Origin of the sequence: Roseovarius sp. 217, assembly GCF_000152845.1 — a bacterium.
Lineage (GTDB): Bacteria > Pseudomonadota > Alphaproteobacteria > Rhodobacterales > Rhodobacteraceae > Roseovarius.
Window position 1 is genome coordinate 13792 of record NZ_CH902585.1, and the last position, 115343, is coordinate 129134.

The window sequence follows — 115343 nt, forward strand, 5'->3', positions numbered from 1 at the left end:
CGCAGGAAACTTTCATAGTGCTTCAATGCGCCTGTCGCGACATCGACGGCTATGTGAAAATCCCGCCCAACCCACCAGCCGTGAAGTTCGGGATTGACCCAGCGATGTGGGTCCTCGGGGCGGCCTACACATCGGCGGCCCATTTCGGCATAGGCGCGATCCAGATGCGGCACCAGCAGGACGGAGATGGGATCGGCATCCAGCAGCGCCGATGTGGCGAGGCCGGGCGGTAGGGTCGCGGTGTCGAGTGGTTCGCCTTCGAAATGAAGCACCAGCCTGTCCCTGCGTGCCACCTGTGCGATCAACCAGAGCAGGTAATCAGGATCGTTCAACGCCCACATCGATAAGGCCCGGGCAGATTGGCAGGTCGGATTGTTGCCCTGACCGACGCCAAGGGGTTGGCCCAGGAACATGATGAGCCCTGCAATCAGATGCGTTCGAGCAGGCAGCGCCGTACCGCAGGTTGCCTCTAAAGCGCAGATGCACTCCTCGGTTAGTGACGTTTCCAACAGGCGCCACAGGGACGGCGCAACCGGAGGGGAATACAGAATGCCGCGTTCCAACATGAGCGCCAGCCCATAGACCGCCTGCGCTGTGCCGGGCTGTATGGCGACATCGACCAAGGCTCGCACCAGCGCTTCATAGCAGCGCAGGGCATCAAGCCCGGTGCTCGACAGGCCCAAGGCATCGGGTAGCACCTTGGTCTGATCGGCATCAATCGCCCAACGGAGGAAGCTGGCGTGATAATCTGATACCAATCCTGTGTCGTGCATGGCGCGGGCCAAAGCATAGGCCTCTTCCTGAACGGTGCGCTCGTCCGCTCGTGACAGTCTGTCGACATAAGCTGGAATGCCTGGGTCCTCCCGGCTCAGGGCGGTCGGACCAAATAATGCACTGATCAACCTGTCGGCCCCCCGATGGGCGTCGGCGGCGAGGGCGGTTCCAGTCTGTAATGCGCTTGCGATCTGCAGGATCATCTCCTTTACGTGATCAACCTGCAAAGGTCGCTGCGCCATGATGCGCCAGATCTCGTCTGTCAGTCGATCCAAGACGCCGTCAGTCCCAACCTCTTGCAGCAGATAACGCATCAGTTGGTCGATGGCAGGTATCAGCGCATTTTGCGCGTGGCGCTGCGCCTCATCCAGACCCTGTCCCAACAGCCGGTCGAGATTGAAAGACAGAACTTGTGTTAGAAACTGTTCGGCCTGCGCGGGTGATAGCTCGGGCGTCGCATGTTCGCCTTTCGCAACCACAAGAAAGCGCAGCAGGCTCATCGCTTCCAGTGTGATCGTCTGCGGACTGGCATGTGTCAGGGTATGTTTGACAAGGTTCGGCAGCAGTTGGGCCGGACGTCCCCAATCCGTGCCAGAAAACAGCCCAGCCTCTTCCATGAGTCCGGCCCTCTGGCGCAATGCTGGCAATCCGTCCTTATGCTGCAGCACCCGGCGCGCCGCATCCAACACGCGCAGTGCGTGGTCATTCTTGCCGATACGCGACGCGCTTTGCAGACCACGAACCTGTCGGTCGAGCCGGTCGAGAAGCGTTGGAAGCTGTCCAGCGGCGTTCATGTGGGCTGTCATTTCGGCTTCGGCCATGGCGTTGCCCTTATTCAATTGGCTGGAGCACTGTTAATGCTGCCAACCGTCGCTTCAAGGATGCGGCAACCCCAAGGGGTCAACAACGAAGATGTGCCACATCATGTGGTGCCACAGCAGCCGGTGTGGCCCGCATGGGTCGTCACAGATAGTAGTCCAGTTCTTCCTGCGCCTTTAGCAAGTCACGCATTTCGACAGCATCCTCGCCATAAAAGTAGACAAGGCCCCAATGTGTGCCGAACGCCGTTCGCTTGGTCACCTTCTGCGCATGCGGCGGGTTGAGTTCGTGAAAGTCAAAATAGGGGTGGCTCTCTGTCTGTGGGGGAATTTCAAGATTGCTGACCACGCGGCGACGTGGATAGACACCAAAGCAACCGGCATGGCCTTTCGCATCCTTGACTGGGGTCGGGAAGAAGGCATCAAGTTCGTCCTGCGTTGTCTTGGGGTCGAACACCAGAACCAGCGCCTGATATGCGTTGAACCCGTAGGCGCGTTCGAGCAGTTCAAATACGTTGAAGCCCGGCGGGCGATAGGCCACTTCGCCGAAATACATCGTGCCATCAGAGGTGACAAAATACTCCGGGTGGATGAAACCGAAATCGATATCGAACACTTCAATTAGTTTTTCGATTTCCTGCGCAATTCGACCGCGCCACTGCTCCAATTCAGGGGTTGCCGGGACGAAAACGGAATAACCCAAGGTGACATACTCTGAAATATTCAAAAACTGAATCTTACCATCCTTGATCCAAGCCTCGACCGCGAATTCCCAACCATCTAGATGGCTTTCCAGAAGCGCCGGAAATTCATCATCCGAGATTGAGGCCACATCGTCCGCAGTGCGGATCACGCGGTGTCCCAGACACCCCGCCTTATCGAACGCCTTGAAATGGATCGGATCATTCGGGTCGCCATCCAGCTTCAGCAGTGTCTGGTTTACACGTCTTAGAAAGCGGATCACATCTGTCTGATCCATTGCTTCCTCAAAGATGCCAACGCGGATGCCACCCAATTGCGCGCGGCGTTTCATGAGTGATTTATCGCGGAACAACATGGATTGGCCTAACAAGCGTGGATTGTTCATCAACGCGGAGTTAACGGCACCCGCCCACTCGACCGTTTCCTCGAAAAGGGGAATCGCGACGTCGACCCCCATGTCTTTCAGTGTCGTGGCAAGCTCGAAGGAACGGTCGTTGAGTCGTTCAAAGTCCCATGAAATAAACGGTATGTCGTGCTCGACTGCATAGGATTCAGCCCAAGCGGGAGCGACGATTACATACCTACGATCAAATTTCTCAAGCGCGTCAATACAACGCAAGCTCCAACCTAAAATTGCAACAAACCCTTTGTCCGAATTCTTATCGGTCATCCTAACTCCTTGCTGATGTGAAGGGTACTTACCTACACCAAAACTCGAAAAAATCAACCCGTGCGGGTATTTGCAAAGCACATCAGACAAATCCTTGCCGATTTTCTAGGTTACGTGAATTATGCGATTTTAGGACAAGAGCCCCAATTTACAGCAGTTCTGGAAGCATCAGGATAAGTGGGATTACCAAGTGTTGTGAGACGCAGTCTCTTGCAGGCGCGGCAACCCTGGCCCGCACGAAACGCTTTCAGGCCCGGTGGAAGATGCGCCCCGCTGGCCTTGCATGTGCCGAGTAAGGGTTTCCGCAGCAGGTCGAGGATTGTGCGCTAAGTCTGGCTGTTCTCGCGCTGGTGAAGTTCTCACCGTCCTTGCAGATTGTCGGCTTCCGTCGTGACTTGTCATTTATTGTCATTATTACAATGCATTACCCACTCTGATATACTGCGCGTGGAGCCACGAATTTGGCGCAGCTAATCCGAGGCGGGGGCATGGCAGAGTGCAAGACAGCAGATGCGGATGCAAGGGCTGGAGCAGGGGCCCCTAGTTTCCTAGACACCTGCTTCGTTCAGTTTCTGCTGTCTTCCTTCACATTTGGCTCCGGCGATCACCTGTCCAGCCAAAAAAGGGCTGCATAGATCACTTGGACTTTGTGTTTGTTGCGCGTCACATCCACTGAGTCGGCGTGTGAAGAGTCCAAGGGTACCAAGGACCGCAAGTAGCATCCGCAGCCCGACTGGCGGCGTCATTACCGGCAGTGTTGTCGCGCGCGATTTCTAGAAAGATCGTTCAACACCAGCGCTCTGGATCAGTTCGAAATTCCGGAAGTACAAGTAGTGATCCGTTTGCGCCCCAATAACGCCTGCTTTTATTGATACGCATGTCAAGCCTTTGAACAACGCTACGGCAAGAATCTATGTCAAAACATAATGTATTGAACCTTATGCTTTACGAATCCTCCCTCGAAGCTCGGAACTGGCGGCTCACGAGCCAGGACCGAGAAGCGGTACATTGGCGTTTAACAAGTTCTGATGAGGATGCGGTAGTTTGGCGGCGAGACACCAAAAATGGTGTGTTGTTGGAAAGCGAAGTTAGCGACCAACAGTACAAGACTATATACTGGGGATTTTTCCTACTTTGGACTGCATCCTTCATCTGCTTGCTGGTTGCCTTTCCGGTGGCGATAGCGATTGCAGGGGTAACACTTAATCTTCAACTCATTGAGTTGACATAGACGTTACCCAAGAAATGCTCGGTAAAGAAAATTCGGGACATCGTCGAAGTTTGCCAAGATCACGGTAATATGCGGAACCTCGAACTGATCCCCAAAGGGGTGGCATACCATGGCGGTTTTTTGAACAGTCATTTCTCTGGAGAGAGGGGTATGCCACACACTCAAGATAACTATAGAAGCATTATAAAATCAATCGGTAAAGTTGCCCGATGAAGTGCCCATGTAGCGGTCATCCTAATAGGCTTCGCTGTAGATTTAGGTTGCCTAGAATCAGGAGGAGCACCCGGGGTAGAAACGGGCAGATCAGCGCCGCAATGCCCCCAATCAGGATGACGTTGCCGCAGCTTTTCGAGCAACCCGTCCAAACACTACGTTGGTATCTGTGGCACGGCAATGCGATGACCGCCGCGACAACCCTCAAAGTTCTCCAAATCGATTGTGACTGTTTGCCCACCAAAACCAAGAACCTGCGGGAAACGGTCAGGCGCGTCAAAGCCCAGGGTTGGGAGCTCGCTTCTTACCTCTCCAACAACTTCGACACACTTGTGAATTATGGCCACCTATACCGGAACAGCCTCCCTATCTCGTCATCCCGCACCGATGGTTGCGTCGATGAGATCGGCAACGCTCGCATCGGTAAACGCGCCACATGAGATGGTCTCGCAGGGCGCACGTCAAGTAGCTGCCATACGAGCCGCAGCACTTGACGGGAAGCTATGTATTGCAAAGCTGGTCGCTGAACCACTACGTTTTGTACATTCCCAAGTCGTTTGCGTCCAAGAAAGAATGGCACAGCGCCAATGGTCTTCGTATACCTGCAATCTCAGTTAAGGTTGCGCAGGTTTCTTTCGGCGTCGATGCCACCTGCCGCTATCGGACAGGTGGCATCTGATCGCATGCGCTCTAAAGGAGCCCCTATTGCTTGGGAAGCAGCACCCGATCTATGACGTGGATCACACCGTTCGACTGCTCGACGTCTGCAGTCGTCACGGTGGCGACACGGCCATTTTCGTCGGTCAGCGTGATCTTGTCGCCATCCATCTTTGCTTGAAGAGTACAACCTCCGACCGTCGGAACAGCGTGATTGCCATTGTCATCGGCGATCATCCCTGCAATGGCAGACGACATGGCGTCTGCGGCAACCACATGGCAAGTCAGGATTTTGGCAAGCTGATCCTTGGCGCCGGGCTGCATCAACGCGTCGAGCGATTTCTTCTTGATCATGCCGAACGCCTCATCAGTCGGTGCGAATACTGTGAAGGGGCCCGGCCCGGACAGGGTTTCGACCAGACCAGCCTGCTTGACTGCCGCAACCAGCGTCGTGTGGATCGGCGAGTTCACGGCGTTCTCGATGATGTTCTTTTCAGCAAACATCTCTGCGCCGCCTACGGTCGGGTTCTGTGCCATCGCAGTGGTCGACATGAATGCAAGGGCTGTGCCTACGAGAAGTGTACGAACCATGTGTTATTCCTCCAATCTTCAGAATAGGCGTCGATGCGCCTCGTAAGAAGCCACGGAGTGACGCCGCCAGAAGTTTCACCCGGGACAGCGTGACATGGCGGCCTCTCATCGAAGACGCTGACGAGACCGTGACCAACACGCTTCGCGATCTCACGCTTTAGGTATACAGCCAGTTTCAGGCCGAGTACGACCTCCTCACTTCGAACGCGTCCATCTAGGACGCGATCATCTTGAACGAATAGCGGTGCCGATCTCGCCAACGTTAGGATGTCGATGAACCCGTTCAACGAGGTCGCCGTTGAAGAGGCTATTCGGTTGAAAGAAAAAGGGCGTCACGTCGGAGATCTTGTTTGTTTCGATCGGCGTCAAGCAAATGCAAGAAATGCTACGCACGGCGCTGACAATGTGGGCGGATCGTGCGATCTTGGTTGTGATCGCCGGTGACGCGCACCAGGATATCGAGCCGCTGGCGGTAGCGCAGATCCTCACGGGCAAGCGGGCGATCGACAACGGCATGAACGCGACCGGACAGATGCTGGTGACGCTTCTGAGCTGGGGATATGCGAACGGCCCTTCACCGAGGCCCAGAGATCATCGAGCGAAAGACGCCGCTCATCATCGGGCCGGTTGAACCATTCGAACGATACACGCCCGTTCCGCTCACCCCGGCTCACATCCACTTTCAAGCTACCAGCCCGCGCCGGCTCCAGAGGATCTATTTCTTCCAAAAGTCCATCAGCATTCCTCCGTGACAGGCGCCGGAAGCCACTCTCCCAGCCTTCAACCCGTCGCCGGGAAACCGGCACGCCTCTCACTCTCGGCAAACTTGTGGTCGAGGAGATCGTTCGAAGAATACGTATTTTATCGCCCCGACACTTCGAGGCAGCTTCAGCCAAAAACTAGTCTGACCCAAGAGAGCTCGCCGAGCGCGCCTACGCGCTTATCAGTGAAGAAAGAGCTCATGCGATTGACATCGTGAGTGTTTTCATGAAATTGAAACCATGGGGATTGCGAGCTCCCCACGAGGCGCCAGGCGAAGATCGCGTTCCTATTCAACCCCGGCGACGGAGGAACGCACATGGCTGCGCCCAATGCCATTCGTTCGACAAGCTTGCCCGCATCATCGGGACCCCGCGCGCACCGCTCCTGCTCGACATGCGGTTCGAGGAAGATTTCGCCGCCGATCACCGTCTGCCAGGCCGGGCACCGGCGCAGCCGGGGCACGGCCGCTTGGCTCCGCGCCGAAGGTTACCCTTCGGAGTATCTCGACGGTGGATTCGAGGTCTGGTGCGCGGCTGGACTGCCGCTGATCGATCCGGCGAAGCTTCCAGCGCGCGACGCGCAGGGCCGCACCATCTGGGTCACGCGGTCGCGACCCAAGATCTACCGGATCGCGTGCCCATGGCTCATCCGCCGCTTACTCGATCCTCGCGCGATCATCCTTTTCGTCGCGCCCACCGAAGTGATCGGCGCTTCCGAACGCCAAAATGCGTCGCCTTTCGATATCGATGACGTGTTCTGGAGCCTCCGGGAAGACCTGTGCACCTTTGACGTGATGCTGGCTGAGTTCGGCCTGAACATTCCCGCATCGTGCGTTTAGCGATGCCGCCATACGACGCATTCATCCCAGACGCGCTTCATGAAGGATTTTAGCCATTTATTCATCGGTAGATACTAAGGCTTGCCGAGTTTAGGTGAAGCATTTCTCTTTGACTCAATTCACTAACAATCAGGTGCTGCAATCCGAAGTTGTTCGACATAAAAATGCCACCTTCTTTTGGTTGTCGTTTTCTGTAGGTAGCGGAACTAGCAACCTAGCGACCAATTCAAGGTGCCAAAGCAATGCTTCGCGTTTACGATCAGACAGATGAAAACTCTGAAACAGTAATCGTGGAAGACATGTTTGGTGCCAACCTGACGATTACGACAGATTTGTCGTTAATGCAGGAATTGGGTGCGCGTTTTCAGGGGCTGGGGCTTCACGCAATACGGTTCCCTGGCGGGTCAGTTACCGAATGGTATTTTGACATATCGGACATCGCAGGCGGAAGTCATGACCGGACAATAAGCTCATTTGAAGATGCGGTTGTTGAGTTGATACCTTTCTTTAAGTTCTTGAATTTTGCAGCGACCTTGGAAAAGAGCGTGACCCTTGTAATTCCAACGATCAAAGGGTTTTCGCAGACGGCTTCCGAGGCGCTTCTGTCAGGTGATTTTGGCAACCGGCTTGTCACTGAAACCTATCTGGAAAATGTGGCTGATTTCGTCGCAATGGCGGTTCTTACCTCGCAACAACAAGGCGTCACTATTGATGCCTTCGAGATTGGCAATGAGTTCATGGCCTCGGGTCGAATGACTGCGAGCGAGTATGGCCAATTGGCCGCAGCTGTGGCAGCGGTGGTCGAGAGAACGCTCGACTCGTTGGCTATCGCGCGGCCTGCGCAAGCGGACATTGTTGTCCAGACACTCAGTGCAGCCGGAACCTACTCCCCAAATGGCACGACCATTCTATACGTCGATGAGGCAACAGGTTTCATCTACGAACTGCATGAGATGGGTGGGGCCAACGTCCCGGAAGTCAGCGATCTGACAGAGGTCGTTGTGCCATCGCAGGGCACTGCACGTCAGCAGAATATCGCGATCATTTCCGCTTTTGAACAGGACCGCGTGACAATTCAGAGCGCAAATGGCAAGCAGATCACGTTTGATACGTCGAATGCGGTGGGTGCGATCGACGGCGTGACCGAACACTATTTTCTTGATGGCGGCTTTGACGCGGTCGATGCTGACGAGCAATTTGGATTCAATCAGCTTGAACTATGGCGTCAAAGCCTGCTGATGCGCGACGCCAGCCTGCCAGAACTGGATTTCTACATCACAGAATGGAATGTCCGCAGAAATGGGGATGTGGATGAAGCCAACAATCGGGGCCTGCAGCAGGCTGCAACAAATGTCGCAATGTTCTATGAGATGGTCACCCACGACGTGACAACAGCATATTTTTGGCCCTCGATTTTCGACCAAAGTTCTTCCGTGACTCTAATCCACCAGAATCGCGAACATCTGACGATCGCGGGAGAGGCCTTCGCCCAGTTGACCAACACAATAGGCATGATCCCATTCCTTGATTTTCTCGATCAAGGCAATGTTGATATCCACGGATTCGAGAACGAAACAGACGCTTTCGTTATTCTGTCAGAGCGTAGCGGCACGGAGAATCGAATGCAGCTGAACCTGACTGAAGTGCTCGACAGCGTTCGTTATAGTGTCTCTTGGATTGAATTATGGGATGGCGGTTCCGGTGGGCAAGATGAAACGGCAGACCCTGTCATTCAAACAACGGAGATTGTAGATCTCGTCACTCCAAAAGAGCTGGAGTCCTTCCTTGTGACCATGCAGTCTTGGTCCATTCTTTACATGAAGATTGAGGTGGTCAGCACTGGGGAACCCCAGAGAGCTGAGGCCCCATCGGGCGATGCGGCCCGGCGGATCGTTACGGGCAGCGAAGCGCATGACAACCTTCATGGCGGATTGGGGAATGATACCCTGCGCGGTCTCGACGGTGATGACCAGCTAGATGGAGGAGAGGGAAATGACAGTATCGGAGGCGGTCTGGGAAATGACACGATCGACGGTGGTGACGGCGATGACATCATCGGTGGCGGTTTTGGCGCAGATTCCATCACGGGCAGCATCGGTAATGACGTCGTCGCAGGCGGTGCCGGGAATGACACGCTAGAGGGTGGCGATGGCAATGACAGCATGTCGGGCAGCTTTGGCAATGAGCTGATCAACGCGGGTGGCGGGACCGATGATGTCGGTGGTGGCACAGGGCGTGACACGATCGACGCGGGGGCGGGTAACGACCGGGTCGGTGGCGGGGAGGGCGACGATTTAATCTCTGGCGGTGCGGGCAGTGACTTCCTTGCAGGCGGTGGCCGCAACGACACCATCGACGGTGGCACGGGCAATGACACTCTCAATGGTGGCGCTGGCAATGATGTAATGACCGGTGGAGCGGGAGCGGATCAGTTCGTGTTCTCTGCATTTTTCGATGGCGAAGCGGATGTGATCGCCGATTTCGAGGATGGCATCGACCGCTTCTTCATCCGGATTGTGAACCCTGACACGGGTGAGACTAACATCAGCAACGGTAACAACGGGCTCCAGGGCTTTGTGGCGGCTTTGGGGATCGTCGATACGGCTGCAGGGGCGCAGTTGAACGTGAACGGCAATACCATTCTGGTCGAAGGCACCGCGGCTGCGAGCCTCACTGTGGATGACTTCAGTTTCTTGTGATGAGCAAGAAAGCCCGCCAGTCTCGGCTGGCGGGCGCGATAAACCAGAAGCTCATATGTGCTCGCGTGCTTCCCGATGCCCTGACACGAGAGAGGTAAATCGCCTCTCTCATCGGCTGTGTAGCAACCTATTTTGCTTCCAGCTGGACAGGCGATATTGCAGAGCACGGTCGGAAGAAACGATTGCGCGGGTTGGACAGAATGGCGATAGATTTCAAAGGCGTGCACGACCCGAAGGCCGTGGTCCTGTACGCGGTATTTTTCTATGTTCGCTATGCGGTGTCGTATCGCGACCTTGAAGAGATTATGGCGGAACGTGGTGTCGTCGTTGACCATGCGACGCTTAACCGCTGGGTGGTGAAATTCTCGCCACTGATTGCGGCAAATGCCCAATCCGGGAAACGAGCTACGGCGAGTTCCTGGCGGATGGACGAGACATACATACGGGTCCGGGGCAAATGGACTTACCTCTACCGCGCGGTCGATCGGGACGGCCAAACTCTTAGTTTCATGCTGTCAGAGCGCCGCGATCTGGTAGCAGCTCGCAGGTTTTTCAAGCAGGCTATCGGCACAAACGGAGGGCCGGACCGGGTGGTCATCGACAAGAGCGGCGCAAACCTGGCTGGCTTGATGGCCTTGAATTTGATCTTGAACTTCACTGGGACGGGGCAGATAGTCACGATCCGGCAGGTCAAATATCTCAACAATATTCTTGAACAGGATCACCGGTTCATCAAGCGGATCCCTGGGCCCATGATGGGCTTCAAAGCCTTCCACTCTGCTGCCGCGACCATCGCTGGCATCCAGGTTGACCACATGATCCGAAAGCGCCAATTTGAGGCAACTGACCGTTTACAGTGTTCGCGCCGGTGAACGATGCGTTTGCAGCCCTGCCCGAAGGCACGGTCGAGACGCTGTTGATGCCAGAGAACAAAGCCATGCTGCAAAAGGTTCTCACGGCCCATGTGGTCGCCGGTGACTGGTCCGCAGCCGATATCATTGCCGCTGCTCGTGCCAGCAAAGATGGCTTTTATCACTTTAACGCCGTGTCGGGAGACGCTCTGTCGGCTCAGGTCAAAGGCAATAGCGTCTACATCCTCGATGAAAGCGGAAATGCGGCCCGAGTGACGGTGGCTGACGTGGACCAGTCCAACGGCGTGATCCATGTCATCAACGCTGTTCTAGTGCCAAAATAACGCCCCACATCGGCCCCACACTTCCCCCTCCACCGCAATGGTGGAGGGGGCTTAAATGCACACGAGAAAGCCCATCTGATGAAACTCCGTAAGCGCCTCGGCGATCCCCTACGCGGCGCGGCTTGACGCGACCGCGAAGTTCCAGGGCATGAGTTCTTCGATGCGGCTTCTGGGATGACCACAAACATGTCCACTGTGAGTTGCACATAACGCCCCACCTCGAATCAAACGCCACGCTGCACAGGCAGCGTGGCGTCCAGTCGTCTTGACTAACGCTCGAAAGACGAAGCCGCAGTCGGGTCAGATATTGTCGTCAACCACGAGGGTGACTTCACCCGAGGTGGTGGAGTTCACGGCAACGACCTGGTCCACCGAATATCCTTCAGCTTCCAGCTTTTCTTTCAACGTTGCATTGGCCTCAATGTTCGCGCGCAGGTCCGAGATGTTGTCTTCCTGCTCGCTCAGCGCATTCTGAAGGGCGCTGGCATTCTCAGCCGCCTCACCTTGCAGGTCAGATATCAGAACGATTGTGGTGTCTGTATCCGCGTCAACGTCGGACAACATCTCTGCAGAAACTTCGCCGGTCTGCAGCCCAGAGATCAGCTGTCCATAGTTGGGACTCTTAGCATTTGCATTGGCACCAACACCAACACTGCTATTGTTCTGCGCAGAGTCTGAAGCGTTGCCGGATACATTTGCGGAAACATCTGCACCCACGCTGGCACCTAAGTTGCCGCCAACACTGACTCCTGCGTCACCGCCGACATTCGCTGTCTGGGCAATCGCGGCTGTGGAAAATGTCGTCGCCATAAGAATGGCAATCCAGAACTTCATGGTCGTGTCCATAGTAGCGTCTCCTTAACTCAGCCCAGTGACCCTGGGCGGGGTGAAGAAGAAACCCTCAACGCGAGACCGGGTTCCTTGAGCGGAGCGCAGGTGGCAGAATGTTGCTGAATGGCGCTGTTCCGGCTGACGGCACCTGCGACCACCCGCGCAATTCAGTGAGCACGGCGCGGCGCTACATATCGGGAAGACCAAGATCAAGGATAAAGGCTCCGCGTTGTGTGGTCCAGTGCCTGGAGCGGCTCGTCCATCAGAATTGCATTCGGGTTCAGACGCCTCAGGTAGAATAAGTACTACATCTAACAGTCGATCCGAACCCGTCACCGAAGCACCCGTATCTGGCCGGACAGGGCCACCAGCACGCCCACATCCAAGTCATCGACGACCTGTACCGCGATTGGCCGAGGCCTGTCTGACGCCTCAGACCAGTCCGATCAGATGCAAAACAAGGCCAACCGTTGCCGCACCCCCCAGCACAGTCACCATACCCAGTTGCAACCGGAACACGGCCACTAGTGTCAGTAGCGACATTGCTGCTGCCGCCCAGTCGATGGAGGCCAGCACCGGAAGTTCCAGAGACAGCGGCCAAGTCTCGATCCTCGCAACCTGACGCCAGATGACATGTACTGCGAACCAGATCGCGAGATTGAGGATCACACCGACCACAGCCGCCGTCACTGCCGTCAGAGCCGCGGACAGTGCCCGGTTGGACCGCAGCCCTTCCATGAAAGGTGCGCCCAGAAAAATCCATGCAAAGCAGGGCGCAAAGGTCACCCATGTCGCCAGTAACCCACCCGCACTGCCCGCCAGCAGTGGCATCGTTCCGCCCGCTTCGCGCAGGGCCCCCATGAAGCCCACGAATTGCAACACCATGATCAATGGTCCCGGCGTAGTCTCGGCCATCCCAAGACCGTCGAGCATTTCGCCCGGTTGTAGCCAGCCGTGGGTGCCGACGGCCTCCTGCGCGACCCAAGCCAGCACGGCATAAGCACCGCCGAACGTCAGCACGGCCAGCTTGGAAAAGAACGTGGCGATGTCCGCAAATACGCTGTCAGGTGACAACAACACCAATGCCATGACTGGTGTGAGCCATAGGGCCAGTGCTGCCGCCCCGGCACGGAACGCACCCGCCCGTTTGGCGCCGGTCAGGTCTCCGTGCTCCTCACCCAAAAGGGTCGCCTTATCATCAAAATGGCTCTTGCCAACCGATCCGTGCCCACCGGCACCCTGAAATGCTGCCAGACCTACCTTGGCCCCGGTCCAGCCAACGAGGGCGGCAGCCGCGACGATGAGCGGGAAAGACGCGCCAAAGGCGAAGATCGCCACAAATGAGGCCGCGGCAATGGCCTGCATCGCACTGTTCTTCAAAGCACGCTTGCCCACTCGGACGACCGCCTGCAACACGATCGCCAGCACCGCCGCCTTCAGCCCGAAGAAAAGCGCCGACACGAAGCCCACATTGCCCCAGATCGCATAGATCCATGACAGCGCCATGATCGCCACCACACCCGGCAGGATGAACAACAGCCCCGCGATCAGCGCGCCGCGAACGCCGTGCATCAGCCAACCGATGTAGGTCGCCAATTGCTGCGCCTCTGGACCCGGCAACAGCATGCAGAAGTTTAATGCATGCAGGAACCGCGCGTCGCCCAGCCAGCGTTTTTCCTCGACCAAGATGCGGTGCATCACCGCGATCTGCCCTGCCGGTCCACCGAAAGACAGGGCCGCGATACGCGCCCAGACCCGCGCCGCCTCGCCCAGTGTGGGGTAGTCTTGCGGGTTCATTTCGCTTTTCCAGAGTTTGTCGGCCAATTGTGCTGCTCATCGGTTGCATCGCGCGCCCATCGATAGAAGGCGTCATAGAGCGCCATCCCGGCCTCAAGCTGTGCCAGATCGTCGGAATACATGCGTGACAATCCCAGTGAGGCCGCCAGCAACCCCGCGCATTCCGGCGCCAGGTCAAGCTGAGCCGTGTCGGCCCCCCGCACGATCAACGCCAACCGGTCGAGGGCCGGAGTGGTCAGACCGAACTCAGATATGAGAACATCGAAGGTGCAAAGCCCGTCCCTGTGACTCCAGAACACACCCTCGATATCAAAGGGCATGGCCCCGAACCGCGCGGCGACATCCTCCACCTCGGCAGGAGCCACGAACAGGAACACTGCACGCGGGTCGATGAAACGACGGATCAGCCAAGGGCAGGCGATGCGGTCAATCTTGGGTCGCGACCGCGTCACCCAGAGTGAGCGGCCCTGCCGGTCGCGAACGGTGACCTTTCCCGGATCTATCAGCGGCAAACCCGCCGCAACCCATACGGCCTGTCCGCCCAGGAGGTATTCCGCATGCACGCCTTCGGTTCGCAGAAAGGCCGCTGTTCCCTGACTGAGCTGGTGACCCTCGGCGCAGACTACAACGACAGGTTCGGCGATCTCGGATGCGATCTTTCTGATATGCTCAGCGGTCAAGTCAGATTCGCTCAGGGTCCGCGCGCCCGGCAATAGCCGCGGATCTTTGGCCCGGACAGTCTCACGGCGCACGTCAAGAATGACCGGAGCTTTCGGAGTGCCCAGAAGTCGGGCCAGTTGTTCACAGGATATGGCATCAGGCGCAGGCATGTGCGTTCCTCCTTGGAAACATCTCGACAGGATCGGAACACGATTTTCAGCTGGCGCCTCGTGGGGAGATCGCGCATCCCCATGGAATCTTTGTCATCGCTTCGCGGTTGCTTGTCAAGAAAAGCCCCAAAACTGCATTCCGCGGGGCAGTTCACTATTCCTGCCGGAAGTGTCCGGACTACGGTTTGACAGTCAGGGCGTCCATGTTCTGCGCCGCGCGCCGGGGAAGAGCCCTGCTGGACGTTCTGGTCCAGACCCTTCCGAGATCATAGTTTAGCTACCCTCAAACAAATCTGTGAAGCCAAACTAGAGCGCAACCAGGCAGATTTCACAAAAAAACCATAAAGTCGGGTTCTACTAAGGGTTGTAAGCTATAACGAAAAAGGCGCAAAAATGCGGACGAAAATGATACGTGCAATGACAATCCTGGCGTCGCTACTCGTGTTCCCGACATTTGTATATGGCCAGGACATCTTGACCGTTGTAGGCCCTGATCGGTCTGAGAGCTTCTCGCTCGCAGAGTTGCTCTCCATGCAACAGACAACCCTGGTGACCACGAACGATTATGTCGACGAAGCCACCGAGTTTCGTGGGCCAAGCCTGCGTTCAGTCCTCGAAGACATGGCTGTCGAGCGAAATGTGACACTCAAATTGGTTGCTTTGAACGACTTCTCGTCTGAGGTGCCGGCTGCAGATGCCTTTGATTACAACGTCATTCTGGCGGTTCTTCGCGACGGCGAGCCTATGTCCGTTCGAGAAAAAGGACCTATTTGGGTCATCTACCCCATGGATGAACACCCAGAATTGCAGGACGAGATCTACAACGACAGGTTGGTATGGCAGCTCAAGACTATTTTCGTCGAATAGCTCTTAGAGGACGGTTTGTTCGAGCAACTTTCCTGTCGCTCTTCATGATAGCGATCCTTTTCGTGTTCACCGTGATCTACCAACTGGATGAACGTATTCAAAACATCCAAGTGGCAGAGCAGAGCGACCCGGTCTGGGTCGCATCTCAGTTGCAGTTCGAACTGCTGCGACTAAAGAATGAACTGGGCAAGTTTGCTCTGGGATACGGGGTGGAAACAGACATTGGTTTCCGGCTTGATATCGCTTGGAGTCGGGTTTCTGTGCTCAAACAAGGCAGTTTACCGCAGGTAATCGAAACTTTCGATGTTAACGCAGATGTCGTGAGGGACCTTGAAGCCACCTTTAGACGCATTGAGCCAGCGATTGCGGGTCTTGTTTCAGACAGTTTGAGCATTGAGCAGCGCCGGGCTTCGGTCGAAGAAATTCTACGCCAACTGGATGGATATGACTTGTCCATACGCGACTTTTTAGTGGAACTCGCACAGGCAAAATCAGCTGTTATGGCTGATGTCAGAACTGGCCTACTCTCCCTCTCTCATGCGATCGCCTATCTTGGCGCAACAGTCTTGATCCTTTTGGCCATCTTCGTCTTTATTCTGCTCCTTGACCTCAGTGCTGCCAAACAAGCGGAAAACAAAATGCGCAAGCTCGCCGATGAAGCGTCATCTGCGGCGCGAATGAAAACGAATTTCATGAGCGTGATCAGCCATGAACTGCGCACGCCGCTCACCTCCATTCTTGGAGGACTGGCATTGCTTAAGTTCAAGCTGAACAACACTCTCGTCGATGAGACGACGATCAAGCTACTCGACGTTGCGTCTCGAAACGGGGATCGACTTCTTGAGCTGATCAACAATATTCTGGACGCTCAAGCCTTGAGTGAGAGCAGAGTTACAGTGGTGCAAAAACCCGTCGATCTGAACGAAGTTGCGGCCTCAGCTGTTGAAGATTGTGAGGCCTATGCCAATCGGTTTGGCGTCACCTACCGTCTAACAACTGCAACTGAAACCGTTGAGGTGCTCACGGACAGGGGACGCGTTAGCCAGATATTGATCAACCTAATCTCCAATGCTGCAAAATTCACGCCTTCAGGAGGAAGCGTTGACATTCGGGTGCTGAAGGTTGGTAAACAAGCCCGGGTTGAAGTCATAGATGAGGGGATCGGAATCCCGCATCATCTACAAGGCTCCATTTTCTCACCGTTCTACCAGGTCAATCCAGGCACCACTGGCGCGACCAAGAGCAGTGGCCTCGGATTGAGTATTTCCAAACAGCTGATCGACTTGCTGGATGGAGAAATCGGGTTCAACTCGACACAAGGCCAAGGCTCAATTTTTTGGATCGAACTGCCTTGGATTTCTCAAGACTAATCTTGATCATGTAACAGATAGGATGCCGAGGAACCGGACCGTTTACTTTGTCGGACTCGTGGTGATTGTCATGTTCATTCTGGGCAACTTCGGCCTGCGCTGAACCACAGGTATCCCTTCCCGTTTCCTGCCTCCTATGGCCGTGCTACGCTGCCTCGCACGCCACCAGCGTCTCGCGCGTGCCTGGCATGCGTTTCAGCGTCCGTTCAATCCTATCACGCCACTTGGGGCCGCGCGCCATTGCGTCAGCATAAGCGTCCCAGATATCGGACGGGCGATCCTCGGACATGGTTTCGATAATGAACGCGGCCTGCAGGCGGTCCTTTTCGGCCTTGAAAGACTCGGGCCCGTCTTGGCGACGATCCGCGACGATCAGCTTGTGTATGGCGAATTTTTCGGGGCGTGGAATCTGCACAAGGATTCCATCCCGATAGAGTGCAACGGCGTGGATCGGATCCGAGATCAGGTAGTTCAAATGATGCAGGGCCCGCGCCTTGACACCCAGAGCGGGAAGATCTCGAATGCCTTCGTCCGCGTCAAAAGACGGTGTCAGGAATTCGATCATCGTGCCTGTCTGTCCGCTTTGCCGCCAGCGCCAGACACTATTGCGGTCAAGACCTTGAACGGGATCAAATTTGAGCGCCGAAAATGTCTGGGCCAAGGAGGGTTCGACAGTGTCTTGCAAAGCAACCGACAGGCGCTCGAATTGCGCGATGTCCACATCTCCCGTGTTGGCGACGCTGCCAAGGGGGAGGGTGGTGCCCAGGTCTCCTTCCATCAAACGAAAGGCATTCGTGCCGATCAGAGTGCCGCCCAACCTGAAAGTTCCGACTTTGGCCATAGCAAGCAGCAACCCGCCTGTGCCGCGATCCACCGGGGTCATGCCCTCGGCGCGCAGCAGACGCGCGAGGCGGCCGCGTTCATGCTTGCGATCCGCCGCCTGTTCGCGCAGTTTATTCATGCGGTCCACGCGATTGCGCGTCTCAGTGCAGTCGGGACCAATATACCAGAACTTCACATCGCTGCCGATCTTCTCGGCTGCGTATCAGTAGACCTTGCCGCCGCGTTCCTTGGTCACGAGCGAGCCGCGAACATTGGCGACCATGTCGTCTTTCAACAGGCGCAAGAGATCACCATAGGCGGAGCGTGCCACTGAGCTTAGGTTCGCCATGTCAGCCTCCAAGTTACTATTCCGGTAAACCAATTCATATTCGTTTACCGAGTGACCACTTTGTCATGCAACATCACTGCATGAACGTCCCATCTGAAGCGCACCAGCAGATCACATAAAGTATTTGAGCTGTTCGGCAGACATACCTGCATGACCCCACGCTGTTCGTCCAGCCTCCTGTGCGACCCAGACTGGTTAACGCTGTCGCCACGCGAGCCGCTTATCCTGCAGGGGCGATCAGGATCGAGAAATCCAAATCACATGAGACGGCGTACAAAACCAAGCGTAAAATATACTTGAAAGTGAGTCGTCATGACCATGCTCCAGTATCGTTCAATCAGAAAAGATGCAGAGTTTGCATTCCGCGCTTGTATAACAGGAGTGATATACTTCGCAGCGCTGGCATCAGGCACCGTGGCTCAAGATGTGGGAGCGTCCAATTCACAAAGCACCTTGAGCTACGAACAGGCAAATATGCTCACGTCTGGTCGCGGCTTAACCTTTCCAGGATTGGAGGACCCGGCCTTTGTCAAAGGTGCGACCTTTACACTCAAACACAAAGATCGGCCCCAGACAGTTTTAGAATTTTTTGAGGTTCGCCAGGATGGCAAAGTCTGCGTTGATTTTGGGAACATTTCCAATCGTTGCGGCATCTTCCTGAAAGATGACAGTCTGTTTTTTATGCTGACCAAAGAGAGAGACCGGTTTCCGCTGCACTTAGAATTGAACTTCGATTAGCCTCGCAACTTCTCAGCTAGGTCTCAGAGTTGACGCCTCGACGGCTTTGTCAGGTTATTAACGCGCCCAGGCTGCACGCATAGCCATCTTTCATGATCAGCAAAGTTTCACAGCCTCGCCTGAAAGCCTTCCGGTTCCCTCGGTCCATCATCTCCTATGCCGTTTGGGCGTACCATCGGTTTGCCCTGAGCCTGCGCGATCTCGAGGATTTGTTGGTCGAACGGGGCGTAAGCGTTTCGTATGAAAGCATCCGAGTGTGGTGCCAACGGTTCAGAACGCTGATAGCGGCCAAGATCCGTCACAACCGCCCAGTTCCTGCCGACAAATGGCACCTCGATGAGGTCGTGATTTCAGTTCGAGGGCGAAAACATTGGCTTTGGCGAGCGGTCGACGCCAACGGAGACGTGCTGGAGATCCTGATGCAAAGCCGCAGAAATGCCCATGCTGCCAAGCGTTTCCTGATGAAGTTGATGAAGCGATGGGGTGTGCCACGCGCGCTCGTGACAGACAAACTGCGCAGTTATGGCGTGGCCGTCCGTGACCTTTGCCCAAGCGTCGATCATCGTTCCCACAAGGGGTTGAACAACCGATCCGAGGCGTCGCATCGACCCACACGACGAAGAGAAAAGATCATGGGTCGTTTCAAATCCCCACACCATGCACAGCGTTTTCTATCCGTCGACGATCAGACTGCCACCATCTTTCGTCCAAAACGCCACCGCCTTTCCGCAGCATCCTACCGCCAATCCCGGGCTGACGCGTTCAGCCTGTGGAACAACTATGCGGCCGAAATTGCTGCCTGATCGGGACGCGGATCTTGGTCACGTCGCGACATAACAACCTGACAAAGCCAGTTAGACCTCGAGCCCGGCCAGAAATCCCTCGTAAACTGCTTCTTCTGCGGTGCGTGGTGAGAGGCAGTCTCCAGCGCGCGATATGCGTATGTTGAGGCCGCTCAATGCGTCCTCGAGGCGGGTGTCAGGCAGATAGGGCCCGGAAACCACTAGATCATCCACGCCATCAAAGAGAATGGGCACACCAGTCACGGTGTGGGTGAAATAGGCGGTATCTGCATCCATCCCGAAAGCCCTCGCGTAGGGAATAACCTCGACACCGAGCGCATGCAGCCGGCCCGCCCAGTAATCGCGCACATAAGTCGGCAGGTTTTGCCCGGCGCAAACCCCATCAACCGCCAAGCGCACGTGGTGCCCTTTGGCCGCCAAATGTGCAGCGGTGCCTATGCCCACCCAATCGCAGCGCCAATCCGCAATCACCACTCTCCCGCCAATCTGCGCGTTGCCTTGCAATACCTCTACGGCAAGGACTGGGGACCGATCGTCCTCGATTTCGATTTCAAACGGGGCAGGGCGGGCTCCCGTGGCGAGAATGAGCGCGTCCGGTGCTTCGGCCTCGATCATTGCACGATCAACAAACTGGTGCATGCGAATATCTACGTTTGCCAAGTTGAGTTCCATTTCAAGATTGGTTAGCAGCCCACCGAACTCGGCTCGCTCTGGTAACCGCTGGGCCAACAGCGCTTGTCCCCCTAGCTTCGGCGCGGCCTCCATCAAGAGCACACTGTGACCACGCAGTGCTGCGGTGACGGCGGCGCGCATGCCCGCCGGGCCGCCCCCGACCACCATTATTCGACCTGGCGTTCGGCTTGGTTCAGCTAAGGCCGGGGCGAAGCGGGCCTCGCGGCCTGAAAGTGGACTCTGAATGCAGGAAATGCCAACGCCCTTATGGAGATGTCCAATGCAGGCCTGATTACAGCCGATGCAGGCCCTAATCTTCTCGCTTCTCCCAGTTCGGGCCTTGGCAGCCAGTTCCGGGTCGGTGATCATCGCACGGGTCATACCGCAGATATCAGCATGGTTGGCGGCCAGAACCTGTTCGGCTTCCTGGGGTTGATTGATGCGTCCGGCCACTAGCACTGGCAAGCTGGTGGCTGTGCGCAGACGTCCGGCGTGAGAGGCTAGGTAGGCCGAAGCGATCTCCATCGGTGGGACCACGTGGATCGAGCCGCCGAGTCCAGCCATGGACCCGGCGGTAACGTTGAGATAATTGATCGCTCCGGTTTTAGCCAAGTAAGAGCAAGCGGACTCAATCTCGTCAGGCTCAGCGCCATCCACTTCAAAGTCCTCGGCCGAAATGCGCAGTCCGATGACCATGCCAATCCGTATTTTGCGGCGCACTTCCGCCAAGCTTTCGCACAAAAAGCGCATCCGGTTATCAAGCGTGCCACCATAGTCATCGGTGCGCCGATTGACAGCAGGATTTAGAAACTGGGCGAAGAGCAACCCGTGGCTCGCCATCAATTCGACCCCATCATAGCCGGCGTCGGCATAGCGCCGAGCACCGGCGCCGATGGCGCTGACCAGTTCTTCTATCAGTTCAGTAGACATCTGCCTTGGTACGGTCTGATAGCGCCGATCGGGCACGGAGGAGGGAGCATAGGCTACGCCGCGATGGCCCTCGCGCATCCGATGGGAAACCCGTCCAGAATGCGAGAGCTGGCCGATGATGCGCGCGCCATGGCCCTGAACCACTTTTGCTAGTCTTGCATAGGCCGGTATGGCGGAGTCTTCCACAAGATGCAGTTCACGCGGTGCGGCAAAGGCGCTCTCGTGAAAGCGCGCTGCTTCAGTGATAATAAGCCCGGCACCGCCACGCGCACGGGCCTCATGATAGGCCACCAAAGCGTCACCAGGCAGATTGTTTTCCGCCAGAAAGGTTTGGTGCCCTGTCGATGCAATGCGGTTCCGGATTTCGAAATCCCCTAGCGTCAGCGGGGCGAATAGCCTTGGATAGAAAGGGGCATTGGGCATTGGGGTCTCAGAATCTGAATGACTGAAAAGCAACATGTCGGAACGCAAGTCTTCGGATGGGTTACAGCGGCTTAAACGGTCTGAGCAGAGCGCCTCTCGCGCCAAGCGATCGCTGCTTTCAAGCCTTCCTCCCTGCGGATCCGGTTGAATGCCTCTCGTTCCGGACCACCGTTCGCCTCTATGTAGATATCCAGCTCGAGGGCCTGCCGAAGGGCGGTACGCATGCCCATCACTTCGTAGCTGCGATTTATCGCCTGCTTAGACATCCTCACAGAAGCGCCAGAAGCGCTTGACATCGCAGCGGCGAGGTTGCGGGCCGTATCGTCAAGCGCGGCTTGCGCGACTAAGCGGTTAACCAGGCCGATCTCGTAGGCACGTTGGCTGGTGAGCTTGTCGAGGCCGGTGAGCACAATCTCCTTCGCCATCTTCGGCCCAGTGAGCCAAGGTAAAAGCAGCGCTACGACACCAGAGCCAAACTTCACTTCTGGTTCACCGAGCATCGCTGTATCGCTCGCAACGGTCAGATCGCAGGCCATGGCCAACTCGAAGCCGCCGCCCAGGCAATGGCCGTGCACCGACGCTACAGTGGGCTTGGGGCAATCCCAGAACCTCATGATAAGATCGAAATCCACCTGAAGGAACTGCCGCCACTGTGCGAGCGTCACATCACCTCGTGCGGCTGATTCCTTGAGGTCGAACCCAGCAGAAAAGGCGCGTCCGCGTCCTGACAGGAGAATTACGTTTACCTCTGGGTCGGTCTCAGCGAGGTCCAAAGCTAGGTTCAGCTCCGCTAGCATAGTGCTGTTGATTGCGTTCAAAACTTCGGGGCGGTTAAGACTGATCTCCGCTATATGGTCTCGAACTTCATAAGTAATTGCGTCAAATTTGGTGGCGTCGGTCAACTGATATTCCTTCTGTTAGCGGCCCGAGGCCCACTATGCAGGCCCCGGGACATTTGTTGTTAACCGAGCAGGAACTTCTGCCAGCGCTCTTCCCAGTCCGTCCAGTAGCGCGCTACTTCCTTGTCGTTGAACAAGATGGTGTCCTTGGCATTATCTGGGTGGGTCACCATAAACTTGGCCTGCTGTTCATCCGCAGTTGCAGCTGCTGAGGCGAGTGACGGACCATAGGTGCCCAACGGCACCAGTCGCTCTTGGGCTTCCTGAGTGATGCAGTAGTTGATGAGTTCCATCGCCACGTCTCGATAAGGCGTCCCTTTAGGAACAACGTAGGCGTTGCCCCATGCGATTGCGTCCTTGAATGTCATTGATACGGGGCTGCCTTCTGCCATCGCATCGAATATCCGGCCGCTCCAGGCTAAAGCCATAGTTACCTCCCCGGTCGAGAGCAACTGTGGCGGCTGCGCGCCAGAGTTCCACCACACGGCTATGTGCGGACGGATCTCCTCGAGTTTGGCCAAAGCCATCTCAATCTTCTCGTCTGTAGCTGGGTATATTTCGTCGCGTGGGACACCAGCTGCTGAAAGTGCAGCCTCGTAGTTATAGTACAATCTGGTATACAGGCTGCGCGGGCCGGGGAAATCCTTGACGTTCCAGAAGTCTTCCCACGATTGGGGCTCTTGGCCTGCGGGGAAGGCATTGGTGTTGAAAGCCAGCACAGATGCGCCAGTGCTGGTGTAGACACCGTATTCAGTGCGCCAGCTCGGATCGAGATGATCAGCCTTCACGATCGAGTAATCGATAGGCTCGAGGACCCCTGCCTCGGAGCCTTGGTAAATGAATTGACCACCCACATTAACCAAGTCCCATTCGACTGCGTTGGCCTCCACCATCGCCTTGATCTTGGCGTAGTTGGTAGGAGATACGTTCATTATTTCTTGGCCAGTCATCTCGCTGAACGGGGTCATGAAGGCCTTCTCCTCCGTTTCCGACAGCGCGCCGCCGAAAGAGCAGAAGATGAATGGTCGGTTTTGAGCCATGGCGCGTTGCGCCTGACCGAGTGAAGTTGCGCTCAGCAGACTCATGGCCGTAGCGGACTTGAGTAATTCTCTTCGATTGAACATAAGTTTTCCTCCTCTGTTCTAATTGACCGCCTAGTCCTTTGCCGGAAGCAGGCGGGTGTCCTCCGGTGCCCAAGTGACCCGGATGACAGCCCCAGGCTGGTGCGCTGGGGATTTCATTGCGCGCAGCCAGCCTTCTTGGCCGTCTGCAAACCGCAATTTCGTGGCGGTAAGCTCGCCCAGATAAACGACCTCTTCCACCACCACGCGAAGGCTGTTGCCGTCTGTTTGCGAGACGCGCAGCGCTTCGGGCCGTATCAGAAGCTGCGCCTCGCCCGGCGTGTTTTCCGCTTGGCCTTTCGCCGGGGTGGAGAATGTGCCTTCGTAGCCGCGTATACTGTAGGCGATCCTGTCCTTCTCGACGCCCAGCACTTTCACCGGCAGAAGGTTGGATTCGCCAAGAAACCGTGCGATGTAGGCGCTGTCAGGTTTCTCGTAGAGCTCGCCAGGCGTGCCAATCTGGACGATCCGACCATTGCGCATAATCGCCACACGGTCGGACATCACGAGCGCCTCCTCTTGATCGTGCGTCACGTATATAGTTGTGCGCGGCGATTTCGTGTGGAGACGGCGAATTTCGAGCTGAACATGCTTGCGCAATTGCCGGTCGAGCGCCCCGAGCGGTTCGTCCATCAGCAACAGATCCGGCTCGATGACCATGGCACGCGCCAATGCAACACGCTGTTGCTGACCGCCGGAAAGCTGATCTATGGCGCGCTCGCCGTAGCCGCCGAGTTGGACCATCTCGAGCGCTTCGTTGACTTGCCGCTGGAGTGCCATGCCCTTCACACCGCGGACTTTTAGGCCGTAGGCTACGTTTTCCGCCACACTCATGTGCGGGAAGAGTGCGTAGTTCTGGAACACCATGCCGATGTTGCGCGCGCGCGGGGGAAGGGCCGTGACATCCTGTCCGCCCAAAATCAGGCGACCGTCGTCTGGATCAAGGAAGCCGGCGACGATATTGAGCAGCGTCGTCTTGCCAGAGCCGCTCGGTCCAAGAAGGGTAAGGAACTCCCCTGGTTTGATCTCTAGATTGAGCGGGCGAAGGGCCTTTACCTCTCCGAAAGATTTGCAGATTTGCTCGAACCTGACCCCATGTGTCTCTTTGACGGCCATCTTACTGGCTCCCTTCTGCGGCGGAGTTGCGTTTGCGGGCGCTCAGACGAGTAAGGATGAACAGCACGACTGTGAATGTGAGAATGAGGGTTGAGCCGACGGCCGCGACTGGGGTGAACTCCACCCGGATCTGCTCCCAAAGTTTGACTGGCAGCGTCTTGGCACCGTAGCCGGCGATGAACAGCGAGATTACCACCTCGTCGAACGAGAGCACAAAAGCGAAAGCCCCGCCGCTCGCCACGCCTGGCCAGATTGCCGGTAGGGTTACCGTGCGAAACACATAACCCGGCCGCGCACCGAGACCCGAGGCGGCCCGCGCAAGATTAGGATCAAGCCTCTGGAGGGAAACGCTCACGTTGAGGAGCACGAACGGAACGCAGATCAGGGCATGGCTGAGCGCAAGCCCCGTTACCGTGCCGTAGAGGCCGATACTGCGGGTTACGTAGTAGAGCGCGATACTGATCATGATTACGGGCACGATCAGCGGCGAGAGCACCGCCCCGATGACGAAGGGGCGCATGCGCTTGGGCAGGCGTTCCACACCCAGCGCTGCCAGTGTACCGATCACCAGGGCGATTGCCGTCGTAAGCAGTGCCACCCGGATGCTGTTGAAGAGCGAGCTCATCCAGCCCCGATCTTCAATAAAGGCGCTGTACCACTGGAGACTCAATTCCTCAGGCGGGATTTTGATAAAGGAGGCCTGGTTGAACGAAGCCGGGACCACTGCGAAGATCGGCATTACCAGAAAGGCGAGAACTACGGCGCCTGCAATCTGGGTAAGAGCCTGTGAAGAAGGTTTGAACCGTCTCATTTAACCACCACCGAAGAGCCGAGAGAAACAAAGCGTGAGGTTACCGCTAATACGACGAGCACAATTACCAGTAGGATCACTGAGGCCGCCGCCGCCAGCGGCCAGACCAGCCGTTCATTAACAAAACTGTCGATCAGCATTGCCGCCGTGAGGTTGTGTGGTCCTCCAAGTAGGGCCGGAGTGATGTAGAAACCCAGCGCCAGCAGAAAAACAAACGTCGCCCCAGCGGTGACGCCGGGCAGGGTAAGAGGCAAAAAAATCTTGAAAAAGGTTGTGCGCCCTGAGGCCCCAAGGCTGTCGCTTGCCAAAAGCAGCCGCTGGTCGATCTTGAGCATCGAAGAATAGATCGGAAGCACCGCGTAAGGCAGCAGGACGTGTACCATTCCGATGTAGACGCCGAGATCATTGAAAAGCAACTTAAGTGGCTGGTCGGTGACGCCGAGGGTAATCAGAAAATTGTTGACCGGTCCGCTGCGTTCTAGCAGCAGCATCCAGCTAAAAGTTCGCACTAGTATGCTGATCCAAAAAGGCACGAGGATGCAGTAGAGTGCTATGCTGAACCAAAACCCTTTGACTCGCGTAAGTAGCCAGGCGGCAGGATAAGCGAGTATGGTGCAGATGATCGTGACGAGGACTGCCAACTTGAGAGTGTTGAAGAAGACAATGCGGAACACTTCGCTTGTCAAAATTTCTTGGTAAGCGGCAAAAGCACCGTCCTCGCCCTGAAAACTCAGAAGAATAAGTTGGCCTAACGGCCAGACGAACCAAACCGCAAGAAAGATCAATGCTGGTAGAAAAAGCAAGAATGTCATCGCAGCCCGGCCGAGTCTTTGGTCGTGTCCCCGCCAGGCATGCGTGGTTTCAACCCGGGTCATGTTTCAAATGCCTCCGAGTAAATACGCATGCCGTGCTTGCGGATGCGGCCACCCACTACGCTTCTTTGTATCTCCGAGGTGCCCTCCCAGATCCGGTCCACCCTGATATCCCGATAGAGGCGTTCCGCAGGGTTCTCGCGCATATAGCCGCGCCCGCCGAGTATCTGCACCGCCTTGTCAATTACGCGCCCAGAAGCCTCTGAGCAGAACAGTTTGAGCGCGCTGGCATGGGCGTGCACGCGTGAGCGGTCCGCACCCGCGTCAATTTCTGCGGCAACTCGATACAGCATTGACTTGGCGGCGAAGATATCTACCGCCATGTCCGCCAGCATAAATTCGATCCCTTGGAAATCACGAATTGCGCGGTCGAATTGGTGGCGTGAGGTCGCGAACTCATTAGCGATTTCTGCCGCGCGGGTGGCCGCGCCGATGGAATGCGCCGCGATCTGAAGTCGGGCTTCTACAAACCAGTCCTTCGTCAGTTCGAACCCTTGTCCGATCTCCCCAAGTTGGCGATCAGCCGCTACCGGCGTTTCATCGAAAATAAGCTCTGCATGGTCAAATGCGAAATTGTGCATGAACTTGGGAGACCGCACATGGGTCATGTTGAGCACCGGCTTGTCCACGAGGAAGAGGGTCGGCTTGTCCGGATCATCATCCACGTGAGCGTGCACGATAATAAAATCGCTGGCATTGTAGGAGGTGACGAACCATTTCTCGCCACTCAAATACCATTGCCCGTCGCGCATCACGGCTTTGGTTTTGACCCGACGGGGGTCGGAGCCGGCATCCGCCTCAGTGATGGCAAAGCAGCCGCGCCGCTCGCCGCAGGCAGAGGGGATGAGATAGTCATCGATTTGTGCCTGTGTGCCGAACTTGAGACTCACGGGTGGGCGCCAGACGCAGCTCCATAAACCGTTTGTTGCTCTGCCGAGCTGTTCCTCGACCAAGGTTTGCTCAACCATCGTAAGTCCCAGCCCGCCATGCTCGTGGCCAAGATTGATGCCAGCCAGTCCCCAGTCGCGCACTGCTTGACGGACGTCGGCACGCTTGTTCTCGGGCAACTCACCATGCTCATCCGTCACCTGCTCAAGCGGCTGTAAGACTTGCTCCACGAAATCCCGACCCAATTTCGAAAGTGCCTTTTGGCGGGGGTTAAACTCGAAATCCATGAGTGGTTGTCCTTGTCAAATATTGGGCGTGCGCGTGGCGCAAACGCTCAGCAGGGCATCAACGGCACGTATCCCGTCCGCCCTTGCAAAAAGAGGGTTCACATCCATCTCGAAAATCAAGTCGCCCAAGTCGGCGGCAAGCTGGGAAAAGCGCGAGAATGCTTGAGCGATGGCGTCCAAGTCGGCAGGGGGCACGCCACGGCCGCCACCTAGCTGTCGGCGGATTCGCAATTCGTCGATCATGCCACGCGCCTCGGCTTGGTCAAATGGTGGCAACGCAACGACCCGGTCCTCGAGCGCCTCGATCCAGATGCCGCCAGCGGCCATGATCACGAACGGACCAAATGTCTCGTCCTGAACCAACCCAAATGCGAGCTCAATGCCACTTGGCAACATTTCTTCGAGAATTGCTTGCGGTCCCAAACGCACGGCGATTTCACGATAGGCTAGTTCGATGCTGGCCATGTCTGTTAATCCGAGAAACACCCCGGCGACATCACTTTTGTGCTTGATGCCGGGTGCCGCCGTCTTGAGTACGAGGGGCAAGCCGACTTCGGGTACGGCGTTGCGCAGCGCCTCAAGCGTGTCCACTTCGACAACGCGGGGCGTGGCAATGCCGTAATCTGCAATAAGCGCCAGTGCTTCCGCTTCGCTCAAATCATTGGGTTCCGACAACCGGGTGCGCCAGCGGCTGACGATTTCTGGTGAGGTGGCTGGGAGAGACCCCCGGGATACCTTTTGACGGTCGCGGAAGGCGAACAATTCGCGGATCGCCTTCAGGCCCTCTTGCGAGCCCTCAATTACTGGCAGCCCTGCCTCAACGGCTTCGAGTGCAATGGTTCCATGCCGCACCCCGGCATAGTTAGAGACAATAATTGCGGGCTTATTGCTGCTCTTACTGACCCGGCGCAGTGCAGACAGAAAGCCGGTGGCTACGTAAGAGCCGTCGCGAATGTCTTGGAACAGCGCAAGTGCCCCAGTGGCTGGGTCGTCAATCAGCGCCTTCATGCAGTTCTCGACTTTACGCTCGAACTCATGCCCCGAACCCCACACGTCGAGCGGGTTTTCAGGCTTCAGGCCGCTGTCCAGATTGGCGCTTAGCTTGGCTTTGGTGGCCTTTGAAATGTCGGCGTAGAATACACCCTCACGCTCGGCCAGGTCCACGACCATCTCACGTTCGCCGCCGGAATCGTGCACACCCGCCAACAGGCCGTCAGGCAAGCGCGCCGCGTCGACCTTGGAGAAAATCTGCAGACAAGCCCCGAATTCGTCGAGGGTTGAGGTCGCCACCACGCCGTAGCTGCGGAAGACCGCCTCGTAGGCCGCCGCGTCGCCTGCGATTGCTCCGCTATGACTTGAGGCAAAATGTGCGCTTAGCTCCGTTTTGCCAACCTTGAGCACCACTACCGGTATGGATCGTTGTCGTGCACGCTCCAGCGCGGTGATGAAACGCGCCGGATCGCGCGCAGTTTCCTGGAATAGGCCGATCACTTTCGTTTCGGGCTGCTCAAGCGCCCAGAGCATGTAATCTTCGCTGCGCGTGGCAAGCTCGCGTCCTGTTGACACGCAGAACGAAAAGCGCAGCCTAGGGTGGTTATAAGCCAGCGCACTGAAGGCGGAGCCCGATTGCAGGATCAGCGCGATATTACCCGGCTTCAGAGGGATCGGTGAGGCATAACCATTGAGCCGCAACCCAATTGTAGGGTTTAAGAGCCCCATGCTGTTGGGACCGCATATGTGCAATCCTGCTTCTCGGGCCATGTCCGAGAGGCGATATAACAACTTGTCATCGCCCTGGTCTGACATGTCGCAACCGGTGAAAATGGTAGCGGCGCGCACGCCTTTTTCGATGGCCTCATGCAGGGCCTGCTCTATGCGCTGATCGGCCAACCCGATCACCACATGTTCCACCTGTCCGGGAATGCTGGCGATATCTGGGAAGCAAGGAAGTCCTGAAATCATAGATTCTTTGGGGTTTACCGGGTATAAAGCACCGGGATAGCCATCTACAGCCGCAGTGCTCACCATGATGTTGCCAAGAGTTTGCGGACGGTTTGAGGCGCCGATGAAGGCAACAGAGGTTGGCCGCAAAAGCGGGTCGAGCAGGTGCGGATGAACCACATGCGGCGCCGTTTCTGAAACGACTGCATTTACATTGTAGAGATTTGAAGACTCTTGCATCAATGGGCCTTTCCGGGTCCAATTGTCGTCTGTCCTAGGATTGAGGTTACGGGGGAGATTCTAATCTGTAACGTCACGAATACTCATTGCCCTATTACTCTGAGTTATGGGGTCAACTGGTCAAACCGAGGTTTTCATGTCGTTAAGATCGAAAGTGCCGAGCGCTGGTGCGCTATTTGTCTTCGAGGCGGCAGCCCGAAAGCTGAGCTTTTCGGAAGCCAGTCGGGAGTTCAACGTAACCCAACCTGCAGTGAGTAAAACGATCCGCCAACTTGAAGATCGGCTCGGTGTACCATTGTTCAATCGTACGTCGGGCGGGGTAGAGTTGACACGTCATGGCCAGATCCTAGCCGACGCGGTGGCTGGTGGCTTCCGTCAAGTGGAAGCGGCACTGGACGAGATCGAGCGAATGCGTGAAAGTCCGGCTTCTGTAACCGTTTCAGTAACTTCCGCGTTTGCGTTACATTGGTTCATGCCGCGATTGGATTGTTACCGTCAGGCACTGCCTGATATCCCAATTCGATTTCAGATCATACATGGGGAGCCGATTGGCCCATTGAACGGGGCCGACCTCGGGGTGCGCCACGATGAGGAAAAGAAACAGGCGTTCGACCGATGGTTCCTCCAGGAAGAGGTCGTGATTCCTGTGGCAAGTCCAGGGTACGTTGCAGCACATGGGGTGCTGGATGGCTGCAATACTCTAAAGGGCCACACGCTTGGACATCTCAACGAGCCACTGCGACTACCTTGGCGTAAGTACCTCGCGGAGATGGGATATGCTCCACCCGGCGACGCCTCTGAAATGCTATTTTCCGATTACGCGCTCCTGTTGCAGGCTGTGATCAAGGGGCAGTGCATTGGTCTCGGTTGGCGCTATGTGATCGCCCATGAGCTGGAGCAAAAAGGCTTAGTTCGCGCGGCTTCCCGGGAATACGTGACCGGGCTGAACTATTACATCGTGACCTCTTCGGACCGACCTTTGCGACCCGAAGTCGCCGCGGTGCGGGATTGGTTGCTGACGGAGGTCGGCGCCGACTTGCAGTAGCGAGGTGCCGGCTTTCAGCGGCCCTTAGCGACCAGTGCAAAAAAATCGGCACATTTCGTTTGATTTTTCAGTGAGACGTATGAAAGCTTCATCTCATCGCTCTCTTCAACACTGTGGGCCATCAGGTAATTCCATCTCGCGTGCCTTCCCGATGATACTATGGCCGCACGCTACTTCGGGGATTCGGCGGCACCGCCCCCATCGGCTGAAAAGCAGATCTACGGCGGACCTGCTTGCCCAACAGGGAAGTGTGACACTTCTACTTTGCAGATGTGGGACATTCTAACTTTGCTGTGAACTCACGCTGAAGCGCAATTTCTGTGGGGTCATTTTATCTGGATCATGGCCCTCCTTCCATCAGTTTTGCCCGGAATACCTCAGCCGGTGTTTGATACCCCAGACACTTGCGTGGGGTCGCGTTGAGGCGGTCACAGATTGACCTCAAATATCGATCTGTGAACGCCGTGGGATCAGCCTTGCGGGACAGGTAGCGGCGCAGGCGATTGTTGGTGTTCTCGACCGTTCCTTTTTGCCACGGCGACTGAGGATCGCAGAACCATGGTTCGACGCCCAGACCATCCTTTAGATGCTGCCATGCGCTGAACTCAGTGCCGCGATCAAAGGTGATGCTGCGACGCGCTTCAGCTGGCAGGGGAGACAGGTTGGCGATCAGGCTCTCCATCACCGGTTTTGACTGGCGATCCGGGTTCTTCAAAACGAGAGCAAACCGGCTGACACGCTCGACCAGAGACGTCACATTGGCTTTGCCAAACTCCTTGCGGAACATCACCAGGTCGCACTCCCAGTGACCGAACTGGTCACGTTCGGCTATCGCTTCAGGGCGGTGCGCGATGGCCAATTCATCAAGGATATGACGCCCATGATGCCTCCGAGTTCCACGTGGCCTGCGGCGATGGCGATGCATGGGTAAGTGGCGGTAGAACTTCTCAGCACGGCCGGCTTTTGAATAGGCATATCGATAGATCGTCTCGTGGCTCACACGCATCGGATGGCGTTCCAGGCGCATACGTCCTGCAATTTGTTCAGGGGACCATCCGGCGTCAAAACCACACCGCACGGCAGCCATGATCTCGGGATATAAGATCAGCTTGCGATGCACCGCACGGCGATCTTCGCTCCGATCCTGCGCGGCCAACGCATGATAGCCGTTCAACTCAGGTTGATCGTCGAAACGGCACGAGTTGCGCTTGATCTCGCGGTAGATTGTCGATGCATCTCTGCACAACCGATCAGCGATCTCTTTGATTGATATCTTCGCTTCAAGCCATTTGGCCAGATTACGCCGTTCGTCGAGGTTCAGGTGAGGGTAGCAGCGTCCCATAAATTAACTCCATGCAATTCAATACCTTGTTAAAGAAATTGCACTTCATTTGTGAATTCACCGGCGTACATCCATGTATCGCATAATGTTGATTATGTTAACTAAGTCATAAATACTGACATATGTGTTTGAAGTGCGGGTAGAACTATCCGCGAGCCACTCCTCATTATGCAACGACGCTCTGGAAACAGCAACACGCACCTGTCGGGCCGCGTTCTTCCGTATTTACTCGACTAATCTATGAGCTTCGCCCGCAGTGCAGCAGCGACGGCCCAACTGTTCGTCTTTCTGCCGCTCCGATCCCGTGCAGCTTTCAGTCGGACCTTTGCCGCTGAACTGGATATCCCGATTCTCTCGGCCGCCTGATCAATCGTCATATCATTGGCCAAACATTGCAGGACTTCCAGTTCCTTCGGGGAGAACATTTGCATGGCGTTGCAGGCGTCGATGAACTGGTCGAACCAGGTGGCCAGGCGCACCAGCTCATCATCGGTCAGTTCGCGATCGTCTCTTGCAACACTCAGGACCGACTTTCTGGTAGGGTATCCACGGCTAAACATCGCCCCGTATATCAGCCCATGGCGGCGTGATTTTCTGAACACGCCTGCAACATCCGGGAGGCGCACTTCCGACCACCGCTTGTTCCCGTTCTTCGCGAGGCCCCAAAGGAAAGCAGGATCCTTCAGGTGGTAGGAATTGCTATCATACTCCGTCCTCCAGGCCTCCGGATAGGTACTGTCGATAAACTCCGGGCCCTTTCTGGTGTGATTGACCATGATGAAAAACCCTTCGGTCCCGATAGAAAGGACCGGCTCTGCGTCCACCTTGAACAGCTGATCTGCTGCAAGAACGGGCAAAAGCTCATCTGACATCGTTTTTCTACCCGCACAACTTTAGCGTGTCTGGAGACAACAATATATTAGCCAGCAATGTCAATGTCCGCGTTCAGGCACCTGACCTGTGGTCAGGTACGTGGGTATCGGGGCGCAAAACCTGACCTGAGGCCAATTTTTGGGTCGTTGTATCGCCAAACCTGACCCCAGGTTTGATCTTTTAACATTCCTGCTCAAACCTTTGGACGACTGGCTCGGTCTTGTGCAGCTAAAGGACCATCGCGATCAGAAAGCAGGTTCCAATGTTGACAGATCAAATACCCCCCAGACCCAAACTAAGGGTGAATACCATCATGCAAGCCGTGCGAGCACGGGTGAGCAATTGTCAGGTCTCCGTGCTGAGCGCCGCTGAGGATCGGACAGGATTGATACCTGCCTTTCTTAAACTGCGTAAACAGATCTTTGTCGATCACCTGGGCTGGAACATTCCCCATAGCGCCGTTTTTGAGGCCGAGCAGTATGACCGCCCGGACAGTGTCTATGTCGTTGTCCATGACGGCTCAAACGTCCTCGCTGGGGCACGACTACTGAACACCACCAGCACTGATCCAGACGGCAGGTTCTCATATATGATACGGGACGCCTACCTTCACCGACTGCCCGGGTTGCCCCACGAGATCTGCGACACTGACCCATCTGTCGATCCGAAGGTCTGGGAACTGACCCGGCTAGTCACCTACCCCGGCATCCAACTCAGCGAACGCATCCTGCAGGCGACCGATCAGTTTCTGGCAAGTGTCGGCGCCGAGCAATGTCTCTTTCTGGGCTCCCCTGCGTTCATGCGGATGGCCAGTCGCATGGGTTATGCGACCCGTAAGCTTGGTGCCATTCAGCATAATCAGGATGGCTGCTTTCTTGCATTCTCAACGAATGTTCTGACCCCTCCCTCACGAACAGGAACACAGTGATGTATATATCCAATGCTTACCCCTCGGCGTCTCAATCCATCACTGCGTCTGAGGCGCTGCTGGCAACAATCGGTCTGGAACCTTGCGATCTGCTGAGGTTTGCATCGGGCAATGATGCCTCTGTTCCCGGGCATGTCGGATTTGGAACCGAGCTTTCACTAGAAGTCGAGCAAAAGATCATCATGTCGGTTAAACTCTGGTCGAAATTTTGCGCCAACATGGCGGAGCGATACGTGAAAGATTTTGCGGACATGCCGATTATCTTGATCAGCAATCCGTGCCCCGAAATGTGCCGGAGACATAGCATCCCTGACAGCCGCGATTTCCTATCCAGAACGCTTGGCCGGATCATCGAGAATATAGGACCTGACTATGTGGTGGATGTCGTGGATTGTCGCCTTGATCCGTTGACAGACCCGCTTCTGGCGGCACAGGCCGGACATTGGATTGAGTCTTTCTCCAAGCTGTCCCAAGAGGTCGCCATTCACTGTGGCCACCAGATCGCCGGGCCGCCTCCGAACAACTGATGCGTCGCAAGGCGGCCTGACACCGGTTGCGGCTTCCACACGACCCATCACATGAGCGTGTGGATTGGCTGTGGTTCTTCCGCACAACGCCAGAACAGAAGTTTTGCCGCTCATCAATGCCGTCCCGGCACCTGAGCGCTCGATCCCTTGCGCCCGGATGTGCGCGCTGCGGTCCGCAACACACCGTAACGAACACTGTCTCGCAGGATGCTCGATATGTGCATGAAACAACTATTCGCAGAGCCTGTCCGGGAAGGTCTCATCGAGATTTCCGGCGACACACATGTTGTCTGGCGCGATTATCGGTGGAACACGGGTCAGGTTGTCAGGTGGTGGTTCATGGACGCCGAAGAGGTCATCGCCTCCGAGATCCTGATCCGACCGGTCAGAATGGAACCCAAAGGCCGTCAGGATCAGTAAGAGATCCATTCTGAATGCTCGATGTCGCCCTCATAATTACCGAACTCGATCATGACCGCGCGATGAGCAGAGTTGCCCGGTTTGTGAGGGTCCGGATAGGGCACAACCTGATCATTGTCCGAGACAAACGCATTTGGCCAAGGTGTCGCTGACCGGTTCTCGAAGATTATGTTTCGGCAGCCACTGTTCTCATGATCACAGGAGCGAAATGACCAACTCCAGCGTCGGTCTCCATTGCGATCCTCAAAAGCGCGGCCCTCAAACCAATGGATCCGTATCCGGTGGAGCCAGGCATACTCAGGCAAGGAAATATCCAGCTCCGATTCCAGTCCCGGCGTGCCGAGACTGGTCGGGGCAGCAGCGAAAGTACACACCCCGAACGGCGGCGAGACCGGGATCGGTGTGATGCGCTGGATCATCGTCTGATAGGCATGGCCACACACAGGACTTGGCGGAAATCCCCCCGCCATACAGAGAATAATCGCGCAGTCGATGTCATAAGCCAATGCCTCTCCTGTGGAGCCAAATGCCGCCACAGATCCGATTGCCACTGTCATCATGAGTTTCTTCACAGCACGCTCCCTGTCCGTTTCGGCGATTATTATTCAATATGTTATTTTCTGCAATATGTCGTATTGACTCATTGTGTCTTTATGCCATTAATGACTCGCACTAGAAGGGCTTTCACTGGGAGAGTCCAAATGCCGATAGCGCGCAATCAGATCCTGATCACCATTGATGGTGTCAAAGACCTTCAGGAGAGGGGCGTTGCATTCCGCTGCCGGTATGAGCTCGTGGGGTTCACGGACGATGGCAAGCCGCGCTATCAATGCATATATCTGCGCGCGGGCGAGCCTGAGGCTATCCTTGTGTCCACCCGCATCACACCGCTTGGACCTGAGCCGCGGTATTTCAACATCTGGCCGGGGCTGTTCAAACATCATCTCGAGTTCGGTGACGGGCGCGATCTGCGCTTTGGCCCTGAGTACAGCATCGCCTTCGAGGGCGACGGCTGACGTCATTGTCTTTGGCGCGGACGGCTCGGCGCGCATATCCGGCTGGGTATTCCACGGTGAACGCCCAACCTGGGCCGGCTTTGATCGCTCGACCGGGACGGCGCACGCTCCGCGCACGCCGAAGAAGACACCGCAACCGGAAAATGTCACAAGCCCTTCCTTGCGCGTGGGGATTCTGAAGCTCATTCGCGAAACCTCCGCACGCCACCAGCACGACGATGCACTGGCCCGGGCAGGTCTGAACGCCAAGGGCTGGCACATCCTCTTTCAAGCCATGATCGAGGCCGAAAGCAGCTACAATCCGACAGCCGTGAGCCCGAAGGGGGCCTATGGTCTCGGCCAACTCATGCCGCAAACCGCACGCTCCCTCGGCGTCGACCCGCGTGATGTCGCGCAAAACCTTGATGGCGCGGCGCGCTACCTGCTCGCGCAACTGTCCACCTTCCAGAACATTGACCTTGCACTGGCAGCTTATAACGCCGGCCCTCATCGGGTGGTCGAATATTCCGGCGTCCCGCCGTTTGCGGAAACCCGCGACTATATCGCGCGTATTCACCGTATTCGCAATCGACTGACAGGCCAGCCTGTTTCGCAGCCCTCCGTCCATCTCGCAAACCGGAGACCCGAGCGCCCTCCGGTCCACATCGACCTAAACTGATCAAGAGAGGCCCTATGCCGAGATATCGACTACGTCGTCTTTTGTCCTTTGTTGCGGCCCTTGCTGCCGTGGCAACACCTGCCGTCGCGCAGGACCTGTCTCCTATACAGACCATGTTGGAAACCGTTGAGGCGGCGCTGACCGGGCCGATCGGCATCGCCGTCTCCACCCTCGCCGTTATCGGCACCGGCTTCATGTGCATGATGGGACGGCTCAACTGGGGCTGGTTCGCCTCAGTGATTATCGGGATTGTGTTAATCTTCTCCGCTGGTACCATTGTCGACGGGTTCACCTGAGCCCATGGCAGAGCGATCCTCCCTCTTCCAGGGTCTCGCAAGGCCACCGAAGTACCTCGGCCTCCCCGTCGGATACCTGCTGGCTCTTGCGATGGGGGTTGTTCTGCCCTTCATCTGGACAGGATCCCTGATCTTTTTGCCTCTGGGGATCATCGCCTATCCGATCCTATGGTTCGTCGCCGACAAGGAGCCACATTTCTTCGAAGTGCTGCGCGTGTCCTACGGCATAGTGCGCCCGACGAAGAACCGCCGTCTACACGGGGGCGACAGCTTTGGCGCTTGATGCGAGCTTCCTCTCCAATCCCGGTAGCGCTCTTTTGGGAGCAGGCGGCCGTGACTTCACGCGCGAGAGCTATCTCGCCGAACATCTGCCGTATTTTGCACTGGCAGGCGACGATGTGATGGTGCTGCGCGAGGGCGACCTGATGGCCACCCTGCGCCTCGACGGGCTGAACCCGATGACGACGGAGGACGCGCACCTCGATGCGCTCAAAAGAGCCGTCGCGGCCATCGTCGCCCAGACCGGCAATGCCTTCGGCTTCTACATTCACCGGATCTCCGTGCCGCAAGACCTCGCAATGCGGACCATCGAGAGCGGCAGCTTCGCCGCCGCGATAGACGCTCGCTGGCAGGCTCATGTCAGAGACCTCCGACCGGCCAAGCGCCACCTTTATCTCAGTGTCATCCGGCGACCCGACATCTCGGCGCGCATTCCACTTCTCCGCAATCTCGCCCGCAAGGCCTGGGTCAAAGATCGCGCGTCGCGCATGCAGGAGTTGAACGAGGTCATCGGCTTCTTCGAAGTGACGCTCGCCTCCGCCAACCCTGTCCGGTTGACCAGACAGGGCGGCGAGTGGCTGGGTTTTCTCAATACGCTGAATGCGGGCAGCTTCTCGCCCGTAGCCGTCTGCCAGAGCGCCCTGCCCCTGTCGCATACCCTGAGCACTTGCCGGGCCACGTTTGGCGGCAACGTGGTCACCCTGAGCGATGTCATCACGGGCGCGGTCAAATACGGCGCGCTCTTCTCATTAAAGAGCTATCCGGCTCTCACGGACGTCACGCTCCTGGACGCGCTCGACTTGCCCCTCGACATCGTGCTCACCAACTCCTTCAGCCCGATCCCGAACAACATCATGGCCGAACGTATCCAGCGGATCATCCGCCAGATGCAGGCCTCCGAGGATGCTGCCGTGTCCTTGCGCGATCAACTCGGCCAAGCGGCCGATGATCAGGAGGCAGGACGCATCGCCTTTGGTGATCATCACCTCTCGATCGCGGTCTACGCGTCGGAGCGCGACACGGTTGAGCGCGCCGCGGCGCAAATCAAGCGCGTCGGCCAGGAGATGATGGCGGTGATCGTGCGCGAGAGCATGGCGCTGAAGGCGACGTACTTCGCGCAAAGCCCCGGCAATTTCGGCTACCGGGCCCGCAAGACCCCGATCTCCTCCATCAACTTCGCCGATTTCGCCGCCCTGCACGGCAGCGTCGAGGGGCGGGGTCCAGATCAATCGCCCTGGGGCCAGGCCATCTCGGTCCTGCCCACGGTCGGCACTTCCGGGTATCGCTTCAATTTCCACGAGGCAGGAAGTCCAGACAAAGAACCCACTGTCGGCCACACGCTCGTGCTGGGGCGCACCGGCAGCGGCAAAACGCTGACGGCGGCCTTTCTTGCGGCCCAATCCCAACGGGTCGGCGCGCGGCTCTTTTTCTTCGACAAGGATCGTGGCCATGAGATGGCAGTCCGTGCACTCGGCGGCCGCTACAACGAGATCCGCGCGGGCGTGGCGACGGGCTTGAACCCGCTGATGACCGAGATCGACGAGCGGGGCCGCGCCTGGCTCTCGGACTGGCTCGCGACGCTCCTCTCCCGTGGCGGCACTCTCACCGGCGAGCAGTCGCGCCACATCCAGAGCGCGGTGTCCCAGAATGCCTATGCCGGCGGCGCGCTCCAGCGCTTCGCCAGCTTCGAGACGCTGTTTCAATCCCTCGATGACGAGGGCGAGTTGCAAGCCCGCGTTGCCGAATGGGCTCCGGGCGGGCGCTACGGCTGGGTCTTCGACGAGCCCGTGCATGGGCGCGGCCTCAAGATGTCGGGCGACATCATCGGGTTCGACATGACCGAGATCCTGGACATGACCACCGAGCGCATGGTGGTGCTCTCCTACATCTTCCGCCAGATCGAGCGGCTGGTGGAAGACCGCCGCCCCACCATCATCGTTTTAGACGAGGCCTGGAAGCTGCTCGACGATCCCTACTTCGGGGCGCGGCTGGAAAACTGGCTGGTGACTCTCAGGAAGATGAACTGCGTCGTGATCATGATGACGCAGTATCCGAGCCAGTTGCGCGACAGCCGCGTCGGCAAGACCATCGTCGAGACGGTGCCGACCCAGATCCTCTTCCCCAACGATCGGGCCACCGTCTCGGATTACGACTTCCTGCGCGTGAACGCCAAGGAGGCCGCCCTGCTCGTCCAGCCCACCTTAGGCCAGCGCATCGCGCTGGTCCGCTCGGCGGGCGACAGCGTCTTCATTGATGCGGACCTTTCCGCGCTTGGAGACCTCCTTCCCATCCTAGGTGGCGGCGCCACCGGCGAGGCGCGCGTGCCGGCCGATTGGCGCGCCAACCCCGATTTCTGGAGAAATGTGAAATGAGTTTGAAACCCCTCCTCGCGCTTTGCGTCACCGCAGGCCTTCTGTCCGCCTGCGAGACATATACCGAGAAAACCTCACCATGCCTCAAGCGGAGCGGCGACACACAGGTCAGCCGCACGTCTCTCTCGTTTTCGACCAAGGGCGGCGTGGACCTGTCCAGAACCAAGTCAGATTGCACCTTCACGCCCCTGCCGCGCCCAAAATGACACGCGGCACGATCATATCCGCCGGGCTCTGCCTTGGCCTCGGCACCTTGCCTGCGCATGCCCAGGGCGTACCGACGCAGGACAACTCCGCGATTGGCCGCGCCATCGCCCGGGTGACGGCACTTGCCGAGGATCTTGGCGTACAGCAAGACAAGGACAGGACCAAGACTTCGCTGGCGGACGTGCAGGCCGACCAGCTGCGCGTCCTCAAGAAGATGACCGCTGCGATCACAGGTCCCGGCTTAGATATCCGCGCGCTCGAGGGCAATGCCGATTTCGGGGCAGCGGCGGTCTATCCCAACGCCGATCCGAGTCCGATGAACAGCCGGCTTTTCGGCGAGGGCCGCGAGACGGTCGAGATGATGATCGTCGAGGTCGCAGGCGAGTTCGCAGGTGCCCCCGGCGTGGCCCGCGCCGGGCTGTCGACCACACAGTGGCGGTGCCTCTTCCAGGCCCTGATCAAGCAGGAGAGCCGCTTCAACCTCACCGCCGAAAGCCCCGTCGGCGCCTATGGGCTCACCCAACTCATGCCCGGCACGGCTACCGACATGGGCGTCGATCGCTTTCAGCCGATGGACAATCTCCGCGGTGGTGCGCGCTACATCACCACCCAGCTCAATCAGTTCGGCAACATCCCGCATGCGCTCGCGGCCTACAATGCAGGGCCGGGCCGGGTCATGGACTATGGCGGCGTGCCGCCCTTTGCTGAGACCCAGGGCTATGTCCGCAACATCTCGAAGTTCTACAATGAATACCTCGCCGTGGTGGGCGGCGCCGACGCGCTCGGCACGCTTTCTCCTTCCGACTTTGCGCTGGCCGAGTATGCGAGCATCTCGGAGGCAGGTGTCTATTATGCCGCGAGCAGCCATGCCACCACGGAACAGGTCATCAACCGACTGCGCGCGATCATCCTGCAGATCGACGCGCAGCAGGGTGCCAAGGCGGCCTGGGAGCTCAACACCTACGCCAAGGCCGAGATCGGCCGCATCCTCAACCTTCGCGTCCGGCTGATGGCCGCAGGTCAGCAGCGCGCGGCGACCTATGCGCAGCACCTCGTGGCCGACCGGCTGGCCGAGCGCGACTTCATGCAGATGGGAGTTCCCGAATGAGACGATTTTTTCTGGTGACCGCCGCTGTCCTCTCGCTCGGATGCGGCGGCCCCGCCACCGCTCAGGGCGTGCCGACCTTCGATGCCTCGCAACTTGGCCAACTCGTCGCCCAGCTTGAACACATGGCCGAGGATCTGAACGTCCAGATGCAACAGCTCGCCACAATGAAACTCGAACTCGAAACCCAGCTGTCGCAGTTGACCAATCTCGACGCGCAACTGACGTCGCTGATTGACGGCAGCGGGCTGGGCGAGCTCTTCGCCACGGTCGAAGAGTTCCGTGCCCTACGCGGCACGCTGGTGGCCCCTCTCAATACGGCGGAGTCGCTCGCGAGCGGTGATTTCCTGAGCGGGTTCAATCCCGGCGCTGAACTGTCTGCTTCCGTCGAGCGGGTGCTGTCTGGCAGCGGCTTCACCTCGGACCGCCTGGGCGCGCTCTCGGGCTCAGACCAGCCAGCCGACAACCGCATTGCCACTTCCGCTGGCGCAAGCGCCATGCTGTCCGTCGCGGCACAGGAAAGCCATGAGAAAGCAGGGCAAAGCTTTGAACGGCTCGAAACCATGGTCGGGCTCATCGACGATCAGGACGGCTTGAAAGCCGCGGTCGATCTCAACACCCGCGTCACCGCGGAGCTCGGCATCATCCTGACCCAAATCTGGCGACTGGAAGCGGCGCAGGGCGTCAGTGCTGGTCAACTTGGCGTCGTCGATGCCGCGACCCTCGCTGATGAGCGCAAGTTTCGGTCGATGGCGGTGGATCAATAAGAAGGAGAATAGCAATGACCATAATGTCCGCGAAGATGCTCTGTATCTTGACGGCTTCCCTGTTGGTTGGACCACTCCCAACATTCGCCGATTCATCGACACCAGATCCTACTGCACAAAGGTCCTTCTCTTCCATGACGGTTGCACCGGACGAGGTTGGGGCTTGTCGCGCCCCAAAACCTCCCATGGACCTCGCTGAGACGGCCTATATTCGGAATGGCTACCGCGCAATCATGAGACTGATGGCTGCTGAGAAATGGCACGAAACAAAGTCGTGTGAATGCTTTATGAACACTATTTCGTGGGAGGAAGTTGTCGAGAAGTCAGACGCATTCAGAGTTTCCGACGACGTCCGCCGACCTTTTGATGTGTCCGACCTGAGGCTACGAGCGGATGCGATGCTGGCTCGGCGTGATGAGGCCTGCGCAAACTAATGGGCATCATACGTGACATCCTGGATCAGGTAGATGTTGCGGTGAACACCGTGGCGCAGGACGGATTTATCTCTTCGGCAGCCTCGGTCGGCAACATCATCTCGGCGGGCGCGACACTCCTCCTTGTGCTTCTGGGGATCAACGCGGTGATGCAGCTTCGCCCCCTGCCCCTTGGCGTCGGCTTTGCCTTTGGCATGAAGGTAGCCTTGGTGGGAGTATTCGCGCAGAGCTGGGACAATTTCAGCGTGATCTATGACATCGTCACGGACGTTCCAGAGAACATTGGCGCAGCCATCCTCGATTTGACCGCAACCGGCGACGAGGCTGGTATCTATGAAAGTCTCGACAGCATGGTCGCCCGCATCACCGCCTATGGCGATACAATCGGCGACCGCGCGGGCTGGGTCTTTGGCGCGGTTCTGGGCGCCATCTTCTTCGTCCTCTCGGCGGTCTTTGCCGCCGTCACCGCCGGGATCATCGCCTTCGCCCGCATCGTCTTCGCGCTGATGATCGTCATCGCCCCTTTCATGATCGTGACTTCGCTCTTCAAGCCAACCCAATCTCTCTTCGAGGCCTGGACCCGCGCCACCATCGGCTATGCGCTCATGCCCGTCGCCGCCGCAGGTGCCGCCGGTATAATCGTCGCCATTGCGGAAGCCATCGGGGACGCCTCTGCCGACCCAAACGATGTGGAGACCGTCAGCCTCATCCTGCCCTTCCTTGTCATCCTGATCCTCAGCGCCGGGATCATGGCCTCGGTTCCCTACATCGCCTCCAACCTCACAGGCGTCGTCGGCATCGCCTCAAACGCCGTGGGCCTGACGGGCCTCGCGCGCCAGGGACTCATAGACACGCGCCAGTACGGCACCGGCGCGGCCTCCCGCCTCGTTACCGGCAAATCCCCCCACGAGCTGAACCAGATGGCCAACGCTGGCGTGGTGAACACCGGCGAGATCATCCGCCACAGCCCCGGCGCGCTTCTGTCGGTCGCCAAAGCCTTCCGGAAACCCTGATTTGAAAGACGTCTGACATGACGAAAACCGCAACCCATTCCGCGAGCCACGAACGCGACGCCTTCGAGGCGGATTTCATCTACGGGCCGAGGCGGCGCGAGCGCTTTGCGTGGTTTGTCGCCGCCGCGGGCATACTGGTTGGCGTGGCTGGCATGGTCGCGGGCGCGAGCCTCTTTCCGCTCAAATCCACCGAGACCTTCGTCGTCGTGGTCGACAAGAAAACTGGCGAGATGGACCGGGTGGCCGCGGTTCAGGCGCTGACGCTGTCGGAGAGCGATGCCATTATTCAGGCCAATCTCGTGGCCTATGTCGATGACCGCGAAACCTATGACCTGATCGATGGCGAGCAACGCATCAACTCGGTCCTCGACCGCTCAGATGGTGACGCCGCCCGCTCGCTGCGCGATCTCTGGTCCTCAACCAACGAGGATTATCCGATCTCCGTCTATGGCCGTGACGCCACGATCGATGTGGTGATCAAGTCGGTAAACCAGATCGAACGCGGCGTGGCCCAGGTCCGCTTCACCCGCACGCTCCGCCGTCCTCGCGACACCCGCACCGTGACCCGGTCTTACGTCGCCACCGTCGGCTACGACTTCCAACCCGAAACCCGCCAGCGCCTTCAGGATGTCTGGGCCAACCCCTTGGGCTTCGTGGTGACCTCCTACCGCGTCGACGCCGAGACCCTGGAGAACTGAACAATATGAAATCCCTGCCCGCGCTCCTCCTGGCGCTTGCCCTTCCCGTTGCCGCCTTTGCCGAGGCCACGCCGCAAGGCGGCCCGCTCGACATCCGCATCCGCACCGCCGTCTATAATGAAAACCAGGTCTACCGGATCGAAACGGATCTCAGGCATTCGACGACGATTCATTTCGGGGCGTGGGAACGACTCATAGCGGTGATTGTCGGCGACACCGAGAGCTTCCAGGTCGATCCGATCCCCGAGCTTGGCAATGTGCTGACTATCAAGCCGCATGTGGCGCAGGCCTCGACCAACATGACGGTGATCACCAACCGCCGCACCTATTCCTTCCATTTGCGCGAAGGCTCGATCCCGAACCGGTCGGCCAAGTTCTTCGAGGTGCGCTTCCGCTACCCCGATGAGGAACGCCGCGCGTCGGCGGCTACCCAGCCGAAAGGCCTCATAGCCCCCCGCAATTACAACTACCGCGTCTCGGGGATCGGCGATTTCCGCCCCAGCCACATCTACGACGACCGGCGCTATACCTACTTCGTCTTCCCTTCGAGCGGCCGCCAGCCCGCCCTCTTCAAGGCCGATGACCAGGGCCGAGAGCGCACGGTCAACTGGACCCAACAAGGCAACACCGTCCGGGTACTCGGGGTGAACACCTATTGGACGTTGCGCATCGGCGACGAGGCGATCTGCGCCTGGCGCGACGAGAGCGCGATCTACGTGAGCAACTGACCATGGCCGATCAAACCCCTCCCGAGCTGCAGGACCGCCTCGACCAGTTTGGGGCACGTGGCAAATCCAAACGCCGCGGCAACAGCCTCGGGATTGGTGCCCTCGCCGCCGCCCTCGCCCTCGGCGGGGCCGGGGTTGCGTATTTTCTGGCCACTGGACTGCAGGAGGGCGACAGCGCGCTTGAGACCTCCGATGTCGAAACCTTCCAGGACCGCCGCCCCGGCACCGGCGGGCGGCTGGAGTTTCCGCCCGACGAGACCTCCAACCAAGTCAATGACGCGCTGATCGCTGTCGAGGAAGCGCTCGACGTGCCCGCAGCCCCTGCTCCGGAACCGAGCGCCGAAGTGCTGGCCGAGATCGCCAAGGTGCGCGAGGCCCTCGCCGCCAGCCAGGCCGCGCGGAACTCGGAAATCCAATCCGCCGTTGGCGACCTGCGCGAGGCCTTCGACGAACAGAAGGCAGCGCTTGAAGCGACGCTCGCCGCAAAGGAGGCCGAGCTTGCCAACCTGCAGCGCCAGACCGAGACCCGCATCGAAGGGCTGCAGGCCATGCTCGATGCCGAACGGGCGCAGCGCGAGGGGCTCGAGGCTGAGCTTGACCGCGAGGGGCTGATCGCCGATCAGCGCCTTCTCGAAGAACGCCGTCGCCAGGAGGAAGAACAGCGCCAGCGCGAGGCCGCGCGGATCGCCGAAGAGCTCCTCGCCGCGCAAATCAAATCGCCAGCGGTGGTTTATGCCGACGGTCCGCGTGGCGGCCAAAGTGGCGCGGCGGTGGTCGATCCGGCGACCGCTGGCACCGGGGGGCCGGTCCTCTCGGGCAATGAGCAGTTCCTACAGAGCGCGCGTTCGCTCGAAATCCAGGAAGCCGCCCGCCTAACCAACCCCGAGCGCACACTGACCCAAGGATCCGTCATCCAAGCGGCGCTCCAGACCGCCATCAACAGCGATCTGCCGGGCTCCGTTGTCGCGGTGGTCTCCGAGCCGGTTCCGGCGTTTTCCGGGGACCAGATCCTGATCCCCCGTGGCTCCCGCCTTTTTGGCCAATACCGCTCCGGCATCGAGATGCACCAAAAGCGCATCTTGATCCTCTGGACCCGCGTGCTGACTCCGGACGGTACCTCGATGGAAATCGCAGCCGTGGGCGGCGACCAGCTCGGCCGCTCGGGCCTCACCGGCCTTGTCGACACCAAGTTCGCCGAGCGCTTTGGCGGAGCGGCGCTGATTTCCGTGATCGGGGCGGCACCGGCGGTCGCAGCAGAGAGCGCCAACAACGAAACCACAAGCATCGTTCTGGGCGACGTCGGCCGCGATCTTCAGGATGCGGTCGGGTCGGTCATCGCCGATCAGGTCTCCATCGCGCCGACGATCTATGTCGATCATGGCGCGTCCGTCACCGTGCTCGTGGACCGGGATGTGGTGATCTATTGATGGATCAGGCATCACCAGCGTCGTATCTCGAGCGCTATCTCGATCCGTTCCGCGACCTTCTGCGACGCGACGACGTGGTCGAGATCGCAATCAATCCGGACGGCAAGGTCTGGCTCGAGGTCGCGGGCGACGCCACCATGCGCCACGAAGGCCAGACCGTGGACCGGACAACCGCCCTCATCATGGCCCAGACCATCGTCGGCGATGCCAAGGCTCGTGTCTCTGAAAAGAACCCGCTCGTCTCCGGCAAAGTGGAGTACGCGGGTCGCCCGCTTCGGGTCCAGGTCGCCGTGCCACCCGCCATCGACCGCGGTGCCTCGATCACCATCCGCCTCTTTGGTTCTGGCAGCGCTCGGGACTACGCCCCCGCCTATCTCTTCGGCAAGGCTGTCTCGCTCGAGGCCCTCCGCGCCGAGAAAATGAAAAACATCGCCCAACTTGCCGAAGAAAACCTTGAGACCGCGCTGCAGACCCTGGTCGAGGCACGGCTCAACGTCTTGATCAGTGGCGGCACCTCCACCGGCAAGACCACCTTCGCTCGCCACCTCCTGACCCACGTCAATGAGCACGAACGGCTGATCACAATCGAGGACGCTTTCGAGCTGTTCCCCAGCCAGCCGAACACCGTCGCCCTTTTGGCCGACCGCGGTTCCGGATCGCAACGCAGCGCCAATGCCCTCCTTCAGGCCTCCCTTCGCATGCGCCCCGACCGCATCATCGTCGGCGAACTGCGCGGGGCCGAGGCCCTGACCTATCTCGAAGCCATCAACACAGGGCATGGCGGGTCAGTCTCTACGATCCACGCCGAAACTGCGGAACTCGCCATCGACCGGCTGGCGATCATGGTGCTGCAGGCTGGCACACCCCTGACCTTCGCCGAGGTGCGCGAGTACATCCGAAAATCCATCGATGTGATCGTGCAGCTCGGGCGAGTCGACGGGAAGCGGGGGATTACGGAATTTTATCTGCCAGATTAATGGCGACTTTCAACAGCATCGGCGAAAAGCCGACTTTCGCTGCGCTTCGCGCCGTGGCCGGCAAAGCGCGGGAGCTGCCTAAAAGATTTCTCGTTTCCTGGCACGAGGTTACATCGCAATCATGTTAACGGATCGTATAGCATATACTGGCGCTTAGACGCGCATTTCGCTGAACACATCCGAGACGACCTTGCGCAACCACTTCTGGCCCGGCTCGCGCTCCGTTCTGAGATCCCAGCAAAGATCGAAGGAAAATACCACTTCCTGCAACGGCAGGGGGACAGACCGCAGGTTATTCAATCGAGGGTCCAGCGAGAATAGGCGTTGTGGGGCGATGGCGATGAGGTCTGAATTGGCCACGATATCGGGTATTTCAAACCAGCTTGCGACCGTCATCGCCATGTGCCGCGTCAATCCGCGTGCCGCCAGCACGTCGTCGATAACGGTCGTGCCCGTAGCCGATTGCGACAATTTCACGTGGGGCAATTCAGCGTATAGTTCGGCGGTCATCGGCTCGTGCGCGCGCGGGTGATCGCGCCGCATCAGGACGACAATCTCGTCAGCTAGCAGCCGCTGGGACCGGACCATTTCCGGTTGCAGACGCCCCGGTGTCAGACGCACCTGCATGTCGACGCGGTCCCAGACGCTTTCCGGCGAAATGGTAAAGGGCAGGATGTCGATGGACACGCCCGGGGCTTCGACCTGCAGCCGTTCGGCAAGCCGCGGCAGCAGAAAAGCTGAGACATAGTCAGCCACCTGCATGGTAAAAACTCGCTCGGCCTTGGCGGGAAGAAACTGGTGCTGCAAGGAAATAGCTGTCGAGATAAAGCCGAGACCGCGCTCAATATCGGCATAGAGGTCTCGGGCGCGATCGGTGGGCCTTACACCGTCTGCCGTCCGAAAGAAAAGCTCGTCGTTCAACATCACGCGCAGCCGTGCCAGCGCGTGGCTGACGGCGGAGGGCGACAGACCGATCTCTTCCGCCGCACCCGCAATCGAACCACGATTCATGATTGCCCGAAAGATGACCAGCAGGTTCAGGTCAAAATTGCGCAAATTCACCATGGCGTCACCGCAGTAACTCGACGATTGTCAGGGTCACTGGCGGCACGAAAGCCACCAGAAGCAAGACCCCGATCATCACCCCCAGCATGGGCATCAAGGGTCGGGCGATCTGTCCGATCCTAAGCCCACTTATCGCCGCCCCCACAAAAATCGTGTAGCCGAAAGGTGGCGTGGCCATCCCGATGGTGAAATTGATCGCTACCATTGCCCCGAACTGGACAGGGTCCATGCCAAGCTGCTCTCCGATGGGTACGAGAAACGACGCCAGAATGATCATCGCGGCGAGATTGTCCATGACGCAGCCGATCACCAACAAAAGCAAATTTACCATCAGTAGGTACAGCATGGGTGTGTCGGCAAATACGTCTAGGGTGTGCGTGACTTTCCCGGGCAGTTGTTCAAATGCCATGACCCAGCCAAATCCGTTCGCCAAAGCAATGATGAACATGACGATGGTCATGGTCTTGAGTGATCCGCGCGTGACAGGGACGATGGTCTGCAACGTCAGTTCCCGGTAGACACCGAAGCCCAGAACGATCGCGAATGCGGCGGCGACGATGGCCGCTTCGGTCGGTGTGACGATGCCGCCATAGATTCCGCCCAAAACGATGATCGGCCCGCACAAAGCCCACTTCGCCGCATTGAAGGCGGCCCAGACTTCGGCGCGGGTGGCCTTGGGTTGAGCTGCGATCTCGTGCTTGCGCGCGTGGTTCCAGCACAGCACCATGAGGCCGAGGGCCAGCAGTATCCCTGGAGCAATGCCCGCCAGGAAGAGATCGCTGATCGATGTTTCGGACATGACGCCCCAGACTACCATCGGGATCGACGGGGGCAGCATTGGTCCGATGATGCCACCGGCGACCGCAAGGGCCGTAGCGAATGCACGCGAATATCCACGCTTTTCCATTTCGGGGATCATGATGGCGCCGATGGCCGCCGTGGTGGCGGGGGCGGAGCCCGAGAGCGCGGCAAAGAAAGCAGCCGCCAGAACCGCAACCATGCCGAGGCCCCCAGTGCGATGGCGAACCAGCACGTCCGCGAACCCGACAAGACGGCGCGAAATGCCACCCGCTGTCATCAGGTCCCCGGCTAGGATAAAGAACGGAATGGCCAGTAGGCTGAAGGATTGCGTGCCCGACACCATGCGCTGCGCAAAGATCATCATGTCGATGTCGGCGGTCCAAAGCGCGCCAATCGTGGCAAGCCCGACCGCAAAGGCCAAAGGCACGCGCAGCAATAACATCAAGGGCAGGCCAAGCGTCAGTACGAGTATGGTGTTGCTCATGCGGTCGCCTCGGCGGGGTCCGGTTCCGGAAAGAGTCGGGCGACCCCGTGCAGGATGAAAAGCGCGCCGCATACCGGCACACAAAGATAAAGCGTCTCTATGGGAATTTGCAGCGCGGCACTCTTTTGCCCCGCCGTGCGCAACACATAGTCGATGCCTGCGGTAAGCGTGATCCAACCAAAGATAACAGCCAAAGCGGCGACCCAGCGATTGGCCCACCCTTGCAGCCGCACGTACCGCGAAGGGATGGTTTCAATGGCGACATGAAACCCCTCGCGAAGACCCACGGTCGCATATAGTAGCACCAGCCAGGCAAAGAGAATGATCGCCAGTTCCTCGGTCCAGCTGGGTGGTGACCCATGGAAATACCGCATCAGGACTTGTGTCAGCAAAAGGCCAAGTATCACGAAGATCAGTCCAACACATAAATTGGCCACAAGCCGCGAGATCACGCGGCTTATGGTATCGATCCAAGATGCAATTTTCCTCACCGGACTAATCCAATTGCGTCAGTTCGAGGACACGGCTTGAAGCGCGTTCTCAAGCAGTTCGGTGCCGATCGTTGGCTCGAAGCGCTCGTATACCGGCCCAACCTTGGCTCGGAACGCCGCGACATCATCAATATCGTTGATTTCCATACCCTTCTCCTGAAGAGCTGCGACCATGTCCGCCTCGGCTGCGGCCACGGCCTTACGCTGTGCAGCAATCGCGGCGCGGCCCGCATCCATCACCGCCAGCTGCACATCCTCTGGCAGACGCGCGAGGCTGCGTTCGGATATCAGCAGATGGATCGCGGAATAGGTGTGCCGCGTAAAGCTGAGAAACTTAGTGACGTCAGCGTAATTGTTGGAATTGACCACAGAAGTGGGAATCTCCAGACCATCGACCGTACCTTGTTGCATGGCGGTGAACACTTCACCCCAGGCCATCGGAACGGGGCTACCACCAAGTGACGAAAACATCTCGATGAACACGGGGTTCTGCATGGTGCGGTATTTGACGCCTTCGACATCCTCGGGCTTGCGCACGGGCCGGGTGTTGTTGATCATATTGCGAAACCCACCTTCCGCGGCACCGAGAGAGACGACACCGTCTTCGCGCAGGTTGGCGGCAAGCTGTGCGCCGACTTTGCCATCAAGAACCATATGCGCCTGCTCGGCACTGCCAAACAGGAACGGCAGATCGACAAGCTGGTAGGTCGGCTCAAGGTTGGCGACCACGGCATTGGTGATCACCCCCATGTCGATGGTGCCAAATTGCAGACCTTCAAGGATCTCCTTGTCGTCGCCCAATTGCCGGTTGGGAAAAAGCTGCACCTCGACCCGGCCGGGCATCGCGGCTTCAAGCTCTTTCTTGAAGGCATGCGCAGTAATCGCATAGGGATCCGTGGGGCTGTCCGCCGTCAGCCATGCAAGCTTCAGCTCGTATTCCGCAGCGTGCGCGGTTCCCGTCAGGGCCGCTGTTGTCAGTAATGCGCCAAAAAGTCTGCGCGTCAAAGTCATGGTCATCAGGTATCCTCCCTTAGATGAATTCCGGGCCGAATTAACACGGCATCCGAAACGTCTGTGAAAAGACTAAGCAGGTGATGGCCAATGCAAACAGTTCATAATTTACACAGTAAGCTGCACGTTCTGCATGTGATAAATGCATATCATGCAGCAAGACGTGAAAGAAATGAAGTTTTCGCAGGTCTTGTTTGATCCTATGCTGTTGAAAATGTAGCTATCGGCACCGGCATGACCGGAAGAATGAGGACCATCATGTCAGGAGCTGTATGCGAAAGGGGCCTTGTAAAGCGGGATCTATGCTGGCCGGGGAGACGCCAGATCGCAGTTGTCTTCAACCTTGCCTATGAGATGTGGGCGTCCGGCGCTACTTCCGGTGTCGGTCCAATGGGCAACTTGCTGGCAGATGGTCTGTTCGATCCCAATGCCGACAGCTACGGGCGCTACAACGCCACTCACGGCATCCCACGACTGGTTTCCATCCTTGAGCGCCACGGCATATCAGCGACGTTGATGACCTCGGGTTTAGTGGCGGAATCCTTTCCAGACCAACTGCGCACCTACGCCGAACGAGGACACGATATCGTTGGGCACGGGCTGGCTCAGAACATGATATTCCCAACCCTGTCCACGCAAGACGCGCTGCATTCCATCACCCGAACGACCAAACTGATCGAAGCGGCGACTGGCCGACGTCCTGACGGATGGATCAGCCCTAGGGTGACGTCGTCGTCCGATATACAAGAAATGTTGTCGGCGCAGGGCTATGCGTGGCACGCGGATGTGCTGGACGGCGATCATCCTTACATCCAGCAATTCAGACATGGCAGTATCCTCGCTATCCCCATGTCTGTCGAGTTCAACGACCTGCCGCACGCAATGCGCTTTGGCCGGACACCCGGACAATTTGTTGAACTCTTCAAAGAAGCCCTCGCCGGGATTCGGGCGCAACCTTCAGAAACAATTATCCTTGATATACTTGCCCACGGTCACTGCTATGGTCGCCCCGCCGCGGCATGGGCGATCGACGAGATTGCAAGGATATGCCGAAACCATGAATCGGTCTGGCTAACAACCCGTTCCGAAATCTCTACACATTGCGCACGGCTGGGCGAACGCGCTGTTTGAATACCACAGTCCAGTTTTACAGCTCGCTTAATATACTACTTACGCGCAGCGTCTAACGCCCTCAGTTTGGACCAATGCGCGTAGCAAAACTTGCAGCGATAATTGCAGGCTTCTGTTACGTGCCAGCTCGCGACGAGTTGAGGTTGAAGTTCCATTGCGCTCTCCTTGCAAAAGTGTTGCTTGAAGAAAGTGGCCGATGCGGGCAGCGCAAAGACGTGGGATTCTCGGAACATTTCGATTATTCTTGGGCTCGATAATATCTGCAATATCTGCCTGTGTTATAAGTGCTACCTATCCTGGTCACTCATTTGAACTCGCCCCAGGAACGGCGGGTAAGTTTCGCTATGCCGTCACTCGCCATCTCAAAATGCTACACAAAGCATGAATGGCCGGTTCGGTGACGCTGCAACGCAGCGGCAGCTTTCCGGGTCAATGGCAGCAAAGGGCCGTTCACGTAATGGCCACATTTACCCACCCAACAACTCATCGATGAAATCCTCCTGCCGGTCGAGCGTGTTCTCCCACTCTTTCGGCACCATCGCGTCGCGCTTAAGCGTCTCGAGTTGAGGCTCCCCGCGCCCACCCTCCATCGCCATCACGCTCATCGACCGTGCTTCGCGGCGCTGCGAGCGGTCCCGAATAGGCGCACGTTCCGTTGGTTTCATCGGCTCATCAGCGCCAGCGTCGTCACCACCGTCGCCGCCCCAAGGCCCCACTCCCTGGACACTCGGCGGATATGGGAAAGGTTTTCCTTCCTGGCGGGCCAACATCTCCTTGAAGAACGGGTCGTCGTAATACTTGATGCGGCTCGCCTTGATCGGGTGCTGGGGCGAGGCAAGGATGATCACCTCGTCGGGGTCCATCAGGCGCGCCTCGGTCTCGGAAAGCAGCGGCCGCTCTTCCAGCCGCGCCGAAGTCGAGGTCGCGCCAAGGAAACCCTTGTTGCGGCCATACATGCGCGTGACCGCCTCGCGGGTCGTGCTGCCCACGGCGGCCGAGACCTCCTTCACGGTCCGCTGGTCGCGCGGGGTGATATAGAGCTTGAGCCCTGCCCCGTTCTCGAGACTTTCGCGGCCTTCGGGCCCGTAGATCCGGTCGAGCGAGGCCAGCGACTGCGCGATCATCGCGACGCGACCGCCATAGCTCGCCAACGAATGGATCGCGCGCTCCATATAGGGCATCGCCCCCATTTGCTGGAATTCGTCGATCATCATCATGACAGGCCAAGGTTCGTCCGGGCCCGGTTCATTTAGCCGGATCGAGGCGATGAGATCGGCGAACATCAGGCGCAGGAGTGGTGCCAGTGTTGCGATGTGATCCTCGGAGACGGCGATATAGAGCGACTGCGGTGTCTTCCTGAACGTCGAGAAATCAAAGTCACTCGCCTCGGTGGCCGAGCGCACCGCAGGGTTGTCCCACTGCTTGAGACCGGCAGTCATCAGCGCCTGGATGTTCGATGTCAGCAGGCGCGACGAGGCCGAAGCTGCATTTGTCCAAAGCTCGCGCAGGATATCTTTCTCCGCCTCGTCGGCATAGGTCTTGTACTGGGCGTTCTTGTATTCGCCACCGGTGACGATCTTGTTCACCTCGCCAAGGTTCGGCGTGCCACGTTGGATCGCCAGCAGACAGGCGGCCACAAAGATCGACTTGCCGGCCTCGGAGAAGGTGTCGAGGGTCTTGTTGTCCTTGTCGAGAAAGAGGTCGGCGAGGATCGAGACCTCGGTGAAGCGCTGCGCGAAGCTCGGGGCCTTGGCGATCCGCGCGAGCGGGTTGTAGCGGTGCGTGGCATTGGCCCAGTCGAACGGGCTGAACCGATAGACCTCGTCTCCGTTCAGCGTCCGGAGCCGCGCGGTCTTCTCGAAGTTCTCACCCTTCACGTCGAGCACCACGACCGAGCCCGCGAAGCTCAGGAGGTTCGGGATCACGAAACCCACACCCTTACCGGCACGGGTCGGTGCCACCATCATCACATGCGGGATGGTGGTCGAGGAGATGAACTCGGCCTTGGAGTGCGGCGCGCCGAGCTTGCCGCAGACAAAACCCTTTCCGGGAGCCTGCAGCATGTCGTTCTTCTTCAGTTCGGCCTTGGTCTGCCAATGGGCCGAGCCGTAATCGTCGCGCTCTTTCTTCCAGGTCCAGGCAAGCGCCAAGCCGCCGAGCCCAATGGCCCCAAAGCAGACGGCACCGAACCCCACCTTGAAGGCTTCGGGATGTGCCGCGCGTGTGGCTGCGCTGGCCTTCCAGAGCGCCAGCATGTCGAAACTGCCGAACCCGATTTTCAGGGCCAGGGTCAGGTAGAAGGCGGCAACGATGGTGCCGATGACGGCACCACAGACCACACCAAAGAGAAGCGCGGTCCACAGGGGAAGTGTCTTGGTCATGGTGGGCATCTCCCCCTTCAGAATTCCATCTCGTCATCGAGGCCACGATCCAGTGTCTTGGCGCGACCGAGATCACCTCCCAATTCTTGGGCCTCCTGCTGGCCGCGCAGCCGCGCGACCTCCGTCACCTTGTCCTGCTGCAACCCGGCGGCGCGGTCAGTGAAGACCTGGTCGCCCGTCTCCTCAAACGTCACCTCGAGGAACTCCTGCGTGACGGTGATTTGATCAAGCTTGCTCGGTAACGCGGCATCCAGCACCTCGTAGTTGCCACGCCGGAGTTCGGCCAAACCTTCCTCGCCCAACTCCTTGAACAGCTCGGATTGCAGCGTCCGTTCGACAGTCTCCTCCTGCGCCTCGGTGAGCTTGCCGTCCCGCAACATGTCGGCGAGGTCCTGCAGGTAGGAATTGGGCGTCCGGTCATCCTCGGCGATGAGCGGCAATGTCGCCTCCTCTTCGTCCTTAAGGGTGCGGCCGATCTCGACGCCCATTTCCTTCGCCCGCTCCATCAGTGCGTCCATCACCCCATCGACCTTCTCCAGCGCTGCATCGAGCTGGTCGTCATTAGCGGTCTCGACGCTGAGGCCGTCCTTGGCGAGGACTGTATTCATGTCACGCTCGACCCAGTCCTGAGCCATGCCGTAATTGCGCGTACCGCCGACGGTGATCCGTGCCACCAGCTCCTCGCTATCCATCCCGGCATCTTCGGCGCGTTCGAGGACGTCGCGCAGCCCAACATCGGTGCCGGACTGCAGAGCTGCGATAAGCACCTCGCTGCCCGCTCCCGGCGGATAGGGTTCTTCAAGTTGCTTGCCGAAGCGCGTACGCAACTCCGGGTTCGGCACCATCTGCGAGAGATCCGCGATGACCGGTGCCGCCTTGGCCTCGAAGGCGGCGCGTTCGGCCGGGTCCAGTTCCTCGGCTTTGAGCCGCAGCGCCTCGATCGTGCGCTCGGAATAGTCGATCGCGTCACCGACGGTCGTGATGTCCTTCATGTCTATCTCTCCTTGCGCAAAATTCCACGGCGCGCCCGAGCCGAGACCGTCCGCCATACCGCGCACGGCGCGCGCCATGTGGCGTCGGTCCATCCGGTCCAGCAGATCGGCGAGGTTTTTGTAGTCCTTGGCGAAGCCCACCACCTGCGCCTGCGCGATGGCGGCTTCCTGGGCCGTCATGACGATTTCGCGCGGCAGGCGGGCCTCTTCCTTGGCGCGGTAGATCTCCTCGATGCCGGCGGGCTTTTCGAAGATGCCGCGCTCGAGCCGGGTGGTGGCGTCGAGCATGACGCCGTAGCGTTCCGCAATCTCGGCCTGCTTCTCGCGCATGAGCTGCGGCGACATCACACCCTCGGCCCAGCAGGAAAACCAGGTGCCGTTTTCGACGCCGCGATTGTTCAGGATGATATGCGCGTGCTTGTGCGCCCGGTCGTCATGGATCGCGAGGACGTAGTGCCACTGGTCGCCATATTCACCGCTCTCGAAGAAATGCTCCGTCCAGTCCATGGCGATGTCACGGACCTGCTCGACGGTCACGTCGGTCGGGAAGGACAAAAGCATGTGCGAGGTGAAACCGAGCTTGGTGGAGCCGCGCCAGGTCCCGGCCCAATCCTCGATGATGTCCTCTTTCTGCTCGTCGGTCAGGACCGCCGCATCGGTCAGCGCGTTGGTCATTGTCGAGTAGGTATAAACCGCCTTGTCGTTGATGTAAGAGATCTGCGCCCCGAGCGAGGCACGCGTCTTGCAGCCCCCCGCCCGAATACGTTTGAACACCGCCGCCCGGCTCTGACCCGAGGCTGCCTTCAGCGCATTGCGCGCGGACATGGACCCGACGTGCGCGAAACTCCGCCCCTGCCGACGGCCCGCCAGCCGCGCGTCGATCCGCGCCGCGGCCTGGCCCCGGATACGCTCGTCCTCCCAGAGCCGGCCCATGACCGAGGTATAGAGGGCGAGCGGATCAGCCATTGCGCACCAGCCTCAGACCTCCGCCGGTGGCCGGTGAGCTTTCCTCCAGAACCTCGCTCTCCGCCCCCTGCCCGTCTTCCTTTTGCGACCACTCCTGATGACGCAGTGCCTGCGCCGCATCCTTCATTCGGCCCAACTCACGGCTCATGGACTGCGCCAGATCGAGCAGTTCGATCAGCACCACGCGGTCCGTCTCCGAGACCTCCAGCCGACCTCGATGGACCGCTTTGGCGAGGACCAGTCCAGCATCACTCACATCCTTCGCCTGACGCCATGCAGCGCAAAACTCCGAGACCAGATCGCGCGGTACATCGAGAAATCCACACCGTCTGCGCAGCACCGCATTGAGCGCCTGCGACCGGTTGGCGAATCCCCGCTTGCACCACTCCGCATCAAAGGCTTCAACCTCGGAACGGCTCGCGCGGAACGCCACCGTCTCACTCGGATCACGCACCGCGACGCCCTCGCCCACCTCCTCTTTCGCGAGCCGGTTCACATGGCGTGAAGTGATGCCAAACGCAGCGGCCAGCTCCTTGGCGCTCTCGCCCGCAGCAAAGCGCCGCGCGACTTCTATGCGCTGCTCAAGCTTCAGGTTTTTCGCTGGCCTCGGCACGGGTCAGACCCCTCGGACAAAATGTGCAAACATTGGCCATATCCTGCCAACGTCTTCCTTCTCTCTTTCGCTTATACATCAATACATCACATTGCGCAATATTACGTTTTGATTGTTGTGTCTTTTTGCTGGCATTGGGACGCATTCAAAACCACGGCGCAGCGCGGCATGGAACGTGCGCAGTGGTCACCGATGGTGAAAATCGGCTGGAGAAAGGCTGCTGGAATCAGTGTCCGCGCACCGCGTGAAAGCGCTCATATTGAGCGCCCGAGCCGGTCTCCGATCAGGGGCCAGGAACACGAAAACGTCCCGCGCGAAATGGCGCGAGTCACGCCCTTTGAGGGTGTCACGAAGTTTCTGAGAGACGGCCTCAAAGCCCTGCGGATCCGAGGACCCGCAGGGGTGTCTGGGTCGGTGACCCAGTCCCGGAGAGCGCAAGTCGTCGTAACGGCTGCGGGCGATCAGCGCCTCGGTCACGAGGCTATCGAGGGTCTCGGGATGGGTATCTTCATCGAAGGCGGCGAGGTAGGCCTCGAAGGCCATGTCGGCTTGCAGTTCGGCGAGGTCGATGGATTGCTCATATGTCATGATGTGATCCGGCCCAACGATCGTCGTTGGACGGATCGTGGAAAAGACCGGGGGCATGAGAGCGGGCTGCACCCGACACGGGGCGGAATGAAATGGAGCACGCCGGGGGGCAGGTTTGTTGTGAGCGATACTCCGCAGCGCTCAAGGCGCCAGCCGTCCAGAAACCTGCCCCCTGCGTTGCCGCCCGCTCGACCCCGGGCTAGCGATCTCTAAGGCCAACAGGTCGACGGAAAGGCACGCGGCGGTGACCCTGACGTGAGACGTTACCCTCAGATGCATGACGTTAATCTGCAGCTTCGTGGCCTTCAGCACACGATGGGTTCGTCGGCCCGAGGACTTCACCGGGCAGGACATACGCAGGCGGTGGCCTGAAAAGAATATGAGCGCTTCGCTCGCTGGACAGGCTTCAACGACCTTACGCGGACCCGGCAGCGATCAGACCGCCGTCGCGCCGGGACGGGCGTCAAGCGTAGTCGCGATCAGCGGCCTTGTCCGCCAGCGGCGGCAGTGTCCATCGGGCAGGGAAGAGGGCCGCCCGGGGGCGACCCATCCTCGCGAGAGGATTTACTCCTGAGGTTCCCTCGAGCTGGGCGGGAACATCACCAGCTCCGAGACCGCGACGGGGAAGTCGAGCTTGAGGCTGAAGAACTCCGAGCCATCCCCGTTGCGCGTGTTGCGGAACATGGCGCCCACGCGTTGGAAGCGGGTGCGTTCCTGGCCGTCATTGTCGGTGAACTTGACGGGGACGGTGGCGACGTAGTGGTTGGTCATTTGGGTTACTCCTTGTTGCGATGGGGATCACCCGGCACGGGGGCAAGAGGCCCGGTCGCAAGCGCAAATGCGGAGGGTCCGCGGCCCGCCGTGGAAGCCGTTTTTGTGCTTGCCGAAGCGTGAGCTGAGGGCACGGACGGGCCGACCCCGTGCGATCCACATGCATAGCAAAAAGGAGAGACCCGGATGACCTCTGCCATCACGCAGTCGCCATTGGCCTCGTTCTAGTAGAGATGACGCGCCCAGTCGCCGCAAACCGCCACATAAGGGGACCGTGTTCCGGAGCGGCATCGATCGGGAGAAGTCGTTCTTCTGCCTCAAGCTGGGCTTTTGGAGCAGGACCGCTGGCTGGAGATGATCTGTCATTGCGATGCCCCCAGGTCAACCCGACGGGGATGGGTCGCAGCTAGGGGACCTAGGCTTCAGAGACAGTGCGGGTGGCAGTCAGTTCAAGCGTGCTGTGAGCCGTCTCTTTGGGACACCCATGACAAATCTCGCCGCCTGGGCGATTACGCGCCTAGGCGCTCGAGGATGGTCTTGGTCTCGGGCATGCGCTTCAGCGAATTGCCAATGCGCTCGCGCCAGCGCGAGCCAACCTCCAATGCTGTGGCATAGGCTCGGGCCAGATCATCGGGGCGGTCCTCGGCCATCGCCTCGATCAGGAAGGCCGCCTGCTCGCGATCCTTCGCCGATTTGAGGCTCCCCGCCCCGTCGCGCCGCCGATCAGCAATGATCAGTTTATGGACTGCATATCTCTCGGGGCGTGGCACCTGGACCAGAACGCCGGATCGATAGAGCGCCGCCGCATGGATCGGCTCAGAAATCAGGAAGTTGAGATAGTTCAATCCTTGGGCGTTCACGCCCAATGCTGGCAGATCACGGATCGTTTCATCCCCGAAGGCTGGCGTCAGGAACTCGACCAACTGACCACTGCCGCCCTGCGCCCATCGCCAGGTTCGACCCTTGTCGAGCCCGGGGACCGGGGCGAACTTCAGCGCCGAAAAGGTCTCGGCCAGACCCGGGTCAACCTGATCCTGCAGGGCCACGCTGAGCTTTTCGAACTGGGCGATGTCGATGTCGCCGGTGTTGGCCATACCGCCAATGGGCAGGCGGATACCAAGCTCGCCTTCATAGAGGCGGAATGCATTCGTTCCGACGATGGTGCCACCCAACCGGAATGTCCCGGCGGCGGCCATGGCCGACAGGATAGAACCGGTCGCCCGGTCGGTGGGCGTCATGCCTTCGGCGCGCAAGAGCCGGACAAGCCGCGACCGCTCTGCCCGTCGGTCCTTGGCTGTCGCACGCAGCTCCTCGATACGGTCAATGCGCGCGCGCGTCTCGTCGCTGTCTTCGCCGATATAGATGAAGCGCATCTCGGTGCCGACACGGCGGGCCGCGTACCAATACGCCTTGTCGCCGCGCTCCTTGAGCGTCGGCTTGCCGTCCACGCCGGACAAGGCGTCATCCTTCAGGAGCCGCACCAGATCGGTATAGGCGCTCATCGCGATGCTGCTGAGTGGGGTCATGCCAATCATTTCCATGTTTTGCTTGGCACATGTATACCTATCAAAACATGAAATTGCTAGGCATAAGGTTTTTGGCACACCATCACCCCGATCAGAAACGGATAAAGGGCCGCCCAAAGGCGACCCTCTCAATTCATGTCTCCGCGGTCTTCTTCGCCGGGTCCGCAACCCGCATGACCGTCAGACCTTTCGCCTCGGCCTTCTGGCCGAGGTTCAGCGCCACGCCGTTACCTCCGAAGAGAACAACCCCGGTCGCCGCGAACTTGTCGTCCAGCATCTCGTCGTTGCACTTGAACGGTGCCGCCCGCCCGTGTGCGGACCAGCGCGGATCGAAGCGCGCCTGCGCGACCCCGCGCGCCCGCGCCCACCGGGCAGCGATCATCTCCGCCCCATGCTTGCCACCCTTGTGGCAGAGGAAGATCTCCTGATTGCGGTTCTGCTTGATCCGCTCCCGAACCTTGTCGAGCGTATTGAAGATGACGTCGATATCGGTCCAGTCAGTGGCGCCTGAGACGATCAGAGGCACGCCTTCGACCTTCGACTTCGCAGCCGTCTCGCGGTCATGTTGTTCCAGGAGTTGCCGGGCCTCGAAGATGGCGCCCGTCTCCTGCGCCCGGACGCTGGCGCGCGATCCTGCCGCCGGGATGAAGGCATGGCCCGTCTCGACCTCGTAGCATTCCGCTGCTGCCTCGCTCATCACCTCGATGGCGCCGACGATCTCCCGCAACTGCAGGAACCGGGCCTGCGCCTCCTCAATGGCGGTCTCGGCGATCTCCGATCCGTCATGAGACTTGGCCAGAGCGCCAATCTTGTCGGCTGTTCGGTCGACCTCCTTGCCGAGCGCCACCTTGCGCCGCTGCAGGATCGTCGCTAGCCCATGGGCCAGAGGTTCGATTTCTGCCTCTAGCCCGGTCCGGCGCAACTGCCCGAGCAGGGTCTCAAAGCTCTCGCGGATGATGCTGTCCTTCAGGACGTGATCCTCCGGGATCGGCAGCTGTGCGTCCTTCTCGGTCAGCCCGAAAAGCTCGATGGTCTCGTAGGTGTTCGCGGTGTCGTAAGCCATGTCTGGTCTCCAGTCTTCGGTTCCAAGGCCACCACGTGAGTGTGGGGGCATGGCCGAATGCCTGGTTTCCGAATCTGCCCGGGTCAGGGACGGCGCAGCCGCCGGCTTGCCGGGCGCAAAAGTTTTCAGTCTGCAACACCCGACAAAGGCGCGCGCTCACGCACGGGACCGCGCCGCGCCACAGGCCCCGCCCTCGCCGAAAAGTTTTGCGATCCTTGACGCGGGCTGATTTGGGGGCCATCCGGAGGATATGCTTCCACACTCATGTGTGTGTGTTTTGATGGTAGGTTTGCCCGACCCGAGCAGGCAAACGACGCGACCGGGTGCGGGAGACGGATGGAGCGGCGGGATCGTTTTGCCCCGCAAAACAGACCAGAGCGCAATCCGGCGGAGCGGCCGGGGAGCGACGTGCTCGCGAGGCGGGCAAACCGGGATGCCAGGCGCGACGCCGCGGTGAGGCCGCATGGCCGAATGCGCGACGGACCGAAGGGCCGTTCTCCCCTGCGACACGCGAAGCCGAGCTGGGGAGATGGAATGGTTGCCGCCCTCCCGGAACGGCATCGCAATGTGCCAAGATGTGGATCGTAGAGCCATAAACGGAGAGGACGGCAAATTATGAATACTATGATCGGTGTCGACTTGGCAAAGTCAGTTTTTCAGCTTCACGGCGCGACAATGACCGGTGAAGTTCTGTTTCGCAAGAAACTGACGCTGGCGCAGTTTCTAAGATTCATGTCTGAGCATAGCCCGGCAACGGTGGTACTTGAATGTTGCGGGAGCGCTCATTTTTGGGCGAGAGAGATGCGGAAACTGGGTCACCAAGTTAAGCTGATCCCCCCGCAATATGTTCGTCCATTTGTGAAGCGACAAAAGAATGACGCAGCAGATGCCGAAGCGATTGTCGGCGCAGCACAACGGCCTGAAATGCGGTTTGTTGAGCCCAAATCTGCAACGCAGCAGGCACGGGCGGTTCTGTTTCGGGCACGCGACCGCCTCGTCCACCACCGCACCGAGCTGATGAACGTCCTACGAGGTGTACTTTATGAACAAGGGTTCGTCTTCCCACAGGGGACACATCATTTTACTCGCGTTCATGTTATGCTCGACGACCCCGAGTCAGACCTTGACCCGTTGGTTCTGGAGGAATGTCGGGATTTGACTGAACTGATCGCTGAGACAACGGACCGGATCAATGCCAAGACCCGAAAGATCGCGGCCCTTTCAACAAAGTCGGACATGACACGGCGGCTCCAGTCGATGCCCGGTCTTGGGCCAATGACAGCGCTGGCGATTGAAGCATTTGCGCCACAGATGGACAACTTCAGAAAGGGACGCGACTTCGCAGCCTGGCTGGGACTTGTGCCGCGGCAGAATTCGACGGGCGGAAAGACCCGACTTGGGCGCATGTCCAAAGCAGGGCAAAAGGACATAAGACGCTTGCTGATTATTGGCGCCATGGCACGGCTCACCCCGCGCGGCCGCCTGGGAATAAAACCAGGATCATGGCTGGCTAGGATGCTGGACCGGAAACCGAAGATGCTGGTAGCGGTGGCTTTGGCGAACAAGATGGCTCGAATGATCTGGGCGATGCTGACAAAAAAAGAGGACTATCGGGAACCGGCCCAGGGTGTTCTGGTCTGAGCATATAAACTCAATCAGATAACCTGACGCCGGGAAACGGGAGGTGTGAGAAATCGAGAAATTGAATGGGAAACGGATCGAAAAGATCGGGAGTGGGAAAACCAGTTTACGGCCTAGGGCGCACGAGCCCGCAGGGGAGATTGAGGCCTGCTCCGCTGATCACCATACCGGCCAGCGGCATATCAGACGCCGCACACTAAGGCCAGATAGAAGACCGCACTCGATCCCACCTCGCGACGTCAGATACTTCTTGCATAACGGGCGGCAACCATAGAAGGCCAACAGGCTCAAGTCAAAGTTGATGGGGCAGTGCTCCCGCATCCAAAACGACACGGATCCGCAAAAGCGCTCATATGCGCAACATCATGCGGGATGGACGGCGAACCGTTAGTAGCCTTGCGGCATTGCATACGCAGCATTCTTCATAAGCGGCCACTCGTCGCGTTGAAGTCGAAAGGTAGCAGTGCGCAGAGAACAGACGGTGCAAAGTTGCACACACCTGCCCGGCCTTTGGAAGATGAAGGGCGCGAAGCTGCCTTCCACCAGCCGATCTGCTGTTGCTTTGCTGCCATTTAAGCACTGCACTTCTCATGCGGGGCTCATAGTGCGAACTTGATGCAAAAATCTAAACAGACCGGCGGCCACGGGCTGGTATTCAAATGACTGTCTGCGGCAAGCAGCGCTACACGGGCGGTGGCGTGAGTGCGCACCGTCACGCAACGACTGGGAGACGTATGCAGTTATAGCCCAACGAAATCGTGCGTCCGGTCATGGGATCATGCAGACGCGCCCTGAACCGGTCTGCGGCGCGGACTCCGCCAATGGCGGTCAGCGTGCCGCACATCATCGCCGCGTTGTCAGGCATGGCGGTTGCGTCGATCAACTCAGCCAGCGGCCTGATTGCGGCCAGCGTGCCAAATTGATAGGTGACCCAGCCGCCATCCTCGAAAATTTCAGACACCAGCGTCAGGTCATCCAGCCGATCCTCGACGTCGCTCCACCGCCACAAATCCGCTGCTACAGGTTTTGGGCAGGCCTGCTTTGAGGCCGCGACCGACACAGCTTCGAGCCCACGGTCGGTATGATCGGACCCGAGGCCAAGCCAGATTTGATCGTTGGAGATAATGATCAGCGGCTCTGCCTCGCCAGACGTTTCATTTCCGAGTACTTCGATCCGGTCAGACTGACATAGCAGATTCGTCCCAATGCGGTAGAAAAGCGGTGTTGTCGTCGGAGGGGGGACGCCAATTTCCACAAGTTCTTCTATATGGTGCCGGACAGCGGCAGTATCGCGTCCAGTCCATCCTGCGACAATTAATGCGTTGATACGAAAGCTTTGCGGGCCGGTGGGTGTCTCGAACTGCATCACGGATCCTTTCGGGGCTGGCTTGCCGCCTACAAACCGCTAACCTGACCGACATGCAAGCTTTGGACACCCTTCCATGACGCTGGATCAAATCACCGCTTTCCTGTGGGTTGCCCGGCTTGGCGGGTTCCGAAAGGCTGCCGAACAACTTCATCTGACGCAGCCGGCCATCTCGACCCGCATCGCCAAACTGGAGGAGGAGCTTGCGACGCCGCTCTTTGAGCGGGACGGGAGCGGCTTGACGTTGACACGGCAGGGCACGTTGTTGTTGTCCTATGCTAGGCAGATGCTGTTCGTGCAGGACGAGATCCGCAAGCATGTGGCCGATACGGCGGGATTGACTGGGTTGTTCCGGATAGGCGCGTCGGAGACCATCGCGCAAAGCTGGCTACCTGACTTTCTGAAGGCGTTCAGCGCCGTTTATCCGCGGATCAACATCGACCTGACGGTCGACATCTCGACTGACCTGCGCGAATCGCTTCTGACGCGCCGGCTTGATCTGGCGCTACTAATGGGGCCAGTATCGGAATTTTCCGTCGAAAACATAGCGCTGCCGCCGTTCGATCTGCACTGGTATTGTGCGGCGGACAGCGCGCCTGTCGATCTGGCGACGACGCCCGTGATCTCGTTCTCAGCCAAGACGCGCCCTTACCGTGAACTGATGACGTTGCTGGCCCGCCATGTCAGTCCCAGCGTGCGTGTCTTTACCTCCACCTCGTTGTCAGCCAGCCTGCAGATTATTGCTGCGGGTTCAGCGGTCGGGCCATTTCCCCGCGCGCTGGCTGGCAAGCTGATCGCCGAAGGGCGGATCATCGAATTCGACCCCGGTTTATCTGTCAGTCCACTGGCGTTTACTGCCTCCTACCTAGGAGAGCCGCGCAATTTTCTAGCCGAGGATGGGGCGGTTATTGCCTTGCAAGCCGCGAAGGAATGGCAGGCAATGAATTAAAACTATTTATAGAAACTGATCGAAATTGATAATTTGAATTGCTCATTTGCCTGTGCAACCCTTTCCTTGCGTCACGGGGAGTGTGAATGGCCTTGGATCAGATCACCTATGAAATACTGCGGACCCAGCCGGCCTCAGACGTCCGTCAGGCAATCCGAGGCGGGACTTGGACCCGGCATACCGCAGGGCTGGCGCAGGGTAAGTTGCAATGCAATCTGGCAATCCTGCCTGCACAATACGCATTGGACTTTCTGACCTTCTGTCAGAGAAACCCCAAGCCATGCCCTGTCGTGGGCATAACCAACAGGGGCGATCCGATGATGCCGACGTTGGGGCACGACATCGACATTCGTACAGATGTGCCACAGTATCGCACCTTTCGTGACGGCGTGTTGACCGGCGAGCAATCCGACATCATCGATCTATGGCGCGACGATCTTGTTGGTGTAGCGATTGGGTGTTCCTTCACCTTTGAAAACGCCCTCGTGGCGGCGGGAATACCTGTGAAGCATATCGAACGCGACACGACCGTGCCAATGTATAATTCCAACATCCAGTTGACGCCTGCGGGGCCGTTTTCAGGAACCATGGTCATTACCATGCGCCCGATTCCGCGGACCCGCGTCGATGACGCGATCCGGATCAGCGCCCAGTTTCCGCAGGCTCACGGTGCACCGGTTGCGGTAGGCGATCCAGCAGACGTCGGCATCGCTGATCTGCAGCGACCCGATTGGGGCGAGCCCGTGCCCGTCACTCAAGACGAGGTGCCGGTATACTGGGCCTGCGGCGTGACCCCTCAGAACGTCTTGCGCGCGGCAAACCTGCCGCTGTGCATCACTCACAAGCCCGGCTGCATGCTGATCGCAGACGCGGGCGAACGCGACGACACAAACATTCTGTCGGGACTAAGACCCGTCGAACCTACCAACAAGGAGAACCAAACATGAAAAAGACACTGACTTTGCTTGCGATGACCACGACCTTGGCGTCACCCGCTCTGGCTGAAACACTAGCCGTTGTTGGTAGCTGGTCGAGCCTTCCGCTAAACAATGAATACGAAGTGCCATTCTGGACCGAAACCCTGCCAGCGGCTTCCGATGGCGAGATCGTTATCGAAATGACAACGCACGATCAGATGAATTTAGGCGTCGGCGATATTTATGCGCTTCTCGGACAGGGCGTCTATGATGTCGGCATGACTGTGGCGGATTACGCTGTTGCCGACGCACCCGAGCTTGAAGGCCTCGATGTGCCAATGTTGAGCGGTAATGCGGAAGAAGCCCGCGCCATGGTCGAAGCGGCGCGTCCGATGATTGATGACATCTTTGCGACACGTTTCAACAGCAAAGTGCTGGCGATTGCGCCCTACCCGCCACAAGTTGTGTTTTGCAACGCCGAAATCAGCAATCTTGATGATCTGGCAGGCATGAAGATCAGGGCTTCCGGGCGCATGACGGCGAAGTTTCTTGAAGCCCTCGGGGCCGAAGGCATCAACGTGTCCTTCGCCGAGGTTCCCGGCGCTCTGCAAAAGGGCGTTGTCGATTGCGCGGTGACCGGCGCAGGGTCCGGCTATTCAGCTGGCTGGTGGGAAGTCTCCACGCACCTGATGCCGATTGCACTGGGTGGCTGGGACCCGGTCGTCACGGCCATCAACATGGACAAGTGGAACAGCCTGACACCAGAGATGCAGACCCTTATCCAGACCGAAATCAAGGCAAACTTCGAAGACCCAGCATGGGCCTCCGCCCAGAACGCACTGACCAACGACATCGCTTGCCTGACCGGCGAAGGCGAATGTACTGGCGGTGACGTGCGCGGCATGACGCTCGTGGCTGTGACGCCGGAGGATGAAGCGAAGGCGCGGGAAATTCTGACAACCGAAGTATTGCCTGAATGGGCGGAACGCGCTGGTGACAAATGGAAGGCTCGGTGGAACGACAGCGTGGGTGCCACCGTAGGCGTCACCATTCCCTGACCTGATGCTCCCTAAGCCGGTCGGGCGGCTGCAACTGCTGCCCGACTGCCATGTCATCCTCCCACGTAAAAGGAGAAGCGGCCATGGCCGACAGTGTCTTGCACCTCATGCGCACCCTCAACCGGGGTGTGGCTTATCTGATCGGTATCATGCTGCTGGCCTGTGCAGCATTCGTTCTTGCCGATATTGTGTTGCGCCAGTTCGGCACCTCGTTCGGCGGCACAGACGATATAAGTGGCTATGTCATGGCCATCGCGACAGCCTGGGGTATGGGCTTTGCCTTGCTCGAACTAAGTCATGTGCGCATCGACCTGCTGCGCCAAAAGGCGAATCCGCTTGGACGTTCGTTGTTCGATATCTTTTCCATGATCGTGATGACCGCTGTCGTGCTGGTCATCGCCTATCATTGCTGGCCGGTGCTTGAAAGGTCGATCACCAATTCATCCACTGCGAATACCCCGCTAGAAACGCCGCTGATCTGGGTGCAGGGTCCGTGGTTCGCAGGGTGGGTCTGGTTCGGCATCGTGTCGACGCTGACCACACTGTCGGCGCTTGCGTTGATACTGCAGGGCCGTTTCGCGGAGTCGGAACAGGCTATCGGGGCCTTTGGCGAGGCGGACATGCGATGATAACATATACCGCCGTTGGGCTTCTGGGTCTGCTGGCCCTGTCCATTCCCGTCGGGGTCGTCCTGTTCCTGCTTGGCATGGGGATCGACCAATTCTTTAGCTCTTTTCCGTTGCTGCGCGGTCTTGGAGCGCTGGTGTGGTCGTCATCGAACTCGGCCACGCTGATCGCCATTCCCTTCTTTGTGCTGTTGGGCGAAATCCTCGTACGCAGCGGTGTAGCTGCCCGCACCTATGCCGCCCTCGACAAATGGGTGTCGTGGTTGCCCGGTGGTCTGATCCATGCCAACGTCGCGACGGCGACCATGTTTTCGGCAATCTCGGGTTCGTCCGTGGCAACTGCGGCGACCGTGGCCACCGTGGCAATGCCGCAGGCCGAAAAGCTCGGCTACGATCCCAAGCTGTTTTCCGGGGCCATCGCGGCTGGAGGCACGCTGGGCATTATGATCCCGCCCTCGATCAACCTCATCGTTTACGGCTTTCTGACGCAAACCTCGATCCCGCAACTATTCCTAGCCGGCCTGATCCCCGGTCTTGGGCTTGCGCTGGCATTCGTTGTGATAACCGCGATCATCTGCGCCCTGCGCCCGTCTTTGGGAGGGGAACGCCGCAGTTTCCCGCTGTCAATCATGATGCGCGCGCTTGTCCAACTGGTGCCGATCCTGTTGCTGTTCGCCGCAATCGTCGGGTCGATCTACAAAGGATGGGCCACGCCTACCGAAGCCGCTGCCGTGGGCGTGGCCGGGGCCTTCATCATCGCCTTCTTTTTTGGACGCGTAGACTTGGCGATGGTGGGTCAGGCGACGTTGGGCACGGTCAAGATCACATCGATGATCATGCTGATCGTGATTGGTGCGTCTTTCTTGAACTTCACCCTCGCCTCGGCCGGATTGGGCCGTGAATTGCAGGACTTCCTGAATGGCTTGGGTCTGTCGGCTGTCTCGACAATGCTGGTAATCGTCTTGATTTACATCGTGCTGGGCTTCTTCATCGAAACACTGTCGCTGATGGTGGTGACAATCCCGATCATGGTGCCCTTGGTCATCCAGCTCGGGTATGATCCGGTCTGGTTTGGCATCCTGATGATCGTGCTTGTGGAAATGGCGCTGATCACACCGCCCGTGGGCCTCAATCTGTATGTGGTCCAAGCCGCGCGCACCTCGGGCAACCTATCCGATGTCATGCTGGGGGTCATTCCCTATGCTTTTGTTTTGCTGCTCATGGCCGCGGCCTTGCTCATTTTTCCACAGATCGCATTGTTTCTGCCCGCCCTTTTGAACTGATAGAGGAGATGTTCCATGTGGCAATTCTGGGTCGACCGTGGGGGCACCTTCACCGACATCGTTGCACGCACTCCTGAGGGCGACGTCAGGACGCACAAGCTTCTCTCAGAAAACCCCGAGGCCTATGAGGACGCTGCCGTCCATGGCATCCGCAGCCTGCTGGGCCTAGGCCCTAGCGACCCCATTCCTGCGGGGCTGATCGGGGCGGTCAAAATGGGCACAACCGTGGCGACCAACGCGCTACTCGAGCGCAAGGGGGAAGCGGTCGTCCTGGTCACCAACAGCGGCTTAGGTGACATCCTGCGGATCGGCTATCAGAACCGGCCGCGCCTGTTCGATCTGCACATCGTGCTGCCAGAACTGCTACATACCGAAGTCATCGAGGTGACAGAACGTCTGGCCGCAAGCGGCGAAGTGGTCCGCCCACTGGACGAAACTGTTGTCCGCGCAGCACTGCAATCCGCACACGACTCTGGAACCCGTGCCGTCGCCGTGGCCCTCATGCACAGCTACCGCTTTCCGGCGCACGAACAGCAGATCGGTAAAATTGCACAAGAAATCGGTTTCACCCAAGTATCGCTGTCCCATGCCGCCAGCCCGCTGATCAAACTGGTGGGCAGGGGCGACACTGCGGTGGTCGATGCCTACTTATCCCCCATCCTTCGGCGTTACGTCAATCAGGTGCGCGATGCGCTCAAGACGGTGGATGGCAAGTCCGCACCTTTGATGTTCATGCAGTCCAACGGCGGGTTGACCGATGCAAATCTGTTTCAGGGTAAGGATGCAATCCTTTCTGGCCCCGCTGGTGGCGTCGTAGGCATGGTGCAGACCGCCGCCGCTCATCAGATCGACAAGCTGATCGGGTTCGACATGGGGGGCACCTCGACCGATGTGTGCCACTACGCGGGGTCCTTTGAACGCAGCTTTGAAACCGAAGTCGCGGGCGTACGGATGCGCGCGCCGATGATGTCGATCCATACAGTCGCCGCAGGTGGCGGTTCGATCCTGTCGTTTTCCCAAGGCCGTCTGCAGGTTGGGCCCGATAGTGCGGGCGCCAACCCTGGTCCCGCAAGCTATCGGCGGGGCGGGCCGCTGACCGTGACTGATTGCAACGTCCTACTTGGCAAGGTCCAGCCAGACCGGTTTCCCCATGTCTTTGGTCCAGGCAGCGACCAACCCCTTGACGTCGAGGCCGCCCGTACGAAGTTCGCCACCATGGCGCAGCAGATCGCCGACGAAACAGGCGAACCACCCCGCCCGGTCGAGGATCTGGCCACAGGCTTCCTGCGCATTGCGGTCGAAAATATGGCCAACGCGATTAAGAAAATCAGCGTGCAGCGGGGCTATGACGTGACCAAATATACCATGAACTGCTTTGGTGGTGCTGGCGGGCAACACGCCTGCCTTGTCGCCGATGTGCTGGGAATGGAAAAGATCTTTATCCACCCCTTTGCCGGTGTTCTGTCCGCCTTTGGGATGGGTCTGGCTGACGTGCGCGCGATCCGAGAACACCAGTTCAGCGGACCGCTATCGGACCACAATCTGGCAGAAGCAGCACTGGACAAGCTGTCCCAAGAGGGCATCGCCGAGGTTGCCGATCAAGGCATTGCTTCAGACAACATCACCGTCGAGCGCCAAGCCCATCTGCGAACGGAAGGCGCGCATCAAACATTGGCCGTGCCGTTCGGATCTGCCGACCAAATGGCCCGCGATTTCGAAGCGACCCACCGGGCGCAATTCGGTTTTGTGCCCGACTACAAGGATCTGATCATCGATTTGCTGACCGCAGAGGCGATCGGCACAACCGGCGAGCAGGTCAGCATGGCGGCCCCCGACCTGCCGGATGCCACGCCCGGGGACATGGCCCGAATGTTTAGCGAAGGCGCCTGGGGCGATGTGCCCGTGCACGACCGCACCAAGCTGCGCCTTGGCGACAAAGTCGACGGCCCGGCCATCCTGACTGAACCCACTGGCACCAACATTGTCGAGCCGGGCTGGCGTGCCGAGTGCATTGCGGGTGGAGATCTGATGCTGACCCGCGTCACAAAGCTCGACCGCGCCGAAGCAGTCGGCACTCAGGTTGATCCCGTCTTGCTGGAGGTGTTCAACAACAAGTTCATGTCGATTGCCGACCAGATGGGGGCCACCCTAGCCAACACCGCCTATTCGGTCAACATCAAGGAACGGTACGATTTTTCCTGCGCGATCTTCGATGTGAATGGCGATCTGGTGGCCAACGCCCCCCATGTCCCGGTCCACCTCGGATCGATGTCGGAATCCGTGCGCGTCGTGCTGGCGCAAAACAAGGGTACCATTGCCCCCGGTGATGTGTTCATGATGAACAACCCCTACAACGGTGGCACCCACCTGCCGGATGTGACAGTGATCACGCCCGTCTTTGACGAGGTCGGGCAGAAAATCCTCTACACCGTCGCATCCCGCGGCCACCATGCAGATATCGGTGGTAAGACCCCGGGTTCGGCCCCGCCCGACAGCCGCCACATCGATGAAGAAGGCGTGCTGATCGAGAATTTCCGGCTGGTCAAGGCGGGCACATTGCAAGGTGCATTGACGCGGGAGCTGCTGGCCTCGGGCAAATACCCCTGTCGCAACATCGACCAGAACATGGCCGACCTGTCCGCCCAGATCGCCGCAAATGCCACCGGCCAGACCGAATTGATAAAGCTTACGGGGCAGTTTGGGGCCGAGGTAGTCGCTGCCTACATGCGCCACGTCCAGGACAACGCCGAAGAATCGGTGCGATGTGTGCTAGACGTTTTGAAGGATTGCAGCAACGTCTACACTCTGGACTCCGGCAAACAGATCAAGGTTGCCATCACCGTCGACCATGCGGCGCGATCGGCGATCATTGATTTCTCGGGGACATCCGGACAGGATGAATTCAACTATAACGCTCCATTGGCGATCTGCCGGGCCGTTGTGCTGTATGTCTTCCGCACACTTGTGGGTTCCGACATTCCAATGAACGAAGGCTGCCTGAAACCACTGAAGCTTCGGGTTCCGGAAGGGTCGATGATCAACCCGGCCTATCCCGCCGCCGTGATCTCCGGCAACACCGAGGTGTCTCAGGCCATTGCCGACACGTTGTATGGTGCGCTTGGGGTAATTGCTGGAAGTCAGGGAACGATGAACAACTTTGTTTACGGCAACGAAGTCTATCAGAATTATGAAACGATCTGTGGCGGAACAGGTGCAGGCGATAGTTTTGCCGGCACCTGCGCCGTGCATAGCCACATGACCAACACGCGCATGACCGATCCCGAGGTGTTGGAAACCCGGTTCCCCGTGCGCCTTGATGAATTTTCAATCCGTCATGGATCGGGCGGTGCGGGAAAGTGGGCAGGCGGGGCCGGTATCGTCCGGCGCCTGCGGTTTCTGGAACCCGCATCAGTCACGGTTCTTTCATCACACCGAAAGAGGGGCGCTGCGGGGGCTGCAGGTGGCGCCGATGGGCAGCCCGGCTTGAACAGCGTGGAACGTGCCACTGGCCAGATCGAGGCCTTGCAAGGCAACGACCAAACCCAGATGGCTGCGGATGACGTGTTCGTAATGGAAACACCCGGTGGTGGGGGATTCGGCAAATGAAAGGATGCATGTGAAATCAGGATATCTTTTCCCGTCATCCGTGACGGTCAAACTTCTGTACATGTGGCGCGAACTGACAGTCAGCAAAGGTGCTGACTGCGGTCGTACGTTGCGCCATGTTTGAGCTACTACCGTCCAGAATGCCACACGGGCGACTGTCGGTTGTCAGCAGGGGTTTGCAGGTGCGAATTTGCAAATCGAAGTCACGCAACTCGATCAACAGGTGCAAAGAGTAGCTTAATTTACGCCAGATCCTGTCCAACAATTGGGGAGTATGTATGAACTGCCTTCCCCTGCAAGTGATTTGTCGATGCGCCGCTGACCCTGCTTCTATGTATTCGGTTTTTCTTAGGGCGGTTCGATTTGCCCCTGACCAAGATGGGAAGTCGTGCGTCCTGTGTCTCGTTAGCTCATCGGCACTCTGGGGCCATACTCGCCGTCAGACTGACAAGACGCCAATCGGTCGTTGGTCCATCTCCTCCTCGCTCGCAGATTTCTTTGCCCTCAGTTGTGCTTCCGCCCGACTACAGGCCGCTCAGTGCATTGGGCCGATACCGCTCACCCTTCGTCAACACAGCCCAGGCGATACGCGCCATCTTGTTGGCCATGGCAACCGCCGCGACATTCACATGCGCTCGCTCCTTCAAGCCGCCTGCCCAGGCCGTTATTGGCGACGCCCTGTCGCGCAGGAGATGCAGCACCGTTCGGGCTCCGTGAATGAACAGTTTGCGCAAGTATCGATTGCCATGCTTCGAGATGCCGATAAGCTTGGCCTTGCCACCCGTCGTGATATGCCGCGGCACGAGACCGAGCCATGCGGCGAGATCACGCCCTTTGCCAAAACTGCTTCCAGTGCCGACAGCGGCCACGAGCGCAGTCGCAATTGTCGGGCCGACGCCAGGGATCTCCATCAACGGCTGCATAGCTGCTGCATAGCTGCATCCGCCTTGGCCAGAGCCTTGATCTCGGCATCAATGGCCGCGATCCGGTTATTGATCACGTCCAGCTCTGACGCCATATCAGACAGAAGCATGAGCATTCGGCGTCAAAGATCGTCACTGCCCTCCGCGGTCAATCTGGTCAGTTCCATTTGGAAGACGTGTCGTCCCACTCCAACCCGGATACCGCGTTCCATCAGGAAGCCGCGGCCTTGATTGATCGGCCGCGTCCTGTCCGACACCAAACGCTCCCGCGCACGGTGCAGAGCTTGAAGATCAAGCTGCTCCTCCGATTTGATACCAACGAATGACATCGTCGGGCGCGTCGCCGCTTCGGCAATGGCCTCCGCGTCACGATCATCGTTCTTGTGAACCTTCACATAGGGACGGACGTAGAGCGGCGACATCAGTCGGGGCTCATGCCCCTTCTGAAGACAAAAGCGCCCAATGTGATGTGCGCCGCCACAGGCTTCCATCGCAACAACACAGGGTGCAAGTCGATCCAGAAAATCCAGCAGTCGATGCCGCTGGAGGCGCTTGCGAAACACCACCGCTCCTGCTGCGTCCAGCCCGGCAAGACTACAAACGGTCTTGCCCAAATCAATGCCCAATACTTCGATATCCATCAGAATGATCCTCTCTCTCCACCTACGCTCGCCACAGTAGCAGCGGTTTGGTGGGAAGGTAGTTCATCCCATTAGCTCACTGACAGCGCTTGGTGTCGAATGGTCCTTCACGCAAACGCACATGGAAAAAGGGAACCGTGGACCCACGGCTCCCCTTTCGGTTCAGGTCTTTTGTCCTCATGCCAAGGTCACGCGACCAGCGACAGCCCAGCACCCACGTCCTGCGGCTGCTCACCGCTGTCGATGAACGGGATGATCGAGAAGGTCTGCCCGCCGCGCTGTTCTTCGTTCTGCACGGCGTTGACGCGCAGGTCACCATCGGGCGTGTTGATCAGCAGCGACAGGTAGTCATTGCCCGTGCGGCTGCTCTTGGCCATCCAGGCCGAGCCGACCCGGATCGGCGTGCCCCGGGGCGAGCTGACCTCGATGCGATAATCGGGGTGGGTCTCCTCGGATTTGTAGCTGTTCTCGATCAGCATGAACTCCAGATCGAACATCATGTTGGCGATGTAGCCGGTGAAGGCGTTGTCCGCGTCCATTGCGGTGAGCTCACCCGAGATCGACCCGGATTTCATCAGGCCGTTTGAGACCAGCGGGATGATCTCGAATTCGCCGCTCTGGACCGCGCGCGCCTCTTTGGTCTGCACCGCGTTGACCCGGAAGGGGCCGAGGCCGACATCGATCTGCATCGAGATGTAGGGGTTGCCGCTGGTGTTGCCGGTCTCATTCCAGGCCGTGCCGATGCGCACCTTGCGGCCCGACTTGTTGATCGCCGTCACGTCGTAATCGGGGCTGCGCGCGGACATCTTCGGGCGGGTTTCGAGCTGGATGGCGATGTCAAAGCGCGTGGAGTGGATCATGCCGGTGTACTGAGCGGCTGCGGTCTCGACATTGCGGGTGAGGGTTCCTGCGAACATAGGATGGTTCCTTTTCGGTTGGCCGGTGCCTGACGTCCTTGCCAGCACATCCGGGATTGCTTTCTCGACCCCTCGTGGGATCACAAATCAGAAAGCCTGCTTGTATCTTTAATGGTGCGACGGTTCCCCAAGCGGAACGTCGTAATCTGGGAACGGCATTGCTAACCATCCCGGGGGAAGTCGGACCGAAAGCCTGCGGGTAATAACGTACCGAAGGAAAGAATGGTCGGCTTCCAAAGATGGAATTGTTCTGAACAGATGGAGGGGAGTCACCGATGTCCCGGATACAAGAAAAGAAGACCATCACAACGGCGACGTCCCCATTCATCGTCATTGGGGTCGACGTTAGCAAAGATCACCTGGATGCGTATGTTTCCCCAGCTGGCAATCATCACAGCTTCAAGAATGACGCTGGAGGCGTAGCTGAACTGGTCAAAGTCTGCCGAGATCACGACGCAGATCTTGTGATCCTTGAGGCGACAGGACGCTATCACAGATTGGCGCATGAAACGCTTCATAAAGCTGGCGTTAAGACTGCTGTCGCGAACCCAGCTCGGAGCAGGAACTTCGCGAGATCGGTCGGCCGCCTGGCCAAGACCGACAGGATCGATGCGCAAATCCTGGCTGAATATGGTGACAGAGTTCGACCTCCGGCGAGCACGCGCCTTCCAAGCTGCAAGCAAAAATTGCAGAGATTACAGTCGCTCGCAGGCAAATCGTCGATGAAATGAAGATCCTGAAACAACAAGAAACACAGACACTGGACGAACTGGTGACCGCGCAGATCGAGGCGCGCATTTCTTTGTGCCAGCGTCATTGCAAAGATCTCGAAAAGCTATTGGCCGAATTGATTGAGGAAGACGATGGCATCAAACGAAAGCACGAAATTCTTACATCGATCCCGGGCATTGACCTGACCACAGCAGCAACTCTGATCTCCGAGCTGAACGAACTGGGCGGCGCCAATGCCAAGCAGTTGCATCTCTCTCCGGTGTCGCGCCCATGAACCGTGATTCAGGCAGCTTCCGCGGAAAACGCAGGATAGGCGGCGGACGCAAACCAGTGAGGGACGTCATGTATATGGCTGCAGTCGTCGCGATCCGCTGGAACAAGGACATGGCCGCGTTCTATCAGCGTCTCAAGAAAGCCGGCAAACCTTTCAAAGTTGCAATCACCGCTGTGATGAGAAAGCTCCTCATACTCGCGAACACGCTTCTCAGCGAAAATCGGCTTTGGTCAGAAACGCAGCCTTGAATTTCAAGACAGATGCTTTCCTTTCAGCCCCGCCCACGGGTCAGAGCTGCCGTCCGAGTGGGAATGTCCCCGCGCCTCCGGGTGCTACGTCCCTGCCCTGCCCGTCTGGTCTTGATTGGCTGCCCGGATTTTCCGCGCCGTCCTTCGATCGCGCGATGAAAAACTCCGCCTCTTTGCCGTTCAACCGTTGCCCTTCCCGGTCGGTCAGGCCGATGCAGCTGCCGTTCGGCACATAGGTGATGAGGTACTGATCGAGCCGGTCCTTGTGGACAACGTAACTGGTATTGGCCCAATGCACGGTCTGGCCGGCATCGACAGCGGCTTTGATTTCATCGAGTGTCATGCGATCCTCCTCGCTATTCTGCTGCCACTGGAGCCACGTCTTCTGTAGCGTCTGATGACTGACCCGCAATCCGGGCCAGAATGCCCGCTGTGTCGATCCCGTCCCCATGCGGCAGGAACACCCGAAGCTGGAAGGCGATGATCTCGGTGAAGCAGCCCAGAGCCTTCAGGCCGTCGATCATTCCCCTATCCGCACCGCCAAGCTCAAGGCGCATCTCGCCTGCGACACGGCGACGGGTCAGGGTCATCCCTCGGCCCAGATCGACAGGCGCGGTGGTGCCGAGGGCGGCGGTCAACATCTCCTCTGGCGTTTGCGGATTGGAGACGAGGAAGCGCGCGCGCAGCGCGGCCGCCCCGTTCTCGCTCAGCGTGCGCCCGATCATGGCGGTCGCACCGTCGGGTGTAACCCTGTAGATTCGCTCATTGGTGGTCGGAATGTCCTTCCAGATTGGCAACAGCAGCCCGGTCAGCAGGTAGAGCTTGGTCGTGGTGGTTTTGGGAAGGGCGGCAGCCTCGGCATCCCAAAGCCGTGCAAACTCGGGTTGCCCGATCTCTTCCCAGGCGGAGGACTCGAACCGCGTCTCTTCGAGATAGCTCGACCCGTTTGGTCGCACCGCTTTGCGCATCAGCGCGACAATGTCCTCGTCATACATCTGCATAGGGCGCGCCGAGATGAGCGCCGCGCGACCGGAGGCGCGATTGACCATCGGCAGCTTGTCGGGATTGCGCGACATGGCCTCTTTGGCGTCCAGAACATGGACCGGGTCCGTCACCTCGAGCCCGATGATCCGCGTCACCGCGCCGGATTTCGGGCAGGTCCAGAGATCCTCGGTGGAGACCTGCTCGATCTTCTCGCCGCGCAGGGTTTCGACGCCGAGATCGAGCGTGCCCGCCGCCCGCGCCCGTTCGGTCTGATCGGCGATCCGGTTCATGAATTCGGCAAAGAGCGCGTTCTGCATGTGGATGGGCAGCGCAAGCACCCGGTTGAGAAACCGCTGGATCGGGGGAAGCTCTTCAAGCAGCACCCCGTCCTTGTCGATCAGCCGCAGGGCCGTCCAGTCGGTGAAGCACTCATAGCTCATCGCCTCGGCCCGTCCGGCAGCAAGATCGGCGTAATACCCGCGCAGCGCCGCCCGCGCGATCGGGCTTTCGAGATTGTCCTCCTCGCGGAACATGCCTTGCGAGCCGGTTTCCCGCTGGCCCTTCGTCAAGGCCCCGAGCTGGTCGAGACGCTTAGCAATCGTCGAGGTGAAGCGTTTCTCGCCATGCACATCCGAGGTGCAGACCCGAAAGAAGGGCGCGCTGACCTGCGCCGAGCGATGCGTGCGGCCGAGCCCCTGGATGGCCGCATCGGCACGCCAGCCGGGCTCCAGCAGGTAGTGCCGCCGCCGCTTCTGGTTCTTCGCCGTTTGCGCCGCGTGATAGGAGCGGCCCGTGCCGCCCGCATCCGAGAAGATCAGGACATCCTTCTCGCCGTCCATGTAGGCCTGGGTCTCGGAGGAATTGCTGCTGGCGGCGCGCTTTTCGATGAAGAGGTGGCCGTCCTCTGCCTTCAAAGGACGGACGGCGCGCCCCGTGACCTCGGCAACAGCCTCGTCTCCCAACGCCCAGAGGATCTGATCCAGCGCCGAAGGGATTGGCGCCAGCGTCATCAACTCCATCATGGCCGCGTCACGCAAAGCGAGCGCCTCACGCGAGACAACCAGCGCGCCAGTCTCATCGCGGAGCGGCTCGGCCACCATATTGCCGTCGATCTCGACCAGCTTTTGCGCATGGATCGGGAAGGCCTGTTCGAGGTAGCCCAAGACGTAGTCGCGCGGCGTCAAGGCACCCTCGACGAGTTCATCCTCCGGATCCATCGTCTCGAGCCGGCGTTTCAGCAGGCTTTCACCCGTCGAGACCACCTGGATGACGCAAGCCTTGCCCGCCGCCAGATCTTCCTCGATGGCGCGGATGATGCTCGGGGCTTTCATGCCCATCAGGAGGTGGTTGAAGAAACGCTGCTTGGTGCTTTCAAACCGGGACTTGGCCGAGGCGCGTGCGGCCGACGCATTGGTCTCGCCCGAGGCGTCATTGACGCCGGTGGCTGTCAGCGCCGCTTCGAAATTGTGGTGGATCGTGCGGAAGGCGCCCGCATAGGCGTCGTAGATCTCGATCTGGGCCGGGGTCAGCGCGTGTTCGAGAACGTCATACTCCACGCCATCGAAGCTGAGCGCGCGGGCCGTGTAGAGGCCAAGCGTCTTGAGATCGCGCGCGACCACCTCCATGGCGGCCACGCCGCCGGCTTCCATGGCCGAGACGAAACTCTCGCGGCTTGGGAAGGGGTATTCCGGCCCCTGCCCCCAGAGACCGAGACGCGCTGCATAGGCGAGGTTGTGGACGCTGGTGGCGCCCGTTGCCGAGATGTAGAAGACGCGGGCGCGCGGTGCCGCGAGTTGCAGCCGCAGGCCTGCAAGACCCTGCTGCGAGGGTTTGACCCCCCTGCCCTGCTCGGACCCTGCCGCGTTCTGCATGGCATGGGCCTCGTCAAAGGCCAGCACGCCCTCGAAGCCCTCGCCCATCCACTCAAAGATCTGGCTCAGCCGCGTGGTGCCGCATTTGCCCGCCGAGCGCAGCGTGGCGTAGGTCACAAAAAGGATACCGTCACCCATCTGGATCGGTTGGTCCGGTTTCCATTTCGAGAGCGGCTGGATGTCGGCGGGCGAGCCGCCGAGATCGGTCCAGTCGCGGATCGCGTCCTCGATGAGCGTGGCGGATTTGGAGACCCAGATCGCCTTCCTGCGCCCGGCAAGCCAGTTCACGAGGATGAGCCCTGCGCATTCGCGGCCCTTGCCACAACCGGTGCCGTCGCCGAGGAAATACCCAAGGCGATAGGCGCGTGCCTCCGGGTCATCATCGGAGCGCGTCAGCTTGGTCTGGTCATCATCGATCGTAAACCGCCCCGGCAGGTCACGTCCATGGGCATCATGCGCCATGATGATGGTCTCGAGCTGTGCCTCGGAGAGATGTCCCTCCTCGATCAATCGTGCGGGCAGGCGCAAGCCATCACTGCACGCGCCTGAGGGCACCGGCGGCGCGACAGAGGCCATGGCGATGCTCTCGACCAGCGGCGTGGGATGTTCTTGCGCACCTGCGATTTCGATCCGCTGCGGGCGGTAGCGCGCATAGATGTCCCAGACAGGCGTGTTGTCGCGCGGGACATCGAAGCTCGTGAAGGTGAGCGGGCGGACGGCATTCGCCTGGGGTTTGGTGACGGCGACGGGTGAAGCGGCGGTCTTGCGCGGGGCCGATGATGGACCGACCGGCCGCACGTGAAGGATCTGCGCCGCCCGTTGTGCGGGGCGCGCCTCGGGCCGGGTTGCGGCCACGGCGTCGACAAAAGGAAGGGCTTCCTCCAGATTCTGGACTGTGGCGCGGATGAGCTCGCCGTCCTCTTGGACCTTGTCGAAGACCATGAGCTGGGTCTCCACCGAGGTGCCGAGCTTGCGGTAAACCTGTCCGGGCATCGTCAGCGCTAGGCGCGGCGTGAGCAGGCCGCAGGCGCGCGACCAATGCGCGGCATCACGCTCCGGGCTGAACCCCGCCGGCATGATCGCCACCAGCCGGCCACCAGTTGCCAGGCGTTTGGCAGCCGCAATGAGGTGTTTCGCGGCGATGTGTTTATCCCGGAAACGATCGACCGAGGAGGCAAAGGGCGGGTTCATCACCACGACGTCGGGCAGAACCGGCGTCCGCAGCAGATCGTCGATATGTTCGCCGTCGTGACCCGTCACATCGCCGCCAAAGACGGCCCGCAGGAGGCGCTGACGAAATGGATCGATCTCATTGAGCAAAAGCGTGGCACCAGCCCGGGCGGCGAAACCAGCCAGGGCACCCGTGCCGGCGGAGGGCTCGAGCACTGTCTCGCCCTTGCGGATCGCCGCGGCCCGCTCCGCCAGGGCGGCAAACGGCAGCGGCGTGGAAAACTGCTGCAGCCGGATCTGCTGCTCCGACCGGCGCGTCTCTGTCAGGAGCCGTGAGGCGAGCAGCTTTGCAGCGGCGATGTCGCCTGCCGCGCCGTCTCGACCCAGCAGCATCTGAACAGCCGCAGCCTGCATCAGGTCATAGGCCATGCGCCAGTCCCAGGCACCGCCAGCATCGCTGCCATGAAACGTCTCGCGCATGATGCGCGCGAGCGCTGAGCTACGCAGGGGTTGGTGGTCGATCTCCGCGCCGATTTGCGCGAGGGCAGAGGCGAGATCAGCGTCGGAGATTGAGAGAGCCGTGTTTGCCGGATTGGGCCTGGACATGGAGGGTTTCCTTTGGATCAGGGTCTGAGTTCCAAAGGACAAAAAGCCCACTTTTGCTTTTCAGGGTGACGCGATCAGACCGCGCTGACCTCCAAGGCTTGGTCAGGACTTGGGTTCGACCTGCCGCTTCGCATCAATCAATGCCTGTGCGGCCTGCATCACCTGAACCTGAGATGTTCCCGAGCGTGCATCCTCCAGCGCGGCCTGCACCTGCGCGCAAAACCACGCGTCATAAGAATTCGCTTCAGCGGCCACGGAAATGCTCCTCGAGCCCGATATCCAGCAGCTTGCCGAGGTCATCGGGCATGTCTGCAACGCGCACAGCAATTGGGAAACGGTGCCCCGTCAGGTCAGGCGCGCATTGCTCCTCTAGCCCGAGGTGCTGCCTATCCTTTTCCGTCTCATTCATTGTGCTTTCTCCGACCGTATTATCAGCCGATGCTACATTTTCCAGCGTGGCGTCGTAAACGATAGTGCCATAGGGTCACAGCAAGCCTTCTACTGGCCACTTACCGATCGGGCACCGCTTCAAGGGATTTCTCGAACCGCTTGTCCGCCGCTGCAGCTTCTTTCAAGAGCGCGTCGAAATTGTCAGGTGGATTGCCATCTTCCAGCATCGCTTTGAACGTCGCATATGCATCCGTCTTGCTGCCGTAGGCGCGCAGGGTCTTGTCGTCATTCACCCATGCCACCACGATGACCTTCGCATCGCTGTTGAAGCGGTAGAATAACCGATACTGCTGGAAGAATTTCGCCCGGAACCAGTGCTTGCGGTGATCGCCGAGTGTGCCGCCTTGCCGGAAGGCTGCGGTACCCGGGTCCGCCGGTATGGCCTCTGTGACCAGCTTGAAGATGGCGGCCAGCCGTTTCGTGGAATTTTTCTTGCGCCAGGTCTTGGGATCGCGTGCCTTATGCGCCTCGACCTCCAGGGTCAGCCCTTCGAGCTGGTCCAGAAAGAGCGGATGCGCATAAATCGACCATCCGTTTACGACGAGTGACGCTTGGTCGGGCACGCTATCGCCGCTCATTCATCCTCGAGCGACAGCGGCGCATCGAGATCGACGTCAACGTTTCCGACCAGTGCTGCAAGACGGTCATGCAACGCCCCATCGAACGCTCGAACACGTTCCGGATGCGCCTTGATATCGGCCTCGACAAAATCGAGAAAGGCGCCGAGCGCGGGATCTTCTTCTTCGGTGCGCACGGGCTCGATATAGACCCTGCCACTCGGCTCGGTGCAGTAGCGAATCTGGTCGCCCTTGCCCAGCTTGAGCTGCTTGCGCACACCCGCTGGCACGGTCGTCTGATACCGATCGGTGAGCTTCGAGACATCTTGGGCGAGCGCTGTCATGGCAGTCTCCTGAAAGAATGGGGTCTTTGCTTCATGTGATAGGTAATGCACTTGCATTGCCCTGTCAAGATAAGCCGCAGGATCTGCTGTCGCCGGGCAGGTCGATGAACCGTTCGACGCAGAACCTAATTTCGCCCCGCGAGATACTCCGCCAGCACGGGACTGGCCGCACCCTTCGCGGAGCTGAGCAGTTCCGAGCCCGCAAGTGAGGCCCTTGATAGCCGTACGAGCCCGCCGGTTTCCTCGATGCGGTAGCAGCGGCGTTTTTGCCGCCCCCGCCTGTAGTGCGTCGCGGTGACGATCTGGCAGGTGCTGCCATCGGTGAGCGTCACAGGGGTGGCGAGCCTGATCTTGTCACCCTCCTCGTAGTCCGGGATCGCAGCCCAATCCCGGCAGCGCTGACGCCAGTCCTGGGCGTAGCTGTCCGGGTCTTTCAGGTCGGAGAGGAGCTCGATCAACCCAAGGGGAGCACGAGACTCGTTCGGGCCAGCGCTTTCCTCCATGTCCTTGAAGCCCCAGCAGCCGTCATCATATCGGGTGAGGAAGACAGCCCCGAAAGTGATGGAGCCATCCGCATCGGTCACATAGGTCGCGTCTTCGACAGCGGTGCCGTCGAGATTGGTGACCCTTGCCGCCGCATACCAGGTGGAGCCGACCTTGCAGGCCTTGACCAGTTCGGTTTTGCGCGTGTCGCCATGACAGGTGCAGAGCCGGGCGATCTCCGCTTTCTCATCCGCGTAGGTCTGGACGCGGCGATCGGTATAGAAGAGCCATCCCATCACGCCGCCCTCCGATCATCAATCTCCATCAGGGCATCGAGCGGCACGCGGTAGGGCTGCATGGCGTCGAAATCCTCGCAATTGCCGCAGTTCTGCACGATCGCAAAGATATCGCAGGCATCCTTGAGGATGACCCGGAAGGTGCCGCCAAGGCCCGAGGGCACCTCGTAGGTCCCGCCGATGAGATAGTCCGAGGCCCGACGCAGGAAGACGCGGATGCTGTGGCCATCGGTGGCGAGCCGGATCGTCCCCTGCCCCCGATCGATCAGCACCTGCACATCGTCGAGGATGTCGGTGTAGAACTGGCCGGTCAGATCGCGAAACGCCATGCGGCGCTGCGCCATCCAGTCTCTGTCGCGAAACGGGTTCATGCCGTCGGCGAAGGCAAAGGAGGGATCGGCCTGCTCGGTGGTGACGATGCGGGTGGTCGTGCCATCGATGCCGTTCGAGCGCAGATGCACGCCATTGCCGACGATGAGGATCAGAGCGGGCCTGTCCACGGGCCCGTTCCAGTTGGGCAGGAAGGTCTTGCAGGCACGCGCATGGGCGATCTGCGCCGCAACGGCGGAGGCAGAAAACTTGAGAATAGCCATGGGGATGTCTTTCTGTTCGGTTTGGAAGGGTCGACCCGCGCGGGGAATGCCTCGCGCGGGTCACTTGATGCGTCAGGCCGCCTGCGCGACCTCGCTGTCAGGCTCCGGGGTTTCCGCAGTGGGCACCGTCTCATCACAGGCGAGACCGGCGGTCTGCATCATCGGCGGGCACCAGGCGGCCACGGCGGCGCGCTGCGCATCCGTGAGCGTGGCGAAGGGCTCGGCGAAGAGCTTGTCGCAGAAGGCGACGATCTCCTTCTTGCTCGAAGAGGCCAGCGTCACCGCCTCCTGGGCGAGGCCCAGATCTTCGCCGAGGATCTTCAGGAGCCAAGCCTTCTTGAAGCGATTGAACAGCGCCGCGTTCGGCGTCCAATACGCGCGAATGTCGGGCATGATCTCGATCTCGAAGTCATGCATCAGGCTGTCACGCTGCCGGTCCCGCGCAAAACAGGACTGCGTGGTGCTGGCCGTGGCATAGGCGACGAGTTTGGCCTTCTCACCCGCATCGAGCGCGCGAAACGCCGCGAACTGATCGGCGGGCGCGCGGGTGTCATCGAGCCAAGACAGATCAAGCGCATCATGCGCCACCGCCACCTGCTCGAGCGAGGTCTCATTGATCTCGTCCATCTTGGCGTGGCTGCGATGTTCCTTACGAGCCTCTACCTTGATCGCCTGCGTGACGCTCATGCCGCGACCCAGAACGTCGCTCACCAGCTTGAAGAGTGTCAGATCGAGCGTGGCCTCCGGATGCAGCGCCATTGCGGCGCCAAGGGCCATGGCTCGCTCGGTCTTGAGGTCCTCAGCCAGCGAGGCCGGGTAGGTGATTTCACCGGCGTCCGGGGCTTCCTCCGCAGTCGTGTTGGCCGAGGAGCCGCCCGCGCGCGCCTCCTTCGGGTTGTCCTCCGGGCGCACAAGGCCCACATGGAGCGCGACATTGCCACCCGACCACGACGCAATCACACCAGCGCCGGCAAGGTCCTCGGCGCTGTAGGCCTCCTGCAGGTCGCGGGCTTCCTCTTCGAAGGCGTCCACGCGCTCATAAAGGGCGTTGTAGGCATCGTCCTCGAGCCCCTCGTTCTCCATCTCGAGCTGCAACCTCTCAAGCTCGGCGGTGATCTCATCCACGCGCTTCTGGGCAGGTTCATCAGGTTCGATCGGGCCGGGATAGACGCGGCCATAGTTGGCCATGGCCGCGTAATCGTAGCGGACCATCGCATCGGCCCAGGCAAAGCCCAGCCTTATTCGGGCATCCTCGGCGGCGGCCATGAGTTTCTCGAGCAGGATGGTCTCGACCAGTGCGGCATCCTCGAGCACGGAATGCTCCTCCAAAAGGTCGGACGCGATCGCCCCGCCGCGCGCCTCATAGTCCTCGCGCACGAAGGCCCCGATATCGTCGCTGACCTGCACACCGCGTGATTTGAGCGCCTGACGGACGGTGTAGGCCTGCAGATAACCGCCGTCTTTTGTGAGCGCCTCATAGACCTCGCGCTGCACCTCCTGGCTCGGGTGCTCGGCAAAGGCCTTCATCGTATCGAGCGTGATCGTCTTGGCCCGGGCTGCGGCGCGGATATCAGGCTGGATCAGCCCGTAGCGCAACCGGCCTTTGACGGCGGCAAGGGTCGTGCCGAATGTCTTGGCGATCGTCTCGAGCGTCTGGCCGTCGACCTCCATCATCCGGGCGAAGGCCTCGAACTCGTCGATTGCGTTCATCGGCGCCTGGGTGATGTTCTCGGCGAGCGACAGCGCCGTGGTGACATCGCAATCCTCCGGCACAAGGCGGCAGTCCACCTTGGTCTTCGCGGTGAACCCCTTGGCAGCTTTGTCAGCGACCAGCTCCCTCAGCGCGGCGTGACGTCGGCCGCCGGCGAGCACGGCGTATTTGCCGCCCGTCTTCTGGACGAGAAGCGGCTGGAGCAGGCCCAGAACGGCGATGCTGGCTTTGAGATGCGCGATGTTCTCGGGATCATAGGTCTCAGGAGAGGTGCTGCGCACATTGGCGGGGTGTGCTGTCAGATCGCCAATCGCGACGGTGAGAGGGGCGAAACTTGTGGTCATGGGATATCCTTCCAGATGGGTGAGCTGTGGCCCGCGCGTTCTCGCGCATGACCAATCCCCGGCTTCAGGGATCACCACGACAAAAGGCCCACTTTCCCTCTGAGGGGTCAGTGGTCCTTCATCGCTTGAGGTCTAAGTTCTGGGGGGAGTCCCCTCCCCTACCAGTCGCGCGCCAGCATGATGGTCAGCACGCGCATGGTCGTGGCGGGATTGTCCGGGGCCTCGGCACCGTAGCGGAAATCCGAATCCGCCTCATAGAGATCGATTTTCCAAAACACGGTCTCGCCCCGGATCTCGACCGCCCCGAAATCGTGCCAGCCCTCCGGGTCATTCTCGGGCTCGAAGGTATCGAACGCACCGGTGGTCTTCACCGCCTCGGCCATGAAGCCGTCACCGGCCTCCATGAGCGAGCGGGTCACATGCATGCGGCCCTGGATGGGCTGCGCGGGCGGGATCCCGAGACAGGCGAGCTTGCGAAACGCGTCGTTTTGCGCGGCGATCTCGGTCGGATCCCGACCGTCTGTCCGGGATTGAGCGGTACTGGTCATGGGGCTCTCCTTTGAGAAGTTGAAACACCCTTCTCAAAGCCCGCTTTTTCTTTTCCGCTTGGTCGAAGACTCCCGACAAAAGCTGCCCGGCCCAAACAGTTGCGAAAGTCCGCTTGGCGGGACAAAGTTTGCTTTCGCTGCGGCTGCGCCAATGGCAGGTTTCGGAAAGCTCTCGCGTCTGAGCGTTTCTTCGACGTTGGAATTTGGCCATCTACCTCAAGCGTATACGTGATCTGTTGCTGAACCGGATTTTCAAACCGGAGTTGAGTGTCCTTAGGTGCTGGAGATGTCGTACGTGCGCTTAAAGGGCACGGTCTTCAAGTAATTCCGAAAGGATCGGATTGGGAAAGCGGCGCGATAATGTCACTGCAAAGAAAATCTCGCCGATGCCCGGCAAACGCTCTGCCTGGATCAGCCTGCCGTTGGTCAGTTCGTCCTGAACGACAATGGGCGGCAGCACTGCAAGGCCCACGCCTTCGCGTGCCAGAAGGCGCATCATTGCCATGTCCTCGACTTCGGCCGCGATCTGCGGACGGATACCAAGCCGGTCGGCGAGCGCATCGAAGCCGGTCCGCACGCTGGTATCCACTGTCGGAAGAATGACCGGTAAATGCGTCAATAGCGCGTTGAGGCCAGACATGTCGCCCAGCAAGGCAGGCGTGCCCACAAGACTAACAGGTTGCTCTGATAAGCGGTGCGATACAAAGGGGGTTACCGCGTCCCGCGCAGGGGATCGGTTGATCAGCACAACGTCAAGGCTGAGCGCCTCAAGCGCTTGCAACAAATCCGCGCTCGTACCAGAGCGCAGGACGATCTCTACATCTTGCCGACCAAGGACCGGACGCAAGAATTCCATATGAAAATTACGCGAAAGGGTGGCCAGTGCCCCGATACGGATCGCCTGACGGCTGCGGCCTTTGTCCTGCAAGGTTCCAACAAGCTCTCGCCCCGCAGCAAAGATGGAATCCGCATGATCCAGCGCGATACGGCCCGCTTCGGTCAGGAGCAGTTGGCGTCCGCGTCGCTCGAACAACGGATGGCCAAGAGACGCCTCAAGCTGCTTGATCTGAACCGACACCGCAGATTGCGACAGGTTAAGCCGCTCTGCCGTGCGCGTAAGGTTGCCATCATGGGCCACGGCCCAAAAGTAGCGCAGGTGGTGATAGTTGATTTCTGCCATTTGCATATATTAAACAGAACGGTTTTGATCAAACAATGTATTTTCTTGCCCGACTGAGGGCTGTTATCCGAACAGGACGCTCCGCCACTCTCAGAAGGATACCAAGCTTTGTTCACCGCGTTCTTCCCCCTTATCGCCACTATCGTCTTTATTGTGCTGGCATTCGTTGCTTTTCGCGGGCCGCAGATGCGGCCTTTCCCCGTCTTGCGACAAGTCGAGATCGGCACGCTTGGTACCTTGGCTATTGCCGTTCTTTCGGCGTTGATGCTGATACTGACCGGACCCGGGACCAGTCCACTGATCGGTGCATATGGCCTTGGCGTCTCATTCCGACTGGATGCCATCAGTGTGGTGATGCTGCTGCTGGTCACATTTGTCGGCTGGGTCGTGGTTCGCTATGCGGCGACCTATATGGACGGTGACCCTCGGCAGGGGCCGTTCACGGGTTGGCTATGCCTGACACTGGCGGCTGTCGTGGTGCTGGTGACATCCGGCAATATCCTGCAATTAGCCTTGGCATGGATCGTAACAAGTCTGTCATTGCACAAACTCTTGCTCCACTATCCCGAGCGTATCGCCGCTCAGCGTGCGGCGCGTAAAAAGTGGGTCTCGGCCCGGCTCGGGGACGCCGCGATACTGACAGCGATGGTCCTTATTTTCATCGCATACGGAACGGGTGATCTGGCGGCCATTCTGGAGGCGGCACGCACCGGACAGGGCGGCGAGCATGCCACATGGATTGCAGCGGCTCTTGCCATTGCCGTAATCCTTAAATCTGCGCAATTCCCAATGCACGGCTGGCTGACCGAAGTCATGGAGACGCCCACGCCGGTCTCTGCACTGCTGCACGCGGGCGTGGTCAACGCCGGTGGATTCCTATTGATCCGCTTTGCGGATGTGATGCTGCTGTCTCCGGGCGTGTTGGCGGTGCTTGTCATCATTGGCGGGTTCACCGCGCTCTTTGGGGGTATGGTCATGCTGACACAATCGGCGGTCAAGACCTCTCTGGCGTGGTCGACGGTGGCGCAGATGGGATTCATGATCCTGCAGTGTGGCCTTGCCCTGTTTCCGCTGGCGTTGCTGCATATCGTGGCCCATTCGCTTTACAAGGCGCATGCGTTCCTCGCCTCTGGCGGTGCTGTGAACGGGGTGGCAGAGACCCGCAGGCCTGGCCCCGTGGCGATCCCAAATGGTGTCGCAGTCGGTCGTGCGTTTCTGATTGCACTGGTGATTTACGGCGCGGTGGGCTTCGTCTTTGGCCTAATGGGTAAATCCCCACAAGCCATCGCACTGGGCGCTATTTTAATCTTTGGCGTCGCATACCTGCTGGCACAAGGCCTTGCCGATGCCGCCCCGCGTATGCTGACAAAGCGCACGGCCGCCTTTTCGGTCGCCGCTGCCGTGGGATATTTTGCCCTGCAAACGGGGGCTGACTGGCTGATGGCAGGCACCTTGCCCGCCACACCCGCCCCCGGTCCGCTGGAATGGGGGCTGATCGTGCTGGCCCTGTTGAGCTTCGGATTGGTCGCAATGGCGCAGGCGATGTTCCCGCTCTGGGCCTACCATCCTGCGGCTGCCGGGCTGCGGGTCCACTTGTCCAACGGTCTTTATGCCAATGCCATCTTTGACAAACTGCTGCGCGGTTGGTCGACAAAACACACCTCCTGATACTGGGAAAGGATTGATCCAATGACTTCGACATCCAAACTGTCGCCCGCCGCAATGACCACAGCCAGCGATGCCGCCGCGCGCGCCATTCCGCCGGTCTGGCCTTTGGCCTCTTCTGTCGCTGTGAACCCCTTTCTGGGCCAAACGGACGAAACGCTTGCACAGGTCGGCGCTCGGTTGGGCCGCGTCGGCGGCGTGCCCGTCACGATGCCGCGGGCACATTACGCAGCCCTGATCGCGGATGGTACGATCACCGACGCCGATATCGCGGCCGCACTTGAGACGCTGGAGGACGGCCACGCACCAGATCTGGCGCACATCAAACAGGGGGCCGCGACCCCGACACGCGCGCTTGCACCGCAACCCACCCTTGCGGATCTGGCTGCCAAAGTGTCGGGCATAGATTGGCCCGGCATTCTGGCGGACCGGATCGGCCAATGGGCAGCGGGCTATTTTGATCAGGGGCAGGCGCTTTGGGCGGCACCACGCAGGCGTAGTGCGTATGATGCATGGCGGCAGAATGCGACCCATGACCTGACACCCGAAATTGTTGGACTGACCGGCTTTGCCCAATTCGTGAGCGAAACCCCCGACACAGCGGAAGAAGCCCGCGCCCGCGCTGCCAGCCATTTGGGCCTGACCGAAGACATGCTGGACACCTATCTGCATCAGCTCTTGTTCACGCTGGGCGGTTGGGCGCAGGTCGCACGCTACCATCTGTGGCAGGCGGAACTGGCAGGCGGGACGGACCAGACCATCACCGACCTGCTGACGATCCGGTTGCTGTGGGAAGAAGCGCTGTTCGCGCAGTACAAAGACCAGCTTGGCGATACGTGGGAGCGTGTCAAAACTGCGCACGCCGAACCTGTCATTGCTGACCGTGATCTGACGATCAACGCTATTTTGCAAGAAGCATGGGAACATGCGGTGCAGCGTGAACTGGCCGCAACCTTCGCCGCTCCAACAACTGCATCCGTACAGGACCGGCCCGCACTGCAGGCCGCCTTTTGCATCGACGTGCGCTCCGAAGTGTTCCGCCGTGCGCTAGAGGCGGTGAACCCGGAGATCCGGACGCTGGGCTTTGCGGGCTTTTTCGGGCTGACCGCATCGCACAAGGGCTTTGCCTCGGATGTGGATGAATTGCGGCTCCCGGTTCTGTTGAACCCCGGCGTTACCTCAACCTCCGAAGGCGAGAACGTCAACGCCGCGCAGACCGCACGCTTTAAATCCCGCGCACACCGTGCCTGGGGCCGCTTCAAACTGGCCGCCGTGTCATCCTTTGCTTTCGTCGAGGCGACAGGGCCGATCTATGCGGGCAAACTGGTCATGGACGCGTTGAACATCGCACCCAAATCTGCTGCCAATGCACCCGCACCGCGCTTTGATCCGCCCCTGCCACTGGCAGCACAAATCGACGCCGCCGAAACCATCCTGCGCGCCATGTCGCTGACGACGGATTTCGCGCGTCTGGTTGTTCTGGCGGGGCACGGGGCCAATGTGGTCAACAACCCCTTTGCCAGCGGACTGCACTGCGGTGCCTGCGGCGGTTACGCGGGCGATGTGAATGCGCGGCTTCTGGCGGGGTTACTCAACAGCGCTGATGTGCGGTCGGGGCTGGCTGATCGCGGCATCGCCATCCCATCAGATACGCACTTTCTGGGCGCATTACATGACACGACAACCGATGCGATCACGCTGTTCTCAGCCGATCAGCTCTGCGCTGCCCATGCCGCCGACATCGCCCGTGCCAAGGACTGGTTCGCACAGGCTGGCATCGTGACCCGCTCAGAGCGTGCATTGCGCTTGCCGCGTGCAGATAGCGACGCCGACATCGACCTCCGCAGCCGCGACTGGGCCGAAACCCGGCCGGAATGGGCGCTTGCCGGATGCAAGGCCTTCATCGCAGCCCCGCGCCAGCGGACGGCAGGCAAAAGCCTCTCGGGGCGGGCGTTCCTGCATGATTATGACTGGCACAAAGACAAGGATTTCGGTGTGCTGGAACTGATCATGACGGCCCCTGTGGTCGTGGCCAGCTGGATCAGTTTGCAATATTACGGCTCGACCGTGGCCCCCGATTCATTTGGATCCGGCAACAAGCTCTTGCACAATGTCACCGGCGGAATTGGCGTGGTCGAAGGCAATGGCGGCACCCTGCGTGCAGGCCTTCCTTGGCAATCGGTGCATGAGGGCGAGAGTTACGCCCATGATCCTTTGCGTCTGTCCGTCTGCATTGAGGCCCCCCATGAGGCGATGACAGACATCCTGCGTCGGCACGACGGTGTGCGTGCCTTGTTTGATAATCGCTGGCTGTACCTTTTTGCGCTCGATGAGAATGGGCACATTGCCAAGCGTTATACCGGTAATCTGGAGTGGTCAGAGATGGTTGGGCCAGTGGGTTGTTCCGGAAAGAACCGGGCCACCGGCTAAGTGGACAGTGTTGTTTGATGGCAGGCGTTGGCCGAAAAACCTGTCATCGAACAACAGCCATTGGATCAAACCCGAAGCGAAGGGTTTGATCCAATGCAGTCACACCATTGGGGGGCCTTCGATCCACCCATGACGTGTGCGCTTTTCGGATAGCAGCCCTTCGCGCCTTTTGCAGCATCTTGCACAATGGGCTGATTTTGTTGAAAAACTATTCCTTGATCGGAGGGCAAGTCGCTGATTCAATTCCTGTAGTGAACGGGAGGATTAGCAATGCTGGGACCAAAGCAGGAAGCGCAGGCGGCGCTGTTTTACGAGTTCTCGCTGGAAGACCACGTCCCTCAAGATCACCTGCTGCGCTCCATTGATCGGTTTGTCGATTTGAGCACTATCCGTGCACATCTGGCGGGCTTCTACAGCCATACTGGTCGCCCTTCTATTGATCCCGAGCTGCTCATCCGGATGTTGTTGGTGGGGTATTGCTTCGGCATTCGATCTGAACGCCGCCTTTGCGAAGAGGTCCATTTGAACCTGGCATATAGGTGGTTCTGTCGCCTTGATCTGAATGATCGCATCCCGGATCACTCTACCTTTTCAAAGAACCGGCACGGCCGGTTCCGCGAGAGTGGTCTTTTGCGCCATGTGTTCGTGATGACCGTTGCACGCTGTATGCAGGAAGGGCTTGTCGGCGGTCAGGGCTTTGCAGTGGATGCCAGCTTGATCAGCGCTGATGTTCAGAAGCAGAATTCTAGGCAGCACACTCATTAATTCTTGTTTAGAAGCATAAGTTTGTGATTCACTCTCGCACAAAACTGGGCGGGAGAATGCAAATGGCGCGATCAGATATGAGCGATCTGGAATGGGAGTTCATCAAAGCTGTCTTGCCCAACAAAACACGTGGCAAGAAGCGGGTTGATGACCGCCGCGTGATCAACGGCATTTTCTACGTCCTGCGCACCGGCATCCCTTGGGCTGATCTACCAGAGCAATACGGCCCACCGACCACGGTCTACAACCGCTTCAACCGGTGGAGCTATGCAGGCCACTGGGACCGGATCATGGAGGCCATCGCCGACGCGCATAACGTTGACATGGTGATGGTCGACGGGACCAGCGTGCGTGCGCATCATTCCGCCACCACGCTCAAAAAAAGACCCACGCCGCTGTTTAGGTCGTTCACGGGGCGGATTAGGGACGAAAATACATGCACTTACCAATCAGGATGGGCTGCCGATCCGATATGAATTGACACCCGGTCAAGCCCATGACGCGCCGCCGTGCAAGACGCTACTGGACAACTTGCAACCTGGACAACATGTGCTCGCGGATAAAGCATATGACGCAGACTGGATCAGGGATATGATCTGGGAACAGGGGGCTATCGACGTGATCCCTCCCAAGGCCAACCGTAAACTACCCGCCGAATTTGATGCTGAAATCTACCGGGAACGCAACAAAATCGAGCGCTTCTTTGGCAGGCTGAAAGCCTCGTTCCGCCGTATCGCAACCCGATACGAGAAGACCTCACGCAATTTCCTGTCGATGATCAAACTGGCATCGATCAGGCTGTGGATCGAGTTTTATGAGTCGGCTGCCTAGCAACCCCGAAGACTGGGCGGCCCGCGAGGCTGCTCCCAATGACGCGCCACGCGCGGTGCGCGAATATCTCGACGTTCTGGACGATGAGGCCTTCGGCGCAGCCAGCGAAGTGAAGCCCAAGTTCACTGCACACGCCGATCCTGCCAGCCAATGGACGGCAGCGCGCAAAGGTCCCGCTTTCTTTGCCTATTCCGATAATTACCTGATCGATACGGATCACGGGATCATTATGGATGTAGATGCCAGCCGTTCGATCCGGCAGGCCGAAGTGGGTGCAATGCGCAAGATGATCGACCGGACTGAAGAACGCTTTGGGCTGAAGCCCGATTGGGTCGCTGCGGACACTGCATATGGCTCATCCGACAATCTGGTCTGGTTGACTCTCAAGCGGAAGATCCTCCCGTTCATCCCTGTCGTTGACCATTCAAAGCGCAAGGATGGCACTTGGTCACGATCCGACTTCACCTGGGACGAAGATAATGACCAGTACATCTGCCCGGAAGGCAAAGAGCTTCGTCATACCCGGCGGAACTACTCGGACCCCGCCCGAAATGCTCCAGGCTTGAAAGCGAAAAACTACGGCGCTCTCAAATCCGATTGCCAGAACTGCCCGTCAAAAGCCAAATGCTGCCCCAACACAGACACCCGTCGTATCCGCCGCGAGGAATACGAAATTGTTCGGGACTTCGCGCGGTACTGCGTTGCTTCCGAATACAACCCGACGGCCCAGAAGCGCCGAAAGAAGGTCGAGATGCTGTTCGCACATCTCAAACGCATCCTCGGCTTGGGCAGGCTACGATTGCGAGGCCCATGCGGCGTCCAAGATGAATTTACACTCGCAGCAACCGCCCAAAACCTCCGGAAACTGGCAAAACTCAAGCCACTGATGCCCGCCACCGGCTAAGAACAGGACCAGACACCGGTCGTTCAACAAAATCAGCACAGTAGCTCAACGCGGAACATCAAATCCAACGACTTTTTCAACAAAATCAGCTCTCACCTTCCGTTCTCCGCTTCGCGGCAATGGGATAGTCAGGCGGCCTTGGCGCTACCCCCTGCCCTGCCCGCCTCAGATCCTGCGATCAGGTAGTCGCAGGCGCGCTGCGCATCCGCGGCGTGCTTGAAAATCGCGCCCTTGTCCGACCGCAGCACGCGCAACCAGTTATGCAGATAAGCCGCATTCATCTCGAGCGTATGCGCCGTGAAGCCGAGCGTCTGACCCAGAAACACCGAGGTCAATTCCGCGACGATCTCCTCGCGCGCGTACGAGGTGTTGCCGAACTTCGAGAATCCAAAATCGCGGTTCAGCCGATGCGGGGCTTTCGTGGCATGAGCAAGCTCATGTGCCCAGACCCCGTAGAAATTGCGCGGGTCCTGAAACCGTTTGATGGATGGCATGTAAACCTTGTCCACGGGGGGCAGGTAGTAGGCTTCTGTCCCCGTGAAGACGGTCGTGATGTCGATCGCGTCAAAAAACACCTGCATATGCGGGATGGGCTCGGACGGCGGATGTTCAGGCGCTGGCTCAGGGTCGGGGTAGAAGCTGTCGCGCAGGCCTTCGATCTGGCAGGCATTGAACACGCGGTAGGATTTCTGGAAGCGGAAGATCCGGGCATCCTCTGAGCGATCATCGCCATCGCTACGGTCGTCTTCCCTATCGGCGTCTTTCCGACTTTGGCCATAATACACCACGACGGAGGACTTCTCGCCCTTGCGCACCTTGGCGCCCAGGGCATTGGCCTGTGGAATGGTCATCCAGAAGGGCGAGCTGTGGCCCGCCATCACCGTCCGCATGGTCAGCAAGAAGTTGTTGACCCCCTGGTACGCGTCGCCGTTGTGCCTAAGGGGACGAGAGCTGCCACCTGCGGTCCATGGCTTGCGCCACGGCAGGACGCCGCGCTCGATGATGCGGATGATTTCGTTGGTGATGACCTCGGAGGCATCGAATTTGGGCGTGCGGGATCTGGCCATGGCTGGCGTCCTTTAGTGTGGTGGTGAGAGAGAATGGGGATCAGGTTGACTGACGGGGCCTTGGATCGTTTGCGATCCTCGCGCCGAGCCCTTCAACCATGTCGATGTAGGTGGTCAGTGAGACGGAACTGCCGGGACCAAAAGGTTCAGGATCGACTGTTCCGTCTCGTGTCACCCGTGGAAGATTCGCGAAGGCGATGACATCGGTGACGGGTCGGATATCGATGAACGGGGTCCCTCGTGCGAGCGCAAGAGTGGCCAGAGCGAACTGTTCGATCGATGCTAAACTTGACACGGTTGTCCAACCGCGATGGATGAACGTCCCACCCTCTCCGCAGATCACATGCGCGCTCGGCAATGTCGCCGCCTGCCTTAGATAGCCGAGATCGCGCAGGACAGTCTCCCGCTCGAGCCGCTGTGCCTGCCCCGTCTGGCCGGATCGGCGTAGTTCCTTATGTCGCCACCACGAGGCAGCGGTTGGGCGCAGCACGCGCAAGACACCTATTTGCATCGGAATGCCTTTCATCAGGAAAGACAGACCGGAATCCGGCCCGGACCCATCTGAGGGACCCCAAAGGCCCTCATCCGTCAGTCACAAAACCCGAAGGACACTTTCACTTTCTGTTGGACAAACTAGGCCAAGGTAACAGCCAAGGGCCCGATAAAATCGGCCGACTCTTATGATCTCATGCTATACGTTCCAGTCGCGATCCAAGATCGGCAACCCCTGCCCGAAAGTCGCAAACCTTGCAATGTTATCAAATACTTATCTTGTTTTTTATCGGCAAAGAGCCGCGCATTGGCCACATTAAAGGCTCAAAAATCAGGATTTCCGACGCTCAAAGCAACGCAGGGTCACGAGTACAAATGGGAAACGGAGGCGTAGAGCCTCATGCCAACTTGCATTTCAGCAATATTGCCGCTATATGACGTCAGTATCACTGTAGGAGTGCAAAACATGCACATCACTAACTTCGCTGAAGCTGGGCAGTTCGAACCCCGCAAGATCGCCGCAACCTTGCGCACTTCGGCTGAGGAAATCGCATTGACCGTGGGCTTGGGCAAAGACGCGTTACAGAGGCGAGCCCGCATCAGTTCGGACAAGACACAGCGCCGCCTGCGCGAACTGGTAGAGGTGCTGAACAAAGTCGAACCACGCTTTGGATCGGAACTGATGGCCTATGCGTGGTACCGGTCAGAGCCCCTACCCGGGTTTGACGGCCGGACTGCCATGCAGCTCGTTCAGGAAGGCAAAGCACAGCAGGTTCTGGAATACATCGACGCAGTCGACGCAGGCGTCTTCGCCTGATGCCTCTGAAGGATGGCCGCTACACAGGACCACTCTATCGGGCCCTAAACCCGGTCTATGCGCGAGAGCCTCTCTCAGGACGTGGCGCTGAACTCTATGGAGGTCGCTTCAACGCCAAGGGCACCCCTGCCCTCTACACGGCGCTTGATCCCACGACGGCGCTCAGAGAGGCCAACCAGGTCGGTAGCCTGCAACCCACGATCCTCGTGTCCTACACCGCCGATCTCGGCCCAATTTTCGACACCCGCGATCAGGACGGACTAAAGCGATCCGGAATGACAGAGGCCATGCTGACTGACTCAGCATGGCGCAGTAAGATGCTCGACAGCCGATCGGTGCCGACGCAGCATTTCGCCGGCAGCCTCATCGCTGATGGGTTCGCAGGACTTCTGATCCGGAGTTTTGCCAAGGGCGCGTCGGCGTTGGACTTCAACATCGTGTTGTGGAACTGGACCAGCGGAAGTGGCGTCCTTAGTGTCGTGGACGACGAAGACCGTCCGTCATGGATGTAATCCGCTAGGCCAGAGCTTTCAAATGATGTATCGGGTTGTAGTGCCCGCCTGGAATATAATACCGGCGCAGCAAACATTCTCAGGCCACTTTGTATACGCTCAACGGAAGGCTTTTTTGTAAGCGACCCTTGAGAAGATCGCGTACTCGGGGGGCTTAGCGAGTTTTATCACCGCTGTATAGCGGGTTGCATTGATGACAAACGCGCTTCGGATTTGGTCTCTACGGCGTGTCGGCACGGTGCTTTAGAACAATCTGCGCAGGCAGCTTGCTTTTGTTCCCGTTATGTTCTACGGTGAAAACCAAGCAAGCAAGGGGGATTCCCCATGGAAAGCACCACTTACGCCCTGCCCGCGACGCCAAAGCAGATCGCCTATGCGCGCGCGCTGGCCCTGCGCAACCAGACGCTTTTGCCGTGGAAGGTTCAGCAGGACCGCCGGTCGCTCAGCGCCTGGATCGACGCACAGGCCAAGATGAACCCGGGCATGCAGGACAGCCGTCCGACATCAAAGCAGGTTGCCTTTGCCGAGCGCCTCGCCCGCATCAAACGCCGCGCCGTGCCGGATGAGTGTTTCCGCGACAAGGGGCTGATGTCGAAGTGGATCGACGGGAACAAGTGACTCTGGGCAGACCCTGCGGTGATCGAGACTACTTCAGCCGATCGACAACGGATGCCCCACCCGACCTGGCAAGCGCGATCAGGTTGGACTGGATCTTGGATGTGAAGACGGCACTGAACGTGCCGATGGGTGCGCGGTCCTCCCAGACGTAGGACCGCTCCAGAATATCGGTGTTGATCTCGTCCAGCATGACCCATTTACGGACATGGGTTTCCAACCCCACGCGCTGCGACTCGATCTGGGGCACCTCGATGAACTTGCGCGAGGCCAAGGGAGGCTGCGTCGTGATCGGCAGGATGAACACCACGGTCTCGCCATCGGACTTGGCAACAGTGACGGCGATACAGACAAGCCGAGTCTTGCGGCCCTCGGTCTCGCCGGCCAAATGCTCGCGTTTCCACAAGAACGGATAGCGGAAAACCTCTCCAGCCGCAGGCTTAGTCATCCGCCCGCGTCAAGTCCCGCTCAAGCCCTTCTATCATCAGCTCCTTGAGATCCTCTGGCATCTCGTAGATCATGTGAGCGTGTTGCGTGGCCCCCCGCGCGAGCTGCTGGTACTGGTCCATGCTCATCAGCACGAATTTCGGCTTGCGGTGCTTGGTGATCGCAATCGGAGACCGAATGGCCGCGTCAAACAGGTCACTTGTGTGCCGCGTCAGGTCGGCCGCCTTGAACTCGGGAAGCTCATGCATGATCGTGGTCTCCATTCGTGCAGAATATACATACATTCTGGATATTCTGCAAGAGATGGGTTGATGGGAGCAGGTTATACGTGCTGGTTTGGACACGATCCGGCTCGCCCGATCAGATGGGCAGCGTGATCTCACTTTCTATAAATGGTCTTCGGTTTCCTCAGAGATCAGCTTCCGAACGACGTTGACTGGCAAGAACATTCTCAGAGGGTTTGATGCAAGCGACTGGAAGCCGTAGCTTTCGTAAAGAGCTTTGCGGCGAGCGACGCGGTCGGGTTTACCGCAATCGAGAACGTCAAGCATGACTACAGCAACTCCGATGGCATCGGCTGCACCTTCAATTCGGCGGAGAGCATCGACAAGCAGATCGCTGCCATAGCCGCCCCCGCGGAACTTCTGATCACGCCCAATCATCGAGATGTATGCGGCAGGGATATTCCCATGCGAGGGCCGGGTCCGCGCGAATTTTGCAGGTAAATCCGTATAGAGAACGGCGTGCGCATTCAGGGCATAGAACCCGATGACCGTGCCAGAAGGGTCGACCATCACGTAGAGACGGACATTATCCGCCTTGGCGAGCTTGTTGGCCGTCTGCTGGAAGTAGTTGTCGACCTGTTCGACGCCGCAAGAAAAAGCCGCTCGATCATGTCTCTCTGGATCGAACGGCTCAATAGTGGAGGTCGTCGGTTGTGATGCCGCCATTTACTGCGATACAACCGTTTTGCCATACCGACGGAAGGCTGAACGCAGGGCGTCTGTCGGCGCCGTCGGGGAATCGAGCGCCGCGAAAAATACCTCATGATCGACCGGCTGCAGCTCTGTGCGTTCATGCGCTGCGATCGTTGCCAGCGCTGCCTGATAGGCGGCATTCATCGTGAAGACGGAATCGTCCACGCCAGAAAGCGCCGCCGCCTGTTGAATCGCAGTCTTGATGCGCGGCTTGGTCCGGAAATTCATCCGGGCCTCGTTACGCTCATCGATTGCGCGCGTGGTGTCATGGAAACCAAGCATGGTCGCCTCCTGTTTTGCTATCCATCATGTACGCCACTTTGACGTACATTTCAAGAGATCGGTTTGGAAAGTTCTTCGAAAGCTTCGTTCTCACCAAAGCGCCTCCCCCTTCAGTGAACGTGTAGTAGTTGACGATGATCCCCTCCTCGATGGACTCGTCCGAGGTCAGGTGGTCGTATTCGCTCTGAAGCTGAAGATGGAGCCAGCGGGCGAGATCACGCAGCGCCTCGGTCACGATCTCCTCTGCGTCCTCGCTGGGCGGCTGCCAAGTCGGGCTGTCGCCGGTGACGTCAACCGACATGGTGTATTCGTGTTAGTAGCGACCGCGATGGCAGATCTCTGCAGCGAGCTGGTAGAAGTTCCGCCGCTGGATGGCTTGCAGTCAGTCGGCAATGCCGTGCTGCGTCGCGTCCCGGGGCGCATAGTCCCGGATACGTTTTCTTTGAAATCAAAAACTACCCCCATTTTTTGACTTGCACAAAATTTCCATGATGCCGATTGCTCCATTCGGCGTACTGTTAAAGTACAGTGAATGTCATCAGTCTCTGTCGACGCTTACGGTTTAAAGCAGATCAGCCTTACTCGGAAGGCTGTCTTTGGAACGAAACAATATCACCCATTCGACCGTCCCCTCTGCCTTTAATCGCCCTGAGTCGGCGGTCCCAAAGCGCTGAATGAAGAACGCCTTCACAATCTCGGCGGCGCGGGGGGTGCCCGCCGGTTTGCCCAGATAGATGAAATCCTCAACGTCAAAGCCCATCCGGGACAGCGTCTCGGCTGGGGGCACAGGCGACGTCACCACCTCCCACTGCGTACCGTTAGAGTCGAACTCTTTGATCGCATAGAGGAAATCGTATTTGATCTGCTGAACGCTGAACCGCAAAACCGAATCCTTTCAGATTAATTGGTGCTCACCCGGAACCGAACGTCACCTGCGCCGCCTCGGTGGTCCTGCATCCATTTCTCGACCATCTGATGCCCACGGTGCAGCTCATCTGGCGTCATCTCGGACACGAGACCTTCGAGCATGCTGATCGCGCTGCCCGCGCCGTGCTGAGAGGCCAGCGTCAGCCACAAAAACGCCTGCTGGCAATCCTTGGCCACGCCAAACCCATTCCTGTAGCTGAACCCAAGCCGCGCCTGCGCCGGGAAATACCCACTTTCGGCAGCCATCCGGTAATACTTGGCCGCGGTTTCAAGATCTTTGTCCACAACCTTGCCTGCAGACAGCAGCGTGGCCGCATTGAACTGCGCACCGGTGTCACCGGCATCGGCGGCGCGGCACAGCCACATCAGACCAGTGCGCGCATCTTCGGTCACGCCGTCGCCCTGTATATACATCACGCCAAGATTTGTCTGCGCCTGAACACTGCCCATCTCGGCGGCCTTGAGACAGCATTTGAACCCCATCTGCTTGTCAACCGCGACCCCGTCGCCATTCATGTGCATGACTGACAGCCAGAACCAAGCGGTCGCATCGCCCGCTTTGGCACAGCCATAAAAGAGGTCATACGCAGCCTTGAACTTGCCAGCCTCGTAAAGGGCCACCCCCTCCACAAGGGTGTCGCCAAGTTTGCCCGAAGGCTCTTGCAGGGAAAGATCGGTCATATCAGATAATGCTCCACGTTGCGGAAAATCGGGATGTCGCTGTCGACCTGCGGCATCTTCACAAAACGCGAGCTGAGCGCGTTATGCGCCCACCACGCGGCGATCTGATCCTGCGTCTGATCAACGGCACAGTCTGGACCCCGGTCGCGTGACGCGCTTGACGGGATGCTATCCTGAAGCGCCTCTGCTCCGGTTCCGGCATGCAGCAATTCTTTGTGCCAGAACGCCAGACGTTCCGCATCGAGCGGACAGTCCGACAGGATTTCTATCCGAAACAGGGTTTTCGTGATCGCCGTATGCTGGAGCGTGATCGCGCAGGTCTCGGCCCCTTGCGTGAGCAGAATGAGGTTGGGAAAAATCCATTGGACCTCGATCTGCGAACCGTCAGACGCGGCTCTGCGGCCCTGCATGGCACGATCCGAAGACGTCAGCATCTCGTCCACGCGGGCCAACATCTGGCCCGAAAACTTCCAATTGGCGTCAAATTCAAGCCATTGACGATGCGCCCGCACAGCATTGGGCCGCATTACCGGCGCGGGCAGGGTCAGATCACCTGCCAGATCACTGTCGGCGCCGCCCGGGTCGATGTTGAGGAACAGCAAATTGCCAAGCTGTGCCACGTGAACCGGATGCAGCCGCTCAGGGCGCAGGCCCAGATATTGGTATTTGATGCGGGTATTGTCCGGCCCCTCTGCTTTGGTAATCGGGCCCCGGTCGCGGCTATAACCGCAAGAGGTGAACGAACAACTGGTGCGCTCACCCTGCTGGCATTGCGTTGGTACCATGCGGCACCCGCCATGTTGCGCCATATTGAACCGTGCCTCTAGGCTGCCATCCTCCATCCGTTGAACGTGGACACCGTGATAGCCAAGGGTAAAGGGCAGGATATCGCCCTCTGCAGGAATTTCATGGACCGTACCGACAGATACCCAGTCTCGGGTCCAGATGGCCTCGTCTTCAAGGTAGAGAAACTGAAGCGAGCGGTAGGCAACCCGGGGCAGACCGATTGCCTCGCCAAAGGGTCGGCGCACCCTGTCGAACACGCTCGGATCGCTTAGGTTCACGCCCTCGTCGCGATAGCCAAGGTCAGGTCTGCGTACCATTGGGGCCTCCGGTTTTTGGGTGCGCTGTCTAGAGGTGGGGCCGGCGCACGCAGCGCCGACCCCCAATTGCGTTACTCTGCCGGGACCAGATCGGGGTTTCCGGCATCGCCATCCGCACGGCCCCGCGCCCGGATCTCGGACTTGGGTGCTGCGGGCAACGGACCATCGACCATGAAGTGATCCAGCACATTCTTGGTCAACTTAGAGATATTGTTGTCGCAGTTGTTCCAAGGCAGTGAGCCGCAATAGGCGATTGACGAGAACGAGAAACATGCGCCCCCATTCGGCGTTTCGTGAAAGGCGATATCGCCGCGAACGCGCGGGTGCGTCGTGCCGTCAAGCCCCTGCTGGTTGAAGCCGAAATCCTCGGTCACTAGAAGATACGCCTCGGTATGACGGCCCGCCGATGTTGCCACCGTCAGCGTATGGGGGGGCGAGCCAAGGGTGAAATCGACGATGTCGAGTTCAAGACCGGCAGCACCACCGCCCACAAGCCCGAAATTGCCCAGCATTTCGTCATAGTCGATCCCCTCGAACGCCCAGGATACACGGGGGTTGTTGCTTTCCGGGGTTCTTGAGAAATAGCTCGAAACGTCGAACCCTTCTGACGACATGCCCACACCCGCCACCGAATGCAGGTAGCGGCCACGGAAACGCCACATCCCGCCCAGCTCGCCCGTGCCCGCGTGATAGTATTCACCGGGATCGGCGCGCCATGTGCGGATGCCGGATTCGCAGCGCCGCATCTCTGTGATGACGCCACGCCCTTTGTCCTCATAGGCGGGATGGAAGGAATGGACCCAATACCAAGCATCCGCGCCCATATACATTAGCCGTCCACCGCGCTGCGTGTAGTTGTGCAGCGCATCAAGCTGGGTTCCCGAGTTGTGCTCGGGATGCGATCCGGTGATGATGACATTGTAGTTCTCCAGACGCGCGAGCCCGTCATAGGTGATGTCTTCATCGGTGATGCAGTCATACTCATACCCCATGGTTTCCAGCCAGTAGATCAGATGTAGATCTGCCGGGTATTGCCAGGGGGCCTGGGCCAGGAAATGGTCATACTTGGGCCGGTTGCTGAGGATCGGACGCAGGCGGGACGAGAAACAGATCCCGGTGCCGTCGGTATGCGTGTCATAGATCGAGCCACCGTATTCGCGGTGCTCGGCCAGAAACATGTTTTGATGCTGCATGATGGGCACGCGGTAGATGAACAGCTCCGCCGCGCCCGCGTTACAGGCGACATGCTCGTTGGCATAGGCCATATAGCTGATCGTGGGCACCATGAAGGCGATCTTGGACTGCTCCTTGCCGATTTCCGGGACGACCCAGAACGGCACGTAGTCCTCATCGCCGTCAGCCGTCGTCAGCTTGGCCGCGTAAGAGCGGCTCTTGCAATCGGCGGGCACCTGCCACTCGAAATCGACCTCCCAGCGCGCATCGTCGATATCGTCGTCGTGAAAGCTGATTGCCGCGTATTCTTTTGGGGCTTCCTTCCAATCGAAGACGGTGCCGCTCCAGTTGTGGCCGGTCATGCCTCGGGTCGGCAGGTTCACGAAATCGAGGTCCAGACGATAGGGGCCGAAATCCTTGCCTTTGATCGTGTCAATCCCGTGGGAGAAATCCCACGCCGCAACGATCACCTCTGACAAGGCACCGGTCGGGCCAGAGTTGCGGCGTTCTGTCAGGCCCGATTGCGCGCCCAGTTTCATCGTCTCGATGTCCTGACGCGACAAGGCCTTGGAGCAGATGCGCGGCGCTTCGATTTTACCGTTGTACTTTCCGGCCAGAACCACACCAGCAGGCACCGAAGACTGCGCGGTCGGATCGTCCGATAGGCATTCGGCATAGGCCGCAACAGCGGCAGGGATCGGCAGATGCTCGATTTTTTCCGAAATCGTCTTGGAGACGGGCGGGATCACCGGATCAAGCGCGTAATGCACCTGCGGCTCGTGATACAGGATCAGCTCGCCGCTTGCCGCGTCATAGGTGGCGGCCACGAAATGCCAGGCGTGATCGCGGACAGGCTCTGGGCTTTCGAGAGTGACGCCGTTCACGCGCACCTCGGCATGCCCCTTTGCATTGAGAAACAGGCCGTACCCCTTGCCGCCGCTCCACTTGGTGACCAAGGCCTGTTCGCCATGCTTCCAGTATTTCGGATGCGTCTTGGGCGCGGTCGGCCAGATCCAGCACTGAAGTGTGAAGCTCTCGACGCGCAATTGCTTGCAATCGGCGACATAGCCGTAAGATCCGCTGTGGATCACCTGCTTGCGGCCGGGCACCGTGATGTTCAGCCCCCCCGGCACGGCTTTTTCGATAAAGCCGGGACCGCGTGGGTTGGTGTCGCCGTTGATCATCTGGACGATTTCGGCCTTGAATTCCTTGGGGCCGTCGCAATTGATCATGAATTTGATGGTGCCTCCGGGATGCACCCCGAAAGTGTCGGCATAGCCGGCAAGTCGCATAGCTGCAGACATGTTCTTTTCCTCTTATGGCTGTCTCACAGGTGGCCTGACGTCTTGTCAGCCCCCTGCCGTTACGATGGTTTTTTCCTTTGGCCCCTGTCCGGGTGGGATCAGGTGACAGGCCAGTTGTCGTCGCGGTGCTTCCAGCCCTCGCGGTAGTGCTCGGGCATGCCCGCAGTTTCCGGCAGCTCGTCGAGGCGCATCAGAAAGATGGCGTGCTGCGCGTCCTGCTCATCGGTGAAAACACGGTCATCAACAAACTCTGGCGGCACGCCGCGCACACCCGACAGGCGACCGATGCGCCATTCCTTTTCGACCTCTGTGCAGATGATGATCAGCTTGCCCGCCGTGGATTCCCCGCGCATGCGCAGCAAAACCCGCTTTAGCAACGGATCGTCATGGACCCCGCCCGAGACAACCGTCGTATCTCCGGGGGTTTCACATTTCAGGATCGAGAATCCGGCAACGCCTTTCATCGACTCCGTACATTCCAGATGCGCTTTGATCAGCGCCTCTCGCTCCGGTGTTCCCTTCTTTGGAATGGATTCCATTTTTTTCTCCCTTGGTTATGTGTGGCTTTGGTTTTCAAACGGTCATGTGGCGGTCGACCATCTCGTTGGTGAGGTCGGAAATGACGCCGGATTCAACGATGCGCCCGTTGTCCATCATCACGAATTGATCCCCCAGATCGCGGGCCACTTTGATATGCTGTTCGGACAGGATCATGCTGATGCCCATCTTCTTGTTGAGCATGCGCAGCGTCTCTCCGATTTCGGCCACGATATTGGGTTGGATGCCTTCGGTGGGCTCATCAAGCAGCAGGATTTGCGGATCGACCGCCAGCGCGCGCGAGATCGCAAGTTGCTGCTGCTGGCCACCAGATAACTCACCGGCGCGACGGTTGAGGTTTTCAGCAAGATAGGGAAAGAGATCCAGACAGATCTCCGGCACCTTGCCACTCCGATCAGCCTTGGCAAAAGTGCCAAGCAGGATGTTTTCGCGTACTGTGAAGTTGCCAAGGATCTGGCGGCCCTGTGGCACATAGCCCAGCCCGTATTTCGCCCGCTCATCCGTGCGCGCCTTTGTCAGGTTGTTGTCCGAGACGGTTAACGTGCCCGTCATTTTGTCGACAAGACCCATGATCGTGCGCAAAAGGGTGGTCTTGCCCACGCCATTGCGCCCCAAGACACACATACACGTGCCCTTAGTCACGCCAAAATCAATATCGCGCAAAATCTGTGTTCGCCCGTAGAACGACGACACCTTTTCCAGTTGCAACAGCATCAGTGTGCATCCTCCGTACCAAGATAAACAGCGCGCACGCGGTCGTCCTTTTCGATCTCTTCAATGTTGCCCTGCGCCAGAAGCGCCCCCATGTGGAGAACGGTGACCACGTCCGCGATCTTGCGCACAAAACCCATGTCATGCTCGACAAGGATGATCGTATGGGTGCGCTTGAGCTTGTTGAGGATGTCGACTGTCAGCCCGATCTCGTTCTCGGTCATGCCGGCCACGGGTTCGTCGAGTAACAGGATCGCCGGATCCTGCATCAGCACCATGCCGATCTCGAGCCACTGGGTTTCGCCATGTGACAACAGCCCCGCCTCCACCTCGAGACGTTTGGTCAAACGCACCTGCTGGGAAATCTCGTCGAGTTTCTCCGCGCATCCCTTTGCCCTCATCGAGAACATGTTGCGCAGCGCGTTCACTTCGCGGCTATAGGCAACCTCAAGGTTTTCACGCACGGACAACCCCTTGAGCACGGCAGGAATCTGGAACTTGCGCCCGATACCTTTGCGCGAAATCTCGTGCTCTCCCTTGCCGGTGATGTCATCGCCATTGAGATAGACCTTGCCTGCGTCGGGTTTTTGGCGGCCACTGATCAGGTCGATCATGGTCGTTTTGCCCGCCCCATTCGGACCGACGAGACATTGCAGCGTGTTTTCCGCCACATCGAGGCTGAAGCCGTTGATAACCTTGTTACCGCCAAAACTTTTCTCGATGTTCACGACTTTGAAAAATCCGCCGATCATTTCAACACCTCTTTCCCGTCGCTGAATTCAAGGTTGGCGTGCTCGGCCTCCATCTTCAGCTTGGTGGTCCGCCCAAGAAGCGTTTCGACCAAGCCCGCAAGGCCGCCAGGCAGGAACCGCACCACAAGGATGAACGAGAACCCGAGGATCAGTATCCATGTGCTGAGAAACTGGTCGCCCACATAGCTTTGCGCGCCTTGAACCGTGAAAGCTCCAAACATCGCCCATATCAGCGAGTTGCGGCCCCCAAGCGCGACCCAGATCACAATCGAGATCGAGAACCCAACTTCGAATTGCGCGGGCGAAACATATTGCGTGAGCACCGCAAAGCAGCTGCCGGCGATTGCCGCGATCAAACCCGACAGGGTGTAGACCAGCGTTTCGTAGATCGCGACATTGTAGCCAAGGAACCGAACACGTTCCGGATCGTCCTTGAGGGCGCGCACGATCAGGCCAAACCTGCTTTGATTGATCAGTTTGGCCGCCACAGTGCATGCCGCCAACAAGGCGAAGACGAACCAATACGCACCGCTTGAATAGGGGTCGATCTCGGTTTGGCCCAGCTTGAGCGAACTGGGCGGCGAAATGCCGTTCACGCCATTGGTGTAGGGTTGCAGATCAACGAAGATCGTCGCAAAGGCACTGAGCGTTGCCAATGTCATGATCGCAAAGAACGGCCCCGACACGCGCGCCGTGAACATGATCCCACCAAAGATCAGGTAGAACACCGTTGGCACAAAAAGCGCGAGGAAGATGCCTGTCGAGGTGTTCTGGAAAGGCTGCCAGAGCAGCGGCAGGCTATCCAGACCGTTGTTGAGCATGAAAGGCGGGATGGTGCCATCGGCCTGGGTCTGCATCTGCATGGTCATCGCCATGCAATAGGCACCCAACCCGAACGCTATGCCCTGACCCATGTTCAGGATGCCACCACTGCCCCAACACAGGCTGATCGACACGGCGAGCATTCCATAGACACCGTAAATCGCAAGCTGATTCAGGAGGAACGCGTCGTTTGATATCAAGGGCACCGCGCCCAGAACCGCGAGAACGGCGATGTAGAAGAGCCATTGCAGCGTCTTGTTGTGATATGCGTTATGGGTCATTTTTATCAGTGCCTGTCATAAGATTGTGGTTTCTCTCAGCGACGCTTGCCGCTTGCCGAGATCAGTCCTTGCGGGCGGAATCTCAGGAAAACGACGATCAGCACAAAGATCAGGAACTTGGCGAAGGTGCTGTTGGTGATGAGCGCGAAGAAGGATTGCAGCTCGCCAATCGCAAGGCTTGCAATGGCGCTTCCCAAAAGCGCGCCGCCGCCGGTCACAACCGTAAGGAAGGCCTCGACAACATATCCCATGCCCATCGTCGGCAGAACAATGTTCAACGCGCCGAACAGGGCCCCGGCAACACCGGCAAGCCCGGCCCCCAAGGCAAAGGTAAAGGAATAGACCTGCCCCGAGTTGATACCGAAAGACGCGGCGATTTCGCGATTTTGCGTCACAGCTCGGATCTTGATCCCGAAATCCGTCTTGTAAAAAATAAGCCAGACACCCGCCGCAAGCACCAGCGCCATGAAGATGATAAAGACGCGGAACACCCCAAGGCTCAGCCCGCCGACTTCGATATTCGACGACAGAAACTGTGGGATTTGGACATATTTCGGATCACTGCCAAAGATCAGGCGCGTTCCCTGAATAAGCACAAGAGACACCCCCCAGGTCGCGAGCAGCGTGTCGAGAGGACGATTGTACAGATACCTTATGAGGGACTTCTCAATCGCAAAGCCGATTGCGCCCACCACGACAAAGGCGACCGGGATACATAGAAAATACGGCACGCCCATAAAGGTTTGCAGCGCATAGACCGTGTAGGCGCCCAGCATGATGAACTCGCCATGCGCCATGTTGATCACACCGGCGGTTCCGTAGATGATCGTCAGCCCAAGCGCCGCAACAAAGAAAATTCCGGCAATGCTCAGCCCGAGAATGAGCGAATTGGCGAAAGCAATAGACGAGATGTCCATTTCGTGCCCCCTGACATGAAGTAAGGATCGGTATGGAAGGCGTGGTAGCGGGTGCGTCCCGCCACCACGGGTCCGCATCAGATAACGTCGGTCCGAACAGTTCCGTCCGGTGCAACAAGACCATTCGCCTTGCACGTTCCGATATCGGGATAGATCGAGTACGGATCAGGAGCGACATGCGCATCCGCCTGCTTGACTATCTTGAAGCTGCCGTCAGACTGACAGATGCCAATCTTGGGAACCAACCAAGTGTTGAAGTTGTCTTCATCCACCCAGGTTTCGCCTTCTGGCGAGATATCCGCGCTCAGTTTTACGCCAGCGCAGGCATCGCGAACGCGGGCCGGTGTAACCTCTTCAAACCCGTGTTCGGCGATGGCCTTTTCCATGGCCGCTTTGAACACATATGCAGAGTTATAGGTCTCGGACATGTTGTAATGGGTGACACCGTTCTTGCCGTAGGGGCTTGAGAGGAAGCCATCGACGAATTTCTCGTTCGTCGGATTGTCCAGCGCCATGAAATACGGGGCAGACAGGAAGTGACCAGCACCGTATTCCGCGCCCATCGCCTTGGTTTCGATTTCACCTGTTGTCAGCGAGGCAATCGGCATCTTTTCCGCATCGAACCCAGCCTGCTTGAACTGGCGGTGGAAGGCGATGTCAGACGCGCCCACCACGGTCGAGAAAATGAAATCAGGCTGCGCTTCGCGGATCTTGTTAAGAACCGGCCCGAACTCTGAATCCCCAAGCGGGATGTATTCCTCACCCAGCAATTCGCCGCCCGCGTTTTCCAGCCATATTTTCGCGTTCTTGTTCGACTCTTTCGGCCAGACATAGTTGGAGCCGACAAAAAAGACCCGCTTGCCGAAGTTTTCGACCATGTAGGGGATCAAGTCTTTGGAGTGCTGGTTGGCCAGCGGACCCGTGCAGACGGTATTCTGCGTGCATTCCGCCCCTTCGTAACAGGTTGGGTAGAACAGCAGGTTGTCACGCTGCATCACGATGGGAAGGATCGCCTTGCGGCTGGCAGAAGTATAGCAGCCGAAAATCGAAATAACCTGATCACGCAGGATAAGTTCGCGCGCCTTTTCAGAGTAGACACTGAAATCGGACTTGGCGTCGATGATCACTGGCTCGATCGGAGACCCGGCGATGCCGCCCGCAGCGTTGATTTCGTCGATCGCATATTGCATGACAAGCGTCGAGTCTTCCTCTGGCACCGCCAGACCGCCCGTAAGCGAGAACAGAACGCCGACCTTTATCGGCTTACCCTCGGTCAGCGTGGCACCCCAAGCGCCACGCGACTTGGGAATCCAAATTCCCGGTGCCGCAAGTGCGCCCGCCATTGCCGAAGTCTTCAGAAATTTCCGTCTGCTGAATTTCATCTTCTTGTTCCTCTCTGTGGGTTTTTCTAGCTTGCCGGCTGGTTGTTTTTTGCCGTGCAATTACAGAAATTTGGCAACCATCCCGGAGCATCGTCAAGTAATAAAAATTAATAAGGGGAATATTTTATTCCTATAGCGAAAATTTTAGACACAAGTATTACTGCCCCAAGGGACTGCCTAAATTTGTGAAAAACTGTCTAATTTTAATGCGTTACGTGAACTACATCGGACTGAACTTTAGCGCGAAATACCGAGCCTGCTTGATGCTGATCGGGTGATTCTCTTGCTGCGGCGACGGGCCGCTTCCCAGGTTGCGAAGCTTGCGCGTGGAATGGCCTGCAAACCCTACCGACAGGCAGGTCATTACAGGTGCGAACGGCATTGAAAGGCGGTGCATCCGGGTCATCGTGTCATCCGCAGGTAAAACGTCGAAAGGGTGCTTGGCAGAGTTGCGATGTCGGTGATCTGAACACAGGATTTGCGCCCAAAAATCTCTGACTGGCGCTGACCTGCATCCGGGCCTAGGGCCACGCATACAGCGTCGATCCCTTGACTACGCATACTTTGAACAGCGCGTCTTGCATCCGCGACCAGATACTCTGGGTCTGCCACATCAATGTCAGACGGTGCGCCATCAGTGACCAAGAGAACAAGTTTGCGATACCGCGACACGTCTTGCATGCGTTGAGACGCAAAGCGCAGCGCAGCGCCGATGCGCGTTGAAAACCCCGGACGCAGCCCGGCCAGTGCCCGCCCCGTTGCCTCATCCAAAGGCGAGCCAAATGTCTTGATCGGGATCACACGGACATCATGCCGTCCCGCCGAGCTGAATGCCGTGATGGCAAGATCGTCGCCCAGTTGCAGCATCGTGCCAGCAAGGATCGCTGCGGCATCGCGTTCCATATCCAGAATGCTTATGCCCGGCGCGGCAAGGTCCGCTGTTGATTGTGAAATATCCAGAACAAGATGCACCGCAATCGACCGCTCTGGCGGCAAGATGCAGGCGTAGACCCGATCATCCGGTTGCCGCGCGGCCCGGATGGCGATCACCGCATCAACGGCGGCGTCAAGATCAAGGGTCTCTCCCTCGGCCTGTTGCTTCAGCCTGCGTCTTTTGCCCGCCTCGTTCTTCACGATCACGTGGTTGATGCGCGCAATCGTGGTCCCATGCCGCTGTCGCAGCGCATCCCAGAATCCATGATCCCCGGCGACCGGTTCATAGCTGTTCACGGTCACCCAGTCGTCGCGCTCGACACCCGTGCAATGATCGTATTCTGGCAGGCAAGACACCTTGCGCCCCGCCTCAAGGGGCGCGCCGATGATCTTGACGGTGTCCAACCGGGCCTGCGCATCTGGCGCAGTCTGCTCTTGTTTGCGGTCCTGCGGTCGGTTGTCGCATTCGCTGTTCTGTGCGGTCTGCAGATCGGCTTCGATCTCGTCCGAGGGGGGCGGCGTATCCGGGTCATCCGGCACGTCCCAAAGACCGAGGTTATCGTCGCGATAGGCTGGCTGAACCACATAGCTCAGGGCATCGAACTGAACCCGGATCTGACCGAGATCATTGCCCAGAATATTGCCGATTTCTCGCGATATGGCCGGATCGTCCAGACGTCTGGACGCGACATCGAACATCGCAACACCTTTGCGGGTCCATCCATGGGTGGGGCAGGACGCCGGATCAATCAAGGCACGCGCAAGACCGGCAAAAAGGTTTGGCGCCGTCGCAAGACCGTCAAACCGCGCAGTATGAAACGGCAACCACAAGCGAATGAGGCCCGGCATATCGCGCAAAGCGAGCGCTTCCACCCGCGCATCCTCGATCAAAGAGATAACGGCAAGCTGCAGCGGTTTGAGCTGCCCCAACGGAAAGCGCGGCCCGCCATAGGCGGCATGTGCGCCGACATGCGCAAGCGAGGCGCGGTAAAGCTGCTGTTCCTGTCCTTTGAAGCCCGGAAACGACGCGGGCATCCAGATGATACCGTCCGAAAAGCCCGTCCGCCGCGCCCGGCGGTTCGACGCATCTGCAACCGCTTCGCGCAGAACAGGCGCGTGACGCCAAAGAGCGGTGTGAAAATAGGTAAGCCCCGCCTCAAGGCTTGGAAAATTCGCCTCTCCTGCATAGCGTTCGAGCAGGCGCTGCGCCTCGGGTGTCTCTAGCCGGAAAAAGCCCAAGGCCTGATCGGTGTCGAGCCCGCCCACCTGCAGCCCGGTTTCGGTCCATGCGCAAAACCCTTCAAGGCCAAGACGGTCCAGCAGCAGTTCCGCGCGGTCCAACACGGCGCCGACAGCCTTGGGGCTGCGGCCAAGAACCGAAGCGATCATTCCGCGCCACTCCTGAAAATCGGCCGCATTGCGCAGCTTCACGGCAATCGCGGGACACAGGTCGAGATAGGTCGCTGCAAGGCGGGGCCGCGCCTTGATCGCGATCCGCGAGGCATCCGCAGCAATGGCGATGGCCTGTGCAGATCCCGCATGTTCGGCCACACGCGGTGCCGCGGATGCAAAGGCGCGCGCGACCCCTGCGCCATATCCTGCGCCATTCAGCCGATCATGGGCGCGCAGATACACGTCACGGTCCGGGCCAGCGAAGGCCTGACAAATGGCCGGCGTCAGCGCCTCGGCCTTTATCCCGTCAGATACAAGCATCAACAGCCGCCGACAGGGTTGAACGCATCTCGGGATCGTCCGTTATTGGGGTGATCACCGCAAATTTGCAGGCTTGGGCGATGGAAAGCCCCGCAACCATCAAGCGGCCCGCGTGAATGAGCATCCGGGTGGATGCGCCTTCGTTCAGTCCCTTGCCGCGCAGGTTGCGGCTCTTGCCCGCAATTCGCGTCAATCGCTCCGCATCCTGCGGGTTGAGCCCGGATTCAGAGGCGATTATATTTGCCTCGATCGTGGCCGCCGGATAATCGAAATCCAAGGCGCAAAAGCGTTGCTTGGTCGACTCCTTTAGGTCCTTGAGAACGCTCTGGTAGCCGGGGTTATAGGAAATCACCAACTGGAAATCCGGATGCGCGCGGACCAGTTCACCCTTCTTTTCCAAGGGGAGGATGCGGCGATCATCGGTCAAGGCGTGGATGATGACGGTCGTGTCCTGACGCGCCTCGACGATTTCATCCAGATAACAGATACCGCCTTCGCGAACCGCCCTTGTCAGGGGCCCATCCTGCCAATACGTGCCCTCAGCCCCCAAGAGATAGCGCCCGACGAAATCAGAGGCCGTCATGTCTTCGTGGCATGCCACCGTGACAAGTGGCTTGCCCAGTTTCCACGCCATATGTTCGACAAACCGGGTCTTGCCGCACCCGGTCGGTCCCTTGAGCATCACGGGCAAGCGCATTTCATACGCCGCCTCATAAAGCGCAATCTCATCCGCACTTGGGTGGTACCGGGGCTCTTCGGTCAGGCGGTACGTTTCGAGTGACATGCTGTTTCCATCAAAAAGGGGGGTCGGCGGACGTTCCGCCGACCAGACTGTCGATTACCGATGCGTTTCCTTGGTTTTCTCGTTCGGGATGCCGTCGATCGGGCATTCCTCTGAGCCGACGGTGGAACGGGTCATGGCCTCGACCATCTCGCGCGTGCCTTCGGGGTCTTCGACCCATTTGCGATAGAAATCATAGGGCATTTCTGCGGTGCCCTTGTCCCCGTCGCCCGAGTTGATCATCCCCGTGTAGCCACGATGCACGAGTTTGAAGAGGTGGTTGTTGGATTGCAGCGTGCGCCGCGCTTCGCGGATCGCCGTGACCGAGAGGGGCGCAAATTGAATGCCCATTTCCTCGGTCCCGCACTCTCCCAACGTGCGCCCGTCAAAGCCGCAGATCGTCGAATGACCAAAGAAGCTGAACACACCATCAAAGCCGGTTGCATTGGCCACGGCGACATAGGTGTTGTTGGCCCAGGCCATCGCCTTGGCCATGGTGATCTGCTGTTCCTTGGCTGGATACATGTAGCCCTGACAGCGCACGATCAGTTCGGCACCCTTCATCGCGCAATCGCGCCAGATTTCGGGATAATTGCCGTCATCACAGATGATCAGGGAAATCTTGAGCCCCTTGGGGCCTTCGCTGACATAGGTGCAATTGCCCGGATACCAGCCCTCGATGGGCACCCAAGGCATGATCTTGCGGTATTTCTGAACGATTTCACCCTTGTTGTTCATCAGGATGAGCGTGTTGTAGGGGGCTTTGTTCGGGTGCTCTTCATGCCGCTCGCCGGTCAGCGAAAACACCCCCCAGACATCCGCCGCAATGCAGGCTTGGGCAAAAATCGCCGTCTCCTCGCCCGGGATTGACGCGGCGGTCTCGTACATTTCCGTCTCGTCATACATGACGCCATGAGAGGAATATTCAGGGAAGATCACCAAATCCATGCCCGGCAGGCCGCGCTTCATGCCCTTCAGCATCTCCGCGATCTTGTGGCAGTTCTCGATCACCTCGGCCCGCGTGTGCAGCCGGGGCATTTTATAGTTCACCACCGCGACTCCGACGGAGTCGTGGCTGCTTGCGATATCACCGTGATGCATGGTCTTTGATCCTTCTGATTTCAGGAGTGGCAAATGTGGTGGATTGGGTCATTTCCGGCGCTCCGCAGGTGGCTGACCGTCCAGCACGGTCGCGGCGGCCCGCCACAAGGCGGCCATCACTTTGGACAGCGCAGCCCCGTCCGGGGCTAGAAAACGGATGAGGGCGATATCCCGGTCACTGAACACAGACAGGCCGGCATAAACGCCGGGCACGGTGTCTGCCGCACGTTGCATCTGCGCGCCCGCATCTGCACACCCGACGACAATCATCATTCCCGAACACGCGAACCCACCCGTGCGGGCGGGCCAGTCGGAACCGCATAGATCAAAGCGATCAAGCAGCACCGTCCCCTCGGGGCTGATAAGTTCAACCTCGTTCTCAAGCCGTGAAAACGGTCGTGCATGCCCCTCGGGATCGTGGCTGAGTTGCGCGTCCCCCAGGATCACGCGAGCCTCCCGTCCAAACCTCGCCGTCACACGGTTGCAGAAATTGGCACCGGTCATCAGGATCGCGGGATCGGGCAGGTAATCCAGCCGGGCACCCTCCGCAACATCGAGACAGACCGTTTGCCGGGCCCCCTCTCGTCCGCGCGCGTCATGCACGATGGTCGAGGCCTGTGTCGTGACATGCACCTGCGCCCCCGCATCAAGCCCGATTTCAAGCGACAGGTCATCGCCCGAATAGACCCCACCCGACGACGATTGCAGATAGAGCGTTGCCATTCCCTGCGGGTCACCCGCATGGTAAAAGGGCCGCGTGATGTGAAACGGATGCGGCGTGAACTGCCGCGCAAGAAATGTGCGCCCACCAAGAGCACGAAACCGAAGCTCCGCCGCAACCGGGCGCGCGCCGAGACCTATCGCGCCAAGGGCGTTCAAGACGCGACCCCCCGAAACAGCAGCTCACGCGCCAGCATGTCGACGATTTCGTCCACGCCTGTGATGCGGGCCCCTTTGCAGCAACAGCCGATCACGGGCGCCTTTGCCCTGATCTCGCGCGCCTCAATCAGGATTTTATCCGCATCAACAAAGACATGTGGCGCAAGGTCCAGCTTGTTGATGACCAAAAGATCGCATTGCAGGATGCCGGGGCCGCGTTTGCGGGGGATATCGTCGCCCTGCCCCACGTCGATTACGAACATCCACCAATCAACCAGATCAAGCGAGAAGGTCGAGGCAAGATTGTCGCCTCCTGACTCGATCAGGATCAGGTCAAGCCCGGGAAATCGGGCCTCTAGATCATCGGCGGCAGCGATGTTGAGCGTCGGGTCCTCGCGGATCACGGTGTGCGGGCAGGCCCCGGCCTCGACGGCAGATACGCGGTCTGGAT

Annotated in this window: 105 protein-coding genes and 8 pseudogenes (1 of these 113 running past the window's edge); 46 read left to right on the top strand and 67 right to left on the bottom strand. The window is 58.9% G+C overall.

What is annotated here, in order from left to right:
- Both ROS217_RS19865 and ROS217_RS19870 read right to left on the bottom strand, forming a co-directional pair.
- A partial coding sequence (locus ROS217_RS19865) for a hypothetical protein (protein ID WP_009819604.1) occupies window positions 1–1595 on the bottom strand: 1595 nt, incomplete at its 3' end.
- A gap of 142 nt (window positions 1596–1737) precedes the next feature.
- Entirely contained in the window at window positions 1738–2964 is a 1227-nt protein-coding gene (locus ROS217_RS19870; protein ID WP_009819605.1) for an ATP-grasp domain-containing protein, read from the bottom strand.
- Between the two features lie 1566 nt (window positions 2965–4530).
- Here ROS217_RS19870 and ROS217_RS24770 point away from each other — a divergent pair.
- Window positions 4531–4933, top strand: a pseudogene (locus ROS217_RS24770) (ISKra4 family transposase); the annotation flags it as partial.
- A 177-nt stretch (window positions 4934–5110) separates the two neighbouring features.
- On the opposite strand, the gene ROS217_RS19885 reads toward ROS217_RS24770, so the two are convergent.
- The gene (locus ROS217_RS19885; RefSeq protein ID WP_040651921.1) at window positions 5111–5656 is read right to left on the bottom strand and encodes a fasciclin domain-containing protein; all 546 of its coding nucleotides are present in this window, start codon (window positions 5654–5656) and stop codon (window positions 5111–5113) included.
- Between the two features lie 240 nt (window positions 5657–5896).
- On the opposite strand from ROS217_RS19885, the pseudogene ROS217_RS19890 reads away from it, so the two are divergent.
- Window positions 5897–6212 (top strand): annotated as a pseudogene (locus ROS217_RS19890) (electron transfer flavoprotein subunit beta/FixA family protein); the annotation flags it as partial.
- Here the strand turns inward: ROS217_RS19890 and ROS217_RS24775 are convergent.
- Window positions 6166–6336, bottom strand: a pseudogene (locus tag ROS217_RS24775) (DUF932 domain-containing protein); the annotation flags it as partial. The pseudogenes ROS217_RS19890 and ROS217_RS24775 sit on opposite strands and share 47 nt — an antisense overlap.
- A 398-nt stretch (window positions 6337–6734) precedes the next feature.
- On the opposite strand from ROS217_RS24775, the gene ROS217_RS19895 reads away from it, so the two are divergent.
- From ROS217_RS19895 to ROS217_RS19910, 4 genes and pseudogenes are all read left to right on the top strand, one after another.
- The gene (locus tag ROS217_RS19895; protein WP_009819610.1) at window positions 6735–7256 is read left to right on the top strand and encodes a chromate resistance protein ChrB domain-containing protein; all 522 of its coding nucleotides are present in this window, start codon (window positions 6735–6737) and stop codon (window positions 7254–7256) included.
- 242 nt (window positions 7257–7498) lie between these two features.
- Window positions 7499–9955 (top strand): calcium-binding protein, encoded by a 2457-nt coding sequence (locus ROS217_RS19900; protein WP_009819611.1) that lies wholly within the window; start codon window positions 7499–7501, stop codon window positions 9953–9955.
- Between the two features lie 200 nt (window positions 9956–10155).
- Window positions 10156–10827, top strand: a complete 672-nt coding sequence (locus ROS217_RS19905) for an IS6 family transposase (protein WP_009819612.1) — start codon at window positions 10156–10158, stop codon at window positions 10825–10827.
- Window positions 10803–11150 (top strand): annotated as a pseudogene (locus ROS217_RS19910) (fasciclin domain-containing protein); the annotation flags it as partial. The gene ROS217_RS19905 and the pseudogene ROS217_RS19910, both read left to right, overlap by 25 nt.
- A 300-nt stretch (window positions 11151–11450) precedes the next feature.
- On the opposite strand, the gene ROS217_RS19915 reads toward ROS217_RS19910, so the two are convergent.
- From ROS217_RS19915 to ROS217_RS19925, 3 genes are all read right to left on the bottom strand, one after another.
- Window positions 11451–11996, bottom strand: coding sequence for a hypothetical protein (locus tag ROS217_RS19915; RefSeq protein WP_009819614.1), 546 nt, complete (start codon window positions 11994–11996; stop codon window positions 11451–11453).
- Window positions 11997–12413: 417 nt separating this feature from the next.
- Window positions 12414–13778 (bottom strand): chromate efflux transporter, encoded by a 1365-nt coding sequence (gene chrA / locus ROS217_RS19920; RefSeq protein WP_009819615.1) that lies wholly within the window; start codon window positions 13776–13778, stop codon window positions 12414–12416.
- Window positions 13775–14608, bottom strand: coding sequence for a chromate resistance protein ChrB domain-containing protein (locus ROS217_RS19925; RefSeq protein ID WP_009819616.1), 834 nt, complete (start codon window positions 14606–14608; stop codon window positions 13775–13777). The genes chrA and ROS217_RS19925 overlap by 4 nt, the downstream gene beginning before the upstream one ends.
- A 417-nt stretch (window positions 14609–15025) precedes the next feature.
- On the opposite strand from ROS217_RS19925, the gene ROS217_RS19930 reads away from it, so the two are divergent.
- Both ROS217_RS19930 and ROS217_RS19935 read left to right on the top strand, forming a co-directional pair.
- Window positions 15026–15475, top strand: a complete 450-nt coding sequence (locus tag ROS217_RS19930; RefSeq protein WP_254656492.1) for a molybdopterin-dependent oxidoreductase — start codon at window positions 15026–15028, stop codon at window positions 15473–15475.
- Window positions 15445–16845 carry a sensor histidine kinase gene (locus tag ROS217_RS19935; protein ID WP_083781599.1) on the top strand — a complete coding sequence of 467 codons (1401 nt, stop codon included), beginning with the start codon at window positions 15445–15447 and terminating at the stop codon, window positions 16843–16845. The genes ROS217_RS19930 and ROS217_RS19935 overlap by 31 nt, the downstream gene beginning before the upstream one ends.
- 145 nt (window positions 16846–16990) lie before the next feature.
- Here the strand turns inward: ROS217_RS19935 and ROS217_RS19940 are convergent, their stop codons facing one another.
- Together ROS217_RS19940 and ROS217_RS25040 are read right to left on the bottom strand one after the other, a co-directional pair.
- The gene (locus ROS217_RS19940; RefSeq protein ID WP_009819620.1) at window positions 16991–17806 is read right to left on the bottom strand and encodes a nucleotidyltransferase family protein; all 816 of its coding nucleotides are present in this window, start codon (window positions 17804–17806) and stop codon (window positions 16991–16993) included.
- Window positions 17807–17890: 84 nt separating this feature from the next.
- Entirely contained in the window at window positions 17891–18016 is a 126-nt protein-coding gene (locus ROS217_RS25040; RefSeq protein ID WP_009819621.1) for a hypothetical protein, read from the bottom strand.
- Window positions 18017–18328: 312 nt separating this feature from the next.
- Here ROS217_RS25040 and ROS217_RS24175 point away from each other — a divergent pair, with 312 nt between their 5' ends.
- Together ROS217_RS24175 and ROS217_RS19950 are read left to right on the top strand one after the other, a co-directional pair.
- Entirely contained in the window at window positions 18329–18754 is a 426-nt protein-coding gene (locus tag ROS217_RS24175) for a hypothetical protein (RefSeq protein ID WP_157046729.1), read from the top strand.
- A 92-nt stretch (window positions 18755–18846) separates the two neighbouring features.
- Entirely contained in the window at window positions 18847–19557 is a 711-nt protein-coding gene (locus ROS217_RS19950; protein WP_009819623.1) for an IS6-like element ISRssp3 family transposase, read from the top strand.
- 51 nt (window positions 19558–19608) lie between these two features.
- On the opposite strand, the gene ROS217_RS19955 is transcribed toward ROS217_RS19950, so the two are convergent.
- The 8 genes from ROS217_RS19955 to ROS217_RS19990 are packed head-to-tail and all read right to left on the bottom strand — an operon-like array spanning window position 19609 to window position 29757.
- Window positions 19609–21618, bottom strand: coding sequence for an oxidoreductase (locus ROS217_RS19955; protein WP_254656493.1), 2010 nt, complete (start codon window positions 21616–21618; stop codon window positions 19609–19611).
- A 35-nt stretch (window positions 21619–21653) separates the two neighbouring features.
- Window positions 21654–22484 carry an enoyl-CoA hydratase/isomerase family protein gene (locus tag ROS217_RS19960; RefSeq protein WP_198134932.1) on the bottom strand — a complete coding sequence of 277 codons (831 nt, stop codon included), beginning with the start codon at window positions 22482–22484 and terminating at the stop codon, window positions 21654–21656.
- Between the two features lie 59 nt (window positions 22485–22543).
- The gene (locus ROS217_RS19965) at window positions 22544–23605 is read right to left on the bottom strand and encodes an ABC transporter substrate-binding protein (protein ID WP_009819626.1); all 1062 of its coding nucleotides are present in this window, start codon (window positions 23603–23605) and stop codon (window positions 22544–22546) included.
- A gap of 30 nt (window positions 23606–23635) precedes the next feature.
- Entirely contained in the window at window positions 23636–24718 is a 1083-nt protein-coding gene (locus ROS217_RS19970; RefSeq protein ID WP_009819627.1) for an ABC transporter ATP-binding protein, read from the bottom strand.
- A 1-nt stretch (window position 24719) separates the two neighbouring features.
- Window positions 24720–25529 (bottom strand): ABC transporter permease, encoded by an 810-nt coding sequence (locus ROS217_RS19975; protein ID WP_040651925.1) that lies wholly within the window; start codon window positions 25527–25529, stop codon window positions 24720–24722.
- Window positions 25526–26404, bottom strand: coding sequence for an ABC transporter permease (locus tag ROS217_RS19980; protein ID WP_009819629.1), 879 nt, complete (start codon window positions 26402–26404; stop codon window positions 25526–25528). The genes ROS217_RS19975 and ROS217_RS19980 overlap by 4 nt, the downstream gene beginning before the upstream one ends.
- Window positions 26401–27576 carry an acyl-CoA dehydrogenase family protein gene (locus ROS217_RS19985; protein ID WP_009819630.1) on the bottom strand — a complete coding sequence of 392 codons (1176 nt, stop codon included), beginning with the start codon at window positions 27574–27576 and terminating at the stop codon, window positions 26401–26403. The genes ROS217_RS19980 and ROS217_RS19985 overlap by 4 nt, the downstream gene beginning before the upstream one ends.
- Window positions 27577–27591: 15 nt before the next feature.
- Window positions 27592–29757 (bottom strand): acetate--CoA ligase family protein, encoded by a 2166-nt coding sequence (locus ROS217_RS19990; RefSeq protein ID WP_009819631.1) that lies wholly within the window; start codon window positions 29755–29757, stop codon window positions 27592–27594.
- 136 nt (window positions 29758–29893) lie between these two features.
- On the opposite strand from ROS217_RS19990, the gene ROS217_RS19995 reads away from it, so the two are divergent.
- On the top strand, window positions 29894–30802 hold the full coding sequence (locus ROS217_RS19995; protein ID WP_198134933.1) for a LysR substrate-binding domain-containing protein: 909 nt from the start codon (window positions 29894–29896) through the stop codon (window positions 30800–30802).
- A 340-nt stretch (window positions 30803–31142) separates the two neighbouring features.
- Here the strand turns inward: ROS217_RS19995 and ROS217_RS20000 are convergent, their stop codons facing one another.
- On the bottom strand, window positions 31143–32144 hold the full coding sequence (locus ROS217_RS20000) for an IS30-like element ISRssp4 family transposase (RefSeq protein ID WP_009817807.1): 1002 nt from the start codon (window positions 32142–32144) through the stop codon (window positions 31143–31145).
- A gap of 233 nt (window positions 32145–32377) precedes the next feature.
- Window positions 32378–33016, bottom strand: coding sequence for an autoinducer binding domain-containing protein (locus tag ROS217_RS20005; RefSeq protein WP_009819633.1), 639 nt, complete (start codon window positions 33014–33016; stop codon window positions 32378–32380).
- 263 nt (window positions 33017–33279) lie between these two features.
- Between ROS217_RS20005 and ROS217_RS23255 the strand changes: the two genes are divergently transcribed.
- From ROS217_RS23255 to ROS217_RS23260, 3 genes are all read left to right on the top strand, one after another.
- On the top strand, window positions 33280–33945 hold the full coding sequence (locus ROS217_RS23255) for an acyl-homoserine-lactone synthase (protein WP_009819634.1): 666 nt from the start codon (window positions 33280–33282) through the stop codon (window positions 33943–33945).
- Window positions 33945–34472, top strand: a complete 528-nt coding sequence (locus ROS217_RS20015; RefSeq protein ID WP_009819635.1) for a hypothetical protein — start codon at window positions 33945–33947, stop codon at window positions 34470–34472. The genes ROS217_RS23255 and ROS217_RS20015 overlap by 1 nt, the downstream gene beginning before the upstream one ends.
- Before the next feature lie 222 nt (window positions 34473–34694).
- Window positions 34695–34892 (top strand): hypothetical protein, encoded by a 198-nt coding sequence (locus tag ROS217_RS23260; RefSeq protein WP_050766468.1) that lies wholly within the window; start codon window positions 34695–34697, stop codon window positions 34890–34892.
- Here ROS217_RS23260 and ROS217_RS20025 read toward each other — a convergent pair.
- Window positions 34886–35464, bottom strand: coding sequence for a hypothetical protein (locus ROS217_RS20025; RefSeq protein ID WP_040651929.1), 579 nt, complete (start codon window positions 35462–35464; stop codon window positions 34886–34888). The two genes, ROS217_RS23260 and ROS217_RS20025, sit on opposite strands and share 7 nt — an antisense overlap.
- Before the next feature lie 129 nt (window positions 35465–35593).
- On the opposite strand from ROS217_RS20025, the gene ROS217_RS24780 reads away from it, so the two are divergent.
- The 13 genes from ROS217_RS24780 to ROS217_RS20095 all read left to right on the top strand — a co-directional run bounded on the left by ROS217_RS24780 (window position 35594) and on the right by ROS217_RS20095 (window position 46869).
- Window positions 35594–35908, top strand: coding sequence for a hypothetical protein (locus tag ROS217_RS24780; RefSeq protein ID WP_009819638.1), 315 nt, complete (start codon window positions 35594–35596; stop codon window positions 35906–35908).
- The gene (locus tag ROS217_RS24785) at window positions 35868–36566 is read left to right on the top strand and encodes a lytic transglycosylase domain-containing protein (protein WP_368072260.1); all 699 of its coding nucleotides are present in this window, start codon (window positions 35868–35870) and stop codon (window positions 36564–36566) included. The genes ROS217_RS24780 and ROS217_RS24785 overlap by 41 nt, the downstream gene beginning before the upstream one ends.
- A 14-nt stretch (window positions 36567–36580) precedes the next feature.
- Window positions 36581–36862, top strand: coding sequence for a TrbC/VirB2 family protein (locus tag ROS217_RS20040; protein WP_040651931.1), 282 nt, complete (start codon window positions 36581–36583; stop codon window positions 36860–36862).
- A gap of 4 nt (window positions 36863–36866) precedes the next feature.
- Window positions 36867–37145 carry a type IV secretion system protein VirB3 gene (locus tag ROS217_RS20045; RefSeq protein WP_009819641.1) on the top strand — a complete coding sequence of 93 codons (279 nt, stop codon included), beginning with the start codon at window positions 36867–36869 and terminating at the stop codon, window positions 37143–37145.
- Window positions 37135–39513 (top strand): type IV secretion system protein B4, encoded by a 2379-nt coding sequence (locus ROS217_RS20050; RefSeq protein WP_040651933.1) that lies wholly within the window; start codon window positions 37135–37137, stop codon window positions 39511–39513. The genes ROS217_RS20045 and ROS217_RS20050 overlap by 11 nt, the downstream gene beginning before the upstream one ends.
- On the top strand, window positions 39510–39719 hold the full coding sequence (locus ROS217_RS20055) for a hypothetical protein (protein ID WP_009819643.1): 210 nt from the start codon (window positions 39510–39512) through the stop codon (window positions 39717–39719). The genes ROS217_RS20050 and ROS217_RS20055 overlap by 4 nt, the downstream gene beginning before the upstream one ends.
- Window positions 39716–40828: a transglycosylase SLT domain-containing protein gene (locus ROS217_RS20060; protein ID WP_009819644.1), complete on the top strand. Its 1113-nt coding sequence runs from the start codon at window positions 39716–39718 to the stop codon at window positions 40826–40828. The genes ROS217_RS20055 and ROS217_RS20060 overlap by 4 nt, the downstream gene beginning before the upstream one ends.
- Window positions 40825–41592, top strand: coding sequence for a type IV secretion system protein (locus tag ROS217_RS20065; protein ID WP_009819645.1), 768 nt, complete (start codon window positions 40825–40827; stop codon window positions 41590–41592). Before ROS217_RS20060 ends, ROS217_RS20065 begins: the two co-directional genes overlap by 4 nt.
- Window positions 41593–42025: 433 nt before the next feature.
- Entirely contained in the window at window positions 42026–43039 is a 1014-nt protein-coding gene (locus ROS217_RS20075) for a type IV secretion system protein (RefSeq protein WP_009819647.1), read from the top strand.
- 17 nt (window positions 43040–43056) lie between these two features.
- The gene (locus ROS217_RS20080) at window positions 43057–43737 is read left to right on the top strand and encodes a virB8 family protein (RefSeq protein WP_009819648.1); all 681 of its coding nucleotides are present in this window, start codon (window positions 43057–43059) and stop codon (window positions 43735–43737) included.
- A gap of 5 nt (window positions 43738–43742) precedes the next feature.
- Window positions 43743–44465 (top strand): TrbG/VirB9 family P-type conjugative transfer protein, encoded by a 723-nt coding sequence (locus ROS217_RS20085; RefSeq protein WP_009819649.1) that lies wholly within the window; start codon window positions 43743–43745, stop codon window positions 44463–44465.
- 2 nt (window positions 44466–44467) lie between these two features.
- The gene (locus ROS217_RS20090; protein WP_009819650.1) at window positions 44468–45892 is read left to right on the top strand and encodes a TrbI/VirB10 family protein; all 1425 of its coding nucleotides are present in this window, start codon (window positions 44468–44470) and stop codon (window positions 45890–45892) included.
- Window positions 45892–46869 carry an ATPase, T2SS/T4P/T4SS family gene (locus ROS217_RS20095; RefSeq protein WP_009819651.1) on the top strand — a complete coding sequence of 326 codons (978 nt, stop codon included), beginning with the start codon at window positions 45892–45894 and terminating at the stop codon, window positions 46867–46869. Before ROS217_RS20090 ends, ROS217_RS20095 begins: the two co-directional genes overlap by 1 nt.
- A 153-nt stretch (window positions 46870–47022) precedes the next feature.
- Here ROS217_RS20095 and ROS217_RS20100 read toward each other — a convergent pair whose 3' ends face one another.
- From ROS217_RS20100 to ROS217_RS20115, 4 genes are read right to left on the bottom strand one after another with little or no spacing between them, the layout of a single operon-like run.
- Complete coding sequence (locus tag ROS217_RS20100; RefSeq protein WP_009819652.1) at window positions 47023–47934, bottom strand: LysR family transcriptional regulator; 912 nt, start codon at window positions 47932–47934, stop codon at window positions 47023–47025.
- A 4-nt stretch (window positions 47935–47938) separates the two neighbouring features.
- Window positions 47939–49219: a TRAP transporter large permease gene (locus ROS217_RS20105; RefSeq protein ID WP_009819653.1), complete on the bottom strand. Its 1281-nt coding sequence runs from the start codon at window positions 49217–49219 to the stop codon at window positions 47939–47941.
- Complete coding sequence (locus tag ROS217_RS20110) at window positions 49216–49710, bottom strand: TRAP transporter small permease (RefSeq protein WP_157046730.1); 495 nt, start codon at window positions 49708–49710, stop codon at window positions 49216–49218. The genes ROS217_RS20105 and ROS217_RS20110 overlap by 4 nt, the downstream gene beginning before the upstream one ends.
- An 18-nt stretch (window positions 49711–49728) precedes the next feature.
- Entirely contained in the window at window positions 49729–50727 is a 999-nt protein-coding gene (locus tag ROS217_RS20115) for a TRAP transporter substrate-binding protein (RefSeq protein ID WP_009819655.1), read from the bottom strand.
- A 384-nt stretch (window positions 50728–51111) separates the two neighbouring features.
- Between ROS217_RS20115 and ROS217_RS20120 the strand changes: the two genes are divergently transcribed.
- A complete protein-coding gene (locus ROS217_RS20120; protein WP_157046731.1) occupies window positions 51112–51852 on the top strand; it encodes a polysaccharide deacetylase family protein in 741 nt (246 codons plus the stop codon).
- Window positions 51853–52319: 467 nt separating this feature from the next.
- Here ROS217_RS20120 and ROS217_RS20125 read toward each other — a convergent pair whose 3' ends face one another.
- The 7 genes from ROS217_RS20125 to ROS217_RS20155 form a co-directional block, all read right to left on the bottom strand.
- Window positions 52320–54233, bottom strand: a complete 1914-nt coding sequence (locus ROS217_RS20125) for a type IV secretory system conjugative DNA transfer family protein (protein ID WP_009819658.1) — start codon at window positions 54231–54233, stop codon at window positions 52320–52322.
- 17 nt (window positions 54234–54250) lie between these two features.
- The gene (locus ROS217_RS20130) at window positions 54251–56191 is read right to left on the bottom strand and encodes a relaxase/mobilization nuclease domain-containing protein (protein ID WP_009819659.1); all 1941 of its coding nucleotides are present in this window, start codon (window positions 56189–56191) and stop codon (window positions 54251–54253) included.
- A complete protein-coding gene (locus ROS217_RS20135; RefSeq protein WP_009819660.1) occupies window positions 56184–56804 on the bottom strand; it encodes a helix-turn-helix domain-containing protein in 621 nt (206 codons plus the stop codon). Before ROS217_RS20135 ends, ROS217_RS20130 begins: the two co-directional genes overlap by 8 nt.
- Window positions 56805–56990: 186 nt before the next feature.
- Window positions 56991–57392: a hypothetical protein gene (locus ROS217_RS24790; protein WP_157046732.1), complete on the bottom strand. Its 402-nt coding sequence runs from the start codon at window positions 57390–57392 to the stop codon at window positions 56991–56993.
- A 564-nt stretch (window positions 57393–57956) separates the two neighbouring features.
- Window positions 57957–58163: a hypothetical protein gene (locus ROS217_RS20145; protein ID WP_009819662.1), complete on the bottom strand. Its 207-nt coding sequence runs from the start codon at window positions 58161–58163 to the stop codon at window positions 57957–57959.
- 509 nt (window positions 58164–58672) lie between these two features.
- Window positions 58673–59689, bottom strand: a complete 1017-nt coding sequence (locus ROS217_RS20150) for a nucleotidyltransferase family protein (protein WP_254656494.1) — start codon at window positions 59687–59689, stop codon at window positions 58673–58675.
- A 133-nt stretch (window positions 59690–59822) separates the two neighbouring features.
- Window positions 59823–60752, bottom strand: a complete 930-nt coding sequence (locus tag ROS217_RS20155; protein ID WP_009819664.1) for a DUF2493 domain-containing protein — start codon at window positions 60750–60752, stop codon at window positions 59823–59825.
- Between the two features lie 615 nt (window positions 60753–61367).
- On the opposite strand from ROS217_RS20155, the gene ROS217_RS20160 reads away from it, so the two are divergent.
- The gene (locus ROS217_RS20160) at window positions 61368–62393 is read left to right on the top strand and encodes an IS110 family transposase (RefSeq protein WP_009819665.1); all 1026 of its coding nucleotides are present in this window, start codon (window positions 61368–61370) and stop codon (window positions 62391–62393) included.
- A gap of 712 nt (window positions 62394–63105) precedes the next feature.
- Here ROS217_RS20160 and ROS217_RS20165 read toward each other — a convergent pair.
- Window positions 63106–63759 (bottom strand): DUF2848 domain-containing protein, encoded by a 654-nt coding sequence (locus ROS217_RS20165; protein ID WP_009819666.1) that lies wholly within the window; start codon window positions 63757–63759, stop codon window positions 63106–63108.
- 76 nt (window positions 63760–63835) lie between these two features.
- Between ROS217_RS20165 and ROS217_RS20170 the strand changes: the two genes are divergently transcribed.
- The 6 genes from ROS217_RS20170 to ROS217_RS20195 all read left to right on the top strand — a co-directional run bounded on the left by ROS217_RS20170 (window position 63836) and on the right by ROS217_RS20195 (window position 72198).
- Window positions 63836–64708, top strand: coding sequence for a LysR family transcriptional regulator (locus ROS217_RS20170; protein ID WP_009819667.1), 873 nt, complete (start codon window positions 63836–63838; stop codon window positions 64706–64708).
- Between the two features lie 86 nt (window positions 64709–64794).
- Window positions 64795–65655, top strand: a complete 861-nt coding sequence (locus ROS217_RS20175; protein WP_009819668.1) for a putative hydro-lyase — start codon at window positions 64795–64797, stop codon at window positions 65653–65655.
- Entirely contained in the window at window positions 65652–66683 is a 1032-nt protein-coding gene (locus ROS217_RS20180) for a TRAP transporter substrate-binding protein (protein WP_009819669.1), read from the top strand. Before ROS217_RS20175 ends, ROS217_RS20180 begins: the two co-directional genes overlap by 4 nt.
- Before the next feature lie 83 nt (window positions 66684–66766).
- Window positions 66767–67312, top strand: a complete 546-nt coding sequence (locus ROS217_RS20185; RefSeq protein WP_009819670.1) for a TRAP transporter small permease subunit — start codon at window positions 66767–66769, stop codon at window positions 67310–67312.
- Window positions 67309–68592, top strand: coding sequence for a TRAP transporter large permease (locus ROS217_RS20190; protein ID WP_009819671.1), 1284 nt, complete (start codon window positions 67309–67311; stop codon window positions 68590–68592). Before ROS217_RS20185 ends, ROS217_RS20190 begins: the two co-directional genes overlap by 4 nt.
- Window positions 68593–68607: 15 nt before the next feature.
- Window positions 68608–72198: a hydantoinase B/oxoprolinase family protein gene (locus ROS217_RS20195; protein ID WP_009819672.1), complete on the top strand. Its 3591-nt coding sequence runs from the start codon at window positions 68608–68610 to the stop codon at window positions 72196–72198.
- 524 nt (window positions 72199–72722) lie between these two features.
- Here the strand turns inward: ROS217_RS20195 and ROS217_RS20200 are convergent.
- A pseudogene (locus ROS217_RS20200) lies at window positions 72723–73762 on the bottom strand (IS110 family transposase).
- A gap of 188 nt (window positions 73763–73950) precedes the next feature.
- Window positions 73951–74679 carry a DUF736 family protein gene (locus tag ROS217_RS20205; protein ID WP_009819676.1) on the bottom strand — a complete coding sequence of 243 codons (729 nt, stop codon included), beginning with the start codon at window positions 74677–74679 and terminating at the stop codon, window positions 73951–73953.
- 275 nt (window positions 74680–74954) lie between these two features.
- On the opposite strand from ROS217_RS20205, the gene ROS217_RS25045 reads away from it, so the two are divergent.
- From ROS217_RS25045 to ROS217_RS23685, 3 genes are read left to right on the top strand one after another with little or no spacing between them, the layout of a single operon-like run.
- Window positions 74955–75410 (top strand): IS110 family transposase, encoded by a 456-nt coding sequence (locus ROS217_RS25045; RefSeq protein WP_083781601.1) that lies wholly within the window; start codon window positions 74955–74957, stop codon window positions 75408–75410.
- The gene (locus ROS217_RS23680) at window positions 75407–75685 is read left to right on the top strand and encodes a transposase (RefSeq protein ID WP_009819678.1); all 279 of its coding nucleotides are present in this window, start codon (window positions 75407–75409) and stop codon (window positions 75683–75685) included. Before ROS217_RS25045 ends, ROS217_RS23680 begins: the two co-directional genes overlap by 4 nt.
- Window positions 75682–75933: a transposase gene (locus ROS217_RS23685; protein ID WP_009819679.1), complete on the top strand. Its 252-nt coding sequence runs from the start codon at window positions 75682–75684 to the stop codon at window positions 75931–75933. Before ROS217_RS23680 ends, ROS217_RS23685 begins: the two co-directional genes overlap by 4 nt.
- 40 nt (window positions 75934–75973) lie before the next feature.
- On the opposite strand, the gene ROS217_RS20215 is transcribed toward ROS217_RS23685, so the two are convergent.
- The 11 genes from ROS217_RS20215 to ROS217_RS20260 all read right to left on the bottom strand — a co-directional run bounded on the left by ROS217_RS20215 (window position 75974) and on the right by ROS217_RS20260 (window position 87070).
- Window positions 75974–76276, bottom strand: coding sequence for a hypothetical protein (locus tag ROS217_RS20215; protein WP_009819680.1), 303 nt, complete (start codon window positions 76274–76276; stop codon window positions 75974–75976).
- Between the two features lie 13 nt (window positions 76277–76289).
- Complete coding sequence (locus ROS217_RS20220) at window positions 76290–80564, bottom strand: bifunctional class I SAM-dependent methyltransferase/DEAD/DEAH box helicase (protein WP_009819681.1); 4275 nt, start codon at window positions 80562–80564, stop codon at window positions 76290–76292.
- 102 nt (window positions 80565–80666) lie between these two features.
- Window positions 80667–80819, bottom strand: coding sequence for an antitoxin PaaA2 family protein (locus ROS217_RS20225; protein ID WP_009819682.1), 153 nt, complete (start codon window positions 80817–80819; stop codon window positions 80667–80669).
- On the bottom strand, window positions 80809–80973 hold the full coding sequence (locus ROS217_RS24465) for a hypothetical protein (protein WP_009819683.1): 165 nt from the start codon (window positions 80971–80973) through the stop codon (window positions 80809–80811). The genes ROS217_RS20225 and ROS217_RS24465 overlap by 11 nt, the downstream gene beginning before the upstream one ends.
- A 100-nt stretch (window positions 80974–81073) precedes the next feature.
- Window positions 81074–81592 (bottom strand): type II toxin-antitoxin system YhaV family toxin, encoded by a 519-nt coding sequence (locus ROS217_RS20230; protein ID WP_009819684.1) that lies wholly within the window; start codon window positions 81590–81592, stop codon window positions 81074–81076.
- Window positions 81589–81915, bottom strand: a complete 327-nt coding sequence (locus ROS217_RS20235; RefSeq protein WP_009819685.1) for a type II toxin-antitoxin system PrlF family antitoxin — start codon at window positions 81913–81915, stop codon at window positions 81589–81591. Before ROS217_RS20235 ends, ROS217_RS20230 begins: the two co-directional genes overlap by 4 nt.
- A gap of 125 nt (window positions 81916–82040) precedes the next feature.
- Window positions 82041–82694, bottom strand: a complete 654-nt coding sequence (locus tag ROS217_RS20240) for a DUF6927 domain-containing protein (RefSeq protein ID WP_009819686.1) — start codon at window positions 82692–82694, stop codon at window positions 82041–82043.
- Complete coding sequence (locus tag ROS217_RS20245) at window positions 82694–83287, bottom strand: hypothetical protein (protein ID WP_009819687.1); 594 nt, start codon at window positions 83285–83287, stop codon at window positions 82694–82696. Before ROS217_RS20245 ends, ROS217_RS20240 begins: the two co-directional genes overlap by 1 nt.
- 72 nt (window positions 83288–83359) lie before the next feature.
- Window positions 83360–85342 (bottom strand): ParB/RepB/Spo0J family partition protein, encoded by a 1983-nt coding sequence (locus tag ROS217_RS20250; RefSeq protein ID WP_009819688.1) that lies wholly within the window; start codon window positions 85340–85342, stop codon window positions 83360–83362.
- A 158-nt stretch (window positions 85343–85500) separates the two neighbouring features.
- Window positions 85501–85890 carry a DUF3768 domain-containing protein gene (locus tag ROS217_RS20255; RefSeq protein ID WP_009819689.1) on the bottom strand — a complete coding sequence of 130 codons (390 nt, stop codon included), beginning with the start codon at window positions 85888–85890 and terminating at the stop codon, window positions 85501–85503.
- A 301-nt stretch (window positions 85891–86191) separates the two neighbouring features.
- Window positions 86192–87070 (bottom strand): LysR family transcriptional regulator, encoded by an 879-nt coding sequence (locus ROS217_RS20260; RefSeq protein WP_040652017.1) that lies wholly within the window; start codon window positions 87068–87070, stop codon window positions 86192–86194.
- 108 nt (window positions 87071–87178) lie between these two features.
- Between ROS217_RS20260 and ROS217_RS20265 the strand changes: the two genes are divergently transcribed.
- The 5 genes and pseudogenes from ROS217_RS20265 to ROS217_RS20290 form a co-directional block, all read left to right on the top strand.
- A complete protein-coding gene (locus ROS217_RS20265) occupies window positions 87179–88738 on the top strand; it encodes a proton-conducting transporter transmembrane domain-containing protein (protein ID WP_009819691.1) in 1560 nt (519 codons plus the stop codon).
- Between the two features lie 21 nt (window positions 88739–88759).
- The gene (locus ROS217_RS20270; protein WP_050766470.1) at window positions 88760–91165 is read left to right on the top strand and encodes a YbcC family protein; all 2406 of its coding nucleotides are present in this window, start codon (window positions 88760–88762) and stop codon (window positions 91163–91165) included.
- A gap of 270 nt (window positions 91166–91435) precedes the next feature.
- Window positions 91436–91912: pseudogene (locus ROS217_RS20275) on the top strand (IS5/IS1182 family transposase); the annotation flags it as partial.
- Between the two features lie 80 nt (window positions 91913–91992).
- Window positions 91993–92761 (top strand): IS5 family transposase gene (locus tag ROS217_RS23690; RefSeq protein ID WP_157046516.1). Its coding sequence is split into 2 segments (ribosomal slippage): window positions 91993–92315 and window positions 92314–92761, totalling 771 coding nucleotides; the frame shifts between segments, so codons are not numbered across the junction.
- A pseudogene (locus ROS217_RS20290) lies at window positions 92760–93665 on the top strand (transposase); the annotation flags it as partial. The gene ROS217_RS23690 and the pseudogene ROS217_RS20290, both read left to right, overlap by 2 nt.
- 128 nt (window positions 93666–93793) lie before the next feature.
- Here the strand turns inward: ROS217_RS20290 and ROS217_RS20295 are convergent.
- Together ROS217_RS20295 and ROS217_RS20300 are read right to left on the bottom strand one after the other, a co-directional pair.
- Window positions 93794–94732: an ArdC family protein gene (locus ROS217_RS20295; protein ID WP_009819695.1), complete on the bottom strand. Its 939-nt coding sequence runs from the start codon at window positions 94730–94732 to the stop codon at window positions 93794–93796.
- Between the two features lie 40 nt (window positions 94733–94772).
- Window positions 94773–95258, bottom strand: coding sequence for a hypothetical protein (locus ROS217_RS20300; protein WP_009819696.1), 486 nt, complete (start codon window positions 95256–95258; stop codon window positions 94773–94775).
- A gap of 432 nt (window positions 95259–95690) precedes the next feature.
- On the opposite strand from ROS217_RS20300, the gene ROS217_RS20305 reads away from it, so the two are divergent.
- The 3 genes from ROS217_RS20305 (at window position 95691) to ROS217_RS20315 (ending at window position 97171) form a co-directional block, all read left to right on the top strand.
- Entirely contained in the window at window positions 95691–96041 is a 351-nt protein-coding gene (locus ROS217_RS20305; RefSeq protein ID WP_040651941.1) for an MbcA/ParS/Xre antitoxin family protein, read from the top strand.
- Window positions 96041–96553 carry an RES family NAD+ phosphorylase gene (locus ROS217_RS20310; RefSeq protein WP_009819698.1) on the top strand — a complete coding sequence of 171 codons (513 nt, stop codon included), beginning with the start codon at window positions 96041–96043 and terminating at the stop codon, window positions 96551–96553. The genes ROS217_RS20305 and ROS217_RS20310 overlap by 1 nt, the downstream gene beginning before the upstream one ends.
- Window positions 96554–96877: 324 nt before the next feature.
- Window positions 96878–97171, top strand: a complete 294-nt coding sequence (locus ROS217_RS20315) for a hypothetical protein (protein ID WP_009819699.1) — start codon at window positions 96878–96880, stop codon at window positions 97169–97171.
- A gap of 28 nt (window positions 97172–97199) precedes the next feature.
- On the opposite strand, the gene ROS217_RS20320 is transcribed toward ROS217_RS20315, so the two are convergent.
- The 20 genes and pseudogenes from ROS217_RS20320 to ureG all read right to left on the bottom strand — a co-directional run.
- The gene (locus tag ROS217_RS20320) at window positions 97200–97616 is read right to left on the bottom strand and encodes a hypothetical protein (protein WP_009819700.1); all 417 of its coding nucleotides are present in this window, start codon (window positions 97614–97616) and stop codon (window positions 97200–97202) included.
- Window positions 97609–97863: a type II toxin-antitoxin system prevent-host-death family antitoxin gene (locus ROS217_RS20325; RefSeq protein ID WP_254656496.1), complete on the bottom strand. Its 255-nt coding sequence runs from the start codon at window positions 97861–97863 to the stop codon at window positions 97609–97611. The genes ROS217_RS20320 and ROS217_RS20325 overlap by 8 nt, the downstream gene beginning before the upstream one ends.
- A gap of 138 nt (window positions 97864–98001) precedes the next feature.
- Window positions 98002–98565: a GNAT family N-acetyltransferase gene (locus ROS217_RS20330; RefSeq protein ID WP_009819702.1), complete on the bottom strand. Its 564-nt coding sequence runs from the start codon at window positions 98563–98565 to the stop codon at window positions 98002–98004.
- The gene (locus tag ROS217_RS20335; RefSeq protein WP_009819703.1) at window positions 98566–98874 is read right to left on the bottom strand and encodes a type II toxin-antitoxin system TacA family antitoxin; all 309 of its coding nucleotides are present in this window, start codon (window positions 98872–98874) and stop codon (window positions 98566–98568) included.
- Window positions 98875–98977: 103 nt separating this feature from the next.
- A pseudogene (locus ROS217_RS24800) lies at window positions 98978–99310 on the bottom strand (antitoxin of toxin-antitoxin stability system); the annotation flags it as partial.
- A gap of 126 nt (window positions 99311–99436) precedes the next feature.
- Window positions 99437–99757 (bottom strand): hypothetical protein, encoded by a 321-nt coding sequence (locus ROS217_RS20345; protein ID WP_009819705.1) that lies wholly within the window; start codon window positions 99755–99757, stop codon window positions 99437–99439.
- Window positions 99758–99774: 17 nt separating this feature from the next.
- On the bottom strand, window positions 99775–100482 hold the full coding sequence (locus ROS217_RS20350) for a tetratricopeptide repeat protein (RefSeq protein WP_009819706.1): 708 nt from the start codon (window positions 100480–100482) through the stop codon (window positions 99775–99777).
- Window positions 100479–101585 (bottom strand): hypothetical protein, encoded by a 1107-nt coding sequence (locus tag ROS217_RS20355; protein WP_009819707.1) that lies wholly within the window; start codon window positions 101583–101585, stop codon window positions 100479–100481. The genes ROS217_RS20350 and ROS217_RS20355 overlap by 4 nt, the downstream gene beginning before the upstream one ends.
- Window positions 101586–101656: 71 nt before the next feature.
- Entirely contained in the window at window positions 101657–104062 is a 2406-nt protein-coding gene (locus ROS217_RS20360; RefSeq protein WP_254656497.1) for a LamG domain-containing protein, read from the bottom strand.
- A gap of 98 nt (window positions 104063–104160) precedes the next feature.
- Window positions 104161–104601: a hypothetical protein gene (locus ROS217_RS20365; protein WP_008280641.1), complete on the bottom strand. Its 441-nt coding sequence runs from the start codon at window positions 104599–104601 to the stop codon at window positions 104161–104163.
- A gap of 34 nt (window positions 104602–104635) precedes the next feature.
- Window positions 104636–105334 (bottom strand): urea ABC transporter ATP-binding subunit UrtE, encoded by a 699-nt coding sequence (urtE, locus tag ROS217_RS20370; protein WP_009819709.1) that lies wholly within the window; start codon window positions 105332–105334, stop codon window positions 104636–104638.
- A complete protein-coding gene (locus ROS217_RS20375) occupies window positions 105334–106083 on the bottom strand; it encodes an ABC transporter ATP-binding protein (protein WP_009819710.1) in 750 nt (249 codons plus the stop codon). The genes urtE and ROS217_RS20375 overlap by 1 nt, the downstream gene beginning before the upstream one ends.
- Complete coding sequence (locus tag ROS217_RS20380) at window positions 106080–107186, bottom strand: ABC transporter permease subunit (RefSeq protein ID WP_009819711.1); 1107 nt, start codon at window positions 107184–107186, stop codon at window positions 106080–106082. The genes ROS217_RS20375 and ROS217_RS20380 overlap by 4 nt, the downstream gene beginning before the upstream one ends.
- A 35-nt stretch (window positions 107187–107221) precedes the next feature.
- Window positions 107222–108103, bottom strand: coding sequence for an urea ABC transporter permease subunit UrtB (gene urtB, locus ROS217_RS20385; protein WP_008280646.1), 882 nt, complete (start codon window positions 108101–108103; stop codon window positions 107222–107224).
- A gap of 77 nt (window positions 108104–108180) precedes the next feature.
- On the bottom strand, window positions 108181–109485 hold the full coding sequence (locus tag ROS217_RS20390; protein ID WP_081506708.1) for a transporter substrate-binding protein: 1305 nt from the start codon (window positions 109483–109485) through the stop codon (window positions 108181–108183).
- 402 nt (window positions 109486–109887) lie between these two features.
- Window positions 109888–112131, bottom strand: coding sequence for a nitric oxide reductase activation protein NorD (locus ROS217_RS20400; protein ID WP_009819713.1), 2244 nt, complete (start codon window positions 112129–112131; stop codon window positions 109888–109890).
- Window positions 112118–112915 (bottom strand): CbbQ/NirQ/NorQ/GpvN family protein, encoded by a 798-nt coding sequence (locus ROS217_RS20405; RefSeq protein ID WP_009819714.1) that lies wholly within the window; start codon window positions 112913–112915, stop codon window positions 112118–112120. Before ROS217_RS20405 ends, ROS217_RS20400 begins: the two co-directional genes overlap by 14 nt.
- Window positions 112916–112969: 54 nt before the next feature.
- Window positions 112970–114013 (bottom strand): aliphatic amidase, encoded by a 1044-nt coding sequence (locus ROS217_RS20410; protein WP_008280651.1) that lies wholly within the window; start codon window positions 114011–114013, stop codon window positions 112970–112972.
- A gap of 48 nt (window positions 114014–114061) precedes the next feature.
- Complete coding sequence (locus tag ROS217_RS20415; protein ID WP_009819715.1) at window positions 114062–114892, bottom strand: urease accessory protein UreD; 831 nt, start codon at window positions 114890–114892, stop codon at window positions 114062–114064.
- Window positions 114889–115343 carry the 3' portion of an urease accessory protein UreG gene (gene ureG, locus ROS217_RS20420; protein WP_009819716.1) on the bottom strand. 205 nt of this gene lie beyond the right edge of the window, so only the last 455 of its 660 coding nucleotides appear in the window; its start codon lies beyond the right edge, outside the window; it ends in the stop codon at window positions 114889–114891. Before ureG ends, ROS217_RS20415 begins: the two co-directional genes overlap by 4 nt.

Coding starts and splice junctions, on each gene's coding strand:
- ROS217_RS19870 (WP_009819605.1), bottom strand. CDS start 2,964: ATGACCGATAAGAATTCGGACAAAGGGTTTGTTGCAATTTTAGGTTGG.
- ROS217_RS19885 (WP_040651921.1), bottom strand. CDS start 5,656: ATGGTTCGTACACTTCTCGTAGGCACAGCCCTTGCATTCATGTCGACC.
- ROS217_RS19895 (WP_009819610.1), top strand. CDS start 6,735: ATGGCTGCGCCCAATGCCATTCGTTCGACAAGCTTGCCCGCATCATCG.
- ROS217_RS19900 (WP_009819611.1), top strand. CDS start 7,499: ATGCTTCGCGTTTACGATCAGACAGATGAAAACTCTGAAACAGTAATC.
- ROS217_RS19905 (WP_009819612.1), top strand. CDS start 10,156: ATGGCGATAGATTTCAAAGGCGTGCACGACCCGAAGGCCGTGGTCCTG.
- ROS217_RS19915 (WP_009819614.1), bottom strand. CDS start 11,996: ATGGACACGACCATGAAGTTCTGGATTGCCATTCTTATGGCGACGACA.
- chrA (WP_009819615.1), bottom strand. CDS start 13,778: ATGAACCCGCAAGACTACCCCACACTGGGCGAGGCGGCGCGGGTCTGG.
- ROS217_RS19925 (WP_009819616.1), bottom strand. CDS start 14,608: ATGCCTGCGCCTGATGCCATATCCTGTGAACAACTGGCCCGACTTCTG.
- ROS217_RS19930 (WP_254656492.1), top strand. CDS start 15,026: ATGACAATCCTGGCGTCGCTACTCGTGTTCCCGACATTTGTATATGGC.
- ROS217_RS19935 (WP_083781599.1), top strand. CDS start 15,445: ATGGCAGCTCAAGACTATTTTCGTCGAATAGCTCTTAGAGGACGGTTT.
- ROS217_RS19940 (WP_009819620.1), bottom strand. CDS start 17,806: ATGAATAAACTGCGCGAACAGGCGGCGGATCGCAAGCATGAACGCGGC.
- ROS217_RS25040 (WP_009819621.1), bottom strand. CDS start 18,016: ATGGCGAACCTAAGCTCAGTGGCACGCTCCGCCTATGGTGATCTCTTG.
- ROS217_RS24175 (WP_157046729.1), top strand. CDS start 18,329: ATGACCATGCTCCAGTATCGTTCAATCAGAAAAGATGCAGAGTTTGCA.
- ROS217_RS19950 (WP_009819623.1), top strand. CDS start 18,847: ATGATCAGCAAAGTTTCACAGCCTCGCCTGAAAGCCTTCCGGTTCCCT.
- ROS217_RS19955 (WP_254656493.1), bottom strand. CDS start 21,618: ATGTTGCTTTTCAGTCATTCAGATTCTGAGACCCCAATGCCCAATGCC.
- ROS217_RS19965 (WP_009819626.1), bottom strand. CDS start 23,605: ATGTTCAATCGAAGAGAATTACTCAAGTCCGCTACGGCCATGAGTCTG.
- ROS217_RS19970 (WP_009819627.1), bottom strand. CDS start 24,718: ATGGCCGTCAAAGAGACACATGGGGTCAGGTTCGAGCAAATCTGCAAA.
- ROS217_RS19975 (WP_040651925.1), bottom strand. CDS start 25,529: ATGAGACGGTTCAAACCTTCTTCACAGGCTCTTACCCAGATTGCAGGC.
- ROS217_RS19980 (WP_009819629.1), bottom strand. CDS start 26,404: ATGACCCGGGTTGAAACCACGCATGCCTGGCGGGGACACGACCAAAGA.
- ROS217_RS19985 (WP_009819630.1), bottom strand. CDS start 27,576: ATGGATTTCGAGTTTAACCCCCGCCAAAAGGCACTTTCGAAATTGGGT.
- ROS217_RS19990 (WP_009819631.1), bottom strand. CDS start 29,757: ATGCAAGAGTCTTCAAATCTCTACAATGTAAATGCAGTCGTTTCAGAA.
- ROS217_RS19995 (WP_198134933.1), top strand. CDS start 29,894: ATGTCGTTAAGATCGAAAGTGCCGAGCGCTGGTGCGCTATTTGTCTTC.
- ROS217_RS20000 (WP_009817807.1), bottom strand. CDS start 32,144: ATGGGACGCTGCTACCCTCACCTGAACCTCGACGAACGGCGTAATCTG.
- ROS217_RS20005 (WP_009819633.1), bottom strand. CDS start 33,016: ATGTCAGATGAGCTTTTGCCCGTTCTTGCAGCAGATCAGCTGTTCAAG.
- ROS217_RS23255 (WP_009819634.1), top strand. CDS start 33,280: ATGTTGACAGATCAAATACCCCCCAGACCCAAACTAAGGGTGAATACC.
- ROS217_RS20015 (WP_009819635.1), top strand. CDS start 33,945: ATGTATATATCCAATGCTTACCCCTCGGCGTCTCAATCCATCACTGCG.
- ROS217_RS23260 (WP_050766468.1), top strand. CDS start 34,695: ATGAAACAACTATTCGCAGAGCCTGTCCGGGAAGGTCTCATCGAGATT.
- ROS217_RS24780 (WP_009819638.1), top strand. CDS start 35,594: ATGCCGATAGCGCGCAATCAGATCCTGATCACCATTGATGGTGTCAAA.
- ROS217_RS20040 (WP_040651931.1), top strand. CDS start 36,581: ATGCCGAGATATCGACTACGTCGTCTTTTGTCCTTTGTTGCGGCCCTT.
- ROS217_RS20045 (WP_009819641.1), top strand. CDS start 36,867: ATGGCAGAGCGATCCTCCCTCTTCCAGGGTCTCGCAAGGCCACCGAAG.
- ROS217_RS20055 (WP_009819643.1), top strand. CDS start 39,510: ATGAGTTTGAAACCCCTCCTCGCGCTTTGCGTCACCGCAGGCCTTCTG.
- ROS217_RS20060 (WP_009819644.1), top strand. CDS start 39,716: ATGACACGCGGCACGATCATATCCGCCGGGCTCTGCCTTGGCCTCGGC.
- ROS217_RS20065 (WP_009819645.1), top strand. CDS start 40,825: ATGAGACGATTTTTTCTGGTGACCGCCGCTGTCCTCTCGCTCGGATGC.
- ROS217_RS20075 (WP_009819647.1), top strand. CDS start 42,026: ATGGGCATCATACGTGACATCCTGGATCAGGTAGATGTTGCGGTGAAC.
- ROS217_RS20080 (WP_009819648.1), top strand. CDS start 43,057: ATGACGAAAACCGCAACCCATTCCGCGAGCCACGAACGCGACGCCTTC.
- ROS217_RS20085 (WP_009819649.1), top strand. CDS start 43,743: ATGAAATCCCTGCCCGCGCTCCTCCTGGCGCTTGCCCTTCCCGTTGCC.
- ROS217_RS20090 (WP_009819650.1), top strand. CDS start 44,468: ATGGCCGATCAAACCCCTCCCGAGCTGCAGGACCGCCTCGACCAGTTT.
- ROS217_RS20095 (WP_009819651.1), top strand. CDS start 45,892: ATGGATCAGGCATCACCAGCGTCGTATCTCGAGCGCTATCTCGATCCG.
- ROS217_RS20100 (WP_009819652.1), bottom strand. CDS start 47,934: ATGGTGAATTTGCGCAATTTTGACCTGAACCTGCTGGTCATCTTTCGG.
- ROS217_RS20105 (WP_009819653.1), bottom strand. CDS start 49,219: ATGAGCAACACCATACTCGTACTGACGCTTGGCCTGCCCTTGATGTTA.
- ROS217_RS20115 (WP_009819655.1), bottom strand. CDS start 50,727: ATGACCATGACTTTGACGCGCAGACTTTTTGGCGCATTACTGACAACA.
- ROS217_RS20120 (WP_157046731.1), top strand. CDS start 51,112: ATGGGCAACTTGCTGGCAGATGGTCTGTTCGATCCCAATGCCGACAGC.
- ROS217_RS20125 (WP_009819658.1), bottom strand. CDS start 54,233: ATGACCAAGACACTTCCCCTGTGGACCGCGCTTCTCTTTGGTGTGGTC.
- ROS217_RS20130 (WP_009819659.1), bottom strand. CDS start 56,191: ATGGCTGATCCGCTCGCCCTCTATACCTCGGTCATGGGCCGGCTCTGG.
- ROS217_RS24790 (WP_157046732.1), bottom strand. CDS start 57,392: ATGACATATGAGCAATCCATCGACCTCGCCGAACTGCAAGCCGACATG.
- ROS217_RS20145 (WP_009819662.1), bottom strand. CDS start 58,163: ATGACCAACCACTACGTCGCCACCGTCCCCGTCAAGTTCACCGACAAT.
- ROS217_RS20150 (WP_254656494.1), bottom strand. CDS start 59,689: ATGACCCCACTCAGCAGCATCGCGATGAGCGCCTATACCGATCTGGTG.
- ROS217_RS20155 (WP_009819664.1), bottom strand. CDS start 60,752: ATGGCTTACGACACCGCGAACACCTACGAGACCATCGAGCTTTTCGGG.
- ROS217_RS20160 (WP_009819665.1), top strand. CDS start 61,368: ATGAATACTATGATCGGTGTCGACTTGGCAAAGTCAGTTTTTCAGCTT.
- ROS217_RS20165 (WP_009819666.1), bottom strand. CDS start 63,759: ATGCAGTTCGAGACACCCACCGGCCCGCAAAGCTTTCGTATCAACGCA.
- ROS217_RS20170 (WP_009819667.1), top strand. CDS start 63,836: ATGACGCTGGATCAAATCACCGCTTTCCTGTGGGTTGCCCGGCTTGGC.
- ROS217_RS20175 (WP_009819668.1), top strand. CDS start 64,795: ATGGCCTTGGATCAGATCACCTATGAAATACTGCGGACCCAGCCGGCC.
- ROS217_RS20180 (WP_009819669.1), top strand. CDS start 65,652: ATGAAAAAGACACTGACTTTGCTTGCGATGACCACGACCTTGGCGTCA.
- ROS217_RS20185 (WP_009819670.1), top strand. CDS start 66,767: ATGGCCGACAGTGTCTTGCACCTCATGCGCACCCTCAACCGGGGTGTG.
- ROS217_RS20190 (WP_009819671.1), top strand. CDS start 67,309: ATGATAACATATACCGCCGTTGGGCTTCTGGGTCTGCTGGCCCTGTCC.
- ROS217_RS20195 (WP_009819672.1), top strand. CDS start 68,608: ATGTGGCAATTCTGGGTCGACCGTGGGGGCACCTTCACCGACATCGTT.
- ROS217_RS20205 (WP_009819676.1), bottom strand. CDS start 74,679: ATGTTCGCAGGAACCCTCACCCGCAATGTCGAGACCGCAGCCGCTCAG.
- ROS217_RS25045 (WP_083781601.1), top strand. CDS start 74,955: ATGTCCCGGATACAAGAAAAGAAGACCATCACAACGGCGACGTCCCCA.
- ROS217_RS23680 (WP_009819678.1), top strand. CDS start 75,407: ATGAAGATCCTGAAACAACAAGAAACACAGACACTGGACGAACTGGTG.
- ROS217_RS23685 (WP_009819679.1), top strand. CDS start 75,682: ATGAACCGTGATTCAGGCAGCTTCCGCGGAAAACGCAGGATAGGCGGC.
- ROS217_RS20215 (WP_009819680.1), bottom strand. CDS start 76,276: ATGACACTCGATGAAATCAAAGCCGCTGTCGATGCCGGCCAGACCGTG.
- ROS217_RS20220 (WP_009819681.1), bottom strand. CDS start 80,564: ATGTCCAGGCCCAATCCGGCAAACACGGCTCTCTCAATCTCCGACGCT.
- ROS217_RS24465 (WP_009819683.1), bottom strand. CDS start 80,973: ATGAATGAGACGGAAAAGGATAGGCAGCACCTCGGGCTAGAGGAGCAA.
- ROS217_RS20230 (WP_009819684.1), bottom strand. CDS start 81,592: ATGAGCGGCGATAGCGTGCCCGACCAAGCGTCACTCGTCGTAAACGGA.
- ROS217_RS20235 (WP_009819685.1), bottom strand. CDS start 81,915: ATGACAGCGCTCGCCCAAGATGTCTCGAAGCTCACCGATCGGTATCAG.
- ROS217_RS20240 (WP_009819686.1), bottom strand. CDS start 82,694: ATGGGATGGCTCTTCTATACCGATCGCCGCGTCCAGACCTACGCGGAT.
- ROS217_RS20245 (WP_009819687.1), bottom strand. CDS start 83,287: ATGGCTATTCTCAAGTTTTCTGCCTCCGCCGTTGCGGCGCAGATCGCC.
- ROS217_RS20250 (WP_009819688.1), bottom strand. CDS start 85,342: ATGACCACAAGTTTCGCCCCTCTCACCGTCGCGATTGGCGATCTGACA.
- ROS217_RS20255 (WP_009819689.1), bottom strand. CDS start 85,890: ATGACCAGTACCGCTCAATCCCGGACAGACGGTCGGGATCCGACCGAG.
- ROS217_RS20260 (WP_040652017.1), bottom strand. CDS start 87,070: ATGGCAGAAATCAACTATCACCACCTGCGCTACTTTTGGGCCGTGGCC.
- ROS217_RS20270 (WP_050766470.1), top strand. CDS start 88,760: ATGACTTCGACATCCAAACTGTCGCCCGCCGCAATGACCACAGCCAGC.
- ROS217_RS20295 (WP_009819695.1), bottom strand. CDS start 94,732: ATGGCCAGATCCCGCACGCCCAAATTCGATGCCTCCGAGGTCATCACC.
- ROS217_RS20300 (WP_009819696.1), bottom strand. CDS start 95,258: ATGAAAGGCATTCCGATGCAAATAGGTGTCTTGCGCGTGCTGCGCCCA.
- ROS217_RS20305 (WP_040651941.1), top strand. CDS start 95,691: ATGCACATCACTAACTTCGCTGAAGCTGGGCAGTTCGAACCCCGCAAG.
- ROS217_RS20310 (WP_009819698.1), top strand. CDS start 96,041: ATGCCTCTGAAGGATGGCCGCTACACAGGACCACTCTATCGGGCCCTA.
- ROS217_RS20315 (WP_009819699.1), top strand. CDS start 96,878: ATGGAAAGCACCACTTACGCCCTGCCCGCGACGCCAAAGCAGATCGCC.
- ROS217_RS20320 (WP_009819700.1), bottom strand. CDS start 97,616: ATGACTAAGCCTGCGGCTGGAGAGGTTTTCCGCTATCCGTTCTTGTGG.
- ROS217_RS20325 (WP_254656496.1), bottom strand. CDS start 97,863: ATGCATGAGCTTCCCGAGTTCAAGGCGGCCGACCTGACGCGGCACACA.
- ROS217_RS20330 (WP_009819702.1), bottom strand. CDS start 98,565: ATGGCGGCATCACAACCGACGACCTCCACTATTGAGCCGTTCGATCCA.
- ROS217_RS20335 (WP_009819703.1), bottom strand. CDS start 98,874: ATGCTTGGTTTCCATGACACCACGCGCGCAATCGATGAGCGTAACGAG.
- ROS217_RS20350 (WP_009819706.1), bottom strand. CDS start 100,482: ATGACCGATCTTTCCCTGCAAGAGCCTTCGGGCAAACTTGGCGACACC.
- ROS217_RS20355 (WP_009819707.1), bottom strand. CDS start 101,585: ATGGTACGCAGACCTGACCTTGGCTATCGCGACGAGGGCGTGAACCTA.
- ROS217_RS20360 (WP_254656497.1), bottom strand. CDS start 104,062: ATGTCTGCAGCTATGCGACTTGCCGGCTATGCCGACACTTTCGGGGTG.
- ROS217_RS20365 (WP_008280641.1), bottom strand. CDS start 104,601: ATGGAATCCATTCCAAAGAAGGGAACACCGGAGCGAGAGGCGCTGATC.
- urtE (WP_009819709.1), bottom strand. CDS start 105,334: ATGCTGTTGCAACTGGAAAAGGTGTCGTCGTTCTACGGGCGAACACAG.
- ROS217_RS20375 (WP_009819710.1), bottom strand. CDS start 106,083: ATGATCGGCGGATTTTTCAAAGTCGTGAACATCGAGAAAAGTTTTGGC.
- ROS217_RS20380 (WP_009819711.1), bottom strand. CDS start 107,186: ATGACCCATAACGCATATCACAACAAGACGCTGCAATGGCTCTTCTAC.
- urtB (WP_008280646.1), bottom strand. CDS start 108,103: ATGGACATCTCGTCTATTGCTTTCGCCAATTCGCTCATTCTCGGGCTG.
- ROS217_RS20390 (WP_081506708.1), bottom strand. CDS start 109,485: ATGAAATTCAGCAGACGGAAATTTCTGAAGACTTCGGCAATGGCGGGC.
- ROS217_RS20400 (WP_009819713.1), bottom strand. CDS start 112,131: ATGCTTGTATCTGACGGGATAAAGGCCGAGGCGCTGACGCCGGCCATT.
- ROS217_RS20405 (WP_009819714.1), bottom strand. CDS start 112,915: ATGTCACTCGAAACGTACCGCCTGACCGAAGAGCCCCGGTACCACCCA.
- ROS217_RS20410 (WP_008280651.1), bottom strand. CDS start 114,013: ATGCATCACGGTGATATCGCAAGCAGCCACGACTCCGTCGGAGTCGCG.